Origin of the sequence: Pantoea dispersa (genome assembly GCF_019890955.1) — a bacterium.
GTDB lineage: Bacteria > Pseudomonadota > Gammaproteobacteria > Enterobacterales > Enterobacteriaceae > Pantoea > Pantoea dispersa.
Window position 1 is genome coordinate 3078127 of the sequence record NZ_CP082346.1, and the last position, 115099, is coordinate 3193225.

Sequence of the window (115099 nt, forward strand, 5' to 3'; positions counted from 1 at the left end):
GCCAGCAAATTCTGCAGCAGGCCAGCAGCGCCCTGCTGGCGCAGGCTAATCAGCTGCCGCAGCAGGTGCTGAAGTTACTGAACGCCTGATAAAGGACGTCATCCGGCTTCCGATGAGGCAGAAGCATTACGCTGCTCACGCACAAATTCGCTGAGCGCCCGCAGTGCCGGCGGCACCAGCCGGTGTCCTGGATAGTAGAGGCAGAGCGCACCGAGGGGCACCTGCCAGCCGGGCAACAGGTGCACCAGTCGGCCCGCCTGCACATCTGCCGCGACCTGCTGTTCCGTCATGCAGGCAATGCCCAGACCCGCCAGCGCCGCCTGGTGGATGGCGCTCATGTCGCTGGCCGCCATACGCGGCTCGCCCTGCAGCCGATAACGCTGCTGCTGCTGGCTCAGCTCCCAGCGGTAAACGCTGCCGTCCGCCATGCGCATACACAGGGTTTGATGCTGATCGAGCGCCTCTGGCGTCTGCGGTGTGCCCGCGTGTGTGAGGTAGGCTGGCGCGGCCACCACAATCATGCGCATTTCCGGCGTCAGCCTGACGGCAATCATATCGCCCGGCACGTCCTCTGCCAGCCGAATACCGGCATCGAAGCCGTCGGCCACGATATCCACCCGCTCTTTCTGGCTGTAAATATCGACGCGAATGCGCGGATAGCGCTGCAGGAACGGCAGCAATATCGATGCGTACCACAGCGCGCTGCTCTCGGGCGGCACGTTGAGACGCAGCATACCGGCCGGATCGCCCGGATCGCTGCCGGCTTCCTCAGCCGCGCTGCGGATCATCGCCAGCGCTGGCACAATTTTCTCGCTGAAACGCCGTCCGGCATCGGTCAGCGCGACGCTGCGCGTGGTGCGGTTGAAAAGCCGCACGCCCAGCCGTTTCTCCAGCGCGGCAACCGCATTGGTCACCGCCGAAGGCGACATCTCCAGCTCGCTGGCCGCCGCTTTAAAGGTGCCGCGCCGCGCGACCGCCAGCACAATTTCCAGTTCAGTCAGACCTGTCCGGTTCATCAATTATTCCGTTTCGCGCAATACCCTTTGCAGGCGGAGGCGGATTATCGCCGCCGATGGTGCGTGCTACTTTGCCGCCACGCAACATGCAAAGGAGCATAGCCATGCACATGATTGAACACATCTATATCAACGGCCAGTTTGTCACTCCTGACGGCGATGAATGGCTGGATATTATCAAACCTGCCGACGGCAGCGTTATCGGTAAAGCGCGTCTGGCCAATGCGCAGGATGCTGAACGCGCAATTGCGGCAGCCGCGGCGGCGTTTCCCGCCCTGGCCGCGACCACGGTGGCGCAGCGCATTACCCTGCTGGAACAGATGTACCATGCGGTTAACGGAGCCGAAAGTGAGCTGCACGCGGCGATCCTTGAGGAATACGGTGCGCCCACCGCACGCTCCGAGTGGATGAGCCGCTATCCGGCTGACGTAATTCTGCAGGTAATTGAAGAGCTGAAACGCTATCCGTTTGTACAACAGGCAGGTCGCGCGCAGGTGCAAATGCTGCCGCTCGGCGTTGCCGGCCTGATCACGCCATGGAACAGCAACGCGGGCTTTATCTGCCACAAACTGGCGACCGCGATTGCCGCAGGCTGTACCGCCGTGATCAAACCCAGCGAGTTCAGCCTGTTGCAGACCCAGGTGATCACCAGGGCGCTACACACCGCCGGTTTGCCTGCGGGAGTGTTTAATATCGTCACCGGACGCGGTGCCAGCGTCGGTGAAGCCCTGAGCCGCAGTCCGCAGGTGGCAAAAATCTCCTTCACCGGCTCGACCGCCACCGGCAAAGCGATTTTGCGCAGCGCCGCCGACACCTTTAAACGCGTCACGCTGGAGCTGGGTGGTAAATCACCGACGCTGATTTTGCCGGATGCCGATGCCGCGCAGGCAGCCGGGCTGGCGGTTCAGGCTGGCTTTATCAACAGCGGCCAGGCCTGTATTGCCGGCACGCGCATTCTGGTGCCGGAGCAGCGCAAGGCCGAGTTCGAACAGGCGCTGACGGCGGCAGTCGCTGCGGAGGTCTCCGGCGATCCGGCTGACGCGCGCACCACTATCGGGCCGATGGTTAACGAGAAACAGTGGCAGCGCGTGCAGCACTATATTGCGCTTGGCGAACAACAGGGCGCGCGCCTGCTGACCGGCGGCAGCGGCCGCCCGGACGGGCTGCACCACGGCTGGTATATCCGCCCGACGCTGTTCAGCGATGTCACCAATGAAATGCCGCTGGCGCGCGAAGAGATTTTTGGCCCGGTGCTGAGCATCCTGACCTACCGCGATGAAGCCGAAGCCATCGCCATGGCCAACGACAGCGATTACGGCCTGTCGGCACTGGTGATCGGTGCGGATGAACAGCACGCACGCAACGTGGGAGAACAGCTGATCGCCGGCCGCGTGATGATCAACACGCTGGCTCACGAACCACGCGCGCCGTTCGGCGGTTTTCGCCACTCCGGCATAGGCCGGGAAATGGGACAGGCGGGTATCAGCGCGTTTCTGGAACCACGGGCGCTGATTGCTGGGTAAGGAAGATATGAACGCCGCAGTGAATAGCACTGCGGCGCAGGGTGCCGCGCCCGAGCAATGCGCCTCTTTTAGATTGTGATTATCCTGACGCCCATCACCTTTCTGCGCACGCAAAAATCGCCATGTTTATGAGTGTTAAGGGCACAAATCTGTCACACAGGCTAAATCGGGACAGTAACAATATTAGATAAGGCATTGATTTAACTGGTGCCGGAAACAGGAGTCGAACCTGCGACCTTCGCATTACGAATGCGCTGCTCTACCAACTGAGCTATACCGGCATTGAGGCGGGAACTACGGGGAGTAAACATAGAAAAATCGGGGGGATGAGTCAAGATGGTGCCGGTTAAGTGCTGCGTTTTTCAGCATCACCCGGGCTGGCCTTAGTTTTGACGCGGAAAAAACGCCGCGAACAGCGCCCTCTCGCGCCAGGCACAAAAAAAGGCGAGGCCGCAGCCTCGCCAAAAGGTGCTGGCCTCAATCGTAATAAGGAAGCTTACGATCGACACCGTTGATATTGACCAGCACAAAGCCCGTCGGCGTGGTTTTATTGGTCGGCGTACCTGCTGCCGTCGCGACGGTAAGCACGCCTTTCTCGTTAGCCCCAATACCCGCGACACCATTGTGCAGGCCAAAGCGCGCCGCCGGTTTGAGGGTGCCCATTTTGGTGGTATCCGTCACCACCGAGAAATCAGGCTGGAACAGCGAGCATGAGCCGGCTTCAAAACGCGTCGGACCGGTGGTCTTCAGGTTAATCAGCGTGTCGCCACTGTTGGCGCGCAGCTTCACCCACACCACGGCATAAGTAGTGCCGACGCGGCTGTAGCGAATATCCAGCACCGCCGGCTGCCCCATATGGCAGGCATCCGCCCATACCGTTTCCAGCCGCTGCAGGTTAATCCACGTTTTCCCGGTGCCCGCCAGATTGACCGGCGAAGCGGCCGTTCCGGTTGGCTGGGTGGCGTCGGCTTTACCAATCAGCTCCATCACCCACTGCTGATTCGCCGTCGGGAAGAACAGCTGGCCGAGGCGATACCAGTTATCGGTTTCGGTGTTGTTGGTGACTTTGTGGCCGCTGTAGTAGCCCGCGCGGAATGAGCCGGTGATCAGCGTGCCGTGATGCTCTTCGCGACGATAGCCGTAGTCAAAGGTCGACAGCCAGCGCGTGCCGGCCATATCGTTCGAGATCTTCGCCCCGGACTGCAGGCCAATCTGGCGCATGATGACGCGCGCATTATTGAGATTGAACGGCGTGCCGCAATCCTCAATGTTCAGCGTATCAATGCTCCAGGCACCGTCCGACAGATCGCCCGGATTACGCGTGTGCTCAATCCACACGTTACGCATGATGCCCTGCGTCACGCGCGGCATGTACAGCGTGGCGTCGCCGTAACCGGTCTGGAAGTTACAGTTGCAGATCTCGATAGCCGTTGAGTGGTCCCACTTGCCGTTTGGCGAGTTCGACCAGCCAATATCAAACACCCGGCCATAGGTCCACAGCGTGTAGATCTGGTCGAATTTACTGTCGAGCGTATCCAGCGCTTTAATCACCGTGCCGCCGCTGTTTTGCGCACGGAAACAGTAAATATTTAACGTGGTGCCTTCGATGCAGGTGTTTTCGAAGAACGGCTGCACGTTGGTGCACATCTCGGCGGTAATGGTGCCGGTGTTGGTAGTGACGTCGGCCGATGCCTGACCGTGCCAGGTAATGCCTTTTATCGCGGTCCGCCGCGCCTTCACTTTGAACACCGTGTTGGCACTTTTGTCGGAGATGATGGTGGTGCGCGGCAGCGAACCCAGCTCCACGTCATCCCCCTGCAGACCAAAAAAGGCGATCTCGGTGGCGCTGATGTCGATCGGGTTAATCAGGAATTTACCGCCCGGGAAACGCACCGGCAGGTCACGGATATTACCGCTGTAACCCTGCGTCCACGCCAGCATGCGGTTAAAGGCGTCGGTATCGTTGGCGTAACCGTCCCCTTTCGCGCCGAAGTGGTAGACGTTGACGTCAGCCGGATCGTTGATCACGCGTTTCCAGTAAAAGCCATTGCCGACCGCCAGCGTACCGCCGTCATCGGCGGCCGTGGTGGTGCCGATAAAGCCGGTGAAATCACCGCCGCCACGGAAGGTAGAGTCCGGGTTGTAGCGGCGCAGGAACGCCAGATCGCCATTTTTGGCCGGCACAGTGGTACGCAGTTCAGCAAAAGAGTTAACTTCGATCATCTTAGCCTCCTCGGCATTTCAGGTTTGCAATACAAAGCGTGAGAACAGCGTCAGTGCGCCGCTGGACGGCAGTGCTGATCCCAGAGATCGTTGTGGTTGTTGATGGCGCGCACGGTGCGAATGTCCATGCGTTCGGCGTCATTGCCGTGGGTATAAATCGGGGAAAATAACGAACAGGCGGAGTCGATAACGACGGGCGCCTCAGGGTTGGTGGTATTTCGACTGCTGCAGCTTGTCACGAGCAGCAGCGTCATCAAGATTACCGTTGCGGGTTTCCACACGTCTGGCCTCCTCACGCAGCTGTTGCTGCTGCTGATTAACTTCAACCGCCTGCGCGGCGGTCTTTTCGGCCTGCGCAACATCAGCTTTCGCCTGCTGCTGCACCTTGCCGATTTTTTTACCGCCGGCGTAGCTGGCAATCAGCGCGGCAATCACGCCGCCAATTGCCGCCAGCCAGTGCCAGCTGCCGGCAAGCTGAGAAAGAAGAAAGCTCATGGTTTGTCCTCCAGCGTTTTTCTCTGCTCCACCAGGTTCTTCTGACGCACGAACTGCGCCAGTACGCCCATCGCCACCATGAAGGCGCCGATCAGGCCGAGATAGTTGTGCGGCAGAATCTCTTTGATATCCGCCGGCAGCGCATTCCACGCATCCAGCGCTGACGAGGGAAACGACTGCACCCAGGCGCTGAGCATTGAACCCAGCGACGCCAGCCACACCGACCAGGTTTTAAACAGCAGGCGCGCGTGTTTAACAAACTCCAGCGTGGTGAAGCGCTGCAGCAACAGCAGCAGGATGATGGCCGCCAGCACGGCGATAATGAACAACAGCCAGCGCATGTTCATAACAGCCCCCTGTAGATGTCGTAGGTGCCCGTGCGCATCACTTCGGCATGACGCCGGGCGCGCCCCGCAGTTTGCCGCGCCCACAGGCTGTCGAGCATGGCGTTCGCCGCCGCGTCGAAATCACGTTGCGTCACCGCGGTGAGCATGCCGCGAAACAGCGCCAGACCGTCGACGCCCATCTGGTAGGCCATGCTGATCAGCACATCGCTGCGCGCCTCGTTGCATTGACTCAGTGCCTGCTCCACCAGCGCGCGCTGCTGCATCTCCTGCACCTTGCCCTCAACGATGCACTGCTTCCACACGTCACCAACGCGGCGCGGCACGCGGAAGATATAGTGGCTGAGCGACGCGCCTTTCGGCCCGATGCGAATACCGCCCGCAACGGTGGGAAATCCCTGCGTGTCGAGGTAAGGCGCTTCGCGGTATCCCTCTTCGAAATTCAAAATGGCAATGATTTGGCTCATAACGGTTCCTCTTTGACGGGCGCAACGGCATGAAAAGCTGCGCAAATAACCACAACACATAAACCTCGCTGATCGGTTGCGCCGGGCGACAGGCAGCCGTTAAGCGCAACGCTCAAGCGCAACTAAACAGTGAGGGAAGGTGAAACGTTCCGTTCAGAACTGGGAAAACAGCAGAGAATTAACGCACGGCATACAGATGAACGTGGGGCAAACAGCAGTTATCAAAGCTGGGGTTGTCGTTGCAGGGCCGGGTGGGCGCCAGTACTGCGCGGTCTACCCGGGAGCGGATTTCCCGCTGGCAGATGCGCTCGGCGGTGCGCAGGGTGATCTCATCACACTCCAGGCCCAGGGCAGTGTCGATGCTGCGCTTCAGGCGGCTGAGCGGCTGACGCCGCCGGTGGCGACGGGTGCGCGCGTTTCCGCTAAAGACTGATTTGCCATATTGAATAATCGCCATAACTCCTCCTGTGAATGAGTCTTTGGCGATGGGGTGGTGAGCACGGCGATTCGGCACAGACCGGGACGTCCGTGGCCCCTCTGCAATCACCCGCAACTGGCTTGCCCGGCCGTAAAAAACGGCCAGGTATAAGCAGAGGAGAGTGAAAGCAGAGGACAACTGACGACGCTGCTAAGTGCGTATCCACCCCATCCCAAAATTCACTGACTTTGGGTGGGTTGTCTCGCGCTTGTGCAGCGCCTCAATTGTTTAAGAGCGGGCTCGTCCGGGAGCAGAGATGTCGTCCATCTATGGTCAAATTATTAACAGGTTCTAATGCATTGGCAAACACTGACAGTTAATTTTTTATTTACCGACAGTTAAATTTTTGATTTCAGCCGGATTATTTTTTTGCCGGTTAACGCACTGCTGCTCAGCCCAGAATCTGATAGTCACGCGCCTGGCTCATGATGACGCGGGCAATCACCTGCAGCGACGCCGCTTCGTCCAGCGTCAGATACCAGGTCTCGTAGCGTTTGTTATCGGAGATCACCGCCACCTTCTTGTGCTGTAACTGCAGCCGCTTGAGGTAGAGCTGGTTGTCGAGATTGAACAGATAGATGCCGTCGCCGTCGAAGCGGTGCACGCTGATATCAACGAACAGCTGATCGCGCGGAGCAAAAGTACCGGCCATGGAGTCACTGTTCAGGGCAATCAGCCGGATATTTTCGGCCGGGCGGCCGTTAAACAGCACGCGCGCCTCATCCAGACCGTATTCAATCGCCTGAATGGTCTCGACCAGTTCGTCGCGCGCGACAATACCCTGTGCGCTGCGTTGCCCGATGTCCAGGCTTTCGACGCGGAACATGTGCTGCGGATCGATCAGGCGCTGACGGGCAAGCGCCACATCCGGTTTTTCCATGCCGAACTGCAGCCACTCCACGCGCACGCCTAACAGCTGGCTGAGCGCCAGCAGATTACTGTCATCCGGAATGGATTGCGCGTTAAACCATTTCCAGACCCCTGGAGTTGAGATCCTGCATCCCCGTTGTTGCAGTGCCTGAGCGACCTGTTTGTTCCGTCCATGTCCGACAATTCCCGCGCTCTCGCATGCGGCAATCAGCCTGGCAGTAAAAGCTTGTCTCGTACTCTCTTTTTTAACCATCAGTTAATAGTCTGCCATCAGTAAAAGACTGAATGTTATTTTCATTTTTGCTACCAGTTCATTTTATATTACCGCTAGTTTACTACCCAACCGCTTTTATCAATAAAGCTGGACGATCATTATCCTCTTCGCCCTGGTGGAAACCAGTAATGAATCTCTGACAGCTTGTTCTGACAGGGGTTTTCAGGATTGTTCTGTAACGCTGAGACCAGCACCCACAGCAAAAAATGGGCGAAAAGCCGCAGGCGCGCCACAGATGACAGGAATAAAACGAAAAGCTCTGGAAATAACTGGATCGAAAGCGATCAAAAAGGGCACCGCGTCAGGTGCCCATTATGATGCCGGAGAGAAAACTAACGGCGCAGGGTATCGTCGCCCCAGCCAATCCATTTGTAGGTGGTGAGCGCTTCGAGGCCCATCGGACCGCGCGCATGCAGTTTCTGCGTACTGACCGCCACTTCAGCGCCGAGACCGAACTGGCCGCCGTCGGTAAAGCGGGTGCTGGCGTTGACGTACACCGCCGATGAGTCGACCTGATTCACGAAGCGATTGGCGTTGCCAATACTGCGCGTCAGAATGCCGTCGGAGTGCTGGGTGCCGTGCGCGCGGATGTGCGCGACCGCTTCATTGAGGTCCGCCACCAGCTTGACGTTCAGATCGTTCGACAGCCACTCATCGTCGTATTGGTGCATCTGCACCGCCACCACGCTGGCCGGGCCCTGCTGCAGCAGCGCCAGCGCGTTTTCGTCAGCGTGCAGCGCAATGTTCTCCTGCGCCATACGCTGCAGAAACGCCGGAATGAAACGCTCAGCCTGATCGCGATGAATCAGCAGCGTTTCCAGCGAGTTACAGGCGCTGGGACGCTGCTTCTTGGCGTTGACGATCACCTCCAGCGCGGCGTCCGTCTCCATGGTTTCGTCGAGATAGAGATGGCACACGCCGATACCGCCGGTGATCACCGGAATGGTGGAATTTTCGCGACACAGCTTGTGCAGCCCGGCACCGCCGCGCGGGATCAGCATGTCAACGTAGCGATCCAGCTTCAGCAGCTGATTCACCAGTTCGCGATCAGGGTTCTCAATCGCCTGCACCGCTGCTGCCGGTAAATCATGCTCAATGAGCGCGTTCTGGATCACCCGCACCGTGGCGGCGTTGGTGCGCCAGGTCTCTTTACCGCCGCGCAGAATCGCCGCGTTGCCGGTTTTCAGGCACAGTGACGCCACGTCGACCGTGACGTTCGGGCGCGCTTCGTAGATCACCCCGATCACGCCAAGCGGCACGCGACGTCGCTCAATGCGCAGGCCGCTGTCGAGCAGCCCGCCGTCGATCAGCTGGCCAACCGGATCGGCCAGACGGCACACCTGGCGAACGTCATCCGCGATGCCTTTCAGGCGCTGCGGGTTGAGCGTCAGACGATCGAGCAGCGCCGCGCTCATGCCGTTAGTGCGCGCATCGGCCAGATCCTGCTGGTTAGCCGCCAGAATGTCAGCGCTTTCCGCTTCCAGCCGATCGGCGATGGTCAGCAGTACCTGATTTTTTTGTTCGGTGGAGAGCTCCGCCAGTTTGTACGACGCTTCACGCGCCGCTTTACCCATCTGTTCTAACATCATCCGCTCCTTAACTGACGATCATATCGTCGCGGTGCACCGCAACCGGGCCATATTCGTAACCGAGGATCTCACCAATCTCCTGACTGTGATGACCGGCGATCATGCGCATCGCATCGCTGTTGTAGCGCGTGACGCCGTGGGCGATATCGCGCCCCTGCAGGTTACGGATGCGGATCACTTCGCCGCGCGAGAAATTGCCCTGCACGTCACGGACGCCTTTCGGCAGCAGCGAACTGCCGCGCTCCAGCACCGCCGCCAGCGCGCCGTCGTCAATGGTGATCTCGCCCGCCGGTGGCGCGCCGAAGATCCAGCGCTTGCGGTTTTCCAGCGGTGACTGCTGCGCGTGGAAGCGCGTCCCCACCGGTTTGCCATGCAGCACATCCCCGATCACATCCGCGCGGCTGCCGGCCGCAATGATCACGTCAATGCCGGCGCGACAGGCAACATCCGCCGCCTGCAGTTTGGTGGCCATGCCGCCGGTGCCGAGACCGGAGACGCTGCCGCCAGCCAGCGTGCGCAGCGCATCATCAATCTGATGCACATCGCTGATCAGTTCTGCATCGGGATTGGTGCGCGGATCGGCGGTAAACAGGCCTGGCTGATCGGTCAGCAGCAGCAGTTTATCGGCACCACCGAGCATCGCCGCCAGCGCGGACAGGTTGTCATTATCGCCAACCTTGATTTCCGCGGTTGCCACCGCGTCGTTCTCGTTAATCACCGGCACGATATGGTTGTCGAGCAGCGCGCGCAGCATATCGCGCGCGTAGAGGAAGCGTTCACGGTCTTCCATGTCGGCGCGCGTCAGCAGCATCTGCCCGATATGGATACCGTAGATGGAGAACAGCTGCTCCCACAGCTGGATTAAACGGCTCTGCCCCACCGCAGCCAGCAGCTGCTTTGAGGCGATGGTCGGTGGCAGTTCCGGGTAACCAAGGTGTTCGCGACCGGCGGCAATCGCGCCTGAGGTGACGATGATAATGCGATGACCGGCGGCGTGCAGTTGTGCACACTGCCGAACCAGCTCCACCATATGCGCCCGGTTCAGCCGGCGCGATCCGCCGGTGAGGACGCTGGTACCCAATTTGACCACCAGGGTCTGACTGCCACTCATGTTTTTCCTGCCATGTAAGAAAAAAATCTGCGAAGGGACGTTTTAACAGGAGTCAGCAAGGAAGCCAACAGCGGCAAGGGGAAAAGCACAAAAAACGCCTGACAAGCGGGTAGACCAAAAGTTCGCGATTAACAAGAAATCAGAAAAAATGTCATAAAACCTTCATTGCCAGTCGGTAAAACGTCCCGTGTTTTACAAACCTTTTCACGGGTACAACAAATTTTACTCATTGGGATTGATAGCAAAATGAAGAAAAGCACACTGGCACTCATCGTTTCCGCGCTGGCTCTGGCCTCAACCGCACAAGCCGCAGAAGTTTATAACAAAGACGGTAACAAACTGGATCTGTACGGTCGTGTGAAAGGCATGCACTACTTCAGCGACAACGCAGCCGCTGACGGCGACAAAACTTACATCCGTCTGGGCTTCAAAGGGCAGACGCAGATTAACGACCTGATGACCGGCTACGGTCAGTGGGAATATCAGTTCCAGGGTAACCGCGCAGAAACCAACACCGACGCTAACATCGGTAACAAAACCCGTCTGGGCTTTGCCGGTCTGAAGTTTGGTAACTACGGCTCTGTTGATTACGGTCGTAACTACGGCGTGGTTTACGATGTGCTGGCATGGACCGACGTGCTGCCAGAATTCGGTGGCGACAGCGCCTACACCGACACCTACATGCTGGGCCGTACTTCTGGCGTCGCCACTTACCGCAACAGCAATTTCTTCGGTCTGGTGGATGGCCTGCGTTTCGCGGTGCAGTATCAGGGCAAGAACGATTCCACCAGCGCCAACGGCCGTTCAGAGATTCCTAAGCAGAACGGCGACGGTTACGGTGCGTCACTGGGTTACACCCTCGGCGATAGCGGTGTCAGCCTGATGAGTGCGATCTCCTCTGCTGACCGGACCAACTCGCAGGACGTGGCGACCCGTCTGGGCCGTGGTGACAAAGCGGAAGCCTGGGGCGCGGGCATCAAATATGACGCGAACAGCATCTACCTGGCATCGACCTACTCTGAAACCCGTAACATGACGCCAATCACGGGCGGCGTGGCGAATAAAACGCAGAACTTTGAAGTGGTTGCGCAGTATCAGTTCGACTTCGGTCTGCGTCCATCGCTGGGCTATGTGCAGAGCAAAGGCAAAGACATTGAAGGCATTGGCGATGCGGACATCGTGAAATATGTCGACGTGGCGATGACGTACTACTTCAACAAAAACATGTCGGCCATGGTTGACTACAAAATCAACCAGCTGGATGACAACAACCCGCTGGGCATCAACAGCGATGACGTGGTGGCGGTCGGTCTGACCTACCAGTTCTAAGCGTCAGCATTACCCTGTCTGTGTCTGTAAAAAAGAGCCGGCTCATCACCGGCTCTTTCTTATTCAGGTCTGACTCAGGTTCAGGCGCTGAGTTTAACCGGCTCTTCTTTGAACCCTGCCGCGGGCCTGAGATCAAGCTTAAACTCATGCAGCGTGGCTTTCAGGCGCTCGTGGAAATTACGCAGCGTGCTCTCCACTTTCTCATTGTTCTCTTTGCCCTTGATGGCGGCCACGCTCCAGTCGCCGTCTTTATCAAACAGGCCGAAGTGGTATTCGTAAGTGAAGTGATCTTCATAGGCGTTCAGCGTCATCCACCAGCCCCAGAACTCGCGGCTTTCCGGCGCCGGTTTGACGTTGACGCACGCCGCCAGGCAATCAAAGAAGAAACGCGTCTCTTCACACTGTCCTTCACGGATGTACGGCCCCAATTCGGTGAAGCGCTTAAGCAGGCGACTACGGGGGTGACCACTCGGTAACGTCATGCTAACTCTCTCCCTCAAATAAACCGTATAAAACGCAGCGCGGCGGCAAAACGCCACCGCACGTATTTTCCCGAAGATAAGTTGTAGCAGAGTCTGCGTATTTCGCCAGTTAGCGCTGCAACTGTTTTGCCAGCCAGTCGCAAATTTGATTGAGCGCCTTATCAAAGCTGGCAAACACTGGCGTGGCGGGAATCGCCAGCGCCTTGCCCTGTGCCGAGGAGTTGACGATCAGCTGCGCCTCCTCTTCCGGGCTGAACAGATCGTTGGGCCAGAAAGCGGCCAGCATCGGCACCGGCGTCCGGCGACCCAGCAAGCCCTGCACTTTGAGCGAATAGCGGTTGAGCTCGATGCGCAGATTGCTGTCGGAGGTCGACGACATGCCCAGCCGGCTGGCCAGCATGTCCATATACATATCCGGCAGTTGCTGCTGGCGCTGCGCATCGACAAACACGTGATGCACCATCGGCCCGAGCGACGCCACCGCGCGCAGACGCGGCACCTCAAGGTAAGCCAGCCGCGTTGCCACGTTGGCGCCAAAGCGGTAACCGAACAGCGCCACGCGCGTGTGGTCAATCCACGGCACGTTGCTCAGCTCGCGCAGCACCTGCTGATACAGCTGGCTGGTGTCCTGGTTAAGCGTCCATTTGCTGCTGAAACCCACCGACGGCATATCCAGCGTCAGCATGGCGATGCCGCGCGGTGCCAGATAATCGTGAAACAGCCGGTAATGGTCGCTCTGCAGCGAGTCGAGGCCGCCGCACAGCAGCACGGTGGGATACGGCGCGCTGGCCTGCGCCGGCATATGCAGGAAGCCGGTGACCGGACTGCCGCCGCTGATGGGAAAGGTCAGGGATTTCAGCTCGCCGGGCAGGCGCTGGGTGGCTTCTTCATAAGCGCGATTCGCCAGCACCTGCGCCTGATCCGCCAGCTCATCACCTTTAATGTAGGGATACGCGGCCAGGCTGTACAGATTGGCGGCATGCAGCCACTGCTGGCCGGCCTCATCGTGATCGGCGTTCTGCATCGCGCGCTGCTGCCACAGCGCCGCCTGCTTCGACCACTCATAGTTCCAGTTGCCGCCGCGATAGCCAATCACCGTATCCAGCAGCGTTTCGTCGGTGTGTTCAAACTCACTGACGGCAATGCGCGCCAGCACTTCGCTGATCTCCTGCGGCGCCAGGCCGCGCCACGTCCACAGCAGCTTATTCAGCATGCGATACCAGCCGCGCTGGGTATCGCCTTCCAGGGCATTGTGCACCTGCGCCGTCGGGTGGTGCTGGCGATGCACCAGCGAGGAGGTTTCCGGGTGTTTGAAGCGGGGTTTGAACAGTTCTTCGCTGAGGTTTTTCTCGGCCATCTTAAGCTTCTCCTGCGGCAGTCGCATAGATGGCTAAGAGTGTACTGCACCCGCCGCACGGGCGCGAGGCGCAGAAAGCACAACGCCCGGCATAACCGGGCGTTGTTTGCGTTGCATCAATCAGCTTTTTACAATCGGCGGAATGTACACCACGCCCATGTCCCACGGCTGCTCGATCCAGGTGTTCTGCGGAATATCGACAATGTAGTCGTCCACCAGCGCGCGGCCAGCCGGCTTGGCGAAGATGGTGCAGAAACGCGCTTTTGGATACATATCACGAATCGCCTGCGCGGTACCGCCGGTATCCACCAGATCGTCGATGACCACAAAACCTTCACCGTCGCCTTCTGCGCGCTTCAGCACTTTCATTTCACGCTGGTGATCGTGATCGTAACTGGAGATGCACACGGTATCGACGTAGCGAATCCCCAGTTCACGCGCCAGCAGCGATGCCGGAACCAGACCACCGCGGCTGACCGCGATGATGCCTTTCCACTGTTCCACAGGAAGCAGGCGCTGGGCCAGTTTACGGGCATGAATCTGCAGCATGTCCCAGGTAACGACGTATTTTTCGCTCATAAAAGGAATCCCGGCCAATGAGATTGGCTTAAAAATATGCAAGGGGGAAAAGGTTGCGCGAGATTATAAGGATCTGACGCGTTAAAAACCAGCACCCGTCACATCGGTTGCAGGTTTTTAGCGCGCCCGATGGCGCACCCGGCAGGAAACAGTGATATTCTCTGGCCCATCACGTCAGATGTGCTGACGGCGATCTTTCACTGGAAACCCGCGTGCGAGCGGTATGTCCGCCGCGCTGACACAGGAGACGCGTTGTGTCTGAATTGTCTCAACTTTCCCCGCAGCCGCTGTGGGATATCTTCGCAAAAATCTGCTCGATTCCGCACCCTTCTTACCATGAAGAAGCGCTGGCCGAATACGTTGTTGGCTGGGCTAAAGAGCAAGGTTTCTGGGTTGAACGCGATCAGGTCGGCAATATCCTGATTCGTAAACCTGCTACCGCAGGCATGGAAAACCGTACTCCGGTGGCGCTGCAGGCGCACCTTGATATGGTGCCGCAGAAGAACAATGACACGGTACACGACTTCACCAAAGACCCGATTCAGCCGTACGTTGATGGCGAGTGGGTGAAAGCGCGCGGCACCACGCTGGGTGCGGATAACGGTATCGGTATGGCCTCTGCGCTGGCGGTGCTGGCGGACAACAGTCTGACCCACGGTCCGCTGGAAGTGCTGCTGACCATGACCGAAGAGTCGGGCATGGACGGCGCCTTCGGTCTGCAACCAAACTGGCTGCAGGCGGACATCCTGATCAACACCGACTCGGAAGAGGAAGGTGAGATCTATATGGGCTGCGCCGGGGGTATCGACTTTATCACTACCCTGCCGCTGAGCCGCGAGGCCGTGCCTGCCGGTTTCGAAACCCTGAAGCTGACGCTGAAAGGTTTGAAAGGTGGCCACTCCGGCGCGGACATTCATCTTGGTCTCGGCAACGCCAACAAGCTGCTGGCGCGCTTCCTTGCCGTGCACGCGGCTGAGCTGGATATCCGTCTGATTGAGTTCACCGGCGGTACGCTGCGCAATGCGATTCCGCGCGAGGCGTTCGCTACGCTGGCCATCGACAGCCATAAAGTGGATGCGCTGAAGTCTGCTGCCGCCCATTTCCAGGCCACGCTGCAGAATGAGCTGGGCAGTAAAGAGAAGAACGTCACCGTGCTGAGCGAGCCGCTGGCGCATCAGGGCCAGGCGTTGACCGCAGACAGCCGCGATCGCTTCATCAACCTGCTGAACAGCACGCCAAACGGTGTGATTCGCAACTCGGACGTGGCAAAAGGCGTGGTGGAAACCTCGCTTAACGTCGGCGTGGTCACCATGGAGCAGGACAGCGCCGAGATCATCTGCCTGATTCGCTCGCTGATCGACACCGGTAAAGATTGGGTGGTCGAAACCCTGACTTCGCTGGGTGCGCTGGCCGGGGCGAAAACCGCGCCGAAAGGCGGTTACCCGGGCTGGCAGCCGGATGCCGACTCGCCCATCATGGCGCTGACGCGTAAGACCTATGAAGCGCTGTTTGGTAAGACGCCAAACATTCAGGTGATTCACGCCGGTCTGGAGTGCGGTCTGTTCAAAAAACCGTATCCGGACATGGACATGGTATCGATTGGGCCTACCATCACCGGTCCGCACTCGCCGGACGAGCAGGTGCACATCGACAGCGTCGGTCTGTACTGGAAACTGCTGACCGCGCTGCTGAACGTAGTACCGGAAAAAGCGTAACGCCGTTGCGATAAAAAAAATCCTGCCTCCGGGCAGGATTTTTTATTTACGGTAACGGTGCCACGTCAGGCGACCGCGCTGTAGCTCTCTTCCAGCGGCAGCATCTCCAGTGACGGCAGCGTCTCACTGCGTGCCAGCTGAACGCCGCTCTCGACGCGCAGATCGAGGTTGTCCAGACTGAGCGTGGCGGGAGAGGCAGACTGCGGCGACTCACTGAACAGCTGCGGCGCAGCATCGCTTAGCAGCGACGTCAGCGTCAGCGAGCTTTTATCCAGCGTCAGCATCGTGAAATCCTCTTCAACCGGCTCTTCAACCACCAGGCTGAACGCTTCGGTCTTCAGATGACGCCCCTGAATTTCGAAGTTATGCTCACCCGGCTCAAGGTGCCATTTGGGTTCCAGCGTCCACTCACCTTTGCTGTTTACCTTAGCGGAACCGACTTTTTCGCCGTTATCCAGCAGATAAATGAATTCGCCCGGCAAGCCAGTGCCTTTAAACTGCGGCTTGCTGTCATCGGTGATATCGCCTGGCTGCAGCAGCGCCGGCTCGTTGACATCATCCAGCACCTGAGTAATTTTCAGCTCAACGACAGTGATCGGCATGGTGTTGCCGCCTGTACCCGCGACTTTCGCCACCAGATCATGATCACCCACCGCGAGATCGCTGTGCGGCTGGAATTGCCACATGCCATCCGGCTGGATCTTCACGCTACCGATCGACACGCCGTTATCGAAAATTTCCACCAGCGCGCCAGCGCGCCCCTGGCCGGTCATGACCGGACGACGATCGTAGAAGTTGCCGTTTTCAGAGATGTAGTCAACGTTGCGCACGTTATCGTCCAGCCACAGGATCTCCGGCGCGTCTTCCATTGCGGCCACGATCTCAACATAGAAAGGCTGGCTGTAAAAACCGTCGCTTACCACCATCAGTTTATGTGAACCCACCGGTAAGTCGCGCACCGGCTCAATCTGCCACAGTCCATTCTCATTGACGATGGCACTGCCTAATACCGTACCGCCCACAATCAGTTTAACCAGGCTGCCCGGCTGACCCATGCCGCTTGCTTTGGGACGCGTATCATCGGTGACGCCATTATTGCCGATGGTTCCTTCCATCCCGACATCATCGTACAGATTCAGAATGCGGTTTTCCGCCACCACGTCAATCTTCCACGGCGCGCTCTTCTTACCGTTGCTGTCGACCACCAGACTGTAGCTGCCCGGATCCAGATCGCGGTACGGCTCCATCGTCCAGTTACCGTGCGCATCTACAAGGGTGTTCGCCACCTGAATCCCGTTAGCCAGCAGCGTGACGGTTTCGCCCGGAATGCCTTTGCCGCTCAGGGTTGGCCGTGCATCGTCGGTTTTGCTGCCGTTGGCAACATTACCAGCATGGTAGCCCGCATCGTCATACACCGCGTGGATCTCCGGTGCCTGCCCCTGCATAGGCACAATGTTAATCGGATAGATGTCGCTGACCGAGTCGCCATTGCTGACCCAGAGCTTATTCAGACCATAACGCAGTTCGATATCCGGCTTGATACTCCAGTTACCTTGCGCATCCGAACGCGCGCTGCCGAGGATACCGCCAGAATCCAGCAGCCAGATGGTGGTGTGCGGCAGCGCGGTGCCGCTGACAATCGGACGGCGATCGTCGCTGTCTTTACCCGGCTCAACCACCCCCACTTCATTCACATTGTCATGAATAGCCACGATCACCGGCTCAGATCCTTCACGGATCACCACGTTGAGTTCAACCGGCTCACTGACCACGCCATTGATGTAAACCGCGAGGTGGTGTTTACCCAGCGCCAAATCGTTAGTCGGCTGCAGCGTCCAGTTGCCCTGCTTATCCACCACGGTATAAGCAATGCCGCGGCCATTGTCCATCAGCCACACCACCGCACCCGGCGTGCCCACGCCTTTCAGCAGCGGACGACGATCGTCGGTATCATCACCAGTCTTCAGCAGGCCGGTTTCATCCACGCGGTCAAAGATTTCCAGAATTTCCGGTTTGATGGTTTTCACCGGCACCACCTCGACCTTAAAGCCGCTGCTGGTCATGCCCTGGCTCTGCACCGTCAGGTTATGTTCACCTAATGGCAGATCGCGCGACGGCTGCAGGCTCCAGTTGCCTTTGGCATCAATGCGGGTCTGGCCGATTACCGTACCGTTATCCAGCAGCGTCACGGTGGCCCCCGGCGTGCCGCTGCCTTTGATCAGCGGGCGGCGATCGTCGGTCTTGTCACCGTGCAGCACATTACCGGTTTCACCCACGTTATCGTACAGTGAGAGAATTTTCGGCGGCTCGACGTTGACTGAGGAGATATTGATCGCGTAAGGCTCGCTGTACTGGCCCTGACTGGATAACCGGAAACTGTGTGCTCCCGGCGGTAAGTCATACCCGAAGGTCACGTCAAAGGTCCCGTCGCGCCCGGCCTGAAACTGGTAAATAACCCGATTGTTGTCATAGAGGTAAATCATCGCCCCCGGATTCGCTTTACCGGTAATGCGTGGACGCACATCGTCAGTGAACCCGCCGCGTGAAACGACGCCGGTCTCGCCAACATCATCATAGATTGACGTAATGGTCGGGCGGGTTGAGTAATAATTTGCCATGTTGCACCTTGAGTGAGGAGTGTAAAAGCGTGCATTGTTGGCGATTCATTAGTGGAACGATGTACGAAACGTCCCGAAGAGAGCGGAAGCGGGCGCGGCGTTACAGTCCCAGCACCAGCTGGCGCTCCAGCTGTGGATTTACCAGCGTGACGTGCAGCCCCACCAGCCGCACACCGCGTCCGGCGCGGCGCTCATCCCAGGCCTGACGCGCCACGGCGATCATGTCGTCTTTATTCAGCACCGGCCAGACATGCTCCTGGGTGGTGAGCTGGAAATCGTTGAACTTCAGCTTTACGCCCTGGCGTGCAATCTGCTTATCCGGGCGGATCGCGCTGAGACGGCGATCGAGCTCGGCATAGAGAAAATCAATAATCTCCAGGCACTGCTCCCAGTGATGGATGTCCTCGCCCAGCGTACGCTCGACGCCCAGCGATTTGCGCTCGCGCTCCACCACTACGTCACGATCGTCGATGCCGTTGCTGCGCTCCCACAGCACGCGGCCAAATTTTCCAAAGCGCTTCAGCAGCTGCGCCAGATCGGCCTGTTGTACGTCAGCACAAGTGCGCAGCCCCATCTCTTCGAGCTTTTTGGTGGCCACTTTACCCACGCCGGGAATCTTGCTCAGCGGCAGCGTCAGCAGAAAGTCCGGCATCGCCTGCGGCGTGATCACATACTGGCCGTCAGGCTTGTTCATGTCTGAGGCGATTTTGGCGAGGAACTTGATCGGCGCAATGCCGGCGGACGCGGTCAGGCCGGTTTCGCGCAGGATATCGGCGCGAATCGCCTGCGCCATCAGCGTGGCCGATCCCTGGCAGTGTTCACTGTCGGTGACGTCCAGGTAGGCTTCATCCAGCGACAATGGCTCAATCAGTGGCGTATAGCGGGTAAAGATGGCGCGAATCTGCTGCGAAGCTTCTTTATAGGCATCAAAGCGGCCGGGCAGCAGTTTCAGATGGGGACAGAGGCGCAGCGCCGTGGCGGTCGGCATCGCGCTGCGCACGCCATATTTCCGCGCCGGATAGTTGGCGGTGCTGATCACCCCACGCTGCACGCGGCTGCCGCCGATGGCAATCGGGATATCACGTAATGAAGGATCGTCACGCATTTCCACTGCCGCGAAAAAGCAGTCCATATCGACATGAATGATTTTGCGCATACGCCCCTCCGGATACTGGATAAGTATACAGCAGAGAAAAACAACGGCAATATTTGTGGCGCGTGCGATTAAAGTTTACAAATTTGTGGCCGTATTCCCTTTAGGATTGCACCATTTTCTCGGACTCCGGCTTGATTAAACGCCAGACAATGATAATGTTGCGCTGCGGTAGCGGATATTTCCGATAATGCAATACAGTGACGCACTGCGTCAGCGTTCCTCTTCACTTCAAGGTACACACAGAATGGGCAGAATCGCATTATTGTTTGCGATGATTCTTATGCCGCTCCTGAGCTGGGCAATGACGCCTGAGCCAATGCAGCCGCTGGCTCCGGTGAGCAAAGAGTTAAAGAAACAATTACTGGGTACACCGGTATTTATTCAGATCTTCAAGGAAGAGCGTACGCTGGAACTGTACGGCAAAATCGGTAATGAATATCGTCTGCTGGACAGCTATCGCATCTGTAACTTCTCCGGCGGCCTCGGGCCGAAACGTCGTCAGGGCGATTTTAAAAGTCCGGAAGGCTTTTATAACGTGAAGATGAATCAGCTTAAGCCGGACAGCCGTTTTTATCGCGCCATCAATACCGGATTCCCGAATCAGTACGATCGCGCCAAAGGCTATAACGGTAACTATCTGATGATTCACGGCGATTGCGTGTCCGTGGGCTGCTATGCCATGACCAACGCATCGATGGATGAGATCTTCACTTACGTGAACGCCGCGCTGCGTAACGGTCAGCAGGATGTGCAGGTCAACATCTTCCCGTTCCGCATGACCGACAGCAACATGCAGCGTCATCGTTACTCGACTTACATCAGCTTCTGGCGTGAACTGCAGCCGGGCTATGCTTACTTCGCCAAATACCACGTGCCGCCAACGGTCAACGTGACGGCAACCGGTCAGTATGCGGTGAACAACACGCCGGTCATGACCACGCCGGAAGCGGCGTCGAAATCATTCCTGGCGCTCACCCAGGTAAAATAATGCCCACTCACCTGGCACGATGCGGTGCCAGGTTTCATTACCGGTCAGCGGCTGCGTCGCAATCACCGTCACCACGTCTTTCGGCGTCGTCTGCTGCAGGAAGTCAATCTCCACATCCTGATCGAGCAGCTTCGCTTTGCCAAACGGCGCGCGGCGCGTAATCCAGTACAGATTGGTTGAGCAGAAGGCCATCAGATAGCGTCCGTCAGACAGCAGCATATTGAACACGCCCTTCTGACGCAGCTCCGTCGCCAGTTCCGCCACATAGCGAAACACCGCCGGCCAGTTGCCCGGCGTGCGCGGATAGCGCTCAGCCAGCTTATGCAGAATCCAGCAAAACGCCTTTTCGCTGTCGGTTTCGCCTACCGGACGGAAATGCCCGGTCTCCAGCTGGCGATAGCCCTTTAGCTGGCCGTTATGCGCGTAAGTCCAGTTGCGGCCCCACAGTTCGCGGGTAAACGGATGGGTATTTTCCAGTGACACCTGGCCGCGATTGGCCTGACGAATATGCGCCACCACCGAATGCGACTTGATCGGATACTCCTGCACCAGGCGGGCAATCGGCGAGTTGTAGCTCGGCAGCGGATCTTTAAAGGTGCGGCAGCCTTTATCTTCGTAAAAGGTGATGCCCCAGCCATCTTTGTGCGGCCCGGTTCCACCGCCACGCTGCACCAGACCGGTAAAACTGAAACAGATATCCGTGGGGACATTGGCGCTCATCCCGAGCAATTCGCACATAGCAACCGCCTTATCAGAACCTCCCGCGGGCGCGGGAGGAGCACGTCATCACTTAACCATCTCTTTTTCGATTAACAGCATCAGGATGTGGATCACTTTGATGTGAATCTCCTGAATGCGATCGGCATATCCAAAGTGCGGCACGCGAATTTCGATATCGGCCGTACCGGCCATTTTGCCGCCGTCTTTGCCGGTCAGGGTAATCACTTTCATGCCTTTGGCGCGCGCGGCTTCTACGGCTTTGATGATGTTGGCCGAGTTACCCGAAGTGGACAGCCCCAGCAGCACATCGCCCTCGCGCCCGACCGCCTCGATGTAGCGGGAGAACACATAGTCGTAGCCAAAATCGTTGCTGACGCAGGAGAGATGGCTGACATCCGAAATGGCGATGGCCGGATAGCCAGGACGATTTTCGCGGTAGCGCCCGGTCAGCTCCTCAGCGAAGTGCATGGCATCGCAGTGCGAGCCGCCGTTGCCGCAGGAGAGCACTTTGCCACCGGCTTTGAAGCTGTCGGCCAGCAGCACGGCTGCGCGCTGAATGGCGTGAATGTTGGCTTCATCACTCAGGAACTTATTGAGCGTATCGGCGGCTTCATTGAGTTCTGAGCGAATAATGTCCTGATACATAGGGATGTCCTTTAGAGGAAAATTGACCCAGCAAGTTTAACGGAATGGGCCAGAGCCGCAAAGCGCCCGCAGCAGGGAAAAGCGCGACGCCGCGCTGGCGTCCAATTGCCGGCGCGATTTTGTGAGTTCGGTTGTAATTGCGGTGTAAACAGATTGATAAATTTCGTGCGCTGCTCTAAACCTTATCACTAACAGGTCAGACCTCTTACAACTTACGGAGCGGTTCATTATGTTGCTTGCCTCGATCATCGCGACGCTGGTGTTAATTAGCGCCCTCTTCTACCATCAGGTTTCACTGCGGCTCAGCAGTGCGATTGTGCTGCTGTGGACCGCGGCACTGGCCGCCACCGGCCTGTGGACGCCGTGGCTGCTGCTGCCGCTGGCCATTATTCTGCTGCCTTTCAACCTGCCGGCGATGCGCCGCAGCATGTTCTCTAAGCCGGCTCTGCACAGCTTCCAGAAGGTGATGCCGCCGATGTCGCGCACCGAAAAAGAGGCGATCGACGCCGGCACCACCTGGTGGGAAGGCGATCTATTTCGCGGCAAACCGGACTGGCAGAAACTGCACAACTATCCGCAGCCGCGCCTGACCGCAGAGGAACAGGCGTTTCTGGATGGCCCGGTGGAAGAAGCCTGCCGCATGGCTAACGACTTCGAAATCACCCATGAAATGGCCGATCTGCCGCCGGAGCTGTGGGCTTACCTCAAGCAGCACCGCTTCTTTGCCATGATCATCAAAAAAGAGTACGGCGGTCTGGAGTTTTCCGCTTACGCGCAGGCGCGTGTGCTGCAAAAACTGGCAGGCGTGTCCGGGATCCTGGCGATCACCGTCGGCGTGCCGAACTCGCTGGGCCCGGGTGAACTGCTGCAGCATTACGGTACCGATGAGCAGAAAGATCACTACCTGCCACGCCTCGCGCGCGGCGATGAAATCCCCTGCTTTGCGCTGACCAGCCCGGAAGCGGGCTCCGACGCCGGTGCCATTCCGGATACCGGCGTGGTGTGCATGGGCGACTGGCAGGGCCAGCAGGTGCTGGGCATGCGCCTGACCTGGAACAAGCGCTACATTACCCTGGCACCGATTGCCACCGTGCTCGGCCTCGCTTTCAAGCTCTCCGACCCCGATCATCTGCTGGGCGAAACCGAAGAGCTGGGCATTACCTGTGCGCTGATCCCGACCCACACGCCAGGCGTTGAGATTGGCAGACGTCACTTCCCGCTGAACGTGCCGTTCCAGAACGGGCCGACGCGCGGCAAAGATATCTTTGTGCCGATCGATTACATCATCGGCGGTCCGGCGATGGCCGGTCAGGGCTGGCGTATGCTGGTTGAGTGCCTGTCGGTGGGACGCGGCATTACCCTGCCGTCTAACGCCACCGGCAGCCTGAAAAGCCTGGCGCTGGCGACCGGTGCCTACGCGCACATTCGCCGCCAGTTCAAAGTCTCTATCGGTAAAATGGAAGGGATTGAGGAGCCGCTGGCGCGCATCGCCGGTAACGCTTACGTGATGGACGCGGCGGCGACGCTGATCACCAGCGGCATTATGCTGGGCGAAAAACCGGCGGTGCTCTCAGCGATTGTCAAATACCACTGCACCCATCGCGGCCAGCGCGCCATCATTGATGCAATGGATATCGCCGGCGGTAAAGGCATCATGCTTGGCGAGAACAACTTCCTGGCGCGTGCCTATCAGGGCGCCCCGATCGCCATCACCGTTGAGGGCGCGAACATCCTGACGCGCAGCATGATTATCTTTGGCCAGGGCGCAATCCGCTGCCACCCGTGGGTGCTGGAAGAGATGAACGCCGCCGCGAACAACGATCTCGTCGCCTTTGACCGCGCGCTGTTCAGCCATATCGGCCACGTCGGCAGTAATAAAGTGCGCAGCCTGTGGCTTGGCCTGACCGGCGGCCGCACCAGCGCTACGCCAACCCGTGACGCGACCCGCCGCTACTATCAGCAGCTGAATCGCCTGAGCGCCAACCTTGCGCTGCTGTCGGATGTGTCGATGGCGGTGCTGGGCGGCAGCCTGAAACGTCGCGAACGTATTTCGGCACGCCTCGGCGATGTGCTGAGTCAGATGTATCTGGCATCCGCCACGCTGAAACGCTATGACGATGAAGGCCGCAACGAGGCGGATCTGCCGCTGGTGCACTGGGGCGTGCAGGATGCGCTGCATCAGGCGGAAGTGGCGATGGACGATCTGCTGCGCAACTTCCCGAATCGCCTGGTTGCGGGTGCGCTGCGGCTGGTGATTTTCGCCGGCGGCAAACACTGCCCGGCACCGTCCGATAAACTGGATCATAAACTGGCCAAAATGCTGCAGCTGCCGTCCGCAACCCGCACCCGTCTGGGCCGCGGCCAGTATCTGACCCCGAGTGAGCACAACCCGGCCGGTCAGCTGGAGCAGGCGCTGCAGGATGTAATGGCGGCGGAAGTGATTCACGATCGTCTGTGTCAGCAGCAGAAAAAACACTTCTCCTTCACCCGGCTGGATGCGCTGGCCCAGCGCGCGCTGAAAGAAGGCTGGATTGACGAGAGTGAAGCGAAGGTGCTGACGCGGGCCGAAGCCAGCCGGCTGAAGTCCATTAACGTGGATGATTTTGCGCCCGAGGCGCTGGCGGTGGCCAAACCGGACAGCAAACCCAAACCGAGCGCCCGCCCCAGCGAAGCGGCGTAACCGTAAAAAGCCTCCAGCCGGAGGCTTTTTTTATGGCCTGCGGCAGCGGATAAGCGCACTCAGCGTCTGCGCCAGCCACGTTTAGACGTCTAAGCGTCTCGATTGCCAAGTGTTAACATCCTGTTTATAGTGGCTGCAGCACAAGGTTACTCCGCAACGACATTCGCGCTTAAGGCACCCGATAATGACGCAGCCCAACCTGATCCCCGAGAGCAAACTACCGGCGCTCGGCACCACCATTTTTACCCAAATGAGCGCCCTCGCCGCCCAGCACAACGCCATCAACCTGTCACAGGGCTTTCCCGATTTTGACGGCCCGCGCTATTTGCAGCAGCGGCTGGCACATCACGTCAGCGAAGGCGCTAACCAGTACGCGCCGATGATTGGCACCCTGCCGCTGCGCGAGGCAATCGCCGATATAACCGCAGACATGTACGGTCATCGGCCGGATATCAACAGCGACATCACCGTGACAGCGGGCGCGACCGAAGCGCTGTATGCCGCGATCACCGCGCTGGTGCGGCCGGGCGACGAGGTGATCTGCTTCGATCCCAGCTACGACAGCTATGCGCCGGCGGTTCAGCTGGCCGGCGGCGTGCTGAAACGCATCGCGCTGCAGCCGCCCGCTTTTCAGGTTGACTGGCAGGCCTTCAGCAGCCTGCTCAGCGCGCGCACCCGGCTGGTGATCGTCAACACGCCGCATAATCCGTCCGCCACCGTGTGGCACGCCAGCGACTACGCCGCGCTGTGGCAGGCGATTGCCGGACAGGAAATTTATGTGCTCAGCGATGAAGTCTATGAGCACATCTGTTTTGATGAGCAGGGCCATGCCAGCGTGCTGGCACATGCCGACCTGCGTCAGCGCGCCATCGCAGTCTCATCCTTCGGCAAAACCTTTCATATGACCGGCTGGAAAGTGGGTTACTGCATCGCTCCGGCGGCGATCAGCGCCGAAATCCGCAAAGTGCATCAGTATCTCACTTTTTCAGTGAATACCCCGGCGCAGTTGGCGATTGCCGATATGCTGCGCCAGCAGCCGGACCATATTGATGCGCTGCCGGCATTCTATCGCGCCCGGCGTAACCGCCTGACGCAGGCGCTGGCCGCCAGCCGGTTTAAGGTGCTGCCCTGTGCCGGCACCTATTTCCTGCTGGTGGATTACAGCGCCATTTCCGATTTGGATGATGTCAGTTTCTGCCAGTGGTTAACCCGCGAAGTGGGCGTGGCGGCGATTCCGCTGTCGGTGTTCTGCGCGGACCCTTTCCCCCACAAGCTCATTCGCCTGTGCTTTGCTAAACAGGAAGCGACGCTCGACGCCGCTGCGGAGCGTTTATGTCAGCTTTAAAACTTACCGTATTACAGGAAACCCTGATCTGGATGGATGGCGCGGCCAACCTGCGCCATTTTGATGAGGTGCTGCAGGGCTTGACGGGCCGCGATGTCATCCTGCTGCCGGAGATGTTTACCACCGGCTTCGCCATGGAGGCGGCGGCCAGTTCGCTGCCGCAGGATCAGGTAGTGACGTGGCTGCACGGTCATGCCAAAGCCCTGAATGCCCTGGTCGGCGGCAGCGCGGCGATTCAGAGCGACCAGGGCGCGGTAAACCGTTTCCTGCTGGTGGAGCCCGACGGCACGCTGCACCAGTACGACAAACGCCACCTATTCCGTATGGCCAGTGAGCACCAGCACTATGTACCCGGTGAAACGCGCGAGGTGTTCCACTGGCGCGGCTGGCGTATTCTGCCGCAGATTTGCTACGACCTGCGCTTCCCGGTGTTTTCGCGCAACCAGAATGATTACGATCTGGCGCTGTACGTTGCCAACTGGCCGGCACCGCGCGCGCTGCACTGGCAGGCGCTGCTGCTGGCGCGCGCCATTGAGAATCAGGCCTATGTAGCCGGGTGTAACCGCGTCGGCAGTGACGGCAATCAGCATCAATACAGCGGCGACAGCCGGATTATCTCGCCGCAGGGTGAGATCCTCGCGGCCGCTGAACCCTTCGCCCGCGCGCGCCTCGACGCCGAGTTATCACTGGAGGCGCTGCAGGACTATCGCGAACGCTTCCCGGCCTGGCGCGACGCCGATGAATATACGCTGAACCAATAAAAAACCCCGGCCAGGCCGGGGTTCGCGTTATTCACGTCAGTTGCTTAGAGATCGAACCGGTCGAGGTTCATCACTTTGGTCCAGGCGGCCACGAAGTCGTTAACGAACTTCTGCTTCGCATCGCTGCTGGCATAAACTTCCGCCAGCGCGCGCAGGATGGCGTTAGAACCAAACACCAGATCGGCGCGGGTGGCGCTGTACTTCACTTCTCCGCTCTGACGATCGCGGCCTTCGAACAGCTCAGCGCTCTCATCGGTGGCGCGCCATGCGGTGCGCATATCCAGCAGATTGATGAAGAAGTCGTTGCTCAGCACGCCCACGCGATCGGTAAACACGCCGTGCGCGCTGCCGTCGAAGTTGGTACCCAGCACGCGCAGACCACCCAGCAGTACCGTCAGCTCTGGCGCGCTCAGCGTCAGCTGTTGCGCTTTGTCCAGCAGCAGGGTTTCGGTAGAAGAACCGCCCTGCACGCGGCGATAGTTGCGGAAACCATCGGCCAGCGGCTGCAGTACGTTGAATGACTCGACATCCGTCTGGTCCTGACGCGCATCCACGCGGCCCGGCGTGAACGGCACCTGCACCGCGACACCTGCCGCTGCCGCCGCCTGCTCAATCCCGACGCTGCCCGCCAGCACAATCACATCCGCCAGCGACGCTTTACCTGACTCCTGCTGAATCTTCTGCAGCACCGGCAGCACATCGCGGGTGACGCTGGCGTTGACCGCCCAGCCGTTCTGCGGTGCCAGCGCCAGACGGGCACCGTTCGCCCCGCCGCGTTTATCGCCGCCACGGAAGGTGGAAGCGGACGCCCAGGCCGCAGAGACCAGCTGGCTGACGCTCAGACCCGAAGCGGCAATTTTCGCTTTCAGATCGGTGATGTCATCCGGCGTCGGCTGATGCGTGGCCTGCGGTAACGGATCCTGCCACAGCAGATCTTCCTTCGGCACTTCCGGACCGAGGTAACGCGCTTTTGGTCCCATATCGCGGTGCGTCAGTTTAAACCAGGCACGGGCGAAGGCTTCGTTGAACGCCTGCGGATCGTTGAGGAAACGACGCGAAATCTTCTCGAACTCCGGATCGAAACGCAGCGTCAGGTCGGTGACCAGCATGGTCGGCTTGCGTTTTTTCTCTGGATCGAACGGATCCGGGATAATCGCTTCGGCATCAACCGCTTCGAACTGAATCGCGCCCGCCGGGCTGTGCGTTTGTACCCACTCATATTTGAACAGGTTCTCGAAGAAGTAGTTGCTCCACTGCGTTGGGGTTTGCGTCCATACCACTTCCAGACCGGAAGTGATGGCATCAGCACCAGCACCGCTGCCGTAGCTGCTGTGCCAGCCCAGACCCTGCGCTTCCAGCGGCGAGGCTTCCGGATCGACGCCCACGTGGCTGGCCGCGGCGGCACCGTGTGTTTTACCCAGCGTGTGTCCGCCGGCAATCAGCGCGACGATCTCTTCATCGTTCATGCCCATGTTGCCGAAGGTGGCGCGAATCGCCGGGGCCGCCGAGCGCGGATCGCCGCTGGCTTCCGGGCCTTCCGGGTTCACGTAGATTAGGCCCATTTCCGTCGCACCGAGCGGCGCGTTTGCCAGGCTCTCCGGATGGCGGTGCGCCAGCCATTCGGTCTCATGTCCCCAGTCCACGTCCATGTCCGGTTCCCAGACATCTTCACGACCGGCACCAAAGCCAAAGGTGCGGAAGCCGGCGTTTTCCAGCGACACGTTACCGGCAAGAATGTAGAGATCGGCCCAGGATATTTTCTGACCATACTTCTGTTTCACCGGCCACAGCAGACGACGCGCTTTGTCGAGGCTGACGTTATCCGGCCAGGAGTTGAGCGGCGCAAAGCGCTGCTGGCCACGTCCGGAACCGCCGCGACCGTCGATGGTGCGGTAGGTGCCGGCGCTGTGCCATGCCATACGGATAAACAAGCCGATGTAGCTGCCCCAGTCGGCAGGCCACCAGGATTGCGAGTCGGTCAGCAGCGCACGAATATCGGCTTTCAGCGCGGCGTAATCCAGCTTGCTGAACTCTTCACGGTAGTTGAAAGTGTCACTGAGGGGGTTAGAACGGCTGGAATGCTGGTTTAACAGATCGACGCGCAGCATGTTTGGCCACCAGTCGCGGTTAGTTGTCCCGCTTCCGGCGCCACGCGCTAAAACGCTTTTCTCTTCCGATGCTCCATGATGAAAGGGGCATTTTCCTGAGGCGGCTGCATTATCATTATTTTCGGGCGTGCTCATTTCTCGGCTCCATTGGCTTCACGTTGTCCGGTTAAGATAACCGCACCGTGTTGCAGAATATATTTGGATGGACCGAAGGTTTTGATAGTTACTGGCTTTCAAGCGCGAGGTTTGTGATAGAGAGCACGAATTTAAGCGGGCCTGAGAGGGTATGAAGCCGGTACTGCAAGTCGCACAAGATTCGTAGCGGCGCGATTTATCGCGCAATAAATTGCGCCGCTACCAAAACGCAACCGTTGTTAAGCGGATTTACAATTTAACAGACAAGCATTGCGCCATTTATGGCGACCTGGATTAACTTCCGCGGTAGGTCGACCACGACCACGGGGAAATGAGGAACGGCAGGTGATAATGGCTGCCGGCGGTGCCAATCACAAAATCAATCTGCGCGCTGACGTACAGCGCATCACGCCCGTCGGCGGCGAAATAGTCACCGATCTCCGCGGTTAAGCGATAGTGGCCCGGCGCCAGCGGTTCAGGCGTGAGATCTTTGATGCGCCCGTCGCTGTCGGTTTCGCCCTCGGCCACCGGCAGCCAGCCCTCAGGGCTGTTCTGCTCCAGCGACATCGCGACGCCAATCGCCGGTTTGCCCAGCGCGGTGTCGAGAATATGGGTGGTGATGGTGCTCATGTAATGCTCTCCTTAAGCCGTAACAGGGTAATTTCCCGCAGCTGCGCCAGTGCTTCCTGCTGCTCAGTCTCTTCATCATTGTTGAGCCTGCGCTGCAATTCCGCCAGCATCTGTTCACCGCTGCGCCCTTTGGCGCGAATCAGAAACACCCGGCCGAAGCGCTGCTCATAGCGCTCATTACCGGCCAGCATCGCCAGCTGCAGCGCGCCGTTAGCCTGCTGCATCGCCGCCTGTTCCTGCTGCGACAGCGCGGCCTCTTTGCCCGCGCCCTGCGCTTTTTCGCCGATGCGCGGATGGGCGCTCAGCGCCTGCTGCAAGGCGTCACCCTGCCACGCCAGCGCCAGCTGTTGCGCCGTGGTGTACAGCGCCGTCAGGCTGGCGAACGGCCGCGCCGCCACCAGCGCCTGCTGCCAGGCGGGAATCGCTACGCAGTGGGCAATCGCCGCCTGCGCCTGCGCGGCGCTCGCCTGATTAAAATCGATCAGATCCATTTCCCGGCTCCTTTAGCTGCGCGCCAGATCGCACACCGCCTGCAGATAGGCCTGCACGCCGAGCGCCACATCGGCCACCTGCACCGATTCCGCCGGATGATGGCTGATACCGCGATGGTTACGCACAAACAGCATGCCCACCGGCCAGCGCTCAGCCATCGCGATCGCGTCGTGACCGGCTCCGCTCGGCAGCGCCAGACTGCGCCCCTGCACGATTTCTACCGCATGGCTCAGCGCCTGCTGCAGCCGCGTATCACAGGCGGTGGCCGCGATGCGATAGTACTCGTTAGCGCTGAAGCTGAGCCCGCGCCGCAACGCGATGGCTTCCGCCTGGGTCAGCAGGCTGGAGAGCAGACGTTCCAGCGGTTCATCCTGCGGTCCGCGCACGTCCAGCGACAGCTGCACCTCGCCGGGGATAACGTTAACGGCGCCCGGCAGACAGCTCAGTGTGCCCACCGTGGCCACCAGCTGCGCATCCTGATCCTGCGTGGCCTGTTCCACAAACACCATCCACTCTGCCGCTGCTGCCAGCGCGTCTTTGCGGTGCGTCATCGGCACCGTGCCGGCATGACCGGCCTCTCCGACAAAGCGGCAGTTAAGACGGCGCGCGCCGTTAATCGCCGTCACCACACCAAGCGCCAGATCGTCCTGTTCCAGGCACGGTCCCTGCTCAATGTGCAGTTCGAGATACGCCACAATGTCGCTCACCTCACGTGCCGCCAGGGGGATCAGCGCCGCGTCCAGGCCGAGGTCCTGCATCGCCTGCGCCACCGTAATACCGTTACCGTCCGGATGTGACACCCAGCTCTCCGGCCAGCTGCCGGTGAGGCCGCGGCTGCCAAGCAGCGTGATGCCAAAGCGCGTGCCCTCTTCATCGCCGAAGCCGACAATTTCAATCGCCAGCGGCAGGCGCTGCTGATGGTCGTGCAGCCACTGCACGGTTTCGATGGCGCTGAGCACGCCCAGCATACCGTCGTAACGTCCGGCGTTGCGCACGGTATCGAGGTGCGAGCCGAGCAGCAGCGCCGGTGCGCCCGGCTCCGCCGCTTCATAGCGACCGCAGATATTGCCGACCGCATCCTGCCAGGTGTGCATACCTGCCGCCTGCATCCACTCAGCAACGCGCGCGTTGGCGCGCACCTGCTCCGGCGACAGATAGACGCGGGTCAGCCCCTCTTCGCTCTCACTGATTGCTGCCAGCGCGTCACAGCGCGCCATCACCCGCGCCGCCGCTGACTGCGCCTCACCGGCGCTCATCAGGCTATGACTCATGCGTGGCTCCCGTAGTGGTCCCAGGCAGCCTGCAGCGCCGCCCCCTGAGTGGTGCGGAAACCGACGTGATTCAGCACGGACTCCAGCGCGCTCAGCGTCAGCATCACGCAATCTTTGCGCGCGTTGTAGCCCATGGTGCCGATGCGCCACACTTTGCCGTGCAGCGGACCGAACGAGGTACCAATCTCAATGCCGAAATCGTCCAGCATCAATTTGCGTACCTGGTCGCCGTTGATGCCCTGCGGGATCACCACGCCAAGCACGTTATTCATCTTGTGTCTGAGATCGCCAAAGGTTTCCAGCCCCATGCCCTGAATGCCTTTTAGCAGCGCATCACCGTGCAGCTTGTGACGCGCGATGCCGTTATCCAGCCCTTCCTGCAGGATCAGACGGGCACATTCGCGTGCGCCAAACAGCGCCGAGGTGGCTTCGGTATGATGGTTGAGCCGCTCCGGTCCCCAGTAATCCATGATCATGCCGAGATCGAAGTAGTTGGAGTAGATCATCTCGTCGACGCCATCCTGATGTGCGTCGGTGCGGATGCCCTGCTCCACGCACTTACGCTGGCGGATCACCGCTTCCATTTGCGGGCTCAGGGTGATCGGCGAGGTGCCGGACGGACCGCCGAGGCATTTCTGCATCCCGGCAGAGACCGCATCCAGCCCCCAGGCATCGGTTTCCAGCGGGTTGCCGCCCAGCGATGCGGTGGCATCGGTGTACAACAGCACGCCGTACTGGCGACAAATCGCACCGAGCTGCTCCAGCGGTTGCAGCATGGTGGTTGAGGTATCGCCCTGCACCGTCAGCAGCAGGCGCGGTTTGACTTTTTTGATCGCATCTTCGATCTGATCCGGGGTAAATACCTCGCCCCACGGCACCTCGATGGTATGGACTTCCGCGCGGCAGCGACGGGCAATTTCGCACAGCAGATGGCCGAAGCGGCCGAACACCGGCACCAGCACTTTATCGCCCGGACGAATCGCCGACAGCAGGATGGCTTCGATACCCGCGCGTGAGGTGCCATCAATCAGCAGGGTCCAGCGGTTTTCAGTGCGGAATACGCCACGGTACAGCGCCATCACCTCGTTCATATAGTGCGTCATCGCCGGATCGTACTGCCCAAGCAGCTGGCTCGACATGGCGCGCAGCACGCGCGGGTCGGCGTTGATCGGGCCCGGTCCCATCAGCAGACGCTGTGGCGGATTGATTTGCGAGAACTGGCTGATATCCATGAGGGGTTCCTTATTGTTCGGTTACAGACGCACGGTCGAAATAAACTGCTTCAGCTCGGCGGTTTGTGGGTTTGCAAACAGCGTTTTGCTGTCGCCCTGCTCCCACACGCGTCCCTGATGCATAAACACCACGCGGTCGCCCACGTCGCGGGCGAAGTTCATTTCATGGGTGACGAGAATCAGCGTCATGCCTTCGGCGGCCAGCTGCTCCAGCACTTTCAGTACTTCACCCACCAGCTCCGGATCGAGCGCCGAGGTGATTTCGTCACAGAGTAAAACTTTTGGCTGCATCGCCAGTGCACGGGCAATCGCCACGCGCTGCTGCTGACCGCCCGACAGGTTGGCCGGGTAGTAATTGAGGCGTTCGCCGAGCCCGACTTTTTCCAGCATCTGCGTGGCCAGCGTGCGGCACTCCGCCTCGCTCTTTTTCAGCACGCGGCGCGGTGCCAGCATCACGTTTTCCAGCGCGGTCATGTGCGGAAACAGGTTAAAGTTCTGAAACACCATGCCCACCGAGCGGCTGATTTCACGCGCCTGCGATTCACGATCGGTAATCGTCATGCCGCCCAGTTTAATGCTGCCTTCCTGATAGCCTTCCAGCCCGTTCATGCAGCGCAGCAGGGTACTTTTACCGGAGCCGCTGCGGCCAATAATGGAAATCACTTCGCCGTTGTCGATATCCAGATCGACCCCTTTCAGTACGTGGTTATCACCGTAGTACTTCTGGACCTGATTAATGGTGATGAGCGGCATTGAATTTTTTCTCCAGGTACTGGCTGTAACGCGACAGCGGATAACACATCAGGAAGTAACCGAGCGCCACCAGGCCAAACACCTTGAAGGGCTGATACGTCACATTGTTGAGAATGGTGCCGGCTTTGGTCAGCTCGACAAAGCCGATAATCGACGCCAGCGCGGTGCCCTTGATCACCTGCACGGCAAAGCCAACGGTCGGCGCGATGGCGATGCGGATAGCCTGCGGTGCCACCACGCGATACAGCGTCTGGCCAAAGTTCAGGCCGAGGCAGCGCGACGCTTCCCACTGCCCTTTTGGCAGCGCGCGAATGCTGCCGTACCAGATATCCAGTAAAAACGCGCTGGTATACAGCGTCAGCGCCAGCGACGCCGCCGTCCAGGGCGCGACGTCGATGCCGAACAGGCCAACGCCGAAGAAGGCAAGAAACAGCTGCATCAGCAGCGGCGTGCCCTGAAACAGCTCGGTATAACAGCGAATCAGGCGGGTGAGCCAGCGACGCTGCAGCAGACGCAGAAACAGCAGCGGCAGTGTCACCAGCGTGCCGCCGAAAAAGGCCACCAGCGACAGCAAAATCGTCCAGCGCGCCGCCAGCAGCAGGTTGCGCAGGATGTCCCAGTCAGTAAACGTTGTCATGCCGGCTGCGCTCCAAACCATTTGCGACCCAGCGCCAGCAGCAGCTGACGCATGGCAATCGACAACGCCAGATAGATCAGCGTGGTCACCAGATAAACTTCAAAACTCAAAAAGGTGCGCGACTGAATCAGGTTGGCGGCAAACGTCAGCTCTTCATAAGAGACCTGCGACACCACCGACGAGCCGAGCATCACAATGATGCACTGGCTGACCAGCGCCGGATAAATGCGCTGCAGCGAGGGCGGCAGCACCACGCGGATGAAGGTTTGCGTGCGGCTCAGCCCGAGCACGCGCCCCGCTTCCCACTGCCCGCGCGGCGTGACCTGGATACCGGCACGGATGATTTCAGTGCTATAGGCGCCAAGGTTAATCAGCATCGCCAGCAGCGCCGCTTCACCGGCCGTCAGTTTCAGCCCGAGATTAGGCAGACCAAACACGATAAAAAACAGCTGTACCACAAACGGCGTGTTGCGAATCAGCTCGACGTAGATGCCCCACAGGCGGCTGGCCCAGCCCGGTTTGCCGCTGCGCAGCGCCGCGCCGAGAATACCCAGTCCGACACCGCCCACCGTCGCCAGCACCGTAAGCTGCACCGTGACCCACAGTCCGGCCAGCAGCTCTGGCCAGTGCGGCCAGAGATCTGCAAAGTTAAGTTGCCCAATCATTGGCCGTTCCTGTTATGCGCCGAGGTTGGCAGGCAGCGGCGCTTTCAGCCACTCTTCCGACAGCTTGTTCAGCGTGCCGTCTTTAATACCCTGCTCAATCAGTGCGTTCACTTTCTCTTTCAGCGCTGGCTCATTCTTTTTCAGGCCGATAAAGCACGGTGAATCTTTCAGCATAAACTGCGGCACCGGGGCTTTTTCCGCGTTCTGGCGCGCAATCGCCGCGACCACCAGGTTACCGGTGGCGACATACTGCACCTGACCGGAGAGATAGGCGGACAGCGTGGTGTTGTTATCTTCGTAGCGCTTCACCTGGGCATCTTTCGGGGCGACATCGCTCAGCACCATGTCCTCTACCGCACCGCGCGTTACGCCAATCGATTTACCGCTCAGCGCCGCCGCATCTTTCAGCGTCTCGCCTTTCGGGCCGAACACGCCGAGGAAGAACGGTGCGTAGGCGCGGCTGAAGTCGATCACTTTTTCGCGCTCGGCGTTTTTGCCCATGCTGGAGATCACCAGGTCGACCTTGTCGGTCTGCAGATACGGTACGCGGTTGGCACTGGTCACCGGCACCAGCTGCAACTTCAGTTTCATCTGCTTCGCGAGGTATTTCGCCATGTCGATGTCATAGCCCTGCGGCTGCAAATCGGTACCGACCGAGCCAAACGGCGGGAAGTCCTGCGGCACCGCCACGCGAATCACGCCACGCTTCTGGATATCCTGCAGCTGATCGGCCATGGCGCTGCCTGCCTGCGCCAGCAGCAATGCTGCCCCTGCTACTGCCAGTAATACTTTGTTCATTATGCACCCCGGTGAGTTAATGGTGAAACAAAAGATTCTTGATAAATTGATTTGCAACTAATGTGCCAACCACAACGGGCAGCAAACGCAGCGGCTAAGCGGAGGATTTAAGGCGATTAAGGGCGCATCTTAACGGGGAGCACCCCGTTAGCAGACGCGATCAAAAAAGGTGCAAAGCACCAAAACGGTGCCCTTTAGCGGTGTTCCAGCTCGTCGAGCTGCTGGTAAAGATCGGCAATCTGATGAATGCGCTGACGCCCCTGCGACAGCATTTCGTGCAGTAGCGCGTTGGCCAGCAGGTTGATCAGGCTCATTGCCGAGGCGTAGCTGTCAAAGGCGGAAACGCTGTCGAGCGGTGCGCACAGCTGCCAGCGCGCCAGGGTGAGAATGCCCTGCGCCTGCGGTTCGCACAGCACCAGCACCGGGATGCCGCTCTGCTGCAGCTGCTGCATCAGTGGACGAATGATGCGTGGCCGGCGGCGAAACGCCATCACCACCACCACATCTTCCGGCGTCATGTCCACCAGCTCTTCGCCCAGCGTCTGGCCTGGCTGCGGCAACACCTGCACCTGAGCGCGCGCCTGCAGCAGCTGCTGACGCAGGTGCAGCGCCACCGGATACGCGTTGCGCATCCCAATGATGAACACCCGCCGTGCGGCGCCAAGCGCGGCAATCACCTCGCTAAACTGCCGGGCGTCAATGCTGTTGACCCACTGCGTCAGGTTCGCCATCTCCTGCTTGTAATGACGTGACAGCAGCGTGTTGCCCTGCACCGCATCGCGGTTATCGGTCAGCGGCATTCCGCTCTGGCGCAGGGTGCGCAGCTCATCACGCATGTCTTTGTATTTTTCATAGCCGAGGCGTTTGAACAGCCGGCTTACCGTGGCCTTTGATACGCCGCTGAGCCGCGCCAGCTCAGCGCTGTTATAGCTAATCAGATCATCAAAGTGGTCAAACACAAAGTCAGCAATGCGCTGCTCCTGCGGCGACAGTTGCGGATAGTGACTGCGAAGGCGTTCATCGAGCTGTTTCATCATCGGTCCTGTAACTTTCGTTTCATCACAAGCTAGCATAAATCGATCCAGGCTGGCGTAACACCAAAACTGGAACGGCTCTTGCTTTACCATTAGTACAGACTGGTAGCGGCGCAATTTGTTGCGCTTGTTTTCCCTATCCAGCGCGCCAAATCGCGCCGCTACCAAAGAATAATCCGGGAACAGTTCATTATGATTCAAAGCAATATGGCCCCGATGGGCATGGCGGTGACGCCACATCACCTTGCCAGCGAAAGCGCACTGGCGGTTCTGCGTGAAGGCGGCAACGCGCTGGAAGCCATGGTGGCCGCCGCGGCGACCATTGCGGTGGTCTACCCACACATGAATGGCCTCGGCGGCGACGGCTTCTGGCTGGTGGTGCCGCCCAGCGGCGATCCAATTGCTATCGATGCCAGCGGCGCCGCCGGCTCGCTGGCGCACCCCGACTTTTATCACGGTGAGAGCCATATTCCGCATCGCGGCCCTAAAGCGGCACTGACGGTTGCCGGCACCGTCAGCGGCTGGCAGGAGGCGCTGACGCTGGCGCACGAACTGGGCGCGACGCCGCTGCCGCTGAGCCGTTTGCTGCGCGATGCGATTCGCTATGCGGCCGATGGCATTCCGGTCACCGCCTCGCAGGCGGCAGCGACGGCGGCAAAACAGCATGAGCTGCAACATCAGCCCGGTTTTGCCGCCACCTTTCTGCCTGATGGCGCACCGCCCGCCGCCGGCAGTCGTTTTACCCAGCCGGCGCTGGCGCAGACGCTGAGCGTGCTGAGCGAGCAAGGACTGGAGAGCTTTTATCGCGGTGAGCTGGCGCACCATCTGGCGCGCGAAATGGGCGCGCTCGGCATGCCGATTACGCTGGACGATTTACACCGGCAGCGCGCCCGGCGCTGCACGCCGCTGCACCTCGCGCACAGCGAAGGCGATATCTGGAACATAACGCCGCCAACGCAGGGGCTGGTATCGCTGGCGATCCTCGGGATCACCGATCGTCTGGCGATGGCCGACGCCAGTGAAGCGCAGACGGTGCACCGCATCGTTGAAGCCACCAAACAGGCCTTTGCCTTGCGCGATCAACACATCACCGATCCGCGTCACATGGCGATTGATGTGCAGTCGCTGCTGAATGCCGATTATCTCGGCACGCTGGCCGCGCAGGTGCGGGACGATCGCGCCGCGCCCTGGGGCACCGGACGCGGACCGGGCGATACCGTGTGGATGGGGGTGATGGACAGCAGCGGCCTGGCGGTCTCCTTTATCCAGAGCATTTACCACGAATTTGGCAGCGGCGTCGTGCTGCCCGGCACCGGTATTACCTGGCAAAACCGTGGCGCGGCGTTCAGCCTGCAGCCGGATCACCTGCTGACGCTGGCACCGGGCAAACAGCCGTTCCATACGCTCAATCCAGCGGCGGCGCGCCTGAAGGATGGCCGCACGCTGGTGTACGGCTCAATGGGCGGTGATGGCCAGCCGCAAACCCAGGCAGCGATCTTTACCCGCTATGTCATTCAGAGCCAGCCGCTGCAGCAGGCGGTCAGCGCACCGCGCTGGCTACTTGGCCGCACGTGGGGCCAATCCTCGGACTCCCTCAAGCTGGAGGCGCGCATCGCGCCTGAAACCGTGCAGCAACTGCGCGCGCTCGGTCATGAGGTCGAACTGCTGGCTGAATACAGTGAAGTGGTGGGCCACGCTGGCGCCATCGTCAGACACAACAATGGCATGCTGGAAGGCGCGTTTGATCCGCGCAGCAACGGCAGCGCTGCCGGTTTTTAACGGAGACAATCATGAGTGCACAACCGGACTGGGCAACCTATATCGCCCAAATGGAACAGATTCTGGCGCTGGAGCTGGACGACACGCGCCGCGCCGAACTGCTGACGCAGTTTAACCGTATCGCCGCGATGGCGCAGCCGCTGATGGCGCTGCCGCTGGACGATCGCCTGGAAGTGGCGGGAGTGTTTCATCCATGACGCTGGCAGCCTTATCGATTAGCCAGCTGCAGCAGGCACTGGCGCAGGGCGATCTCAGCGCGCGCGACATCGCACAGCAGACGCTGGCCGCCATTGAACAGCATAACCCGGCCATCAACGCCTGGACCGCCGTCACCGCGCAGCGCATGCTGCGGGAAGCCGATCGGCTGGATCAGCAGTGTCAGCGCGGCGAGCCGCTGCCGGCGCTGGCTGGCATTCCCTATGCGGTAAAAAACCTGTTTGACGTCGCCGGTCACAGCACGCTTGCCGGTGCCAGCCTGTTCAGCGAGCGACCGGTGGCACAGCAGGATGCGTGGGCGGTCTCTCAGCTGCAGCAGAGCGGCGCGCTGCTCTCCGGCATGCTGAATATGGACGCCTACGCCTACGGCTTTACCACCGAGAACACCCATTATGGTGCCACCCGCAACCCGCGCGATCTGTCGCGCGTGGCCGGCGGTTCATCTGGCGGTTCCGCGGCAGCCGTCGCTGCCGGGCTGGTGCACTTTTCACTCGGCACCGACACCAACGGCTCGATTCGCGTGCCTGCTTCGCTGTGCGGCATTTTCGGCCTGAAACCTACCTTTGGTCGTCTGTCGCGCAGCGGCAGCCATCCGTTTGTCGCCAGCCTCGATCACATCGGTCCGTTTGCCCGCTCGGTGGAAGATTTGAGTCTGGTCTACGATGCGCTGCAGGGCGGCGACGCCAGCGATGCGTTTCAGGCGGCGCGCCCTGCGGAACCGGTCAGTGACAGGCTCTCTGCAGGCAGCGAAAAGCTGCGCAGCGCGGTACTGGGCGGCTTTTTTGCTGACTGGTGCAGCGATGAGGCGCGCGCGGCGGTGACGGTAGCGGCCAGCGCGCTCGGCGCGACAGAAGAAGTGACGCTGCCCCAGGCCGAACTGGCGCGCTCGGCCGCGTTTATCATGACCGCCGCGGAAGGCGGCAATCATTATCTGCCAGCGCTGCGCACCCAGCCAGAACGCTTTGAGCCGAATTCACGCGAACGCCTGCTGGCTGGCGCGATGCTGCCCGCCGCGTGGTATGTGCAGGCCCAGCGTTTCCGCCGTCACTTCCAGCAGCAGGTGCTGCCGCTGTTCGACCATTATGATGTGCTGATCGCCCCGGCCACGCCCTGTACCGCCACCACCATCGGCCAGGAAACCATCCACATCAACGGTCAGGATTTGCCGACACGCGCCAGCATGGGCATGCTGACGCAGCCGATTTCGTTCCTCGGCCTGCCGGTGTGTAGCGTACCGCTGCTCACCGCCAGCGGCTTACCAATTGGCCTGCAGCTGATTGCCGCGCCGTTTAACGAACAGCTGGCGCTGCGCGCCGCCTGGGCACTGCAGCAGCAGGGTGTGACGCTGCCACAAACCTCTTTTATGGATGCCTGAAGATGACACCTGAACATATCGATCGTCCGGCGATACTGGCTGAAGTCACCGCCGCGTTTTACCGCTACGAGCAGGCGCTGGTGAGCAATGATGTCGCCGTGCTGGACGAGTTGTTCTGGCACGATGCGCGTACGGTGCGACTCGGTGCCGGAGAGAATCTGTACGGGATTGACGAGATTCGCGCCTTTCGCGCGGCGCGTCCGTCAAAGGGGCTCGATCGCACGCTGCGCAATACGGTCATCACCACTTTTGGCGATGACTATGCGGTGTGCAGCACCGAGTTCACCCGCGAGGGCGTAGAAAAGATCGGCCGTCAGCAGCAGACCTGGGTACGGCTGCCGTGCGGCTGGCGCATCGTGGCAGCGCAGGTGAGTTTGATGAGCTGAGCGGACGCGAGTGTTGCCCTCTCCTGGCAAGAGAGGGCACACATCAGTGAAAGGTAAGGCCGCTCAGGCAGCCGGATGCGTCTTCATCCAGTGATCGGCAATCTGCTGACGCGTGCACACCCACACCTTGTCGTGCTGCTGAATATGGTCGAGGAAACGCTGCAGCGCGCGGAATTTCCCCGGACGCCCCAGCAGACGGCAGTGCATGCCAATCGACATCATCTTCGGCGCCGTCGCGCCCTCTTCATACAGTACATCAAAGGTATCGCGCAGATAGGTATAGAACTGCTCGGCGGTGTTGAATCCCTGCGGCGTGGCGAAGCGCATATCGTTGCACTCCAGCGTATAGGGAATGATCAGATGCGGCTTCACCGTGCCGTCCTGACAGGTGACCTGCGTCCAGAACGGCAGATCGTCACCGTAGTAATCGCTGTCGTAGCTGAAGCCGCCCTGCTCGACCACCAGCCGCCGCGTATTGGGGCTGTCGCGCCCGGTATACCAGCCGGTGGGTGCTTTACCGAATAGCTCGGTGAGCACGTCCACTGCCTGCTGCATGTGCTGACGCTCGGTTTTGGCATCCATCCCCTGATAGTGAATCCAGCGCCAGCCGTGGCTGACCACATCGTAATCGGCGGCTTTGATGGCCTCGACAATCTGCGGGTGCCGCGCCAGCGCCATCGCGACGCCAAAGATGGTCAGCGGCAGGCCGCGCTGCTGAAACTCCTGATGGATGCGCCAGAAACCGGCACGCGAGCCGTACTCATACAGGGAATCCATCGACATGTGGCGATCGGCATAGCTGGCGGCACCGATGATGTCGGAGAGAAACTGCTCAGAGCCCGCGTCACCGTGCAGCACATTGTTTTCAGCGCCCTCTTCATAATTGAGCACGAACTGCACCGCCACCCGCGCCTCACCCGGCCACTGCGCGTGCGGCGGCTGGCCCGCATAGCCAATCAGATCGCGCGGATAATTTTTGTTGAAGCTGTACTCTTTCTTTTCAGATACATCACTCATTCTGCAAGTTCCTGTCATCAGTCCTCAACCAGCCCTTAGTTTAGGTGCTGAAATGCCGCGCTGAGCGGTTTTTTAATCGGGTAAGCCAGATCGCCGTGTTTGCTGGTACCAAAGCCCAGCGCCAGTAATGACTCGACCATTTTCACCGCCGCACTGACGCCATCAATCACCGGCAGGCCCAGTTCTTTAGTCAGATCCTGCGCCAGCGACGCCATGCCGCCGCAGCCCAGCACAATCGCCCCGCTGCCATCTTCACGTTTCGCCTGCAGACAGCGCTCACGCACTTTCTCCTGCGCGACGCCGCTGCCGTCCTCAAGCGCCAGCACCGGCAGGTCAATGGCGTGCAGCGCGGCACAGTGATGGCTGAATCCGTATTGCTGCAGCAGATGGCGGGCGATCACCAGCGTGCGCGGCAGCGTGGTGACAATCGAAAAGCGCGTCGCCACCAGCGTCGCGGTGTGCATCGCCGCTTCGGCAATGCCAATCACCGGTCCGCTCGCCAGTTCGCGCGCCGCCAGCAGTCCCGGATCGCCAAAGCAGGCGATGATGTGGCCGCTGACGCCCTGCTCTTTGCCGCGTTTTACCTGTTCCAGCACGCCCACCGCGGCAATCGCTTCATCAAAGTGCCCTTCAATGGAGGGCACGCCCTCGCTCGGGCACACCGCCAGAATCTCCGTGCCAGGCGCGGCCACGGCGCGTGCCGCTGCGCCGATGGTCGCCGTCATGGCGGCGCTGGTATTCGGGTTGATCACCTGGATCAGGCTCATGATGCCGCTCCTTTATGACCGGCAAATAACCGGGTGAAATCAGGCAGGGTTTCGCCGCTGCGTTCAAAGTGCAGGCTGGCGACGATATGTTCGAAGTGATGCTGCAGCGCCGTGGTTAACGCCGGCAGATCGTTTTGCCGCAGCAGATCCACCAGCCGATCGTGATGATCGCAACGACAGCCGCGCTGCCAGGGGGCACCGTAAGCGGCGATCACCAGTGAGGAGCGCTGCGTCAGGCGCGTCACCATGTCAGTCAGCACCTGGTTGCCGGAAATCGCCTGCAGTTGGATATGAAAAGCCGCAGACAGACGGATGGCGGCGGCCCCGTCGTGCTGCTGGTGCGCCTGCTGCTCGTCGGCAATTAAGCCACTCAGCGCGGCGAGATGCGGCGGCTGCAGATGCGCCAGCACCGCCGGCAGATTGGCGCACTCCAGCAGGCTACGCGTGGCGAAGATGTCGCGCGCTTCCTCCACGCCCGGCGTCGCCACCTGTGCACCACGTCTGGGCGACAGGGTGATCATTTGCACCGCCGCGAGGCGCTGCAGCACCTTACGAATGCCGGTACGGCTGACGCCAAACACCTCCGACAGCGCCTCTTCCGGCAATTTGCTGCCCGGCGGCAGCTGGTGCTCCACGATGGCGTTCAGCAACGCCTGATAGATAGGTTCGTCTCTGTCATTCAGATCGGCAGCCGTTTTCAGGCCTGTTTCACTCTTCATTACCCGCTCCGGCAAGTGACTGTATGCAGACATCGTATACGTGAAATTCATTTTTTGTATACAAGAAATCAATTCTGGCCTGGATCCTGCAATACCGTTTCACGCTGTCATTATTTTTCCATGAAGTTAAGAGGAGCAGGTTTCATGCCAAATCATTCTGAAGTGACCTCTGCGGTGGCCTCTGAAGCCAACGCCCATTACAGCCCGCGTCTGTGTAACGACGACCTGGCGCCGACCCGCAACCAGAGCTGGTCGTGGTACAACATTTTTTCGTTCTGGATGTCGGACGTGCACAGCATGGGCGGCTATGTGGTGGCGGCCAGCTTCTTCACCCTCGGTCTGGCCAGCTGGCAGGTGCTGCTGTGTCTGCTGGTGGGAATTTGCATCGTGCAGCTGTGCGCTAACCTGGTAGCAAAGCCGAGCCAGATGGCCGGCGTGCCTTATGCAGTGATTTCGCGTCAGGCATTTGGCGTGTTCGGGGCCAACATCCCGGCGGTGATTCGCGGGCTGATCGCCTTCGCCTGGTACGGCATTCAGACCTATCTGGCGGCGAATGCGCTGATGCTGGTGCTGCTGAAGTTCTACCCGTCGTTAAGCAGCATGACGCAGAGCAGCTGGCTCGGCCTGTCGCAGCTTGGCTGGTGCTGTTTCGGCGTCATGTGGCTGCTGCAGGCGATGGTGTTCTGGCACGGCATGAGCGCGATCAAACGCTTTATCGATATCGCCGGTCCGGCGGTCTACGTGGTGATGGTGGCGCTGGCGGGCTGGATTGTATACAAAACCGGTTTTGACGGTATCTCCTTCACCCTCGCCAGTAAATCACTGAGCGCGGGCGAGCAGACCTGGCAGATGATTACCGCGACCGCGCTGGTGGTCTCTTATTTCTCCGGTCCGCTGCTCAACTTTGGTGACTTCTCGCGCTACGGCAAAAGCATGGGTGAGATTCGCCGCGGCAACCGCTGGGGCCTGCCGTTCAACTTCCTGCTGTTTTCGATTGTGACCGTGGTCATTGTCTCGGGTACTCAGTCGCTGTTTGGCAAAATGATCACCGACCCGATCGAAACCGTGAGCATGGTAGGCAACGATGTGGCGGTCGCTATCGGGCTGCTGACTATGATTACCGCCACCATCGGCATCAATATCGTGGCGAACTTCGTTTCGCCAGCATTTGATTTCTCTAACTGCTCACCGCAGAAGATCAGCTTCCGCGCCGGTGGCATGATTGCCGCCGTGGGTTCAGTGCTGTTGACGCCGTGGAATCTGTTCCAGTCGCCGGAGCTGATTCACTACACGCTGGATGTGCTGGGATCGTTTATCGGGCCACTGTTTGGCATTCTGATCGCCGATTTCTACCTGATCAAACGCAGCAAGGTATACGTTGATGACTTGTTCAACGATACGCCAAAAGGCCGCTACTGGTACCGCGGCGGTTTCAATCCGAAAGCGATTGCTGCACTGCTGCCTTCCGTTGGCATTTGTCTGGTGATTAGCTTTATTCCGTCCCTGCACGCAGTGGCAAACTTCAGCTGGTTCATCGGCGTGGCGCTGGGCGCTGGCTGCTACCGCTGGCTGGCGCGCACTGAACGTGAGGTGCCGCAAGCCACCTATCGTGCGGAAGTGGCGGTACAGAAGGATTAATGCGCTGACGGTCGCCATGAATGGCGACCGTACGCCAGATGGGTATGATTTAGAAAAGCAAAAAGCCGATGCATTGCTGCATCGGCTTCTTTAAAGAGATTGGCGGAACGGACGGGGCTCGAACCCGCGACCCCCTGCGTGACAGGCAGGTATTCTAACCAACTGAACTACCGCTCCGCGCTTTGTTCCCCGTCGGGAACGAGGCGCATATTAATGGCAGCCTCATCCCTCGTCAACGCTTTTTGCAGGGGAATCTCTCGTTTGCCGGTTTTTTCAGCTTAACGACGCTTTTCCACGCAAAATCAGCGGTTTCAGGCACGCCACAGGCAGCTGCCGCCCTTCTTTTGCACCAGATCGAGCCGGCTCTCATGCGCCATTATCTCTTCATCGCTGGCGCTAACCACGCGCAGGCCGGCGCCCGGACGAACGATGCGCTGTATATGCTCACCTGCCACCTGATTGCTCTGCTCGCCTTCCATTGAAAACGCCAGCGAGGTCTGGCCGCCGGTCATGGTGAGGAACACTTCGGCCAGAATCTCGGCATCAAGCAAAGCGCCGTGCAACGTACGTTTGCTGTTATCGATCTCGAAACGGTTACACAGCGCATCCAGGCTGTTGCGCTTGCCCGGGAACATTTTACGCGCCATCGCCAGGCTATCGGTGATCTGACAGAAGGTTTCTGTCTTGCCGATGTCGCGCTGCAGCATGGCAAATTCGTAATCCATAAAGCCGATGTCGAACGAAGCGTTATGGATCACCAGCTCCGCGCCGCGAATGTAATCGAGGAATTCGTCGGCGATTTGCGCAAAGGTCGGTTTATCGGCGAGGAATTCATCGGCAATACCGTGTACGCCGAACGCTTCCGGATCCACCAGCCGATCGGGCTTGAGATACATATGGAAGTTGTTGCCGGTCAGGCGACGGTTGATCACCTCAACCGCACCGATTTCAATGATGCGATGTCCTTCGTAATGCACCCCGATCATGTTCATGCCGGTGGTTTCGGTATCGAGGACGATCTGGCGGTTATTTGCAGTGCTCATAGGACTCGTTTTATGTCAGACTTGGCGTTTTGTCAGAAGGAAGTCTACCAGAGATGCGCAAACAGGTAGAAATATTCACCGATGGATCCTGCCTGGGCAATCCCGGTCCCGGCGGCTACGGCGCCATTCTTCGCTACCGCCAGCACGAGAAATTATTCAGCGCCGGCTACCGCCTTACTACCAATAATCGCATGGAGCTGATGGCAGCCATTGTGGCACTGGAAGCGCTGACCCAGCCGTGTGACGTGGTGCTCAGCACCGACAGCCAGTACGTGCGCCAGGGGATCACCAGCTGGATTCACAACTGGAAAAAGCGCGGCTGGAAAACCGCAGAAAAGAAGCCGGTGAAGAACGTTGATCTGTGGCAGCGACTTGACGCGGCGCTCAGTACCCATCAGATTCAGTGGGAGTGGGTAAAAGGCCATGCCGGTCATCCTGAGAACGAACGCTGTGATGAACTGGCACGCAGCGCTGCCGGCAATCCTTCCCTCGACGATATTGGCTATCAGGTTGAGTCCTGATCGCTGGCTTCACGAAACTGCCGCGTGGCATTGACCGCTGGCCGTAACTGGGTTTTGCCGGGCATCATCTTCACTTTGCCCGGCGTCAGCGGGAAGGTGCGCTTACGCGCAACCACGATGTTAAGACAGCCCAGCGCCGGCAGGTGCGTGCTGATCATTTTGCCGCCCTGGCGGTGCCACGGCACCACCTGAAAGCGCGTACGATACACCACTTCATAGTTGAGTAAGCTCAGCCAGTCGAGCAGGCGCACCTGGCTGAACATCCGTCCGCTCCACGGTGCGCGGCGTTGTAATCCGGGCAGGCCTTTACTGATGCCCAGCAGGCTAAACGGATTGAAGCCGCTGATAATCATCCAGCCGTCATCAATCAGTACGCGATCCACTTCGCGCAGTACGCGGTGCGGATCCTGACTCCAGGCCAGCGTGTGCGCCAGCAGACAGGCATCAATCGATTTGGCTTCAAACGGCAACTGCGTTGCGCTGGCGATGACGTGCAGCCCATCGCCCTCATCGCCCACATTAACCTGATGCGATATGGCACACTGGCGGGTATTGATTTCTGCGCTGAGGCTGCCAATTTTAAGCATATGAAAGCCGTACAGCTTGCCGAGATACGGTTGCAGTTGCTGGGTTAACGCGTCGCGGAAATAGTCGCCCCAGGGCATATCCTGCCAGGAGCGCGGCGCAGTCAGGATTTGGCGTGTTTTCGCTGGCTTCATGCTCTACCATTTTCCTTTTTCTACGACCTGAGAGGTGTTTATGAATCTTACCAGTATTCCCGCGTTGCAGGATAACTACATCTGGACACTGAGCGATGAACAGGGACGCTGTCTGATCGTCGATCCGGGTGAAGCCCGACCGGTGCTGGAAAAAATTCACGCCAATCACTGGCAGCCGCAGGCCATTCTGCTGACCCATCATCATCACGATCACGTGGGCGGCGTTAGCGAACTGCTGGAGCACTATCCGCAACTTGAGGTTTATGGTCCGCAGGAGACCGCCGATAAAGGCGCGCGCACTATTCTCAGTGACGGTGATGAATTTACGCTGCTCGGGCTAAATTTCCGCGTCATCGCAACGCCTGGACACACTTTAGGACATATCTCATATTTCAGCTCACCTTATCTTTTCTGTGGCGATACGATGTTTTCGGGTGGCTGCGGACGACTGTTCGAAGGCACTGCGCAGCAAATGTTTGAGTCGTTTCAGTCGCTTAATCAACTCCCTGCCGATACGCTTATCTGCTGTGCGCATGAATACACTTTATCCAATATGAAGTTTTCTGCGGCTATTCTGCCTCAGGACCCGAAAATTTTGGCAAGGTATCAGCAAATTAAGGACTTACGCGCAGAAAATCGCATTACTTTGCCAACAAAACTGGCGCTGGAGCGTGAAATAAATTTATTCCTGCGTACGCAAGACCCTGATTTGCAAAAGGCTTTAGGCATTAATGTGTCGTCGGCTCCGTTATGGCAGACTTTTGCCGATCTACGCGAGAAGAAAGACCGTTTTTGATATTTCTGGTTGTGTTGTGCCGGTCGCTAACGTATAGTTGCTCGTCTTTTAAGCGAACTATTGACACACACATGAAGGCTAAAGCGATATTACTCGCCTCGGTCTTGCTGGTTGGATGTCAGGCATCAAGGAATGACGCCAGTATCCCGGTACAGCATGCACAGAGTCTGTCTTCAGCTGGTCAAGGTGAAAATGGAAAGTACGGAGATCGCTTGTTGTCGCCGCGCTGGCAAGATGATGGAACCAGCCTCGCAGAAGACACTGATCTCTGGAATCACATTAGTGACGAGTTGAAGATGGGGATTCCGGAAAACCCGCGAATCCGCGAACAAAAAACAAAGTACTTAAAAAATAAGAGCTATCTCCACGATGTAACATTACGGGCAGAGCCGTACATGTACTGGATTGTCGAGCAGATACAGAAACGTAAAATGCCGATGGAACTGGTACTGCTACCCATAGTGGAGAGCGCTTTTGACCCACACGCAACCTCTTCTGCGAATGCCGCTGGCATCTGGCAGATCGTTGCGCAAACGGGCAAAAACTATGGTTTGAAACAGAACCAATGGTACGACGGACGCCGCGATGTGGTGGCCTCAACCAAAGTTGCGCTGGATATGATGCAGCGTCTGAACGGCATGTTTGACGGTGACTGGTTACTGACCATCGCCGCCTATAACAGCGGTGAAGGGCGTGTGCTGAAGGCGATGAAACAGAACAAGGCGCGCGGTAAGCCGACCGACTTCTGGCATTTATCGCTGCCACGCGAGACCACGGTTTACGTACCTAAAATGCTGGCCCTGAGTGATATTCTCAAGAACAGCAAGCGTTACGGTATTAAGCTGCCAACCGCGAATGAGAGCCGTGCACTGGCTCGCGTTGAAGTGGGACAGCAGATTGAACTGACGCAGGCCGCAGATATGGCCGGTATGTCGCTCAGCAAGCTGAAGACATTCAATGCCGGGTATAAAAACGGCACCACCGCGCCAAACGGACCGCACTATATTATGGTGCCAAAGTCCAACGTGGCTCAGCTGCGCAATTCACTGGCTTCCGGTGATATTGCTGCTGTACAGCCCGGCGAGCTGGCGAAAGTCAGCGCTGCAGGCAATAGCTATAAGGTCCGCAAAGGCGACACCTTATCGGGCATTGCCAGTAAGCTTGGCGTGAGCGTTAGTGCACTGAAGCAGCAGAATAACCTGCGCAGTGCGTCAGTACGCATCGGTCAGACACTGACCGTTGGCAGCAAAGCTGGCGCGTCGCAGCTGGCGGATAACGGCAACAGCATCACCTACCGTGTACGTAAGGGTGATTCTTTTGCCAGTATCGCCAAACGTCACGGTGTTAACACCAAAGACGTGATGCGCTGGAACAGTGACGCTAAAGACATTCAGCCCGGCGACAAGCTGACGCTGTTTGTGAAGAATAGCGCAACACCCGATACCTGATGCACCGAAAAGGCTGACTTTTGTCAGCCTTTTTCATTATTTACCTTTTCCCGTTCCCGCAGTCCGACACACTCCCGCGTAAACCTCGTTATTTTTTCGCCGCTGCACCATGCCTGTAGCGGTCTGAAGTGGTTTATTGAGCAGGATGCGGCTTCAGCGCTGTGAATCATTCGCTTTGGCGTGCAGCACTTGGCTTAACGTTTAGCCGCGCCGGGACTGAATTCAACCAGCAGAGGATTGTGGTCAGAGGCACGCGTCACCAGCACCGATGCCTCGCTGACCTTCATGTCGCGGTAAAAGACAAAATCCAGCGGGCGGCCAAAGGCTTTGCGCCGATGATCATCAGTAAAGTTTACTTCACGCAGCGCCATCTCACGGGCAAAGCGGTAGAGCGCATTCATACGCTGGCGGCTCCAGGCATTAAAGTCGCCGGCCATGATCACCGGCCCGCGATGATGCTGGATTTGCTCGCCAATCGGCCCCAGCTGTTTGCTGTACACATCAACGCCGAGGCTGAAATTGACCGCATGAATGTTGACCACCATCAGCATTTCGCCGGTGGGAAGCGGATAGGCAGTGACCAGAGCGGATTTAGACAGCCTCAGTAGCGGCTCACGCTCACGCAGCGGACAACAGTAGACCGGATGGGCAGAAGCCAGCGTCATGACGCCAGAGGGGTGTTGCGGCAGCACAAAGGCCGGTACCTGATCGGCCGCCAGATAATTACTGGTGGCGAACTGCACCAGTTCCGGTGTGGTCTGCGCTTCCTGCAGCAGCACCAGATGGGCATCTTTACCGAAGCCCTGCAGTACTGACATCCAGTCTGCCCGCTGCTGTTTGAAGATATTCCACACCAGCACGCGCAGGGTTGGGTCGGCTGGCAGCGGTGCACCGGGCGGTAACGCCTGCCCAAGATGCAGCATCGCCCCTGGCGGAAAAATCCGCTCAGCAGGCTGACCTGCTACATACCGCATTGCATAAGTTTTTTTTCGCACTGTCCCGCCTGGCTGATTTACGACTACAACTTCACCTGACTGTTATAGGGATTTTAGCGCGGGGTTTCAATTGCTGTTATTGATTGTCGGAATTCGCCTCACAGCCAGCAACGGCAACAGCCCGCCATACGGCAGGCTGTTGTGCGGCTTATTCAGTAATGGCTGCCGTGCGCGGCTTATCCAGCTGGCCACTGAGGCGGACCAGCAGCAGAGCCGCAAACACGATGACGGCACCCACCCATGGCGTCTGCGCCAGACCGTAATGTTCCACGATGTGACCGCCGACGGTTGAACCCAGTGCGATGCCAATATTAAAGGCCGCGATATTCAGCCCTGACGCGACATCAACTGCGCCTGGCGCATAGTGTTCAGCCTTTTGCACCACGTAAACCTGCAGGCCAGGTACGTTAGCAAAGGCAAAGACGCCCATCACCAGCACCGTGAGCAACGCGAGGTAATGCATGCTGGCGGTGAACTGGAATACCACTAACAGAATGGCCAGCGCGATAAAAATCAGCGTCAGCGCCGGTACCGCCCCGCGGCGATCGGCCAGCCTGCCGCCCCAGATATTCCCGATCGCCACCGCAATACCGTACCCCAGCAGCACGCCGCTGACGGCGGTCGGCGAGAAACCGGCCAGCGATTGCATCATCGGTGCCAGGAAGGTGAAGGTGGTAAAGATGCCACCGTAGCCCAGCGCGGTAATCGCGTAAATCAGCAGCAAACGCGGATTAATCATCACCGCTGCCTGCTGTGCCAGGGAGGTGGCAGGCGGCTGTGCGATGTTACGCGGTACCAGTATCATACTGCTGACCAGTGCAATCACACCCAGCAGAGAGACCGCCAGAAAACTTTCACGCCAGCCAAAGTGCTGGCCAATCAGTGTGCCAAGCGGTACGCCGGTGACCAGCGCCACGGTTAAGCCGCCAAACATGATGGCTATCGCACTGGCAGCCTTCTCTTTGCTTACCAGGCTGGTGGCAATGGTTGAGCCGACGGAGAAGAAAACACCGTGCGCCAGACCGGTCAGCAGACGCGCCATCACCAGCGTTTCATGGTTGGGTGCCAGCCAGGCCACCAGATTACCGACGGTAAACAGCGCCATCAGACCCATCAGCAACTGCTTGCGCGGCAGCTTGCCGGTTAAGGCGGTCAGCACTGGCGCGCCGACGGCCACGCCAAGCGCGTAGATGGATACCAGCATCCCGGCAGAAGGTAACGTAATGCTGAGCTGTTCAGCGATGGTCGGAATCAGCCCGACGATAACAAACTCGGTGGTTCCGATAGCGAAGGCGCTGATGGTCAGCGCCCAGAGTGCAAGTGGCATGGTTGACTCCCAATAATGTTTTGATGGGCGCCATTATCGACTCGTGCTTTAATAACAAAAAGAAGCAAAGTAACAATAAACTTTTGCCTGAGGAGGCATAATGAAGGCATCTTCAGAGGAGTTAAAAGTCTTTATCGCTGTGGTGGAAAGCGGCAGTTTCAGCCGTGCAGCGGAGCAGTTACAGATGGCCAATTCGGCGGTGAGCCGCACCGTTAAGAAGCTGGAGAACAAGCTTGGCGTGTCGCTGCTGACGCGTACCACCCGTCAGCTGGCGCTGACTTATGAAGGCGAACTCTATTTCCGGCGCGTGCAGAAGCTGATCCTTGAGATGGCAACGGCAGAGAATGAGCTGATTGAGCGCCAGCAGGCGCCACAGGGCGTGCTGCGTATCGACGCGGCAACACCGGTGATCCTTAACCTGCTGATGCCGATGATTAAGCCTTTTCGCGAGCGCTATCCGGCGGTCACGCTATCGTTAATCTCCTCTGAAAGTTTTATCAACCTGATCGATCGTAAAGTGGATGTCGCTATTCGTGCCGGAGATTTAACCGACTCCACGCTGCGTGCCCGGCTGCTGTTCACCAGCTATCGTAAAATGGTCGCTACGCCAGCTTACCTGGCAAAATATGGCACGCCGGCGTCGGTGGAGGCGCTGGCACAGCATCAGTGCCTCGGCTTTGTCGAGACGCCTCGTCTCAATCGCTGGCCCGTGTCGGCTAATGGCAGCGATCTGTTTGAAATTGATGCGGCGATGTCATCAAACAGCGGAGAGACGATTAAGCAGCTGTGCCTTAACGATCAGGGTATCGCCTGTTTGTCAGACTTTATGGTGAATGCGGAAATTGCGGCGGGCACTTTTGTAGAGGTGCTCGCGCATCAGTCGGTACCGGTTGAGATGCCTTTTAATGCGGTGTATTACAGCGATTTAGGGGTGAGCCAGCGCGTGCGGGCCTTTATTGATTTTCTCAGCGAGTGGGTCAGAGATCAGCCCTGGCGCGTGCAGGGCTGATACATGGGAGAATTAATCCCAGTCTGGTGCCAGGCCTTCCGGGCTGACCAGACGCTGCTGACGATCCAGCGCGGCGATCTGCGCCATGTCGTCCGCATCCAGTGTCAGATCCTGCGCCGCCATATTGCTGGCCAGGTTCTCACGCTTGGTTGAGGAGGGGATCACGGCATAACCCAGTGCCAGTGCCCACGCCAGGACGACCTGCGCGGGTGTGGCCTGATGTTTCTGCGCAATCTGCTTTATCACCTGTTCTTTTAACGCTTCGCCATATGCCAGCGTCATGTATGAAGTGATATGAATGCCCTGCTGTTTCGCGAACTCCACGACCTGGCGATTTTGCAGGAACGGGTGCAGCTCAATCTGGTTGGTTGCAATGTTCTCTGCGCCCACAGCGGCAATGGCCTCTTTCATCAGGGCAATCGGGAAGTTAGAGATACCAATCTGACGCGTCAGTCCCGCTTCTTTCGCTGCCATCAATGCCTGCATGCTCTCTTTGACCGATACCGCAGCACCCGGCGATGGCCAGTGAATCAGCGTCAAATCGACATAGTCGGTACGCAGTTTCGCCAGGCTCTGCTGCAGGCTGGGGATCAGTTTGTCGGCGGCGAGATTCTCAATCCAGATTTTAGTGGTGATAAACAGCTCATCACGTGCCACGCCGCTTTCAGCAATAGCCTGACCTACGGCAGCTTCGTTTTCATAAATTTGAGCGGTATCGATGGTGCGGTAACCAAGTTCCAGTGCGGTTTTCACTGAATGAATAACGACATCGTCCTGCAGACGAAATGTTCCTAAACCAAAAGCGGGGATTGTCATGTTTTCCTCATCATTGCGTTGAATGTTGCGATGAGGCGTATTGTGGCAGGATTATTGTTGCTGAAAAATCCGCTTATGAGCAGAGGAATTTTGCGTTTTACTCAACAATGGCAGGTTTTTAGCGGACATGAAAAAGCCCTGACTTCGCAGTCAGGGCTTCTCAATTTAAGTGGCGGAACGGACGGGGCTCGAACCCGCGACCCCCTGCGTGACAGGCAGGTATTCTAACCAACTGAACTACCGCTCCACCGATTCTGTACTGATATCAGACCGTCGCTGATTTCAGGTATTTCACCCTTTCCGCGTCACCGGGAAGGTCACGACCCGATTAGGGGTCTTAAATTGATGCCTGGCAGTTCCCTACTCTCGCATGGGGAGGCCCCACACTACCATCGGCGCTACGGCGTTTCACTTCTGAGTTCGGCATGGGGTCAGGTGGGACCACCGCGCTGTTGCCGCCAGGCAAATTCTGGTGCGCGAAACGAATCTTTTTCACTGATGCCGCGTTGGCCGCCCTCGTAAAGTCAGTCACATACTCGTGTATGCTCCTTCCTTTCCTCCGGCCTGCCGCCTTGCCTCAGCGCAAAATCTTTCGTTTCCGCTAATTTTTCCGTCACAAGCTGAAAATTCTCCGGTCTCTCAGACCAAAACGCCTCTGGCGTTGTAAGGTTAAGCCTCACGGGTCATTAGTACCGGTTAGCTCAACGCATCGCTGCGCTTACACACCCGGCCTATCAACGTCGTCGTCTTCAACGTCCCTTCAGGACCCTTAAAGGGTCAGGGAGAACTCATCTCGGGGCAAGTTTCGTGCTTAGATGCTTTCAGCACTTATCTCTTCCGCACTTAGCTACCGGGCAGTGCCATTGGCATGACAACCCGAACACCAGCGGTGCGTTCACTCCGGTCCTCTCGTACTAGGAGCAACCCCCCTCAATTCTCCAGCGCCCACGGCAGATAGGGACCGAACTGTCTCACGACGTTCTAAACCCAGCTCGCGTACCACTTTAAACGGCGAACAGCCGTACCCTTGGGACCTACTTCAGCCCCAGGATGTGATGAGCCGACATCGAGGTGCCAAACACCGCCGTCGATATGAACTCTTGGGCGGTATCAGCCTGTTATCCCCGGAGTACCTTTTATCCGTTGAGCGATGGCCCTTCCATTCAGAACCACCGGATCACTATGACCTGCTTTCGCACCTGCTCGAGCCGTCACTCTCGCAGTCAAGCTGGCTTATGCCATTGCACTAACCTCCTGATGTCCGACCAGGATTAGCCAACCTTCGTGCTCCTCCGTTACGCTTTGGGAGGAGACCGCCCCAGTCAAACTACCCACCAGACACTGTCCGCAGCCCGGGTAACGGGCCTACGTTAGAACATCAAACATTAAAGGGTGGTATTTCAAGGTTGGCTCCACGCAGACTGGCGTCCGCGCTTCAAAGCCTCCCACCTATCCTACACATCAAGGCTCAATGTTCAGTGTCAAGCTATAGTAAAGGTTCACGGGGTCTTTCCGTCTTGCCGCGGGTACACTGCATCTTCACAGCGATTTCAATTTCACTGAGTCTCGGGTGGAGACAGCCTGGCCATCATTACGCCATTCGTGCAGGTCGGAACTTACCCGACAAGGAATTTCGCTACCTTAGGACCGTTATAGTTACGGCCGCCGTTTACCGGGGCTTCGATCAAGAGCTTCTCCTTGCGGATAACCCCATCAATTAACCTTCCGGCACCGGGCAGGCGTCACACCGTATACGTCCACTTTCGTGTTTGCACAGTGCTGTGTTTTTAATAAACAGTTGCAGCCAGCTGGTATCTTCGACTGGCCTCGGCTCCGGGAGCAAGTCCCTTCACCTACGCGCCAGCGTGCCTTCTCCCGAAGTTACGGCACCATTTTGCCTAGTTCCTTCACCCGAGTTCTCTCAAGCGCCTTGGTATTCTCTACCTGACCACCTGTGTCGGTTTGGGGTACGATTTCGTGTTACCTGGAGCTTAGAGGCTTTTCCTGGAAGCAGGGCATCAGTTACTTCACCGCCGTGGCGGCTCGTCGTCACGCCTCAGTGTTAAAGAAGACCGGATTTGCCTGGTCTTCACACCTGCACGCTTAAACCGGGACAACCGTCGCCCGGATAACCTAGCCTTCTCCGTCCCCCCTTCGCAGTAACACCAAGTACAGGAATATTAACCTGTTTCCCATCGACTACGCTTTTCAGCCTCGCCTTAGGGGTCGACTCACCCTGCCCCGATTAACGTTGGACAGGAACCCTTGGTCTTCCGGCGAGCGGGCTTTTCACCCGCTTTATCGTTACTTATGTCAGCATTCGCACTTCTGATACCTCCAGCGTGCCTCACAGCACACCTTCAGCGGCTTACAGAACGCTCCCCTACCCAACAACACATAGTGTCGCTGCCGCAGCTTCGGTGCATGGTTTAGCCCCGTTACATCTTCCGCGCAGGCCGACTCGACCAGTGAGCTATTACGCTTTCTTTAAATGATGGCTGCTTCTAAGCCAACATCCTGGCTGTCTGTGCCTTCCCACATCGTTTCCCACTTAACCATGACTTTGGGACCTTAGCTGGCGGTCTGGGTTGTTTCCCTCTTCACGACGGACGTTAGCACCCGCCGTGTGTCTCCCGTGATAACATTCTCCGGTATTCGCAGTTTGCATCGGGTTGGTAAGCCGGGATGGCCCCCTAGCCGAAACAGTGCTCTACCCCCGGAGATGAGTTCACGAGGCGCTACCTAAATAGCTTTCGGGGAGAACCAGCTATCTCCCGGTTTGATTGGCCTTTCACCCCCAGCCACAAGTCATCCGCTAATTTTTCAACATTAGTCGGTTCGGTCCTCCAGTTAGTGTTACCCAACCTTCAACCTGCCCATGGCTAGATCACCGGGTTTCGGGTCTATACCCTGCAACTTAACGCCCAATTAAGACTCGGTTTCCCTTCGGCTCCCCTATGCGGTTAACCTTGCTACAGAATATAAGTCGCTGACCCATTATACAAAAGGTACGCAGTCACCTAACAAGTAGGCTCCCACTGCTTGTACGTACACGGTTTCAGGTTCTGTTTCACTCCCCTCGCCGGGGTTCTTTTCGCCTTTCCCTCACGGTACTGGTTCACTATCGGTCAGTCAGGAGTATTTAGCCTTGGAGGATGGTCCCCCCATATTCAGACAGGATACCACGTGTCCCGCCCTACTCGTCGGACTCACAGCTCATGCATCTTCGTGTACGGGGCTGTCACCCGGTATCGCGCGACTTTCCAGACGCTTCCACTGATGCACAAGCTGATTCAGGTCCTGGGCTGCTCCCCGTTCGCTCGCCGCTACTGGGGGAATCTCGGTTGATTTCTTTTCCTCGGGGTACTTAGATGTTTCAGTTCCCCCGGTTCGCCTCGTTAACCTATGTATTCAGTTAACGATGATGCACAGAGTGCACCGGGTTTCCCCATTCGGACATCGACGGCTGTAGCGGTTCATATCACCTTACCGTCGCTTTTCGCAGATTAGCACGTCCTTCATCGCCTCTGACTGCCAGGGCATCCACCGTGTACGCTTAGTCGCTTAACCTCACAACCCACAGGCGTTTTGCAACGCTGCAGACTGCAAGCATTTGAGAGACCCGAACGCATCGCCATTTCATTCTTATTACGGAGAATGAACACGACGCGTCGTTTCAAATTTTCAGCTTGTTCCGGATTGTTAAAGAGCAATATCTCAAACACGACGTTACCGTCAGTTTTGAGATATTCTGTGGAGACACCTTTCACCTGTCACCAAGCAGTGGCGTCCCCTAGGGGATTCGAACCCCTGTTGCCGCCGTGAAAGGGCGGAGTCCTAACCGCTAGACGAAGGGGACACAAAGTGTCACGACTTCGCAGCCGTCCTGCTCGTTACTTTTCTATCAGACAATCTGTGTGAGCACTTCGCGGGAAGGTATCTTCAGGTAAGGAGGTGATCCAACCGCAGGTTCCCCTACGGTTACCTTGTTACGACTTCACCCCAGTCATGAATCACAAAGTGGTAAGCGCCCTCCCGAAGGTTAAGCTACCTACTTCTTTTGCAACCCACTCCCATGGTGTGACGGGCGGTGTGTACAAGGCCCGGGAACGTATTCACCGTAGCATTCTGATCTACGATTACTAGCGATTCCGACTTCATGGAGTCGAGTTGCAGACTCCAATCCGGACTACGACGCACTTTATGAGGTCCGCTTGCTCTCGCGAGGTCGCTTCTCTTTGTATGCGCCATTGTAGCACGTGTGTAGCCCTGGCCGTAAGGGCCATGATGACTTGACGTCATCCCCACCTTCCTCCGGTTTATCACCGGCAGTCTCCTTTGAGTTCCCGGCCGAGCCGCTGGCAACAAAGGATAAGGGTTGCGCTCGTTGCGGGACTTAACCCAACATTTCACAACACGAGCTGACGACAGCCATGCAGCACCTGTCTCAGAGTTCCCGAAGGCACCAAAGCATCTCTGCTAAGTTCTCTGGATGTCAAGGCCAGGTAAGGTTCTTCGCGTTGCATCGAATTAAACCACATGCTCCACCGCTTGTGCGGGCCCCCGTCAATTCATTTGAGTTTTAACCTTGCGGCCGTACTCCCCAGGCGGTCGACTTAACGCGTTAGCTCCGGAAGCCACGCCTCAAGGGCACAACCTCCAAGTCGACATCGTTTACGGCGTGGACTACCAGGGTATCTAATCCTGTTTGCTCCCCACGCTTTCGCACCTGAGCGTCAGTCTTCGTCCAGGGGGCCGCCTTCGCCACCGGTATTCCTCCAGATCTCTACGCATTTCACCGCTACACCTGGAATTCTACCCCCCTCTACGAGACTCAAGCCTGCCAGTTTCAAATGCAGTTCCCAGGTTAAGCCCGGGGATTTCACATCTGACTTAACAGACCGCCTGCGTGCGCTTTACGCCCAGTAATTCCGATTAACGCTTGCACCCTCCGTATTACCGCGGCTGCTGGCACGGAGTTAGCCGGTGCTTCTTCTGCGGGTAACGTCAATCGGCAAGGTTATTAACCTCACCGCCTTCCTCCCCGCTGAAAGTACTTTACAACCCGAAGGCCTTCTTCATACACGCGGCATGGCTGCATCAGGCTTGCGCCCATTGTGCAATATTCCCCACTGCTGCCTCCCGTAGGAGTCTGGACCGTGTCTCAGTTCCAGTGTGGCTGGTCATCCTCTCAGACCAGCTAGGGATCGTCGCCTAGGTGAGCCATTACCCCACCTACTAGCTAATCCCATCTGGGCACATCCGATGGTGTGAGGCCCGAAGGTCCCCCACTTTGGTCTCGCGACGTTATGCGGTATTAGCTACCGTTTCCAGTAGTTATCCCCCTCCATCGGGCAGTTTCCCAGACATTACTCACCCGTCCGCCACTCGCCACCCAAAGAGCAAGCTCTTCTGTGCTGCCGTTCGACTTGCATGTGTTAGGCCTGCCGCCAGCGTTCAATCTGAGCCATGATCAAACTCTTCAATTTAAAGTTTGATTTGCTGCAACCAGTGCAGCGATGCTCTGTGAATTAAACTTCGTAATGAATTACGTGTTCACTCAGCAAAGACTTGATATTTTTTACGTCCGGAGACGCTGATATCAATCCTGCGAGTGCCCACACAGATTGTCTGATAAATTGTTAAAGAGCGGTGCGACGCGGCGTTCGGCCTGCTGTCGCGAGGTGGCGTATATTACGCTTTCCTCCTTCAGAGTCAAACACTTTTTTCAGCGTTTTTCTCCGGCGGGGTGAATCACTTCACGCCCTGCTGAGCCGTCTGCGTTGCCGCTTTGCCGTCTCAGTGGTGGCGCATTATAGGGCGAACTTATGGAAGCGCAAGTGCAAATTTCAACTTTTTTACTGTTCGCTTAAGATTTGTGCAGAAGGCCTGATTTCAGGCCTTTTTCATGCGCGCCGGCAGGTCTGCGAGACTATCAATCACCCAGTCCGCGGCCGCTTCGCCTTCGGCGGTGACCGGTTTACCACTGCGCACCAGCACTTTGGTTCCCACGCCTGCCGCCTGCGCTGCCAGCATATCTTCCAGCTTATCGCCCACCATATAAGAAGCCGCCATATCGATATTCAGGTGTTTCTGCGCCGAAAGCAGCATGCCCGGTTGCGGCTTGCGGCAATCGCAAGTCTGGCGGTACTCCACGACCGTTGCATCAGGCAGATGCGGACAGAAATAGATGCCGTCGAGATCGACATCGCGATCGGCCAGCGACCAGTCCATCCACTCGGTGAGCTGCATAAACTGATCTTCGGTAAACATGCCGCGCGCGATGCCAGACTGGTTAGTTACCAGCACCAGCGCGTAGCCCATCTTCTTTAACGCCTGCAGCGCTTCAATGGTGCCATCAATAAACTGAAAATTGTCGATCTCATGAACATAGCCGTGATCGACATTCAGGGTGCCATCACGATCGAGAAAAATAGCCGGGACTGGGTTCGCCACGTAGAAACTCCTGCTGCAAATAGTGCCGCGCAGTATCGCATGATTGCGCGTACCGTGAGAATGGCAGATTGAATGACTTTGATTGATTTAGCCGTCTGGATGCCTTACCATCCATCCAGATTTCGCCTGCCCCGGCGGCGCGAAGACCGATACACCACGGACAACGCAACACGATAACAATTAAACTAATGATTAAACTCGAAAATATCACCAAAGTGTTCCAGCAGGGTTCACGCACTATTCAGGCGTTGTCAAACGTTAGCCTGCACGTGCCTGCCGGACAAATTTATGGCGTCATCGGTTCATCCGGTGCCGGTAAAAGTACGCTCATCCGCTGCGTCAACCTGCTGGAGCGCCCGACATCCGGTCGTGTGCTGGTTGACGGTCAGGATCTCACCGCGCTCTCTTCCGGGCAGTTAACGCTGGCGCGCCGCCAGATTGGCATGATCTTCCAGCACTTCAACCTGATGAACTCCCGCACCGTGTCGGGCAACGTTGCGCTGCCGCTTGAGCTGGGTAACCTTTCACGCGAGGCGATCAAAAAGCGCGTCAGTGAGCTGCTGGAGCTGGTCGGTCTGGCGGACAAACACGACAGCTGGCCGGCGAATCTGTCCGGCGGTCAGAAACAGCGCGTCGCAATTGCCCGTGCGCTGGCCAGCAATCCGAAGGTCCTGCTGTGTGATGAAGCCACCAGCGCGCTGGACCCGGCCACCACCCGCTCGATTCTGGAGCTGCTGAAAGACATCAACCGTCGGCTCGGCATCACTATTCTGCTGATCACCCACGAGATGGATGTGGTGAAACGCATCTGCGATCAGGTAGCGGTGATCAGCAACGGCGAACTGATTGAAAAAGACAGCGTCAGCGAAGTGTTCTCGCACCCGAAAACGCCCCTGGCCCAGCAGTTTATTCAGTCAACGCTGCATCTGGATATTCCGGATGATTACCAGCAGCGCATGCAGGCGAGCGCGGGCACTAACAGCGTGCCGCTGCTGCGGCTGGAGTTCACCGGTAAATCGGTGGATGCGCCGCTGCTGTCAGAAGCCGCGCGCCGTTTCAACGTCAATAACAACATTATCAGTGCCCAGATGGATTACGCCGGTGGCGTGAAGTTCGGCATCATGCTGGCCGAAATGGACGGCAGTGAAACAGATACACAAGCCGCTATTGCCTGGCTGAAAGAAAATCATGTGAAAGTAGAGGTGCTGGGTTATGTCTGAAGCGATGCTGTGGTTACTGACGCGTGGCGTCTGGGAAACGCTGATGATGACCTTCGTTTCTGGTTTCTTTGGCTTTGTGCTTGGCCTGCCGGTTGGCGTACTGCTGTACGTCACGCGTCCGGGGCAGATTCTGGCCAACACTGCGCTGTATCGCGTGCTGTCAGCCATCGTCAATATTTTCCGTTCTATTCCTTTCATTATCCTGCTGGTGTGGATGATTCCGTTTACCCGCGCCATCGTCGGCACCTCCATTGGTCTGCAGGCGGCCATCGTTCCGCTGACCGTGGGCGCGGCGCCGTTTATCGCCCGTATGGTGGAGAACGCACTGCTTGAGTTGCCGACCGGACTGATTGAAGCCTCGCGCGCCATGGGTGCCACACCGCTGCAGATCGTGCGTAAAGTGCTGCTGCCGGAAGCGCTGCCAGGGCTGGTGAATGCCGCTACAATTACCCTGATTACGCTGGTGGGCTACTCCGCCATGGGTGGTGCTGTGGGCGCGGGCGGTCTGGGCCAGATTGGCTATCAGTATGGTTACATCGGCTATAACGCCACCGTGATGAATACCGTGCTGATTTTGCTGGTGGTGCTGGTGTATTTAATTCAGTTCTGTGGTGACCGCATCGTGCGTGCGGTGTCACATAAATAAGCAAACAACATCAATAGTCCTCTATTAAGGAAAGGATATGTCTTTCACATTTAAAAAGATTGCCGCTGTGGGTGCTCTGATTGGCGCGATTGCGCTGGCAGGATGCGATCAGAAAGAGAAAGATCCCAACCACATTAAAGTGGGTGTGATTGTCGGGGCTGAGCAGCAGGTTGCGGAAACTGCCGTGAAAGTCGCGAAAGAGAAATACGGTCTCGATGTTGAACTGGTTACCTTTAACGATTACGTGCTGCCTAACGAAGCGCTGAGCAAAGGCGATATTGACGTTAACGCCTTCCAGCACAAGCCGTACCTCGATCAGCAGATCAAAGACCGCGGCTACAAACTGGTGCCGGTCGGCAACACCTTCGTTTATCCGATTGCCGGCTACTCGAAAAAAATCAAATCGCTGGATGAGCTGCAGAACGGTGCGCAGATCGCTATCCCGAACGATCCAACCAACCTCGGTCGCTCTCTGCTGCTGCTGCAGAAAGTGGGCCTGATCAAACTGAAAGATGGCGTGGGCCTGCTGCCAACCTCACTGGATATCACTGAGAATCCAAAGAACCTGAAGATTGTTGAGCTGGAAGCGCCACAGCTGCCACGTTCACTCGACGATCAGCAGATTGCGCTGGCGGTGATCAACACCACTTACGCCAGCCAGATTGGCCTGACCCCGGCGAAGGACGGCATCTTCGTAGAAGATAAAGACTCGCCGTACGTGAACCTGATCGTTAGCCGCGAAGACAACAAAGACGCGGAGAACGTGAAGAAGTTTGTTGAGGCTTATCAGTCAGACGAAGTGTCTGAAGCCGCCAACAAAATCTTCAACGGCGGCGCAGTGAAAGGCTGGTAATTATCCCTTTCATGCGGTGCAGGGCGGCTTCGGCCGCCCTTTCTATTTCAGCATGTGGCAGCTGACTTGTTATTTCTGGTCGTCCTTGTTTCAATAACGCCACTTTTTATTACATGAGGATGTTGCCATGCGTTTTTTACCGCTCTGCTTGTTGGCATTGATGCTGACCGGGTGCGTGCGTGAATATCACCCAATAAGCAGTGCTCCGTCTCGCCCGCAGCAATCAACCAGCGAACCTCAGCGCAAACCGGCTGCGCGTCCGGCCCCGGTTAAGATCTATACCGATGCGACAGATCTGGTCAGCAATCCGTTCCGCGATCTGGGCGAAGTGTCGGGTGATGATTGCCAGAGCAGCACCCAGGACTCGCCGCCGAACCTCAATACCGCGCGTAAACGCCTGCAGATTAAAGCGGCCGGCATGAAAGCCAACGCCGTGCTGCTGCACAAGTGTGAAATTGTCTCCAGCACGCCAGGCTGCTATCGCCAGGCGGTATGCCAGGGTTCCGCGCTGAAAGTCTCGAATCAATGAGTGAATTTGCCTTTGCGCAAATCGGCGTGATTCGTTCGCCGTGGAAAGAGAAATTTGCCGTACCGCGCCAGCCGGGTCTGGTGCAGGACGGCGGTGGCGAACTGCATCTGCTGGTGCCGTACAATCAGCCTGAAGCGGTGCGTGGACTGGAGGCATTCAGCCATCTGTGGGTGCTGTTTGTCTTTCACCAGACCATGGCCGGCGGCTGGCGCCCAACCGTACGCCCGCCGCGCCTCGGCGGTAATGCCCGCATGGGCGTATTTGCCACCCGCTCGACCTTTCGCCCCAATCCTATCGGCATGTCGCTGGTTGAGCTCAAAGGCATTCGCTGCGAGCAGCAACAGGTGATTCTGCAATTAGGCAGCCTCGATTTGGTGGACGGCACCCCTGTGGTGGATATCAAGCCTTACCTGCCCTTCGCCGAAGCGCTGCCTGAGGCGCGCGCGGGTTTCGCTCAGAGCGCGCCCGACGCCAGCATGCCGGTGCGTTTCTCCGCGCAGGCGCAGCAGCAGTTGCAACAGCAGCAACGCCACTACCCGCAGCTGGCGCGCTTTATCACTGAAGTGCTGGCGCAGGATCCGCGTCCGGCTTATCGCAAAAGTGAAAGCCCTGGCCGTGAATATGCCGCGTGGCTGCTCGACTTTAATGTGCGCTGGCGCATTGACGCGGCGGGTACCGAGGTGATCGCGCTCGATCCGCGCTAAAACAAGCTTTTGAGTGACGGATCTCGCTGGTACACTAGCCGCCAGCAAATTTTTTGTTCGTATCCTTCCGTACAACTGGAATCGTAAATTAATGCGTACTACTCAATATCTGCTCTCCACCCTGAAGGAGACGCCTTCCGATGCTGAAGTGATCAGCCACCAGCTGATGCTGCGCGCCGGTATGATCCGCAAACTGGCTTCCGGTCTCTATACCTGGCTGCCGACCGGTATTCGCGTGCTGCGAAAAGTTGAAAACATCGTGCGCGAAGAGATGAACAACGCCGGTGCGATTGAGATCTCCATGCCGGTGGTTCAGCCAGCCGATCTGTGGGAAGAGAGCGGTCGCTGGGAGCAGTACGGCCCGGAGCTGCTGCGCATTAAAGACCGCCACGAACGTCCGTTTGTGCTGGGTCCGACCCATGAAGAAGTGGTCACCGACCTGATCCGCAACGAGCTCAGCTCCTATAAGCAGCTGCCGCTCAACGTCTATCAGATCCAGACCAAATTCCGTGATGAAGTACGCCCGCGTTTTGGCGTAATGCGTTCGCGCGAATTCATCATGAAGGATGCGTATTCGTTTCACACCTCGCAGGAGTCGCTGCAGGAAACTTACGATGCGGTGTACCGCGCCTACAGCCAGAGCTTCAGCCGCATGGGGCTGGATTTCCGCGCCGTACAGGCTGATACCGGTTCGATTGGCGGCAGCGGCTCGCATGAATTCCAGGTGCTGGCGCAGAGTGGTGAAGATGATGTGATCTTCTCCAGCGAGTCCGATTACGCGGCCAACATTGAGAAAGCCGAAGCGCTGGCACCTGCAGGTGAGCGCCCGGCGGCAACGCAGGCGCTGACGCAGTTCGCTACGCCAAACGCGAAAACCATCGCCGAGCTGGTCGAACAGCACCAGATCCCGGTAGAAAAAACGGTGAAAACGCTGATTGTGAAAGCCAGCGAAGAGAGCGGTCATTCGCTGGTTGCGCTGCTGTTACGCGGCGACCACGAGCTCAACGAAATCAAAGCCGAGCATCTGGACATTGTGGCCGCGCCACTGGAAATGGGCAGCGAGGAAGAGATTCGCGCCGCCATCGGTGCCGGTTTCGGCTCTCTCGGTCCGGTCGGTCTGACCATCCCGGTGATTGCTGACCGCACCGTGGCAAAAATGAGTGACTTCGCGGCAGGCGCCAACATTGATGGCCAGCACTATGCCGGCATCAACTGGGGCCGCGATCTGCCAGAAGCACGCGTAGAAGATATTCGTAACGTGGTAGAAGGCGATCCGAGCCCGGATGGCAAAGGCGTACTGATGATTAAGCGCGGCATTGAAGTCGGCCACATCTTCCAGCTCGGCACCAAATATTCGGACGCGATGAAAGCAGCGGTACAGGGTGAAGATGGTCGCAATCAGATCATGACCATGGGCTGCTACGGTATCGGTATCACCCGCGTCGTGGCGGCGGCTATCGAACAGAACCACGACGAGCGCGGGATTATCTGGCCAGCGGCGCTGGCACCGTTCGAAGTGGCGATTCTGCCGATGAACATGCACAAATCCTTCCGCGTGAAAGAGCTGGCGGAACAGCTGTACAACGAGCTGCGCGCCAAAGGCATTGATGTCATTCTTGACGATCGTAAAGAGCGTCCGGGCGTGATGTTCGCCGATATGGAACTGATTGGCGTACCGCACACTATTGTAATTGGCGATCGCAACCTGGATAACCAGGAGATCGAGTACAAAGCCCGCGCCGCCAGCGAGAAGCAGATGATCAAGCAGCACGACATCGTCGACTTCCTCAGCCGCGCACTCAATAAGTAATCCCCTGACGCCTCCTGCCGGAGGCGTTTTTTTTAGCGTAGCTTGCCGCGCAGCGCCTTCACATTGCTGCGTCGTGATTTGCCTTCCAGCCGCCGCTCTCTGGACGCCCGCGTCGGGCGCGTCGCGCGGCGCACTTTCTCCACCGTTGTCAGCTCGCGTATCAGGTTGATCAGCCGCTGCAGCGCCGCTTCGCGGTTCATCTCCTGGCTGCGATACTCCTGCGCTTTGATAATCACCACGCCATCGGCGCTGATCAAATGGTGGTTCGCCTCCAGCAGCCGCTGTTTATAAAACGGCGGTAGCGATGAGGCGTGAATATCGAAACGCAGATGGATAGCGGTCGACGTCTTATTGACGTGCTGGCCGCCCGCGCCCTGAGCGCGAATGGCACTGAGCTCCACTTCATTGTCCGCAATTGAAACACTACGTGACAGCACAATCATCTGCCACCTGCCGTTATCAGCGCAGTTGTATCCGGAAATAACCTGTTCATCAACTTAACCTTTTGTGCGCCGCCAGGCTGGCTGAGACCAGTGCTGGCTGTCACTTTTTGCCCTTTCTTTGCCACCTTCCCTGCGCCCCCTGGCTGATTTCCAGCGAACCCCTGTGATATAGTCGCATATCAACCAGAGTATTGATGCTCTGCTGAGGAGGTGTATGTGCAAAAGTATTGTGAGTTAGTTCGCCAGAAGTATGCCGGGATTGGCAGCGGCGACCTGGGGTATGTGCCAGACGCGATCGGATGCGCACTGAAAGCACTCAATGATATTGCCGCTAATTCTGCGCTAAACTCTTCTGTCAGGGAACAGGCAGCGTATGCCGCTGCAAACTTATTGGTGAGCGACTATGTTGACGAATGAAGCCTACAAACCCATCAACTGTGATGACTACGACAACCTCGAGCTCGCCTGTACCAAACACTGGACGCTGTCGCTGGAGCTCAAAAACGGCGACCAGCTGAAAGCGAAAGCCGTGGACATGATCTCACGTAAAAACGTCGAGTATCTTGCGGTCGACCTCTCCGGTGAAACGCGCGAGCTGCGTCTCGACCACATCGCCAGCTTCAGCCATCCTGAGCTGGGCACCGTTATCGTCAGCGAAGACGAATAATCTCTCCCCGGGCGGGAAAGCTATTCCCGCCCACCTCGCTTAAGGCTGTAGCGAAGCGTAGTACGCCGCTAAATCATCCATATCCTGATCGCTCAACCCGGCCACAAAGGCTTTCATCACCTCTGCCTGACCGCCACTGCGCTCGCCTTTTTTGTAGGCCTGCAGCGAATGCAGCAGGTAGGGCGCATGCTGCCCGGCCAGATTAGGGTAAAGCGGCACCGCGCTCTTACCTTCCGCGCCATGGCACGCCATACAACTGGCGGCTTTCTGCGCGCCGGCCCTGACGTCGCCCTGCGCAAACGCCGGCAGCGCAGCAGCCAGTAGCGCCGCGACAATCCACTGTTTCATCATTGCTGTTCCTTTTTAGGGTGTTGACCAGATCGCCTGCCAGCCTTGCGTCTCGCCCGCCGCGCCTGCGCGGGTGACAAACAGCCCCGGCGCAGCAATCAGCGTCTGGTTGTAGTAAATCAACGGAATGCGTTCGCGCTGCCACGGCGGGACGCCCAGCTCCTGCCACAGTTTTTTCATTTCGCGACCACCAGTCCGGCCGACAACATGGTGATAGCCGTGGGCCTGAAAGCGCACAATAACCTGCTCATCCGCCGCCGGCTGGCGCAGTTCCGCCTGCGCCGGACTGGCGCGCAGTTCACCCAGCCCATCAGGCAAAATTAATGGCTGCGTCAGCGGCTGCCAGGTTAGCGAGTGCTGACTCAGTGAGTGCTGTCGCGGCAGCCAGTAAAGCCGTTCCCGGTAGCGCCGCAGTTCATGCGCGCCAAAGCGCAGACACGGCTGCGCATCTTCACGGCTGTGCATCACCTCGTCGGTAATGCGCTGCAGCGCGTCGCGCGCGGGCATTGCGCCACCGCGTTCGCTAATCCAGCGCCGCAGCAGCGCGTGCCGCCGTGCCTCGCTACAGGCCAGCAGCGGCGGAAAATGCAGTGCGCCTTGCGCATCGGTCAGCTGCGCCAGCTGCTCGCTGAGCAGCTCATCCAGCAGTTGCTCCTGCTCACCACACAGCGCTGCGCTGCGGGCACTGGCCGCGCTGAAGTGCGGCCAGCGCGCCTGCAGCAGCGGCAGCACGTCCTGGCGCAGGAAATTGCGATCATAGCGGCGGTCAGCGTTGCTCTCATCGTCAATCCAGTCCAGCTGGTGCCCGACAGCGTAAGCTTCCAGCTGCTGACGGCTGAGGTTGAGCAACGGGCGCAGATGCCAGTGGCCGTTAACCTGCCGCTGCTGCGGCATCGCCGCCAGACCAGCCGGACCACTGCCGCGTTTCAGCGCCAGCAGCAGCGTTTCAGCCTGGTCATCGAGGTGCTGAGCAGTAAGTAAGTACTCACCGGGTTGCAGGTGTGTGAATAACGCCTGATAGCGCGCCGTGCGGGCTGCGGCTTCGATCCCGCCGGCGCGAGCGTCCACCTGCACGCGCAGCACCTCGCAGGGAATGTGCCACTGCTGACACTGCTGCTGGCAGTGCGCCGCCCAGCGATCGGCGTTGGGGCTTAAACCATGATGCACGTGTAATGCGCGCACGCGCAGCTGCGGCTGCTGGCGTTGCCAGCTCACTAACTGATGCAGCAGGACGCTGGAATCGAGCCCGCCGCTGAATGCCAGCACGCAGCGGGCATCGGCTGGCAGCAGCGCAGCAAGATGAGAAAAGGACATGCACGCATTCCGTTGAGGTGAACCGCCGGATTGCGGCTCACTGCGCGCGCTATTTTACGCCTGATACAGCTCCAGCGGCAAACCATCCGGATCGGGGAAGAAGGTGCAGGCTTTACCGGTGAGAGCATCGATGCGGATCGGCTCGCACACCACGCCCTTTTCTGCCAGCGCGGCAACCGACTGTTCGACATCATCCACACAAAACGCCAGATGGCGCAGCCCGCACGCTTCCGGCCCGCTGACGCGCGGCGGCGGCGCAGGAAACGAGAACAGCTCAATGGTATAGACGCCATTAAGGCCAAGGTCGCCTTTCCATGAGTCGCGCTCAGCGCGATAGTATTCACCCAGTAGCTCAAAGCCCAGCACGTCGCAGTAAAACGCCTTACTGCGCTGATAATCGGTGGCAATAATGGCGATGTGGTGGATCTGTTTCATCTGCAGCATAGCGGCTCCGAAAGTATTCTGAGCCGCTTAGCCTACGTGCCCGGCGCGGCGCTGAAAAGAGGCAATTATCTGAAGTTAGCGCGCAGGCTCGTCGCGCAGCACGCGCACCAGATAGCGACCGTCGTCGGTGAGCGTGGCACCGTGAATATCCGTTTCAAAGCCGGGATAGTGCCGCCCGATGGTACAGAGCATCAGCAGGAAATCCAGCACCGCCCGGCTCTGTTCGGTAATCATCTCGCCCGGCATCACCAGTGGCACGCCTGGCGGATAAGGCAGGATCATGTTGGCTGAAATCCGCCCGACCAGCTCGCGAATGTCCACGGTTTCCACCTGTCCCTGCACCTGCCGCTGAAACGCCTGGTGCGGCGTCATCTTCATCTCCGGCAGAACGTCGAATGCCCGCAGCATCAGACGCGGCAGATCGTGCTGCAGGATCAGCTGATGAATACCCTGCGCCAGCGTCTGGATGCGCATGTTACGGTAGAAGTCAGGATCTTCAGCATAGAGATCCGGCAGCATGTTTTTTACCCGCAGATTGAGATCGTAGGCGCGTTTAAACTCCGTCAGTCCGCGCAGCACGCTCATCGCTTTGGTTTTATCGATGCCAATGCTGAACAGGAACAGCAAATTGTACGGTCCGGTCTTCTCCACCACGATGCCACGCTGATCGAGGAATTTCGCCACCAGCGCGGCCGGAATGCCCTCTTCCGCCATCTGTCCCAGTTCGCTCATGCCCGGCGTAAGTATGGTGACTTTGATGGGATCAAGGTACATATGATCGCGATCGGCGTGCGTAAAGCCGTGCCACGCCTCGTCACCCGGCTGAATTGGCCAGCATTCGGCTTCATCGACCTGCTCCGGCTGCCAGATATCAAAGAACCAGCCGTCAGACTCTTCGCGCAGCCGCTGGATCTCGCGGCGAAAATGCAGCGCGCGCTCCACCGAGCGATTAATCAGCCGCCGGCCCGGATTACCGCGCAGCATCGCCGCCGCGGTCTCAATCGAAGAGACGATCGCGTAGCTCGGCGAGGTGGTGGTGTGCATCATGTAGGCTTCGTTGAAGGTGTCGTGATCGTAATCGCCCTTGATGTGAATCAGCGACGCCTGTGAGAACGCCGCCAGCAGTTTGTGGGTCGACTGGGTTTCATAGATCACTTTGCCGGGAATGCGCTCGCCGCTCATGCCACTTTTGCCGCTGTAGATAGGGTGAAAATTGGTGTATGGCACCCAGGCGGAATCGAAATGAATGGACGGCACGTCCAGCGTCTGTTTGATGTATTGCGTGTTGTACAGCAGACCATCGTAGGTTGAGTTGGTGATCACCGCATGCACCGGCCAGCTGGCACGCGGGGTCGCGTTAACTTTCTGCTGGATGCTGTCGCGGGTGAATTCGCGCTTAGGGATGCCACCCAGGATGCCCAGGGCGTTGCGTGTCGGTTTGAGCCAGATGGGGATGATGTCGCTCATCATCAGCAGATGCGTCAGCGATTTGTGGCAGTTGCGGTCAATCAGCACCGTGCTGCCGGCCGGTGCGGCGTACATTCCGACGATTTTATTCGAGGTCGACGTGCCGTTGGTGACCATATAGCTCTGCTCAGCGCCAAAGGTGCGCGCCACATACTCTTCTGCTTCGAGGTGCGGACCGGTGTGATCGAGCAGCGAGCCCAGTTCGGTGACCGAGATCGATACATCCGCTTTCAGCGTGTTGGCGCCGAAGAAATCATAGAACAGGCTGCCGACCGGGCTTTTCTGAAACGCCGTGCCGCCCATGTGGCCCGGCGTGCAGAAGGTGTATTTCCCCTCTTTGACGTAGGTGAACAGCGCTTTGGTCAGCGGCGGCATAATTTTGTCGATGTACTCATCGGTGTACTGCCGGATATGCAGTGCGATATCGTCAGCGGCGTTGAGGGCGTATTCGAAGAAGTGCAGCGCCATGCGCATTTCATTAATGCTGACATCCATCTGCGAATGGGTGTTGATGAAGGCATACAGCGGCAGCGATTCGTTGAGCTGATTGATGTCGCTGCATAGCGCCAGGCTGTAGTCGTCCCAGTCAAATATCACCCCGCAGACGCGCGGGTTGTGTTCAATCAGTTTCAGCAGGTCGCTGGCATTGTTGGGATAAACGGTCTGGAAACCCTGCAGCTTCAGCGCCGCGTCCAGTTCGCGAATCGGTTCATCTTTGTAGAACGCGCCGTGCGGTCCCATGATCGCAATAATATTCAATGCTCACCTCCTGTGGTGTTGTCGCACGGAATAAGGATAGCGAAAAGTGGCGAGTGAATGTTCCGGAATAGCGCCGTTGTTGGCCTGATGTTTGTCAGCGATGCATCTCAGGTCGCCATGAATGGCGCCCCTACAGGATTACTACCGGCTTTATGTAGGGTGCGCATTAATGCGCACCGGTATAAATGCCGCACCTGCGGGGTAACTGCACGGTTTTATCAGGTCGCCATGAATGGCACCCCTACAGGATCACTGCCGGTTTTTTGTAGGGTGCGCATTGATGCGCACCGGTATAAATGCCGCACCTGCGGGGGACTCAAGCCTGATCGCGGAAAACAGGCATAAAAAAAGCGGACCGGGGTCCGCTTCTGTGAAGGCTTTTCGGCGCTTACGCGTAGCCGTAGCTCATCAGGCGCTGATAGCGGCGGTTAAGCAGCTCTTCCGTGCTCAGCACATCGAGATCGGCCAGATCGGCCAGCAGCTGCTGCTTGAGCGCTGCCGCCATGTCCACCGGATGACGGTGCGCGCCGCCCAGCGGTTCCGGGATGATCGAATCGATCAGCTTCAGCTCTTTCAGACGCCCGGCGGTAATGCCCATCGCTTCTGCGGCGAGTGGCGCTTTGTCGGCGCTCTTCCACAGAATTGACGCACAGCCTTCCGGTGAGATCACCGAATAGGTGCTGTACTGCAGCATATTCACTTTATCGCCAACGCCAATCGCCAGCGCGCCGCCGGAGCCGCCTTCGCCGATCACGGTACAGATCACCGGGATCTTCAAACCGGACATCTCGCGCAGGTTGCGGGCAATCGCTTCAGACTGACCGCGCTCTTCCGCGCCCACGCCCGGATAGGCACCCGGCGTGTCGATGAAGGTGATCAGTGGCATCTTAAAGCGCTCGGCCATCTCCATCAGACGCAGTGCTTTACGGTAGCCCTCGGGTGCTGGCATACCGAAGTTACGCCGGATTTTCTCTTTGGTTTCGCGGCCTTTCTGATGGCCAATGACCATCACCGGACGCCCATCCAGACGAGCGATGCCGCCAACAATGGCTTTATCATCGGCATAGGCGCGGTCACCGGCCAGCTCGTCAAAATCGTCAAACGCATTGCGGACATAGTCCAGCGTATAAGGACGCAGCGGATGGCGCGCCAGCTGCGCAACCTGCCATGCACCCAAATCGGAGAAGATTTTACGGGTCAGCTCGACGCTTTTCTCGCGCAGACGCTGCACTTCTTCATCCAGATTAATATCGTGTTTCTCATCCGAACGACCAATCGATTTCAGCGAGTCGATTTTCGCTTCCAGTTCAGCGATTGGCTGTTCAAAATCCAGGTAATTAAGACTCATAATGTTCCTGTTTTAGTCAAACTCCAGTTCCACCTGCTCCGACCCTACTAACGACCGCAAATCGTTGAGTAAACGATCGCTGGGCGAAATACGCCACGCTGCACCAAAGCGCAGCTTCGCCCGCGCATCTGCTCTCTGATAATAGAGATGCACCGGAATGGTCCCGGAGCGATGAGGCTCCAGAGACTGGCGGAGACGGTTTAAAAGCTGGTCATCAATTTGCCTGTCCGTCAGCGAGATAGCAAGTCCGCGCGCGTATTTTTCCCGCGCTTCGTCGATGTCCATGACTTCCCGGGCGGTCATTTTAAGCCCACCGCTAAAGTCATCAAAGCTGACCTGTCCACTGACGATCAGGATACGGTCCTTCTCCAGCAGCTGCTGGTATTTATCTAACGCATCGGTAAATAACATCACCTCGAGACGGCCAGAGCGGTCGTCAAGAGTACAGATACCAATTCGGTTGCCGCGCTTGGTGACCATGACGCGGGCGGCAATCACCAGCCCGGCCGCAACGGTCACTTTACCACGTTCTGTTGGATGCATGTCTTTCAGGCGCATGCCGCCAACGTAGCGCTCAATTTCTTTCAGATACTGATTGATCGGATGGCCGGTGAGATACAGACCGAGCGTCTCACGCTCGCCATCCAGCTGTACCTGTTCCGGCCACGGCGTAATGGCCGCGTAAGATTGCTCAACCTGCTCGGGCTCTTCGGCCAGCACGCCGAACATATCCGCCTGCCCCGTCGCTTCGGCTTTGGCATGCTGGTCCGCCGCCTTCAGGGCGTCACCCAGCGCGCTCATCAGCGCCGCGCGGTGCGGGCCAAGGCGATCGAACGCGCCGGACATGATCAGTTTTTCCATCACGCGACGGTTGATCTTTTTAGTGTCGGTGCGCGCGCAGAGATCAAACAGCTCTTTAAAGTAGCCGCCCTGATTACGCGCTTCGAGGATCGCTTCGATCGGCCCCTCACCCACGCCTTTGATGGCGCCGATGCCGTACACGATCTCCCCGTCATCGTTGACGTGGAACGGATAGAGCCCGGAGTTAATGTCTGGCGGCAGCACTTTCAGCCCCATGCGCCAGCACTCATCCACCAGTCCAACTACCTTCTCGGTGTTATCCATATCGGCGGTCATCACCGCCGCCATGAACTCGGCCGGATAGTGCGCTTTCAGCCACAGCGTCTGATAGGAGACCAGCGCATAAGCAGCAGAGTGCGATTTGTTAAAGCCGTAGCCTGCGAACTTCTCCACCAGATCGAAGATTTTCATCGACAGTTCGCCGTTGATGCCCATCTTCTCAGCACCGTCCTGGAACACCGAACGCTGCTTGGCCATCTCCTCCGGCTTCTTTTTACCCATGGCACGACGCAGCATATCCGCGCCGCCCAGAGTATAGCCGGACAGCACCTGGGCAATCTGCATCACCTGTTCCTGATAGAGGATGATGCCGTAGGTCGGCTCCAGCACCGGCTTCAGGCTCTCATGCTGCCACTGAATGTCCGGGTAGGAGATGGCTTCACGGCCGTGCTTACGGTCAATAAAGTTATCGACCATGCCCGACTGCAGCGGCCCTGGACGGAACAGCGCCACCAGTGCGATCATATCTTCGAAGCAGTCCGGCTTCAGGCGCTTGATCAGATCTTTCATGCCGCGCGATTCAAGCTGGAACACCGCGGTGGTTTCCGAGCGTTGCAGCATGTCGAAGCTTTTTTTGTCATCCAGCGGGATGGCGGCGATATCGATCGGCGGTAAACCCTGCTTTTCACGCCGCGGGTTGATCATCTTCAGCGCCCAGTCGATGATGGTCAGCGTGCGCAGGCCGAGGAAGTCAAACTTCACCAGTCCGGCGTATTCCACGTCGTTTTTATCGAACTGGGTGACCGGGAACTGGCCGTTCTCATCGCAGTACAGCGGCGCAAAATCGGTGATTTTGGTCGGCGCAATGACCACGCCACCGGCGTGCTTGCCGGCGTTACGCGTGACCCCTTCCAGCTTGCGCGCCATGTCGATCAGCGCTTTGACCTCTTCGTCAGCTTCGTAGATCTCCGGCAGCTGCGGTTCCGCCTGGAACGCTTTTTCCAGCGTCATGCCGGGATCCGGCGGGATCAGTTTCGAGATGCGATCAACAAAGCCGTACGGATGACCCAGCACCCGGCCGACGTCACGAATCACCGCTTTCGCCGCCATGGTACCAAAGGTGATAATCTGCGACACCGCATCGCGGCCGTACATCTCAGCCACGTGATCGATCACCTGGTCACGTTTTTCCATGCAGAAGTCGACATCAAAGTCGGGCATCGAGACACGTTCCGGGTTAAGGAAACGTTCGAACAGCAGGTCAAACTCCAGCGGATCGAGATCGGTAATTTTCAGCGCATAGGCCACCAGCGAACCGGCGCCGGAACCACGCCCCGGCCCGACCGGAATGCCGTTGTCCTTCGACCACTGGATAAACTCCATCACGATCAGGAAGTAGCCGGGGAAGCCCATCTGGTTAATGACGTTGAGCTCGATGTCGAGACGCTCGTCATACTCCGGCCGGCGTTCGGCACGCACCTGCTCATCCAGGAAGAGAAACGCCAGGCGCTCCTCCAGCCCTTCGCGCGACTTCATCACCAGAAAATCTTCAGTCGACATGTCGCCGGTCGGGAACTGCGGCAGGAAATATTCGCCGAGGCGCACCGTGACGTTACAACGCTTAGCAATCTCTACGCTGTTTTCCAGCGCTTCCGGGATGTCCGAGAACAGCTCGCACATCTCCTCTTCGCTGCGCATATATTGCTGAGGACTGTAGTTGCGCGGACGTTTAGGATCGTCCAGCGTGTAGCCGTCGTGAATCGCCACGCGGATTTCATGGGCATCGAAATCTTCTTCGTTGAGGAAGCAGACTTCATTGGTGGCCACCACCGGCACCGATTCAGCAATCGCCAGCTCAACCGCGGCGTGCAGATAGGCCTCTTCATCTGGCCGGCCGGTACGCGTCAGTTCCAGATAGTAGCGGTTAGGGAAATGCTGCTGATAGAAACTCAGGCACTGCGCCACCAGCGCATTATTGCCGCGCAGCAGGCTGCGGCCGACGTCGCCGCGCCGTCCGCCCGACAACAGAATCAATCCTTCGCCCAGCTCCTGGAGCCAGTCGCGATCGATAATCGGTCCGGCGATACCGTAACCGCGCTGGTAAGCGCGCGAAATCAGTAGCGTCAGATTCTGATAACCGGTGTTATTAGCGGCCAGCACGGTGAGCTGCGTCAGCTCATCGCCCATCAAATCGCTGGCCACCTGGAAGTCAGCCCCGACGATCGGTTTAATACCGGCGCTGTGCGCGCTGCCATAAAAGCGCACCAGCCCGCACAGGTTGGTGTAGTCGGTGATGGCAATGGCTGGCATGCCGAGCGCGGCCGCCTTTTTTACCAGCGGCCCGGTCTTGGCCAGACCATCGACCATGGAGTAATCGCTGTGTACGCGCAGATGTATAAAACGAGGTTCAGCCATATCAGTTTCCGGTTAAAACAGCGTCAGGCTATTAAAGCGTAGTCGGCTGGCGCGCGGCCAGCACATCAGCATCAATCAGGGCATTACGCACCGGCGCAAAGCTGCGGCGGTGGTGAGGTGTGGCACCAAACTGCGTCAGTTTTTCCATGTGCAGCGCGGTCGGATAGCCTTTGTGCTGGGCGAAACCGTACTGCGGAAACAGCAGGTCCAGCTCGGCCATTTCGCGGTCGCGCGTGACTTTGGCGATGATCGAGGCGGCGCTGATTTCCCGCACCAGGCTATCGCCCTTCACCACCGCCTGCGACGGCATCGGCAGCGCCGGACAGCGGTTGCCATCAATCAGGACAAAATCCGGTGCAATATGCAGACCGGCAACCGCGCGCTGCATCGCCAGCATGGTGGCGTGTAGGATGTTCAGCTGATCAATCTCTTCCGGTTCAGCGCGGCCCAGGCTCCACGCCAGCGCTTTCTCTTTGATTTCATCAAACAGCGCAAGGCGGCGCTTTTCAGACAGCTTTTTGGAATCCGCCAGGCCGGCAAATGGCCGCGCCGGATCGAGGATCACGGCGGCGGTCACCACGGCACCGACCAGCGGGCCACGTCCGACTTCATCAACGCCGGCAATCAGCCGGGCGTCAGGATAGATAAATTCAGCCATTGGCAATCTCCAGTACCGCATCCGCCGCCTGTTCGTCGGCGTTCCAGCGAATCTGCTGATGCAATTGGGTGAAAGTGGCCAGCAGCGCGTCACGCTCCGGACCGGCATGCAACAGCGGCTCCAGCGCCGCGGCTAACGCTGCAGGCTGGCACTCCTCCTGCAGCAGCTCCTGCACCAGCTCACGGCCGGCCAGCAGGTTAGGCAGCGAAACGTACGGGGTTTTCACCAGCCGCTTCGCCAGCCAGAAGGTGAACGGCTTCATACGATAGCCCACCACCATCGGACATTTCGCCAGCATGCACTCCAGCGCGGCAGTGCCGGAAGCCAGAATCGCTGCGTCGCTGGCGATCATCGCCTGACGCCCTTTGCCATCCAGCAGGTGCATCGGCAATTCCGGCGCGACGCTGGCTTTAATCTGTTCGAACTGAGTGCGCCGCTTCGCGTTAACCAGCGGCACTACGATCTCCAGCGCCGGATAGCGCTGGCGCAGCAGCTGTGCAGCGCGCAGGAAATCGGCGCTGAGCATCTCCACTTCCGCGCCACGGCTGCCCGGCAGCAGGCCGAGGCACAGCGCATCGTCAGCGATGCCTAATTCACGCCGCGCGGCCAGTTTGTCCGGCTGCAGCGGCATCGCATCGGCCATGGTGTGCCCGATAAAGCGGCACGGCACGTTGTAGCGATCGTAAAACGCTTTTTCAAAAGGCAGAAACGCCAGCACCAGATCGGTGTTGCGGCCAATTTTGAACACACGCTTTTGTCGCCAGGCCCATACGGAGGGACTGACGTAATGAATGGTACGAATGCCGGCACGCTTGAGGTTGCCTTCCAGCATGATGTTGAAATCCGGGGCATCGATGCCGACGAAGACATCCGGCCGCAGCTCGGTAAAGCGCTGGGTTAAATCCTTGCGGATGTGCAGCAAACGGCGCAGGCGGCCAAGCACCTCAACGATGCCCATTACCGCCAGCTCTTCCATCTCGTACCAGGCTTCGCAGCCTTCGGCCTGCATCAGCGGACCGGCAACGCCAACGAAGCGCGCGTCAGGATGGCGCGCTTTCAGCGCACGAATCAATCCGGCACCAAGAATATCGCCGGAGGTTTCTCCGGCGACCAGGGCAATCGTTAAGGGACGCACTGACATGAATTAACGAATCAATCCACGGGTAGAACGGGCAAAGAAGTCGTAGAAAGGCTGCACTTCGCTATGAAGTTTGGCCAGTTCTTCAATCTCCGGCTTCACTTCATCCAGCGTTTTACCGCTGCGGTACAGCAGCTTGTACGCGTTACGAATGGCGTGCAGTGCTTCTTTGCTGAAGCCACGACGCTTCAGGCCTTCGATATTGACACCGAACGGCGTGGCATGGTTGCCCTGCGCAATCACGTACGGCGGCACGTCCTGCGCGACGCCGGAACAACCGCCTACCATCACGTGGGCACCAATGGTGCACCACTGGTGCACCGCCGTCACGCCGCCGATGATGGCAAAATCATCTACGGTAACGTGGCCGCCCAGCGTTACGTTGTTGGCCAGAATACAGCGATTGCCGATCACGCAGTCATGGGCAATGTGCGCATTGACCATCAGCAGGTTGTCGCTGCCGACTTTGGTCAGGCCGCCACCCTGCGTGGTGCCACGATGAATGGTGACGCTCTCGCGGATGCGGTTGCGATCGCCGACTTCAACGCGGGTCGGTTCACCGGCATATTTCAGATCCTGATTCACTTCGCCAATCGAAACGAACTGGTAGATCTGGTTATCTTTACCGATACGCGTGTGGCCATTCACCACCACGTGCGATTTCAGCACCGTGCCTTCGCCAATTTCCACGTTCGCTCCGACAACACAAAACGGACCGATTTGGACGTTGGCGCCGATCACCGCACCTTCTTCAATGATGGACGTTGGATGGATGCTGGCGGTTGAATCAATCACTAATTATGCCTCCCGGCTACGGGCACACATCATGGTCGCTTCACAGACAATCTTACCGTCTACGGTTGCCACGCCTTTAAAGCGCGTCAGGCCACGGCGGGTCTTCTCGAAGGTGACTTCCATGATCATCTGGTCGCCCGGCACTACCGGACGCTTGAAACGGGCTTCGTCGATACCGGCGAAATAGTACAGCTCGCCCGGTTCCAGTTTTCCAACGCTTTTAAACGCCAGAATACCGGTCGCCTGCGCCATCGCTTCCAGGATCAGAACGCCTGGGAAAATCGGTTTACCAGGGAAGTGTCCCTGGAAAAACGGTTCATTAACAGAAACGTTCTTTACCGCACGCAGATATTTATGCTCTTCAAATTCCAGCACGCGGTCAACCAGCAAAAACGGGTAGCGGTGCGGCAGCAGTTCTAAAATCTCTTCAATTTTCAGAGTATGCGTTTCAGTTGTCAAAATACTCTTCCTGTCCTAAAAAATCTGATGGCAACAATAACACGGCCTGCACCGATCAAAATGATCTTTCGCAGGCCGCAAATCAGTTCAATGGCGTTTCGCTTACCACGATACCTGCTGCCGCACTCTGGTTAACCCCGAGGTGAAAGAAGGTACGCTGCTTTATTATGAAAGCGGGTAGAGCCGGGATGTACTCAGTCGTCTTTGCCGACCTTGCGTTCGATGGCTTTTAAGCGTTTGCTCATGTCATCGATGTTCATCACCAGCGCTGCCGTTTTACGCCAGGTTTTGTTGGGTTGCAGCGGGATACCCGATGAGTATACCCCAGGCTCTGTGATGGGACGCATGACCATGCCCATGCCGGTTACCGTCACTTTGTCACAGATTTCCATATGGCCGTTAATGACGCTGGCTCCGCCAATCATACAGTAACGCCCAATCTTCAGACTACCCGCCATGATCACACCACCGGCAACCGCGGTGTTATCACCAATCACGACGTTATGCGCAATCTGACACTGGTTGTCTATGATAACACCATTGCCGATCAGAGTGTTATCCAGCGCACCGCGATCGATCGTGGTACAGGCACCAATTTCTACCCGATCGCCAATCACCACGGTGCCCAGCTGAGGAATTTTCACCCAGTTGCCGCGGTCGTTAGCATAACCGAAACCATCGGCACCAATCACGGTGCCAGACTGAATCAGACAATCCTGACCAATCTGGATCTCATGATAAACCGTAACGTTGGCCCACAAACGGGAACCACGGCCAATGCGCGTGCGCTTGCCGACAAAGCAGCCGGCGCCAATCACCACGTCATCACCCAACTCAACGCCGGACTCGATGACCGCGTTAGCGCCCACCGAGACATTGTTCCCCAGCTTCGCGCTCGGATCGATCACGGCGCTGGGCGCGATATTTTGCGCGGGCTGCGGCGTGGTGTCCAGCAGTTGTGCCATGCGGGCATAAGTCAGGTAAGGGTTTTTCACCACCAGCGCGGCGGTTTTACACCACTCCAGATCCGCTTCCGTCAGCACCACGGCTGAGGCCTGAACCTGTGCGAGCTGCTCGCGGTAGCGGCTGTTGGCAAGAAAAGTGATTTGACCAGGGGTGGCGGATTGCATAGAAGCAATGCCGGAGATGGCGATATCGCCATCTCCGTGCAATTCTGCATCCAACTGCTGGGCTAAATCAGCCAGTCGAATTGATGACATCGATTATTTAACCTGTTTCAGCACGTCAGCAGTAATGTCTTTCGCGTTAGAAGCATAGGCAACGGCATTGGCGTCGATTACCACGTCATACCCTTCGCTGTCCGCCACTTTCTTCACTGCGTCCTGAATACGGCTCAGCAGTTTGTTACGCTCTTCCATCTGACGACGGCGGTTATCCTGATCGAAAGCCTGCGCTTTCGTCGAGAACGCTTCGCGCTGTGACATGATGTCTTTTTCCATGCGGCTGCGGTCGCTGGCCTTCATGGTTGAACCATCACGCTGCAGTTTCTGCATTTTAGTCTGCAGATCGCGCTCCTGGCTCTGCAGCTCAGTAGCACGGCCCTTGAATTCGTTTTCCAGCTGTTTAGCAACGGTCGCACGTTGCGGTAACTGTTGGAAAATGCTGGACACGTTTACCACTGCAATTTTGTCAGCAGCCTGAACGCCCGCGGAAACCGCTAAAGCAAGACCCAGACCTGCGGCACACAACAACTTTTTCACTATAAACTCCTTACCATCAACGTTTGTGTCAGCGACACAGTGTTGGCATCGTCCGGCTCCCGTCTGGCGCCGGCGCGATGCCGTACTACGACTCTGCTTCCGTGCTCAGAACCTTACCAGGTTTTACCGATGTTAAACTGGAACTGTTCTGCTTTGTCTCCCTCGACTTTCTTCACTGGCTGTGCGTAGGAGAACACCAGTGGTCCAAGTGGCGACATCCACTGCAGCGCAAGACCGGCAGAGACGCGAATGTTGTTCGGGTCGCTGTAGTCCGGAATGCCCGCCGCGCGGGTTTCCGCGGTGTTCTGCCACTTGGTATCCCAGACGGTACCGGCATCCATAAATACCGAGGTACGTACTGAGTTTGCATATTTTTCGCTCAGGAACGGCGTTGGCGTAATCAGCTCAAGGCTGGCGATCGCCATGGCGTTACCGCCCACCGCATCGTCAGACTTACAGATGCCGTCCGGATCGGTCAGATTACAGCTCGACGAACGATCGTTCAGGTAAGCGGCTTTCGGACCAATGGTGTTGGACTGGAAGCCACGCACGGTGCTGGAACCGCCGGCGTAGAAGTTCTCATAGAACGGCATCTCTTTGCCACCGAGTCCGTCACCGTAGCCAACACGGCCACGACCCAGCACCACCCAGGTGCCATCACGGTTCAGCGGCACGTACTGCTGGGTGTCCAGCGTCGCTTTGTAGAACGAGTTATCAGAGCCCGGGATGGTCACTTTACCGTTCAGGTTGGTACGGTTACCGCGCGTCGGGAAGAAACCACGATCGAGCGTGTTGTACGTCCAGCCGTAGTTGAAGGTGAAGTCATCCGCAGAGAAATCACCGTCATCATTCAGCCCCTGATGACGACCCACCGAGTCAAGGTAACGCCACATCGCCACCTGCGGACGCATGTTGGACAGGTCGTTGTGCACATAACCTAAGCCGACGCGCAGCGTGTTGTTTTCGTTAACCGGGAAGCCGAGCGTCCCGTCCACACCGTAACTTTTGTTGGTGTAGTCGGAGAGATCAGCATCATCCGCTTTAAAGTCGTTGTAGAAGAGGCGGCCGCCGAGGCTCACACCGTCCACCGTGAAGTACGGATCGGTGAGTGAGAATTCTGCGTAGGTCTGGTAGTCGTTCTTGGTACCGCTGATGCCGACGGTATTACCGGTGCCGAGCCAGTTCTCCTGGGTCACGCCAACCTGGAAGCTGACGCCACTCTCCGTACCGTAACCCACACCAAAGTTGAAGGTACCGGTGTTACGCTCTTTGACTTTGTAAACCACGTCAACCTGGTCTGGCGAGCCCGGAACGCGCTGGGTATCAACATCCACGGTTTCGAAGTAACCGGTACGGTTCAGGCGCTCTTTGCCCTGATCGACGAGGTCGCTGCCCAGCCATGCGCCTTCCATCTGACGCATTTCGCGGCGCAGTACGGCATCTTTCGAGGTGTCGTTACCCTCAAAACGCACTTTACGCACGTAGTAACGGTTACCGGCATCAACGTTGATGTGCAGCTTAACGGTTTTATCCGCATCGTTGATTTCCGGCTGCGTCACCACGCGTGGATAGGCGTAGCCATAACGGCCCAGCAGCTTCTTGATGTCATCTTCCATCTGGGTGACTTTGGTGCCGTTATACAGCTCACCGTTAGGAATCTGCGTCAGGTGCTCAATTTCCGCCGAGTGGCCCGCCATGCTGCCGTTGACGATCACGCCGGCAATCTTGTACTGATCGCCTTCAGTGATGTTGACGGTGATGTAGATGCCTTTCTTGTCCGGCGTCAGGCTTACCTGCGTGGAATCAATATTGAAACGCGCATAACCGCGATCCAGATAGAAGCTGCGCAGGGTTTCGAGATCGCCCGCCAGTTTCTGCTTCTGGTATTTACGATCGCCCACCACGTTCCACCACGGCACTTCGTCGCGCAGCTGGAAGCGGGAGATCAGTTCGTCTGAGCTGAACGCTTTGTTGCCGACAATGTTGATCTGCTGGATCTTGGCCGAGACGCCTTCCTGGAAGACGAATTTCAGATCGACACGGTTACGCGGCAGCGGCGTCGCGATGGCTTTGACGCTGGCGGTATATTTACCGACGCTGTAGTAAAAGTCCTCCAGCCCCTTCTCGATGGAAGAGAGCGTGGTGCGGTCAAGCGCTTCGCCAACGCGCACACCGGAGGCCTCAAGGTTCTCCTTCAGCTGATCCTCTTTCACCGCTTTGTTACCGGAGAAGGTGATGCTGGCAATGGTCGGACGTTCCTTCACCTGAACAATCAGGGTGGTGCCGTCACGCAGAACCTGGACATCTTCAAAGTTACCGGTAGCGAACAGTGAGCGAATGGTGTTTCTGATGTCATCATCATTCACCGTATCACCGACGCGTACCGGCATGCTGAGCAGAGCCGCGCCGACGGCGACTCGCTGTAGACCTTCGAAATGAATGTCCTTCACTACGAAATCGTCTGCACCGTAAACGGTGGCGCTGCTAAACAGCAGCGACGCTATGAGCAACTTTTTCATCGCCATCGTTGTTATGCGTTTTCCTAACACATCCCGCGCCTGTCTGCGTTCCAGCGATTACAGGCGAGAGAAATCATTGAAAAGTGCAAGCCCCATTAAAAGCACCAGCAAAATTGAGCCGATGCGATAACTGAAGTCCTGAACTCGCTCGGACACCGGTCCACCTTTGATCTTTTCGATCGCCAGAAAGAGCAGATGTCCACCATCTAAAACCGGCAGAGGGAACAGATTGATGATCCCTAAGTTGACGCTAATCAGCGCGAGGAACATCAGGTAATAAATCACCCCATATTCAGCTGATAATCCGGCACCCTGCGCAATCGAAATTGGCCCGCTCAGGTTATTCAGTTTGACGTCCCCGGTTATCAACTTGCCCAGCATCGAAACCGTCAGCTTCATCAGTTGCCAGGTTTTGACACCGGCTTCACCAATCGCGGCGAAAGGTCCGTACTGTTTTACCGTTTTGTACTCATCCGGCAGCGGGATCACACGCGGGATCACCCCGGCAAAACCTTCCGCTGCGTTGCCCGGTTTCGCTTCCGGCGTTAGCGTCAGCGTTAACGGTTCACCGTTACGCTCAACCTCCAGCGCCATGTTTTTGCCGGGATTATCCCGAACCTGAGCCGCAAAAACCTGCCATTGCGTTAATGGCTGACCATCGACTTTAACGATCCTGTCGCCGGCTTGCAAACCGGCAGCACTTGCCGGTGAACGCGCCTGCACTTCTGCCAGCGTGGTTTCGATTTGCGGCCCGCGCGGTCGAATACCTAAAGCGACCACCGGGTCCTGTTTGTCCGGTTCAAATTGCCAGTCGCGCAGATTGAGCTGCTTCTGCTGCGTCGCCTGCTGACCAAACTGTGACACGGTCAGCGTGGCGCTGCTGTCGCCGATTTTACCGATCAGCGCCAGGCGCACAGCATCCCAGTCAGGCGTTTCGATACCGTCAACCGCTTTAAGTTCCATGCCGGAGGTAATTTGCGCTTCTGCCGCGACGGAACCGCTCATAATTTCGCCGACCACCGGGCGAACACCCGGCACACCATGGATGAACACCACCCAGTAGGCAAACACGGCAAAGATGAAATTGGCGACGGGACCGGCGGCAATGATTGAGGCACGCTGCAGCACGGTTTTATTGTTGAAGGCCTGATGACGCAGCTCAGCGGGCACGCTCTCTACGCGCTCGTCGAGCATTTTGACGTAGCCACCGAGCGGAATCAGCGCGATCACGTATTCCGTGCCCTGGCGGTCAGTGCGACGCCACAGGGCTTTGCCGAAACCGATCGAGAAGCGTTCTACTTTGACACCGCAGCGACACGCCACCCAGAAGTGGCCGAACTCGTGCACCGTAATCAGCACGCCGAGCGCCACGATAAAGGCGACAAAACTCCAGAGTATGCTCAACATCGTCGCTTATCCTCAGAGGGTGCGGAACACCAGCAGCAGCAGGCAGGCAAATACCGGCACCGCGGCTGTCAGGCTATCAATGCGATCGAGGATACCACCGTGCCCCGGAATCAGGTTACCGCTGTCTTTGATACCGGCTTCACGTTTGAACATACTTTCCGTGAGATCGCCCAGCACGGAGGCCAGCGTGGCAATCACGGCGCAGATAATCAGCGTGCCCGGCGCCACCGATAGCGGGGCCAGCAGCGCAAACAGCCAGGCGATAATCGCCGATGACAGCAGTCCGCCAAAGAAGCCTTCCCAGGTTTTGCCCGGCGAGACTTTCGGCGCCAGCTTATGCTTGCCGAACAGACGACCAAACATGTAAGCACCGGAATCCGCGCCCCAGACGAGGAACATCACGAACAGCAGCCACCAGGCGCCGGCGAAATGGTCGGTGTCATAGTGATACTGGCGCAGCGCCATCATGCCCCAGAAGAACGGCACCACGGTCAGCACGCCAAACAGCAGGCGCAGCGGACGCGATGCGCGCCACAGCGCAGCGGAGGCCGGATAAAACAGCACGAGAAACAGCGCGACAATCCACCAGCCCAGCGAGGCCCAGAGCGAGCTCTCCATCTGGAACTGGTGCAGATTACGTTGATAGGGTTGCAGGGTGAACAGCATCACCGCCAGCAGCAGGCCGCATAGCACCGCCAGCCAGATACGCTGCTGACGCGTTGCCATCCCCGCCAGCTGCCCCCACTCCCAGGCGGCAAGCATGCAGATGATGATGGTGGTAATCGCAAAACCGGACAGCGGCAACCAAAACAGAGCAGCGATCACCAGCGGAATCAGAATAAACGCGGTGATCAGACGAGACTTCAGCAAAGGTTACCCCCAGGTTGCTCAGGCGCCGCCTGGTGCAGCGCCGCCATAGCGTCGCTCCCGCAGAGAGAATGCATTCAGTGCACCTTCAAAAACGTGTTCATCAAAATCAGGCCAGAGAACATCGGTAAACCAAAACTCAGCATAGGCGATCTGCCACAGCAGGAAGTTGCTGATCCGATGCTCTCCCCCGGTCCTTATCACTAAATCCACCGGCGCCAGCTCCTGCATACACAGATGCGGAGCCAGACTTTCTTCAGTTATCTGGTCAGGACGTAGCAGTCCTTCCTGAACCTGTTCAGCCAGTTTTTTTACACCCTGGATAATATCCCAACGGCCGCCATAGTTGGCAGCAATGTTGAGGGTGAGTCCATCATTTTGCTGAGTCAGTTCCTCGGCGCGGCGAATGCGTTCCTGAATGCGGTTATTGAAACGGCTGATATCACCAATAATGCGCAGACGCACATTGTGCTTGTGCAGGCTTTTGACTTCGCTGTCGAGCGCCCAGACAAACAATTCCATTAAGGCCGTCACTTCCTGTACCGGTCGGCTCCAGTTTTCACTGCTGAACGCATAGAGCGTGAGCGCTTCCAGCTTGTTGCTGACCGCAAAGCTGACAGCCCGGCGTACTGATTTTACCCCGGCTTTGTGGCCTGAAATACGCAGTTTGCCCTGATTTTTTGCCCAGCGACCATTACCATCCATAATGATGGCCACGTGACGTGGCGTGCAGTACGACCCGTCATCGATTGTATTGTGATTGTTGGACGACATAACGCGTAATAATTCCTTTCATCAGAAATGCTGTGGTTTCTGAATACATTGCGCCTGCGGCAAACGCCGGTAACCTCACCGGATGACATCGAAACAATGTCGGGCCGTAAAACGCGAGCGAGCGACTATACCATTTTCACCCTGAGCGAACAAATAGCGCCACCATCAACCGGCTAAACGAAAGCGCGGCAGCAACGCCGTGGCCCGCACGCGTGCGATCCGATCAATCTCCATCACGTCATCCACGCTGCACGGCTCCTGACACTGCAGGGTTGCCAGCACTTCACTGTTGATGGCCGCGATATCGGTAAAGCGAATCTGATGCTGCAGAAATGCCGCTACCGCGACTTCATTGGCTGCGTTCAGCGTGGTGGTGGCCGCCTGTCCGGTTGCGCATGCATCGATTGCCAGCTTCAGGCAGGGATAGCGTTCGTAGTCCGGCTCAGCAAACGTCAGCGCCTTCATTCGGGTGAAATCAAGCGGCGTTACGCCTGCGGTAATACGTGCCGGCCAGGCCATGCTGTGGGCGATTGGCGTGCGCATATCGGGTGAACCCAGCTGCGCCAGCACGCTACCGTCGCAGTATCGCACCATGGAGTGAATCACCGACTGCGGATGCAGGATGACCTCCATTTGTGCGTCGGTGGCGTTAAACAGCCAGCGGGCTTCAATGTATTCAAGACCTTTATTCATCATGGTGGCCGAATCAACGGAGATTTTACGCCCCATTGACCAGTTCGGATGCGCACAGGCCTGATCTGGCGTCATAGCGGCCAGCTCGGCTAATGGCGTGTCACGAAAAGGACCACCCGATCCCGTAAGGAGAATCGACTCGATGCCATTCTCCCGCAGATCAGCGTACCCCAACTGATGCTGTATGGAAGCGGGCAAACTCTGAAAAATGGCGTTGTGCTCGCTGTCGACCGGCAGCAGCTGCGCCTGATGCTGGCGTACCGCCTCCATAAACAAACGGCCGCATGTGACAAGCGATTCTTTATTGGCAAGCAGGACGGTTTTGCCGGCGCGAATGGCGGCCAGCGTCGGTTGTAAGCCGGAAGCGCCCACAATGGCGGCCATTACCTGATCGACCTCATCCAGTGCGGCCAGTTCGCAGGCGGCCTGAACGCCGGAGAGCACTTCCGTATCCATGTTGAGTGCTTTCAGTCGTTCACGCAGCGCCGCAGCGGAAGCGTCGTCGGACATCGCCGCGTAGCGCGGTTTAAATTGCTGACACTGTTCGGCCATCAGCGCCACATTCTGACCGGCCACCAGCGCAGTCACCTGATAGCGCTCAGGATGCGCCGCCACTACCGCCAGCGTGCTGGTGCCAATTGAGCCGGTCGAACCCAGCAGAGTTAATCGCTTCATGGTGCTGTCCCTGTGAAGTCGTGGTGCGCGCCCGCGCGTACGCCGGGCACAATGTAAAACGCCGCCAGAGTCGTACTACGTCTCTGAACGGCGTTTTGTCAGGCAAATGACGGAATCAGAATTCCATCAGTTCCTTCTCTTTCTCGGCCAGCGCCGCATCAACGTGCTTGATGCGAACGTCGGTCATTTTCTGGATCTCGTCCTGCGAGCGACGTTCGTCGTCTTCGCTGATCTCTTTGTCTTTCAGCAGCGCCTTGATCTTGTCGTTCGCGTCACGGCGCACGTTGCGCACGGAAACACGGCCCTGCTCGGCTTCGCCACGCACAACCTTGATCAGATCTTTACGACGCTCTTCGGTCAGCGCAGGCAGTGGAACACGAATGTCGCTACCGGCTGAGCTTGGGTTGAGGCCGAGGTCAGAAGCCATGATGGCTTTCTCGACTGCCGGACCCATCGAGCGATCGAACACGTTGATTTTCAGCGTGCGTGAATCTTCAACGGTGACGCTGGCCAGCTGACGCAGCGGCGTTGGCGTACCGTAATATTCCACAACGATGCCGTCGAGCAGTGAAGGCGAAGCACGACCGGTGCGCACTTTGCTGATGGTGTTTTTGAATGCTTCCACGCATTTGTCCATGCGCGTTTCAGCATCTTTTTTAATATCGTTAATCACGTTGAAACCCTTGGATTCGGTTTGACCTGGCCACTTCCGGACGCAGCGGAACGGAAACGGTATCGATAAACATCGATCATCCTGAATGCTGCGCGACAGCAGTGCAGCGCGCCAACAGAATATACCTTATTTTATCCTGCGTCGGGTATTAATGCGTAATCAGGGTGCCTTCTTTTTCACCCATCACCACGCGACGCAGCGCGCCAGGCTTGTTCATATTGAAGACACGGATCGGCAGTTGATGGTCGCGCGCCAGCGTAAAGGCGGCCAGATCCATCACTTTCAGCTCTTTTTCCAGCACTTCACCGTAGGTCAGCTGTTCGTACAGCGTGGCATCCGGATTTTTCACCGGGTCGGCTGAGTAGACGCCGTCGACCTTGGTGGCTTTCAGTACCACGTCCGCTTCGATTTCGATGCCGCGCAGGCAGGCCGCTGAGTCGGTGGTAAAGAACGGGTTGCCGGTACCGGCAGAGAAGATCACCACGCGGTTATTGCGCAGCAGGCTGATGGCTTCTGCCCAGCTGTAGTTATCACACACGCCGTTCAGCGGAATCGCCGACATCAGGCGCGCGTTGACGTACGCACGATGCAGTGCGTCACGCATTGCCAGGCCGTTCATCACGGTCGCCAGCATCCCCATGTGGTCGCCGACCACGCGGTTCATGCCTGCCTGCGCCAGACCCGCGCCACGGAACAGGTTACCGCCACCAATTACCACACCCACCTGAATGCCCAGCTCAACCAGCTCTTTCACCTCTTGCGCCATACGGTCAAGCACGCTCGCGTCGATACCAAAACCTTCGGCACCCTGCAGTGCTTCGCCGCTCAGTTTCAGTAAGATACGTTGATATACAGGTTTTGCGTTGGTCGCCATGGTCAATTCTTCCTGGAAGATAAGATGAATGAGAAGTTAAATCTGATCGATCATCCGCTTAGCGCGTGAGAAAAGCTATTGGGATGAGACTGAAAATTGCTGCGCCAAAACGCAGACAAAAAAGAACCGCCTCTCGGCGGTTCCTGCAAACCATTAAGACTGTTTGGACATGGCAGCAACTTCGGCTGCAAAGTCAGATTCGACTTTCTCAATGCCTTCGCCCACTTCGAAGCGGATGAAGTTGATCACGTCAGCGCCTTTCTCTTTCAGCGCCTGGCCAACAGTTTTGCTCGGATCGATAACGAAAGCCTGACCGGTCAGAGAGACTTCGCCGGTGAATTTCTTCATACGGCCTTCAACCATCTTCTCTGCGATCTCTTTTGGCTTGCCAGACTGCATCGCGATGTCCAGCTGAACCTGGTACTCTTTCTCAACCACGTCAGCAGAAACGTCTTCTGGCTTCACGAACTCTGGCTTGCTGGCAGCAACGTGCATCGCAATCTGCTTGCTCAGCTCTTCATCAGCGCCGGTGGTAGAAACCAGTACGCCGATACGTGCGCCGTGCAGATAGCCGTTCAGCTCAGCACCTTCGAGGACAGCAACACGACGGATGTTGATGTTCTCACCGATTTTCGCAACCAGTGCCACGCGCTCTTCTTCGAACTGCGCTTTCAGAACTTCCACATCAGTCACTTTACCGGCAGCAGCAGCGTCCAGCACTTTGTCAGCAAAGGCCTGGAAACCGGCATCTTTTGCCACGAAGTCAGTCTGGCAGTTCACTTCCAGAATCACGCCATAGTCGCCAGCGATTTTGGTTTTGATCACGCCGTCAGCAGCCACGTTGCCTGCTTTCTTAGCAGCTTTGATCGCACCAGACTTACGCATGTTCTCGATCGCCAGCTCAATGTCGCCGTTCGCTTCGGTCAGCGCTTTTTTGCAGTCCATCATGCCTGCGCCAGTACGCTCGCGCAGTTCTTTTACCAGTGCAGCGGTAATTTCAGCCATTCCAGAATCCTCGATTCGTCTCGCAGTGCTTTCACACTGTCAGAAACTTGTTGCGGAAAATTTACTTGCCCCGCCAGCCCGAAAAGGGTGCGTGACTAAGTGAGATAAATAAAGGGGCCTTCACGGCCCCTTAACAGATCACATCTGATGTCTAAGGGCTCTCAGAAAGAGCGAACCTTATTAAGCTTCAGCAGCTTCTTCAGCCTGCTCAGCCAGGTCCTGTGAACGGCCTTCGCGCACGGTAGTGGCAACGGCAGTCAGGTACAGGCTTACAGCACGGATCGCATCGTCGTTACCTGGGATAACGAAATCAACGCCGTCTGGATCAGAGTTAGTATCAACGATAGCAAATACCGGGATACCCAGGTTGTTTGCTTCTTTGATTGCGATGTGTTCGTGGTCAGCGTCAACAACGAACAGTGCATCCGGCAGACCGCCCATATCTTTGATACCGCCCAGGCTGTTTTCCAGCTTGGCCAGCTCACGAGCACGCATCAGTGCTTCTTTCTTGGTCAGTTTGTCGAAAGTACCGTCCTGAGACTGAGTTTCCAGATCTTTCAGGCGTTTGATTGACTGACGAACGGTTTTCCAGTTGGTCAGCATACCACCCAGCCAGCGGTGGTTAACGAAGAACTGGTCGCAGCTCAGTGCAGACTCTTTTACCGCTTCGGCAGCAGCGCGCTTGGTACCAACAAACAGAATCTTACCTTTACGGGAAGAGATCTTGTTCAGCTCAGCCAGGGCTTCGTTGAACATTGGTACGGTTTTCTCAAGGTTGATGATGTGAACTTTGTTACGCGCACCGAAAATGAATGGCTTCATTTTTGGGTTCCAGTAACGGGTCTGGTGACCGAAGTGAACACCAGCCTTGAGCATGTCGCGCATGGAAACAGTTGCCATGATTACCTCTAAAAGTTTGTTTGGGGTTGGGCCTCCATGTATCCCATACAACCGACCTCTTACGAGGCACCCCGGCGTACGTGTCGATACATGTGTGTTTTAGTACACATAATGAGATTTATGCGTTTCCTGCCCTCTCATACGAGGTGACAGAGAATCGTCGGCGCGCTTTATACCACAATGCGCAGGAATACGCCAGCAGTTGTTAGCATGAGCGGCAGGCTGTAATCCCGATTTGGCAGCCCATTTGCTGACTGCTAACATGACTGCCACAGAACTCATTATTGTCGAAAATTGCGGCGATTGCGGATTATTTAATGGCCATTTCAATCAAAACCCCAGAAGAAATCGAAAAAATGCGCGTGGCGGGCCGTCTGGCTGCAGAAGTGCTGGAGATGATCGCTCCGCACGTCGTGCCAGGCGTCACCACCGGCGAGCTTGACCGTCTGTGCCACCAGCACATCACCGAAAAGCAGCAGGCCATTTCAGCCTGTCTCGGCTACCACGGTTTCCCGAAATCAGTGTGTATTTCGGTCAACGAAGTGGTATGTCACGGTATTCCCAGCGACGATCGCGTGCTGAAAGACGGCGATATCGTTAACGTCGACGTCACGGTGATCAAAGATGAATACCATGGCGATACGTCAAAGATGTTCATCGTCGGCAAACCGACGATTCAGGGCGAGCGCCTGTGCCGGGTTACGCAGGAGAGCCTGTACATTGCGCTGCGTCTGGTGAAGCCGGGCATTCGCCTGCGTGAACTGGGCCGGGCGATTCAGAAATACGTGGAAGCACAGGATTTTTCCGTGGTCCGCGAGTATTGCGGACACGGCATCGGTAAAGGCTTCCATGAAGAGCCGCAGGTGCTGCATTACGATGCCGACGACAGCGGCGTGGTGCTGCAGGCTGGCATGACATTTACCGTCGAACCGATGGTAAACGCCGGTGATTATCGCATCCGCACCATGAAAGATGGCTGGACGGTGAAAACCAAAGATCGCAGCTTGTCCGCACAGTACGAGCATACTATTGTGGTGACGGAAAACGGCTGTGAGATCCTGACGCTGCGCGCCGACGACACTATTCCAGCGGTGCTGGAAAACAACGCGTAACGCTCGTCATCAGGATAACAGGCCGGCTCAAAACGAACGCCTGTCAGTTTAGGTTCACCCATCCCTGCACCTCCCGTAGCGGCGCCATCAGTTGCGCGTTAACCCGCGCCGCTACTGCGGTGGTGTCACGGACGGTGACTAACTGAACGGCATCACGGCGTTAAGCCCGCTTTTTATGGCGCAGAAGAGGCATGTTGATGAGTGGTAGCGTGACCGAAGCAGTACACAAAGGCCTGACCGATTCCCCCGCCAGCTGGCCAGACGACGCGCTGACGCGCGACAAACTCAAACAGTATCTTGAACAGTTCCAGCAGCATCTGGGCAGCGCTTTTGACGCTGGCAGCGATATCGAATCGCTGATTGATGCGCGCACGCTGTTTATCGATCGCCTGCTGCGCCGGCTATGGCGACTGTTTGGCTTTGACCAGATGAAAGAGATCGCGCTGGTGGCGGTGGGCGGCTATGGCCGCGGTGAGCTGCATCCGCTGTCGGACATCGACGTGCTGATCCTGAGCCGTCAGCCACTGGACGAAGCTGCCGCGCAGCGCACCTCAGAACTGCTGACGCTGATGTGGGATCTCAAGCTGGAGGTCGGCCACAGCGTACGCACGCTGGAAGAGTGTTTGCTGGAGGGCTTGTCGGATCTCACCGTCGCCACCAACCTGATTGAGTCGCGCATGCTGACCGGCGACGTGGCGCTGTTTCTCGAACTACAAAAGAATATTTTCAGCGACGGTTTCTGGCCGTCGTCACGCTTCTTCGCCGCCAAAATTGAGGAGCAGCTGGAACGCCATCAGCGCTATCACGGCACCAGCTACAACCTCGAACCGGATATCAAAAGCAGCCCGGGCGGGCTGCGCGACATTCATACTCTGCAGTGGGTCGCGCGCCGCCACTTTGGCGCCACCACCATGGATGAGATGGTCGGCTTTGGCTTTCTCACTGAAGCCGAACGCAATGAGATCAATGAGTGCCAGGAATTTCTCTGGCGCATCCGTTTCGCGCTGCACCTGACGCTGCCGCGCTACGATAACCGCTTACTGTTCGATCGCCAGCTCAACGTGGCACAGCGCCTCAACTATGGCGGTGAAGGCAATGAGCCGGTTGAGCGCATGATGAAAGATTTCTATCGCGTCACGCGCCGTATCGGCGAGCTGAACCAGATGCTGCTGCAGCTGTTTGACGAAGCCATTCTGGCGCTGTCGACCACCGAGAAGCCGCGCAGCATTGATGAGGATTTTCAGCTGCGCGGTAATCTGATTGACCTGCGCGATCCCACGCTGTTTGAGCGCGAGCCGCAGGCGATTCTGCGCATGTTTTACGTGATGGTGCGTAACGAAACCATCACCGGCATCTATTCCACCACGCTACGCCAGCTGCGCTACGCCCGCCGTCATCTGCAACAGCCGCTGTGTCAGATCCCCGAAGCGCGCCGCACCTTTATGGCGATTCTGCGCCATCCAGGCGCGGTAAAGCGCGCGCTGCTGCCGATGCATCGCCACAGCGTACTGTGGGCCTATACGCCGCTGTGGGGCAACATTGTCGGCCAGATGCAGTTCGACCTGTTCCACGCCTACACCGTGGATGAGCACACCATCCGCGTGTTGCAGAAGCTGGAAAGTTTTGCCGACGAAGCCACGCGCCCGATGCACCCGCTGTGCGTCGAGCTGTGGCCGCGTCTGCCGCAGCCGGAGCTGCTGCTGATGGCCGCGCTGCTGCACGATATCGCCAAAGGGCGCGGTGGTGACCACTCGATTCTTGGCGCGCAGGACGCGCTGGACTTTGCTGAGCTGCACGGCCTCAATTCACGCGAAATGCAGCTGGTGGCGTGGCTGGTGCGTCATCACCTGCTGATGTCGGTGACTGCTCAGCGTCGCGACATTCAGGATCCCACGGTGATTCAGCAGTTTGCTGAAGTGATGCAAAATGAAAACCGGCTGCGCTATCTGGCCTGCCTGACAGTTGCCGACATCTGCGCTACCAATGAAAGCCTGTGGAACAGCTGGAAACAGAGCCTGCTACGTGAGCTGTTCTTCGCCACCGAAAAACAGCTGCGCCGCGGTATGGAGAACAGTCCGGATCTGCGCGAGCGCGTGCGTCATCACCGGCTGCAGGCGCTGGCGCTGCTGCGCATGGAAAATCTCAACGAAGAGCGGCTACACCATATCTGGAGCCGCTGCCGCGCCGACTACTTCCTGCGCCATACGCCCAACCAGCTGGCGTGGCACGCGCGGCATCTGATCAATCATGACCTCAGCAAACCGCTGGTGCTGGTAAGCCCGCAGGCCACGCGCGGCGGCACCGAGATCTTCATCTGGAGCCCGGATCGCCCTTACCTGTTTGCCGCCGTAGCCGGAGAGCTCGATCGCCGTAATCTGAGCGTGCACGATGCGCAGATCTTTACCAGCCGCGACGGCATGGCCATGGACACCTTTATTGTGCTGGAGCCGGACGGCAGTCCGCTGGCAGCGGATCGCCATCCGCTGATTATCCAGGCGCTGGAGCAGGCGATCACCCAAACGCAGTGGGTGCCACCGCGTACGCGCCGGCCGTCGTCACGTCTGAAACACTTCAGCGTCGATACCGAAGTCAACTTTTTGCCCACCCATACCGACCGCCGCAGCTATCTGGAGCTGGTGGCGCTGGACCAGCCAGGTTTGCTGGCGCGCGTCGGCGAAGTGTTTGCTGACCTCGGCGTTTCGCTGCACGGCGCCCGCATCAGTACCATCGGCGAACGGGTGGAGGATTTGTTCATCCTTGCCAACAGCGAACGACGTGCGCTGGATGCCGAAATGCGCTCCGTGCTGCAACAACGGTTGACAGAGGTACTTAATCCAAACGATAAAATGTGACCCGGCTTCCATTCTTCACGTTGCCGATGCATTGGCCTGGTGACCCGGCCCATCCGTGGATCTCGCCGCAATGGGCGCGCCGCCGTTCTGCAGCATGAAGGATGTTTGCCCGATAATTTTACTCTGCACGCCAGCTGGCGTGCATCCGCAATGACAGACTCAGGAATTAAATATGCAACAGTTACAGAGCGTTATCGAATCTGCCTTTGAACGCCGCGCCGACATTACGCCGACCAGCGTGGACAGCGCCACCCGTGAAGCGATCAACCAGGTGATTGGCCTGCTGGACAGCGGTGAACTGCGCGTGTCAGAAAAGATCAACGGCGAATGGGTAACGCATCAGTGGCTGAAGAAAGCGGTACTGCTGTCGTTCCGTATCAACGACAACCAGGTGATCGACGGAGCAGAGACCCGCTTCTACGACAAAGTGCCGATGAAATTTGCCGGCTGGGATGAAGCGCGCTTTAAAAGCGCCGGCTTCCGCGTCGTGCCACCGGCGGCGGTGCGTCAGGGTGCATTCATCGCGCGCAACACCGTGCTGATGCCGTCCTATGTCAACATCGGTGCGTATGTCGATGAAGGCACCATGGTAGATACCTGGGCCACCGTCGGCTCCTGTGCGCAGATTGGTAAAAACGTGCACCTGTCCGGCGGCGTCGGCATCGGCGGCGTACTGGAACCACTGCAGGCCAATCCAACCATCATCGAAGATAACTGCTTTATCGGTGCCCGTTCCGAGATCGTTGAAGGCGTGATCGTCGAAGAAGGCTCGGTGATCTCCATGGGCGTTTACATCGGCCAGAGCACCAAAATTTATGACCGTGAGACCGGTGAAGTGCACTACGGTCGCGTACCGGCAGGTTCGGTGGTGGTTTCCGGTAACCTGCCGTCTAAAGATGGCAGCTACAGCCTGTACTGTGCGGTGATCGTGAAGAAAGTTGACGCGAAAACGCTGGCAAAAACCGGCATCAACGAACTCCTGCGTACCATCGATTAAGTTTTTCTTCCCGCTTATTTTCAAACCCACGGGCCTGTATTCAGGCCCGTCATTTTTTCTTTACACTCCTGCCGCTATTACCTGTTTCGCGCCGCGAATTAACAGGTGCGTTTGTTTTTCAAACAGGTCATAATCCGCGCCAGTTAACTCCGGTCGCGCACTGTTCATCCCGGTTTTTGTGTCTACAGTTGATTAAGTATGCCGTAAGCGTTCGGTTCGTTGCGCTTATTACGCAGCCGAATGATGATGATAATCCTGCGCGCTCACTCACTCTCAGATGGAATATAAACGCTATGTACGACAACCTGAAAAGCTTAGGTATCAGCAATCCTGAAGACATTGACCGCTACAGCCTGCGTCAGGAAGCCAACAACGACATCCTGAAAATCTACTTCCGCAAAGACAAGGGCGAGTTCTTCGCCAAAAGCGTGAAGTTCAAATACCCGCGTCAGCGCAAAACCGTGGTGGCCGATCACACCACCCAGGGTTATAAAGAGATTCAGGAAATCAGCCCTAACCTGCGCTACGTGATCGACGAACTGGATCAGATCTGCCAGCGCGATCAGGTAGAGGTGGATCTGAAGCGCAAAATCCTCGCCGATCTGCGCCATCTGGAGAACGTGGTGTCGAACAAAATCGCGGAAATCGAATCCGATCTCGATCAGCTGACCCGCAACGGTCGCTAATTCCCGCCGCTTCTCAGGCCAGCCACTGCTGGCCTTTTTTATGCCTGCTCATCAAGCTGCAGCGCCACATACAGCAGCAGCCGATCGTCAAAGTTCGCCAGATTAAGGCCGGTCAGTTCCGAGATGCGGTTCAGGCGGTACTCCAGCGTGTTGCGATGAATAAACAGCGCGCGCGCCGTGGCGCTCGGCTGCACGTTATGGCTGAACCACGCAACCAGCGTGCGCCGCAGCAAACCGTTATTGTCCATACTCTTCAGCTTTGCCAGCGGACGTGCCAGCTCGCTGGCCTGCCAGCCGCCGCGCAGGCTATCCAGCAGTACCGGCAGCACCAGATCCTGATAGAAATAGCTGCGCTGCTGCGGCATGCGCTGTTTGCCCACCATCATGGTGGTGCGGGCGGTGCGGTAAGAGCGCGCAATGCTGCCGGTCCCGGTAAAGAAATTGCCGAGCGCGATGCGCATCCGCACCTGACCGCTCTCTTTCATACGCTGCAGCAGTTGATCGACGCGGCGGCGATGATCGTCCTGATCGTAACGGCCATGGGCATTCAGCGCTGGCTTCAGCACCACCATTTCGGTGAGCGAAACAATGGCGATCAGGTTATCGCGATCGGGCGTGGTCAGCAGCGTCTGTAATTGCTGCAGCTCTGACATTGCGCTGTCGACCCCCAGCTGTCCGCTGTCCACTTCCACCACCGCCACCACACGCGGCTGATTGAGATCGATGCCCAGTCGCTGCGCCCATTCGTTCAGCGCTGGCGACAGCGTATCGCTGCGGATCAGGTTCAGCACCAGCTCCTCACGCAGGCGGCTGTCCTGCGCCAGCATATGCAGCAGGCGCGCCTGTTCCAGCATCATCTCTGCCGTCATGCACACCAGCTCGCCGTAGTGGCGTAACGTGCTGGGCTGGCCGGTGAGGCCAATCACGCCGACGATGTCGCCATCAATGCGCAGCGGCAAATTGATGCCCGGCCGCACGCCGTGCAGGTGTTTAGCTACCGCTTCGTCAATATCGACCACCCTGCCCTGTGACAGCACCAGCAGCGCGCCCTCGTGCAATTCGCCAATACGCTCGCGATCGCCACTGCCAATAATGCGGCCGCGCGCATCCATCACGTTGACATTACTGTCGATAATTTTCATGGTGCGGGCAACGATATCCTGAGCCAGTCGCGCATCAAGATGATAGGTGGCCATCAAACACTCCTGAATTCGGGACGAACCGACAGAATACGCATCCCGATTGCCCCTGGCATTGTGCAACTGCACATAGCCGCAGGGCGATTACCGGAATTGCGGCAGCGGTCACACTGGGAAGGCACAGATGACTGAGGGCGCAGCAGCATACAGGCAATAAAAAAGGCGAGCCGAAGCTCGCCTGAGAGATCAATAAAAGGATTACTGCATCAGCAGATAGAGGCTGCTGTCGCCGCGCTTGACGTTGAGCGCCAGCACCGACGGTTTGGTGTCGAGGATTTTACGCAGCTCGCCAAGGTTGCTTACCGCCTGCTGGTTCACACCGAGGATCACATCGCCTTTCTTCAGGCCGATACGTGCCGCAGCGCTGCCGGCTTTCACGCTGTCCACGCGCACGCCCTTCTGGCCGTTGCTGTCGACGTTGCTGAGATCGGCGCCTTCAATGCCGGTGTAAATCGTCGCGGACTGCACTTTATCCTGTGAGCTCTGCTGCAGCTCAACCGTCACGTTCAGCGGTTTGCCGTCGCGCAGCAGGCCCAGCTGCAGTTTGGTGCCGACCGGCAGCGAGCCGACTTCCGCACGCAGCGCCGCAAAGCTGGTCAGCGCTTTACCGTTCATAGAGACCACCACATCGCCCGCTTTCACGCCGGCTTTCGCCGCCGCGGAGTTTGGCAGCACCTGGCTGACAAAGGCGCCGCGCTGCGCATCCACTTTCATCGCTTTAGCCAGCTCGGAGTTGAGCTCGGTGCCCATAATGCCCAGCTCGCCGCGTTTCACCTGGCCATACTCCACCATCTGCGCGGTCAGGTTTTTCACCATGGAACTCGGGATGGCAAAGCCGATACCGATGTTGCCGCCGTCCGGTGCGAGGATCGCGGTGTTAATACCGATCAGCTCGCCGTTCAGGTTAACCAGCGCACCGCCGGAGTTGCCGCGGTTGATGGCGGCATCGGTCTGGATAAAGTTTTCGTAATTTTCGACGTTAAGGCCGCTGCGCCCCAGCGCCGAGACGATGCCGGACGTGACCGTTTCGCCCAGGCCGTACGGGTTACCGATGGCCACGGTGTAATCACCGACGCGCAGATTGTCGGAGTCTGCAATCTTAATTGCCGTCAGGTTTTTCGCATCCTGCAGCTGGATCAGCGCGATGTCAGACTGCGGATCTTTGCCGATGACCTTAGCATCGTAGCGACGGCCATCGCTCAGCTGTACCTGAATTTTGGTGGCGTTATCCACCACGTGGTTGTTGGTAACCACATAGCCTTTGTCGGCGTTGATGATTACCCCAGAACCGAGCGCGCGGAACTGCTGCTTCTGCGCGTTGGCGCCATCGTCGCTACCGTCACCGCCGCCGCCCTGGCACATAGGTGAACCCTGGAACGGCGATCCGTCCTGACAGAAGGGGGAATTATCGCCAAAGAATTGCTGGAACTGCTGCGGCATGCGCGGGGTTTTCACCGTGGTGCTGCCTTCCACGCTGATACTGACCACGGAAGGCATCACTTTTTCCAGCATGGGTGCCAGGCTGGGCAGTTGCTGACTGGAGGAAGACGCTGTCTCCGCCGCGAAAACACTGACAGGGCTTAACGCCATGCCCAGATTAAGCGCCAGCGCACTTAACATTAATGTGCTTTTTTTCATTCGTCTGTGTCTCTCTGAAATTAACGTGCAGACCATTGCTGTGGTCGTGATGATGAGATTAAGTTTTTAGCGCGAAGTTCCTGATAAAGTATTGGGTAAAGGTAAAAATTTATTCTTCGTCTTTACAAAACTGCGCTTATTCCACCGCCATCAACCGACGATACTCATCCCAGGCGTAATTGTCCGTCATCCCGCTGATATAGTCCTGAATCAGTCGCGAGCGGTAATAACGTTCCCATAACAATCGCTGATATTTATGCTGCACCACCAGGTTACGCATCTGTTGCTGATAAGCTTTGCGATGTTTACCGGAAAGTTTATGAAACAGTCGGGTTTCGATCGGATGTTTCGCGAGAAAATCCTCATTCATTAACGTGGTAAACTGTTCATAATCGAGCTGCATTAGCGACTGATAAATTTCCAGTAATCCTTTAATGACCCGATAACCCTGTAATTCCAGCTGCTCAACTTCAGGGTGATTAAACACCTGCTGGCGCGCCACGGTTTTAAATAATTTTAACAGGCGCCCTTCATCACCGTCATCTTCCAGCAGCGCATGGTTAAAGCTGCCGGCAAAAATGGCAGGTAAATTATCAACAAAGCGGCGCACCGCATGGCTGACCAGCACACTCTGAACGTTGACCCGCAGCGACATGAAAAATTGATCGCTAATACTGCGACGCTTTTTCTGATTAGCCTCTTTCCACGCTTCATTAATGGTGCGGCTGAACGCGTCGCCGGGTTTCACCGGGCCCCAGGCGTTGAGCAAAGAATGATAGAGCGTATCGACGGTGAAGATGTCTTTTTCTACGGCGTCATCAAGGTCGGCAATACAATAGGAGATATCGTCAGCCGCTTCCATTATCCAGGTCAGCGGATAACGGTGGTGCTCAGGTATATCCGTTGCCGCGCGAAGATCGGCCACATATTCACGTTCGGATAAATAGAAACCCGGCTTTTTCATTAACACGCTGAACTCCGCCGGCTTATCGCCCTGCCACCACGCCGGCGCGGTGTATTTTAAAATACACGCTACCTGCGCATAGCTAAGATTTAGCTGCAGCAGGGTATGCACCAGCCGAATGGCCTGCGCATTCCCCTCGAAATGGCACAAATCCTGACGAATCATTGCATTTAACCGGTCGAAATCGGCACGCTGCGCGTCATCCGCCACGCCCGCCACCAGCGGATCCACCAGTTCGGCCGGCAGATTGTCATCAAACCAGTCATTGATCGCCGCTTCACCAAAATGGCCAAACGGCGGGTTGCCGACGTCGTGCAGCAGGCAGGCCATCTCCACCAGGCTCTCGACCGCGCCCTCAAAGCCATCGAGGCCGTAAGCCGCCAGCCCGCCGCCCTGAGTTTTCAGCGTATGCAGAATCTCTTTGGTGATGTAACGCCCGGTTTGCTGCACCTCAAGCGAATGGGTCAGGCGCGAGCGCACGGCCGCATTCCGCTCCAGCGGAAACACCTGGGTTTTTTGTTGCAGACGGCGAATCGCGGCAGAATTAATAATGCGTCCACGATCGCTTTCAAAGTGGCGGGTAATAAAGTATTCGCCTTCGGGATCTTTGCGGCTGGTATAAGGGCGGGTGAAACTGATCTTCTTCCTGAAATTGATCGTCGCCATTGTTACCCCTTATTTTTTCCTGAATTGATCCCCATTGAGCCATGTTAGACTATGCCTCACTTTAGCCTTATACATCCATAACTACAGCGAGATTCTTTATGAAAGCAGGCATTATTGGCGCGATGGAGCAGGAAGTCACACTGCTGCGTGACAAAATTGAAAACCGTCAGACGCTGACGCTGGCCGGCTGCGAAATTTACACCGGTACGCTCAACGGCGTTGAGGTGGCTCTGCTGAAATCGGGCATCGGCAAAACCGCGGCGGCGCTGGGTACCACGCTGCTGCTGGAGCTGTGCAAACCGGATCTGGTGATCAACACCGGTTCCGCGGGCGGTCTGGCGCCAACCCTGCAGGTGGGCGATATCGTGGTGTCCGATGAAGTGCGTTATCACGATGCCGATGTCACCGCTTTTGGCTATGAGCCTGGTCAGATGGCGGGCTGCCCGGCGGCGTTTGTCGCGGACAGTGCGCTGATTGACGCCGCAGAGCGGGTGATCAAACAGCTGGATCTCAACGCGGTGCGCGGTCTGGTGGTCAGCGGAGACGCCTTCATTAATGGCGCCGCGCCGCTGGAGCGTATCCGCAGCACCTTCCCGCAGGCGATTGCGGTAGAGATGGAAGCCACGGCGATTGGTCACGTTTGCCATCAATTTAAGGTGCCGTTCGTGGTGGTACGCGCTATTTCTGACGTGGCCGATAAAGCGTCGCATCTGAGTTTCGAAGAGTTCCTCAGCGTGGCGGCTAAACAGTCGTCGCTGATGGTGGAAAACCTGCTGGCTCAGCTGGCGCGTGGCTAAATATCTGCTGCTCGGGCTGTGGCTGCTGTGCCACAGTCTGCTGGCCGCACCGCGCGTCATTACCCTGTCGCCGCATCTCACTGAACTGGCGTTTGCCGCCGGCATCACGCCGGTGGCGGTGAGCGCCTGGTCAGACTATCCCGCCGCTGCTCGCCAGCTGGAGCAGGTGGCGAACTGGCAGGGCATTCGCGTTGAACGCATTGCGCAGCTCAGACCGGATGTGGTACTGGCCTGGCGCGGCGGCAATCCACTGCGCCAGGTTGAGCAGCTGCAGCGTCTGGGCATCCATGTGGAATGGATCGATCCGCAATCACTCGACCAGATGATTGACGCGCTGGCGGCGCTGCAGCGCTGGAGCCCACAGCCCCAGCGGGCCACCGCGGCCGCGCAGGCGTTACACCAGCAGTTGCAGACGCTGCGTCAGCGCTATCAGCAGCAAACGCCGGTGCCGCTGTTTCTGCAGTTTGGCCAGCAGCCGCTATTTACCGCCGCACGCAGCACGCTGCAGAATGAGGTCATCACCCTGTGCGGCGGTCGCAATATCTTTGCTGACAGCAGCGTGAGCTGGCCTCAGGTGAGCCGGGAGCAGGTGCTGACGCGGCACCCGCAGGCGATTGTCACTGGCGGTGATGCCAGCCGTGCCGCCAGCGTCGCGCGCTTCTGGCAGCCGCAGCTTAACGTGCCGGTGATTGCGCTTAACGATGACTGGCTGAGCCGGCCGGGTCCGCGCCTGCTGCTGGCGGCAAAACAATTGTGCGAAGCTTTACATCCGACGAAAAATAAAGCATTACCAGACTAAAGATTCGACGATTCATGTCGAAAATCAAATAACAAGGCACAGCGGCCACGTATGCTCTGTGCCCTTTTAGCGCGTAGCGCACTTTTGACATCACCAGGATTTCACCATGACCAGAGCGCTGCTGCTGGCCATAGGGCTGATCGTGGCTGCACCGATCGGTGCGGCAACCACCACGGGCTCTATCGCCGTCTCGCTAACGATTTTCTCCCGCTGCGATATCTCACGCCCGAGTGAGCAGACGCTGCCGTCTGTTGACTGCGGCCGGCATTTCAGCGCGCAGCCGCGCGTGACACAAAGCGTATTGAACCGCGATGCGATGCGCCGTGAAACGGCACGCCTGGTGACCATTGAGTGGTGAGTTCTGGCTGCCAGAACGGCAGCCAGCCCAGCATCAGATGCTGAAAGAGGAGCCGCAGCCGCAGGTGGTTTTGGCGTTGGGATTGGTCACGATAAAGCGGGAACCTTCCAGACCTTCGGTGTAGTCAACCGATCCACCCACCAGATACTGCAGGCTCATCGGGTCAACCACCAGCGCCACACCCTGCTTCTCGATGGTCATGTCGCCGTCATTCATTTGATCGTCAAAAGTAAAACCATACTGGAAGCCACTGCAGCCCCCGCCGGTGATATATACGCGCAGTTTCAGCGCCGGATTCTCTTCATCCGCAATCAGGTTTTTTACTTTTTTCGCTGCTGCATCGGTGAACTGCAGAGGCAGCGCGGCTACGTCGTCACTCATCTTTTACTCCGGGTAAACGTCCAGGTCAGAAAACGACCTCAATTTCGCTATTATCTGCCAGCCGTCCAGTGCAATCAAGTAGCGCCCTTGACACTGTGTGCCGCCAGTTATGGCATAAAGTATAGCAATGTCGCAGGCGCAAGCGGCCGCGCGCCTTTCTTCACCGGCCGCTCTTCCGTAGAATGGCGCCAGATTTTTTCCAGAACAGCAGGAGCCGAACCATGAGTAAGTCAGAAAACCTGTATGCCGAAGCACAACGCCTGATCCCGGGCGGCGTGAACTCCCCGGTGCGTGCCTTTACCGGCGTGGGCGGCGTGCCGCTGTTCATCGAACGCGCCGACGGTGCCTATCTGTATGATGCCGATGGCAAAGCCTATATCGATTACGTCGGCTCCTGGGGACCGATGGTGCTGGGCCACAATAACGCCACCATTCGCAATGCGGTGATCGAAGCCGCCGCGCGCGGCCTGAGTTTTGGCGCGCCGACCGAGATGGAAGTGAAAATGGCCGAGCTGGTATGTGAGCTGGTGCCAAGCATGGATATGGTGCGGATGGTTAACTCCGGCACCGAAGCCACCATGAGCGCCATCCGCCTGGCGCGCGGTTTCACCCAGCGTGACAAAATCATCAAATTTGAGGGCTGCTACCACGGCCACGCTGACTGCCTGCTGGTGAAAGCCGGTTCCGGTGCGCTGACCCTCGGCCAGCCCAACTCGCCGGGCGTGCCGGCAGATTTCGCCCGTCACACCCTGACCTGCACCTATAACGATCTCGACTCGGTGCGCGCGGCGTTTGAGCAGTATCCGCAAGAGATCGCCTGTATTATCGTCGAACCGGTGGCAGGCAACATGAACTGCATCCCGCCGCAGCCGGAATTCCTGCCGGGCCTGCGTGCGCTGTGCGATGAGTTTGGCGCGCTGCTGATTATCGATGAAGTGATGACCGGCTTCCGCGTGGCGCTGGGCGGTGCCCAGGCTTATTACGACGTTACGCCAGACCTGACCTGTCTCGGCAAGATCATCGGCGGCGGTATGCCGGTTGGTGCCTTTGGCGGCCGCCGCGAAGTGATGGCCGCGCTGGCCCCCACCGGCCCGGTGTATCAGGCGGGCACGCTGTCCGGCAACCCGATTGCCATGGCCGCCGGTTTTGCCTGCCTGTCGCAGATTGCGCAGCCTGGCACCCATGCGACCCTAACCGCACTCACCGACCAGTTGTGTGCTGGCCTGCTGGCGGCGGCGGAGGCGGAAAATATCCCGCTGGTGGTGAACCACGTCGGTGGCATGTTCGGTATTTTCTTCACCGACGCCGACAGCGTGACCTGCTACGCCGACGTGACAAAGTGCGATGTGGAGCGCTTTAAGCGTTTCTTCCATCTGATGCTGCAGGAAGGTGTTTACCTCGCGCCATCGGCCTATGAGGCCGGCTTTATGTCACTGGCGCACAGCCAGGAAGATATTCAGCGCACCGTCGATGCCGCCCGCCGCTGCTTCGCGCAGCTGTAAACCTGCCGGGGCGCCATTGATAGCGCCCCGCTTCACTAAGCGCGCCTTAGCAGCCAGATAAAATACGGCGCGCCGAAGAAGGTCGCCATCAGACCCGCCGGGATTTGATCCGGGAAGGCCAGCATGCGACCGCACCAGTCGGCGAACACCAGCAGGCCACCCCCGAGCAGGCCAGCCATCAGCAATTGCGGCAGCGCGCGACGGAAGCCGAGCATGCGCACAATATGCGGCGCCATCAGGCCAATAAAACTCAGCGGACCAATAGTGAGCGTCGCGGTGGCGGTCAGCGCAGCCGCCAGCAACAGCAGGCTGAAGCGCGATCGGTTCAGCGCCATGCCGGCTGAGCGCGCCGTGGCACTGCCGAGCGGCAGCAGCGTCAGCCAGCGGCTGGCCAGCGGTGCCAGCGCCACCAGTATCATGCCCACGACAGCACTCTGCAGCGCCTGCGTCATTGAGATGTTGTACGTCGAACCGGAAATCCAGCTCAGCAGCCCGGCCATGCGCGGATCGCCGCTCGCCAGCAACACCATCAGTAACGTGACAAACGCACTGTTCAGCGCCATTCCGGCCAGCAACATGCGTTCCGGTGCAAAACCGCCGCGGCTGGCCACCAGCATAATCACCAGCAGCGTCAGCGCGGCGCCCAGCACGCCGGCCGGCAGCAGCCAGGCGACCGCGTTGCCGGGCACAAAGAACAGCATAACCACTACCCCGCAGGCCGCCCCGGAGCTGATGCCCAGCACTTCCGGACTGGCCATCGGATTACCGGTCAGACGCTGAATCAGCACCCCGGCGACGCCCAGCATCGTGCCGACCACCAGCGCCGCCAGCACGCGCGGGACGCGCCACGGCAGCAGCTGTTGCAGCATATCGCCGCTGACCCACGTCCAGCCGTGTGCGTCGCGCCCAAACGCAATGCCCGCCAGACTGCACAGCGCCAAAATCATCACGCCCGCCAGACACCAGCGCAGCACGGCCTGCCGCTCCTGCGGCACAGTGTCGCTGGCATTCATCGCCGGCGGCAGCGAGCCCGTGCGCAGACGCGGCAGCAGCCACAGCAGAATCGGCACGCCAATCAGCGCGGTAGCCGTCCCGGTTGACACTTCACGCCAGTGCGCGGTCAGCCACAGCACGCACTGATCGGCCAGCCACAGCAGAAGTGCGCCAATCAGCGGCGCCAGCAGCAAGCGGCTCAGCAGACGACGCGCCCCCAGCATCTTCGCCAGCAGCGGCGCGAACAGCCCGATAAAGCCGATGATACCGGCGACGTTAACCAGCTGCGCACTGAGCAGGATCGCCAGCGCCAGCGCGGCAATGCGCGCCGCCGACAGCGCCAGACCGAGGTTTTTTGCCACGCCATCATCCAGCCCCATCAACGTCAGCGGACGCAACAGCGCCAGCGCCAGTGCGAACGCCAGCAGCAGGCGCGGCCACAGCAGCGCCACGTTGTGGCCGTCGAGCTGGTTCAGCGCGCCGGTGCTCCACAGAAACATGTTTTGCAGCTGATCGTGATTGAAGATGGCAAAGATTTGATTAACCGCGCCGGCATACAGGCTCAGTACCAGACCGGCGAGGATCAGCGTCACCGGCGACAGACGCTTGCCCCAGGCGATGCCAAACACCAGCACGCCGACCAGCACCGCCCCGCCCATCGCGGCAAACTGCTGCGTCAGCTCCCCGCCCGGCAGCTGCCACAGAGTGGCGACGGTCAGGCCAAGCTGCGCGCCGGAAGAGACGCCCAGCGTGGTCGGCTCCGCCAGCGGATTGCGCAGCACCTGCTGAAACAGCAGGCCCGCGAGGCCAAGTCCGGCCCCGACCAGCAGCGCCAGCGCCAGCCGCGACAGCAGGCTGTAGTGGAACACCACCTGACGGATGTTATCGATATCCGGCGCGAACATCGCCTGCTGCCACTGCGCCAGCGGCAGCGCCTGGCGCAGGTTGATAAACGTGAGCGCCAGCGCCAGTAAACTGAGCACGCTGAGCAGCGCGACGGGAAACAGACGGTTGCGCATCAGTGCGACTCCAGCGCGCGTTCCAGCACGCGAATAAATTTGATGGCTGAGTAAGTGGCGCCGTAATACCACACCGCCGGCACCCGCCGGAAACGGCCGGAACGGACAAACGGCAGCGCCTGCCACAGTGCGCTTTGCGTCACCTGCTGCATATCGCGTTCGTTATCGTGATCGAAGCAGATCACCTCAACGTCACCGACCTCCGCCAGCCGCTCCAGCCCGACCACCGCACTGCCCCAGAAGTTGGTTTCGCCCTGCCAGGCATTGCGCAGGCCAAGCTGCTCCATCACTTCGAGGAACAGGCTGCCTTTACCGAAGGTAATGGCGTGACGCTGATCCATCAGCGACATCAGCAGCAGCGGACGCTGCGCCCACGGACGTAACCGCTCACGCGCGACCGCCACTTCACCATCCACCCAGTGCAAATGGGCCTGAGCCTGCGCTTCAAGGCCAAGCCGGGCACCCAGCGCATGCAGCGATGTGCGCGAGGTGGTGAACGGTTTGCCATCGCCGCTGTTGAGGTCAAAGCCCATCGTCGGCGCAATGCGCTCCAGCTTGTCGACCGCCGGGCCGTAACCGTTGGAGTGCAGGATCAGCGACGGTGCCAGCTGGGTCATCAGTTCCAGATTGGGTTCGGTGCGTAAGCCGAGATCGAGGGTGCCGGCCGGCAACACCGGGTCACCCACCCAGATGGCGTAGTTGTGCAGATCGGCCACGCCGAGCGGGGCGACGCCGAGCGCCATCAGCAACTCCACCGGCAGCCACTCCAGCGCCAGGATGCGCTGGCTGTCCGGCGGCGCGGCGCGCAGCGGTGCAAGGTTCATCAGCGGTGAGAGCGCCAGCGCGGTCAGCAGACGGCGACGGGAAATGTCGAACATCACAAGGCCTCAGTAGACAAAACTGACGGGCGCGCCGCCCTGCGGATGCGGCAGAATGCCCATCGGAATGCCATAAATATCACCCAGCACCCCGGCCTGCATAATCGCTTCCGGTCCGCCTTCGGCGATCACTTCGCCCGCGCGCAGCGCCACCAGCTGGTCACAGTAGCGAGCCGCCATGTTGAGATCGTGCAATACCGCTATCACCGTCAGGCCGCGTTCGTGGCTGAGGCGCTGAATCAGCGCCAGCACATCAACCTGATGGGCGATATCCAGCGCCGACGTGGGTTCATCCAGCAGCAGGCAGCGGCTGTTCTGCGCCACCAGCATCGCCAGCCACGCGCGCTGACGTTCGCCGCCGGACAGGCTGTCCACCAGCCGCCCGGCGAAGGGTTTCAGTCCAACCAGCGCAATCGCCTCGTCCACCCGATCGCGATCTTCCTGGCCGTAGCGCCCCAGCGCGCCGTGCCACGGATAGCGCCCAATCGCCACCAGCTCGCGCACCGTCATGCCCTCCGCCGCGGGCAGCTGCTGCGGCAGATAGGCCACCTGACGTGCAAAGGCTTTACTGCTCCAGGTATCAACCGCCTCACCGTTGAGCATCACGCGCCCTTCGCTGGCGGCATGGTGACGGCCGAGCATCTTCAGCAGCGTGGATTTACCGGAACCGTTATGCCCGATCAGCGCGGTGACTTTGCCCGGGGCGAAAGTCAGCGACAGCGGATGCAGCAGCGTGCGGCCGGGCACACGGAAGCTGACGTTTTCCAGTGAAAAGATGGTTTCTGCGTGGTGCGGATGCTGCATGATAATCCCTGGTTAACGGGCGCCACAGCGCCCTGTGTTCAGTATCAGAAGCGGAAGGTGGCGGTACCGACGATCTGGCGCTCTGCGCCCCAGTAGCAGGCGTAGTCGCGGTAGCAGCTGGCAACGTATTCGCGATCGAACAGGTTGTTGATGTTGACGCCGACGGTTGAGCCCGGCAAGCCGAAGCGGCCCAGATCATATTTCAGTGCGGCATCTACAGTGGTGTAGGCGGCGACGTCAAAGTTCTGGTTGGATTTCGCTCCGTTCTGGATTGACTCTTCATACAATCCTTTGCTTTCACCGGTATAGCGAACACCAGCACCGATGGTAAATCCAGACAGCGCCGTTTCATGGAAGGTATAATCTGTCCAAAGCGATGCCATATGCTTCGGCACCTGAACCGGTGTTCTGCCTTTTAAAGTCGTATCATGCGTATATTCTGCATCTGTGTACGCATATGCAGCTGTCACATTAACATTCGCGTTGACCGCCGCTTTCGCTTCGAATTCAATACCACGCGATCGAATTTCACCGCTCTGCACGCTAAATGACGAATTAGACGGATCGACAGTTAAATTCTTATCCTTGGTGATTTGATAAACCGAAGCAGTAATGACAATTGGCCGATCTTTAGGTACGTATTTTACGCCAGCTTCATACTGCTTAGCGCGGGAAGGATCGAAAGCCTTACCGGTTGAGGTCGTTCCGGACGTTGGAATAAAGGACTCGCTGTAACTGAAATAAGGTGCAATACCATTATCAAACACATAGTTCAGACCACCACGCCAGGTAAATGCCTGATCGTGATTCTTATCCTCGACATCACCGTTACGATTTAACGCTGATGTCATTGCGTAGTCATAGCGGCCTCCCAGCGTCAGGACCCACCTATTCCACTCCATTTGATCCTGCGTGTATAAGCCAGTCTGTTCCTGTTTATTCAGATATTGATATAAGTAAGGTGCACCAACCAGACTATCGTTACCGTACTGTGGATTGACTATGCTTATTGGCGTTGCGCCCGTAAATATTGCATCAATATCATTTCGGGTACGCTGGTAATCAACACCTACTAAAACAGTATGTTCAACAGCGCCAGTGGCAAATTTTGCCTGCGCCTGAGTATCAACAGCAAACTGGTTAAGTTTCTCTTTCGAACCAGCATACATCCTATTGATTTCCAGCGTTGCTGGATTAAAAGTTCGGCCATAAATACTGCGATAATCGGTCTGCATTTCGGCATAGCGCAGATTCTGGCGCACCGTCCAGGTATCGTTAAAGCTGTGCTCAAAGTTGTAGCCAACCATTTTGGTGTTGCGCGAGATCTTATTGCTGTCTTCGCCTTCATCAAAATTGGTGGGCAGCTTATAGCTGCTGCCGTCCGGCCGGGTGATGCCCACCACGGTGCCTTCACGCGGCAGCCAGCCGTAATAGCCGGTTTCCGGTTCGTTCTGGAAGTAGGTCAGCAGGTCAAAGCGGGTATTGGCATCGGGACGCCAGCTGAACGAAGGCGCAAGGGTATAGCGCTTCTCTTTGTTCATCTCCTGTTGCGCATCGGCGCTGCGCGCCAGGCCGGTCAGGCGATAGCTGTAAACGCCGTCATCATCCAGTGAGCCGCCAAAATCGAAGCCGGTGGAGAACAGGTTGTCGGTGCCCATCTGGAACTGGACTTCACGCAGCGTCTCCTGGGTCGGCCGCTTGCTCACCAGTGACACCACACCGCCCGGGTTGCTCTTACCGTACAGCACCGAAACCGGACCGCGCAGCAGCTCCGCGCGCTCAAGGAAGTAAGGATCGATAGCGAATTCGGAGTAGTTGTCACCCTGCAGCTTCAGGCCATCCAGATACTGGTTGGTGTTGGTTTCGCTGAAGCCGCGAATCGACAGCGCGTCAATTACGTCCGAGCTGCCGCGGTTACCGGTCAGCACGCCTGGCGTGTAATTGAACGCACCTTTGACGCTGGTCACCGCATGCATTGACATCTCTTCCTGCGTCACCACCGACACCGACTGCGGATTCTTCTCGATTGGCGTATCGGTTTTGGTGCCGGTCGCGCTGTGTTTGGCGGCGATGGTCGGCGACGGTCCCCATGCGCTCTCCTGCGCGACGCCGCTGCCGCCATCAGCCGTCACCACCACGGTATCTTCGGCCAGCGCCTGCATGCTGAGTGTGCCCAGAGTCAGGGAAATCAATAACGCGAGCGGTCGACGGGTGGTCACCGCGCGCAGAGAACAAGGAAAAGTGTTTCGCGCATTCATAGTGGGATCTCATGAAAATAGAACAATGCAGGCGAATGGAAACGAGAATGATTATTAGACGCACGGATTTTAGGCGAAACCTGGCAAGCACCGCAAGATGTAATGCCTGCTGGCGGTGAGTTTGCCAGCGGATCGCACATATCCATGATCGCGGCTAAAAAAATGGCGGGCAAAGAAAAAGGCGCCGCAGCGCCAGAGGGAGTTAAATTCAGCTTTTATGCAAGACTCAGGCTGGAGCGCCGCCATGTATCTGGCACCGCCACGTGGTGGTAAAACGCCGGCACTGTACAGGCTCTGAAGGTATAAAGCCGGTGCAGTGCCGGATGGCTTATTTACTGCCAAACATATCTTTAATCCAGCCCGCGACGCCGTCAGAGTCCTTCTGCTCGCCCTGCGGCTGTTGCTGTTGCTGCTGTTGCTGTTCTTGCTGCTGCTGCTGCTGAATCTGCTGCTGTTGCTGCTGGCACAGCGCGTTCGGATCCAGCGCCCACACCGGCAGCGAACGCCAGGTGCTGCTGCCGCTGCCGCAGACAAAGTTACCGGCCGAATCGATATTCATCTGAGTGATATCTTCCGGTGGCGTCAGGACCAGTGGCATCGGCGCCTGGTTGTCGAGGTAGCGACGATAGATCTGCATCGCACCACTGGCACCGTACAGCTTCGAGGTCTGGTTGTTGTCGCGGCCAACCCAGGTGATCGCCACTTCTTTGCCATCAATACCGGCAAACCAGCTGTCGATCAGGTCATTGGTGGTACCGGTTTTCGCCGCCAGATGCGCACCCGGGAAGCGTGCGCCCAGCGCCCGCGCCGTACCGTGATCGGCCACCTGCTGCATGGTATACAGCGTCAGATACGCCGCCTGCGCCGGCTCAACGCGCTGCGCCTGCGGGAAGCTCTGATACAGCACCGTGCCATCTTCCGCGATCACCGAGCGCACCGCCGACAGCGCAGCGCGGTTACCGCCGCTGGCAATTGACTGGAACGCCTGCGCCACTTCAATCGGCGTCAGGTTAAGTGCCCCCAGCAGCATGGCCGGTACCGGATGCAGCTGATCTTTTGGCACGCCCAGTTTGGTCCAGGTATCCACTACCGCGTCGAGTCCCAGCGTCATACCGAGGTTAACGGTTGGCACGTTCATCGAGTTAGTCAGCGCATCCACCAGCATCACTTTACCGCTGAAGCGACGATCGTCGTTCATCGGCTTCCACACCGAACCGTTTGGCTGTTTCAGCGCGATCGGCTCGTCGGCGATCCAGCTGTTCAGGCGGTAGCTGTTTGGCTGGCTGAGGGCGGTCAGATAGGTCGCCGGTTTTGCCAGTGAACCAATCGAGCGACGCGCCTGCAGCGCGCGGTTATAGCCGGCAAACTGTGGATCGGCACCGCCGACCATGGCGCGCACTTCACCACTGAAGCGGTCGACCACCACCATCGCGGTTTCCAGATCTTTCAGCCCGCGCTGTTTCTTCAGCGTGGGAATGCCGTCTTCAACCGCTTTTTCCGCCGCATCCTGCGAAATCGGATCGAGCGTGGTAAAGATCTTCACGCCGGACAGATCTTTGACCTTATCGCCCAGCTTCGCCTGCAGCTCATTACGCACCATCTGCATAAACGCCGGCTGCGGCGTGATCACCCCACCTTTCGGCTGGACACCAAGCGGCCGCGCCGACAGCATGTCGTACAGCTCCTGGTCGATCACCTTCTGCTGTTGCAGCAGACGCAGCACCAGGTTACGACGCTCCAGCGCCAGCTGCGGATTACGCCACGGATTGTACAGCGACGCACCTTTGACCATGCCGACCAGCATCGCCTGCTGATCAAGGCTCAGTTCGTCCACCGGGCGGCCAAAGTAGTACAGGCTGGCCAGCGGGAAGCCGCGGATTTGGTCGTTGCCCGCCTGGCCGAGATACACCTCGTTCAGGTAGAGCTCAAGAATGCGATCTTTGCTGTAGCGCGCATCCATGATCACCGCCATATAGGCTTCACGCGCTTTACGCCACAGCGAGCGTTCGTTGGTGAGGAACAGGTTTTTCACCAGCTGCTGCGTCAGCGTACTGCCGCCCTGCACCGCTTTGCCGGCGGTGATATTGGCGAGGAAGGCGCGACCAATCGAGTACGGGCTGATGCCGTCATGCTCGTAGAAGTGGCGGTCTTCGGTGGCGATCAGCGTATCGACCAGCAGATCCGGGAACCCGGCGCGCGGCACAAACAGACGCTGCTCGCCGTTTGGCGACTGCAACATGGTGATCAGCCGCGGATCGAGGCGGAAGAAGCCAAAGTCGCGTCCGGTATCGAGGTTTTTAATCTCGCTCAGCTCGTTGTTGCTGAAGGTGAGACGCGCGTTAATCTGGCCCTCTTTGCTGTCCGGAAAATCAAACGGACGGCGCAGCAGGTCGATAGTGTTGCCTTTCACGCTGAACTCACCCGGACGGGTAATACGCGACACTTCGCGATACTGCGTGCCTTCCAGCAGCGCAATCATCTCTTTCTTGTCGTAAGCCATGCCCGGTTCGAGGCTGACCATGCGCCCGTATACGGCCGCTGGCAGCTGCCACACTTTACCGTCAATGCGGCTGCGGATTTCCGAATCGAGATAGACGCCCCAGGCGGCCATCACCACGACAAACACCAGGAAGAGTTTAATCAACCAGCCTAACCAGCGGCGTTTGCCACGCGCGGGTCGTTTTCCTTTACCTTTGGGTGGCACCGGCGCACTCTCCTCATCATCTTCGTCAAAATCGTCCTGATCGATATCATCTTCAGGCTCCCTGCGGCGACCCCGGCGCGTAACGTTACGCGGCGGCTTTGGCGCTTTTCCTTTGCGCCCAATAGGTTCGCGATCGTTCCCAGACATGCTTTGTTTTCTCCAGGCATAGCTACGGCATCGCCGCTACTCTAACTGCTTTCTCGTGCCGCGCATGGCAGAACCCTCTGAATTCGATCCACTGCGGGCTACGAGGAATATTTTTTGGTGCGCCTCGTCGGCAAGGCGCTGGCCGGATCGTCCGGCCACGGATGTTTGGGATAGCGCCCTTTCATCTCTTTCTGCACTTCAGGATACGCACCGCGCCAGAACGCCGCGAGGTCACGGGTGATCTGCAGCGGACGGTGCGCCGGCGAAAGCAGCTCCAGCACCAGCGGAACGCGCCCATCGGCAACCGCCGGGTTCTGCGCCTCGCCAAACATCTCCTGCATACGCACCGCCAGCGCGGGGGGCTTTTCCGCGTCGTAGCGAATCGGCAGGCGACTTCCGGTCGGCACAGTGTAATGAGTTGGCAGCACAGTATCCAGCCGCTGCCGCTGTGACCATGTCAGCAAATGTAATAAAGCGCTGACAAGATTAACGCTCTGCAGCCCTTTTAAATCGCGTACTGTGCCCATCTCCGGCAGCAGCCAGTGCTCCAGCGTGGCCAGCAGTGTGTCATCATCCAGCGTCGGCCACGCCTCTTCCGGCAGCCACTGCGCGGCGCACTGCAGGCGCACACGCAGCTGCTCTGCCTCTGGCGTCCAGCCGAGCACCGCCAGCCCTTTTTCGCGGATCCAGCGCAGCATCGCCGGATGCAGGATCTCCGGCTCGGGCCGCGCCTGCGGCTGGGCCCGCAGGATCAGCGCACCAATCGCTTCCCGCTTCCACGCGCGCAGCGTGCCTTTGTCTTCATCCCAGTCCACATCGGTGCGCTGCTCCACCAGTTGCGGGCACTGCTGGCGTAACGCATCCATCTCTACCGGCAGCGCCAGCAGCATGCGTGCATCGGCGCTGCTGGCCCCCTGCAGCAGGCTCGGGGCAATCAGCCACTCATAGCGGCTCAGGCCGTCGTGCTCATCCAGCATCGCGCCGATACCATTGGCGAGCTGATAGCGCGCGCTGTGACCGCGACGCTGCGCCAGCCGGTCAGCAAATCCGGCGGCCAGCAGCGCCGGGAAGCGATCGGCGTCAACGCGCCCCTGACCTGCATTCAGGCGCTGCTGCCAGTGGCGCGCGCGCCGCAGCCACTGCGGCTGTGGCTGGTTGAGCGCATCACGCAGATCGACACTGCCGCTGCGCGGCGGATCCTCCAGAATCGCCACCAGCAGCGCCGCGCTGGCGATGGCGTGCACATCGTCGCCGGCGGCGCACAGCATCGCCGTGAGACGCGGATCGCTGCCGAGCTGCGCCATTTTACGGCCGCGCGCGCTGAGCCGCCCTTCGCTATCCAGCGCGCCGAGCCGCTGCAGCTGTTGACGTGCCGCCTGCAGGCTGCGCGCCGGTGGACTATCCAGCCATTGCAGCTGAGCCGCGTCCTGACAGCCCCACTGCAGTAAATCCAGCTGCAGCGAGGCCAGATCGCTGGTGAGTATCTCCGGCTCACTCTGCGCCGCCGCACGCAGCGCCTGCTCCTGCGGCAGCAGATGCAGGCAGATCCCCGGCGCCAGGCGACCGGCGCGGCCAGCGCGCTGCGTCATCGAT

At 58.2% G+C, this 115099-nt stretch carries 100 protein-coding genes, 4 tRNA genes, 3 rRNA genes and 1 pseudogene (2 of these 108 running past the window's edge); 33 read left to right on the forward strand and 75 right to left on the reverse strand.

The window, feature by feature from the left end:
- Positions 1-89, forward strand: partial view of a flagellin N-terminal helical domain-containing protein gene (locus K7H94_RS14485; RefSeq protein ID WP_222951235.1) — the end only. The gene continues 1807 nt to the left of window position 1, outside the view; 89 of the gene's 1896 nt are visible here — the last part of the coding sequence; its start codon lies beyond the left edge, outside the window; it ends in the stop codon at positions 87-89.
- Between the two features lie 9 nt (positions 90-98).
- Here K7H94_RS14485 and K7H94_RS14490 read toward each other — a convergent pair whose 3' ends face one another.
- Positions 99-1016, reverse strand: coding sequence for a LysR family transcriptional regulator (locus K7H94_RS14490; RefSeq protein ID WP_222951236.1), 918 nt, complete (start codon positions 1014-1016; stop codon positions 99-101).
- A gap of 104 nt (positions 1017-1120) precedes the next feature.
- On the opposite strand from K7H94_RS14490, the gene K7H94_RS14495 reads away from it, so the two are divergent.
- Positions 1121-2539 carry an aldehyde dehydrogenase family protein gene (locus tag K7H94_RS14495; protein ID WP_222951237.1) on the forward strand — a complete coding sequence of 473 codons (1419 nt, stop codon included), beginning with the start codon at positions 1121-1123 and terminating at the stop codon, positions 2537-2539.
- A 205-nt stretch (positions 2540-2744) separates the two neighbouring features.
- On the opposite strand, the gene K7H94_RS14500 is transcribed toward K7H94_RS14495, so the two are convergent.
- The 10 genes from K7H94_RS14500 to proB form a co-directional block, all read right to left on the reverse strand.
- A tRNA-Thr gene (locus tag K7H94_RS14500) sits at positions 2745-2820 on the reverse strand.
- Between the two features lie 196 nt (positions 2821-3016).
- Positions 3017-4762: a glycosyl hydrolase family 28-related protein gene (locus K7H94_RS14505; RefSeq protein WP_211726384.1), complete on the reverse strand. Its 1746-nt coding sequence runs from the start codon at positions 4760-4762 to the stop codon at positions 3017-3019.
- 50 nt (positions 4763-4812) lie between these two features.
- Positions 4813-5016, reverse strand: coding sequence for a hypothetical protein (locus K7H94_RS14510; RefSeq protein WP_125310414.1), 204 nt, complete (start codon positions 5014-5016; stop codon positions 4813-4815).
- Positions 4964-5257 carry a hypothetical protein gene (locus K7H94_RS14515; RefSeq protein ID WP_058769339.1) on the reverse strand — a complete coding sequence of 98 codons (294 nt, stop codon included), beginning with the start codon at positions 5255-5257 and terminating at the stop codon, positions 4964-4966. Before K7H94_RS14515 ends, K7H94_RS14510 begins: the two co-directional genes overlap by 53 nt.
- Positions 5254-5598 (reverse strand): DUF7940 domain-containing protein, encoded by a 345-nt coding sequence (locus K7H94_RS14520; protein WP_190286078.1) that lies wholly within the window; start codon positions 5596-5598, stop codon positions 5254-5256. Before K7H94_RS14520 ends, K7H94_RS14515 begins: the two co-directional genes overlap by 4 nt.
- Before the next feature lie 2 nt (positions 5599-5600).
- Positions 5601-6068, reverse strand: coding sequence for a lysozyme family protein (locus K7H94_RS14525; protein ID WP_222951238.1), 468 nt, complete (start codon positions 6066-6068; stop codon positions 5601-5603).
- A 178-nt stretch (positions 6069-6246) separates the two neighbouring features.
- Entirely contained in the window at positions 6247-6525 is a 279-nt protein-coding gene (locus K7H94_RS14530; protein ID WP_010618015.1) for a transcriptional antitermination N peptide, read from the reverse strand.
- Positions 6526-6937: 412 nt separating this feature from the next.
- Entirely contained in the window at positions 6938-7669 is a 732-nt protein-coding gene (locus K7H94_RS14535) for a S24 family peptidase (RefSeq protein WP_031279669.1), read from the reverse strand.
- A 353-nt stretch (positions 7670-8022) separates the two neighbouring features.
- On the reverse strand, positions 8023-9276 hold the full coding sequence (proA, locus tag K7H94_RS14540; protein ID WP_222952056.1) for a glutamate-5-semialdehyde dehydrogenase: 1254 nt from the start codon (positions 9274-9276) through the stop codon (positions 8023-8025).
- A gap of 10 nt (positions 9277-9286) precedes the next feature.
- Positions 9287-10390, reverse strand: a complete 1104-nt coding sequence (proB, locus tag K7H94_RS14545; RefSeq protein ID WP_222951239.1) for a glutamate 5-kinase — start codon at positions 10388-10390, stop codon at positions 9287-9289.
- Between the two features lie 246 nt (positions 10391-10636).
- On the opposite strand from proB, the gene ompC reads away from it, so the two are divergent.
- Positions 10637-11719, forward strand: coding sequence for a porin OmpC (gene ompC / locus K7H94_RS14550; protein WP_021507277.1), 1083 nt, complete (start codon positions 10637-10639; stop codon positions 11717-11719).
- 80 nt (positions 11720-11799) lie between these two features.
- Here the strand turns inward: ompC and crl are convergent, their stop codons facing one another.
- The 3 genes from crl to gpt all read right to left on the reverse strand — a co-directional run bounded on the left by crl (position 11800) and on the right by gpt (position 14137).
- On the reverse strand, positions 11800-12201 hold the full coding sequence (gene crl / locus K7H94_RS14555; RefSeq protein WP_021313042.1) for a sigma factor-binding protein Crl: 402 nt from the start codon (positions 12199-12201) through the stop codon (positions 11800-11802).
- A 109-nt stretch (positions 12202-12310) separates the two neighbouring features.
- Positions 12311-13558, reverse strand: coding sequence for an esterase FrsA (frsA, locus tag K7H94_RS14560; protein WP_222951240.1), 1248 nt, complete (start codon positions 13556-13558; stop codon positions 12311-12313).
- Positions 13559-13678: 120 nt separating this feature from the next.
- Entirely contained in the window at positions 13679-14137 is a 459-nt protein-coding gene (gene gpt, locus K7H94_RS14565) for a xanthine phosphoribosyltransferase (protein ID WP_021507279.1), read from the reverse strand.
- Between the two features lie 254 nt (positions 14138-14391).
- On the opposite strand from gpt, the gene pepD reads away from it, so the two are divergent.
- The gene (gene pepD, locus K7H94_RS14570; protein WP_058776015.1) at positions 14392-15852 is read left to right on the forward strand and encodes a beta-Ala-His dipeptidase; all 1461 of its coding nucleotides are present in this window, start codon (positions 14392-14394) and stop codon (positions 15850-15852) included.
- A 65-nt stretch (positions 15853-15917) separates the two neighbouring features.
- Here pepD and K7H94_RS14575 read toward each other — a convergent pair whose 3' ends face one another.
- A complete protein-coding gene (locus K7H94_RS14575; RefSeq protein ID WP_222951241.1) occupies positions 15918-18470 on the reverse strand; it encodes an Ig-like domain-containing protein in 2553 nt (850 codons plus the stop codon).
- Positions 18471-18570: 100 nt separating this feature from the next.
- Entirely contained in the window at positions 18571-19626 is a 1056-nt protein-coding gene (dinB, locus tag K7H94_RS14580) for a DNA polymerase IV (protein ID WP_058758014.1), read from the reverse strand.
- Positions 19627-19870: 244 nt separating this feature from the next.
- Between dinB and dpaA the strand changes: the two genes are divergently transcribed.
- The gene (gene dpaA, locus K7H94_RS14585; protein ID WP_021507282.1) at positions 19871-20614 is read left to right on the forward strand and encodes a peptidoglycan meso-diaminopimelic acid protein amidase; all 744 of its coding nucleotides are present in this window, start codon (positions 19871-19873) and stop codon (positions 20612-20614) included.
- On the opposite strand, the gene K7H94_RS14590 is transcribed toward dpaA, so the two are convergent.
- Positions 20585-21352, reverse strand: coding sequence for a class II glutamine amidotransferase (locus tag K7H94_RS14590; RefSeq protein ID WP_127833720.1), 768 nt, complete (start codon positions 21350-21352; stop codon positions 20585-20587). The two genes, dpaA and K7H94_RS14590, sit on opposite strands and share 30 nt — an antisense overlap.
- Positions 21353-21400: 48 nt before the next feature.
- Positions 21401-21979, reverse strand: coding sequence for a D-sedoheptulose 7-phosphate isomerase (lpcA, locus tag K7H94_RS14595; protein ID WP_021507284.1), 579 nt, complete (start codon positions 21977-21979; stop codon positions 21401-21403).
- Between the two features lie 229 nt (positions 21980-22208).
- Between lpcA and fadE the strand changes: the two genes are divergently transcribed.
- The 3 genes from fadE to K7H94_RS14610 all read left to right on the forward strand — a co-directional run bounded on the left by fadE (position 22209) and on the right by K7H94_RS14610 (position 26765).
- Complete coding sequence (fadE, locus tag K7H94_RS14600) at positions 22209-24659, forward strand: acyl-CoA dehydrogenase FadE (RefSeq protein ID WP_222951242.1); 2451 nt, start codon at positions 22209-22211, stop codon at positions 24657-24659.
- A 184-nt stretch (positions 24660-24843) separates the two neighbouring features.
- On the forward strand, positions 24844-26004 hold the full coding sequence (locus K7H94_RS14605) for a pyridoxal phosphate-dependent aminotransferase (RefSeq protein ID WP_222951243.1): 1161 nt from the start codon (positions 24844-24846) through the stop codon (positions 26002-26004).
- Positions 25992-26765 (forward strand): amidohydrolase, encoded by a 774-nt coding sequence (locus K7H94_RS14610; protein ID WP_222951244.1) that lies wholly within the window; start codon positions 25992-25994, stop codon positions 26763-26765. The genes K7H94_RS14605 and K7H94_RS14610 overlap by 13 nt, the downstream gene beginning before the upstream one ends.
- A 44-nt stretch (positions 26766-26809) precedes the next feature.
- On the opposite strand, the gene katG is transcribed toward K7H94_RS14610, so the two are convergent.
- The 10 genes from katG to hpxU all read right to left on the reverse strand — a co-directional run bounded on the left by katG (position 26810) and on the right by hpxU (position 36520).
- Positions 26810-29008 (reverse strand): catalase/peroxidase HPI, encoded by a 2199-nt coding sequence (gene katG / locus K7H94_RS14615; protein WP_215786497.1) that lies wholly within the window; start codon positions 29006-29008, stop codon positions 26810-26812.
- A gap of 294 nt (positions 29009-29302) precedes the next feature.
- Positions 29303-29638, reverse strand: coding sequence for a hydroxyisourate hydrolase (gene uraH, locus K7H94_RS14620; protein ID WP_058758020.1), 336 nt, complete (start codon positions 29636-29638; stop codon positions 29303-29305).
- Positions 29635-30129, reverse strand: a complete 495-nt coding sequence (uraD, locus tag K7H94_RS14625; RefSeq protein WP_222951245.1) for a 2-oxo-4-hydroxy-4-carboxy-5-ureidoimidazoline decarboxylase — start codon at positions 30127-30129, stop codon at positions 29635-29637. Before uraD ends, uraH begins: the two co-directional genes overlap by 4 nt.
- 12 nt (positions 30130-30141) lie before the next feature.
- Positions 30142-31401 carry an allantoate amidohydrolase gene (gene hpxK, locus K7H94_RS14630; protein ID WP_222951246.1) on the reverse strand — a complete coding sequence of 420 codons (1260 nt, stop codon included), beginning with the start codon at positions 31399-31401 and terminating at the stop codon, positions 30142-30144.
- A complete protein-coding gene (locus K7H94_RS14635) occupies positions 31398-32633 on the reverse strand; it encodes a pyridoxal-phosphate-dependent aminotransferase family protein (RefSeq protein WP_058781166.1) in 1236 nt (411 codons plus the stop codon). The genes hpxK and K7H94_RS14635 overlap by 4 nt, the downstream gene beginning before the upstream one ends.
- Before the next feature lie 21 nt (positions 32634-32654).
- Complete coding sequence (locus K7H94_RS14640) at positions 32655-33386, reverse strand: amino acid ABC transporter ATP-binding protein (protein ID WP_021507294.1); 732 nt, start codon at positions 33384-33386, stop codon at positions 32655-32657.
- The gene (locus K7H94_RS14645; RefSeq protein WP_021507295.1) at positions 33367-34023 is read right to left on the reverse strand and encodes an amino acid ABC transporter permease; all 657 of its coding nucleotides are present in this window, start codon (positions 34021-34023) and stop codon (positions 33367-33369) included. The genes K7H94_RS14640 and K7H94_RS14645 overlap by 20 nt, the downstream gene beginning before the upstream one ends.
- Positions 34020-34688, reverse strand: coding sequence for an amino acid ABC transporter permease (locus tag K7H94_RS14650; protein ID WP_021507296.1), 669 nt, complete (start codon positions 34686-34688; stop codon positions 34020-34022). The genes K7H94_RS14645 and K7H94_RS14650 overlap by 4 nt, the downstream gene beginning before the upstream one ends.
- Positions 34689-34700: 12 nt before the next feature.
- Positions 34701-35486: a transporter substrate-binding domain-containing protein gene (locus K7H94_RS14655; RefSeq protein WP_031279673.1), complete on the reverse strand. Its 786-nt coding sequence runs from the start codon at positions 35484-35486 to the stop codon at positions 34701-34703.
- A 194-nt stretch (positions 35487-35680) separates the two neighbouring features.
- Positions 35681-36520 carry a MurR/RpiR family transcriptional regulator HpxU gene (gene hpxU / locus K7H94_RS14660; protein WP_021507298.1) on the reverse strand — a complete coding sequence of 280 codons (840 nt, stop codon included), beginning with the start codon at positions 36518-36520 and terminating at the stop codon, positions 35681-35683.
- 192 nt (positions 36521-36712) lie between these two features.
- Between hpxU and K7H94_RS14665 the strand changes: the two genes are divergently transcribed.
- Genes K7H94_RS14665 through hpxZ form a run of 4 tightly spaced genes read left to right on the forward strand, consistent with a single transcriptional unit; the run spans position 36713 to position 40276 of the window.
- Complete coding sequence (locus K7H94_RS14665; protein ID WP_222951247.1) at positions 36713-38299, forward strand: gamma-glutamyltransferase family protein; 1587 nt, start codon at positions 36713-36715, stop codon at positions 38297-38299.
- An 11-nt stretch (positions 38300-38310) separates the two neighbouring features.
- A complete protein-coding gene (hpxX, locus tag K7H94_RS14670; protein WP_010616983.1) occupies positions 38311-38496 on the forward strand; it encodes an oxalurate catabolism protein HpxX in 186 nt (61 codons plus the stop codon).
- A complete protein-coding gene (locus K7H94_RS14675; protein WP_222951248.1) occupies positions 38493-39890 on the forward strand; it encodes an AtzE family amidohydrolase in 1398 nt (465 codons plus the stop codon). The genes hpxX and K7H94_RS14675 overlap by 4 nt, the downstream gene beginning before the upstream one ends.
- Positions 39891-39892: 2 nt before the next feature.
- Entirely contained in the window at positions 39893-40276 is a 384-nt protein-coding gene (hpxZ, locus tag K7H94_RS14680) for an oxalurate catabolism protein HpxZ (protein ID WP_058769325.1), read from the forward strand.
- 63 nt (positions 40277-40339) lie between these two features.
- Here hpxZ and puuE read toward each other — a convergent pair whose 3' ends face one another.
- Genes puuE through K7H94_RS14695 form a run of 3 tightly spaced genes read right to left on the reverse strand, consistent with a single transcriptional unit; the run spans position 40340 to position 42779 of the window.
- Entirely contained in the window at positions 40340-41293 is a 954-nt protein-coding gene (puuE, locus tag K7H94_RS14685) for an allantoinase PuuE (RefSeq protein WP_021507302.1), read from the reverse strand.
- A gap of 35 nt (positions 41294-41328) precedes the next feature.
- On the reverse strand, positions 41329-42060 hold the full coding sequence (gene hpxA, locus K7H94_RS14690) for an allantoin racemase (protein WP_150058542.1): 732 nt from the start codon (positions 42058-42060) through the stop codon (positions 41329-41331).
- Positions 42057-42779, reverse strand: coding sequence for a GntR family transcriptional regulator (locus tag K7H94_RS14695; protein ID WP_058769324.1), 723 nt, complete (start codon positions 42777-42779; stop codon positions 42057-42059). The genes hpxA and K7H94_RS14695 overlap by 4 nt, the downstream gene beginning before the upstream one ends.
- Before the next feature lie 144 nt (positions 42780-42923).
- Here K7H94_RS14695 and K7H94_RS14700 point away from each other — a divergent pair, with 144 nt between their 5' ends.
- Positions 42924-44417, forward strand: a complete 1494-nt coding sequence (locus tag K7H94_RS14700) for an NCS1 family nucleobase:cation symporter-1 (protein ID WP_222951249.1) — start codon at positions 42924-42926, stop codon at positions 44415-44417.
- Positions 44418-44517: 100 nt separating this feature from the next.
- On the opposite strand, the gene K7H94_RS14705 is transcribed toward K7H94_RS14700, so the two are convergent.
- Positions 44518-44594: transfer RNA gene (locus tag K7H94_RS14705), tRNA-Asp, on the reverse strand.
- Positions 44595-44728: 134 nt separating this feature from the next.
- Positions 44729-45460, reverse strand: coding sequence for a DNA polymerase III subunit epsilon (gene dnaQ / locus K7H94_RS14710; RefSeq protein WP_058776026.1), 732 nt, complete (start codon positions 45458-45460; stop codon positions 44729-44731).
- Between dnaQ and rnhA the strand changes: the two are divergent.
- Positions 45414-45981, forward strand: a pseudogene (rnhA, locus tag K7H94_RS14715) (ribonuclease HI). The gene dnaQ and the pseudogene rnhA overlap by 47 nt on opposite strands.
- Here the strand turns inward: rnhA and K7H94_RS14720 are convergent.
- A complete protein-coding gene (locus K7H94_RS14720) occupies positions 45966-46700 on the reverse strand; it encodes a class I SAM-dependent methyltransferase (RefSeq protein WP_021507307.1) in 735 nt (244 codons plus the stop codon). The pseudogene rnhA and the gene K7H94_RS14720 overlap by 16 nt on opposite strands.
- Before the next feature lie 40 nt (positions 46701-46740).
- Here K7H94_RS14720 and gloB point away from each other — a divergent pair, with 40 nt between their 5' ends.
- Positions 46741-47496 carry a hydroxyacylglutathione hydrolase gene (gene gloB, locus K7H94_RS14725; RefSeq protein WP_222951250.1) on the forward strand — a complete coding sequence of 252 codons (756 nt, stop codon included), beginning with the start codon at positions 46741-46743 and terminating at the stop codon, positions 47494-47496.
- Between the two features lie 71 nt (positions 47497-47567).
- Positions 47568-48944: a murein transglycosylase D gene (mltD, locus tag K7H94_RS14730; RefSeq protein WP_031279674.1), complete on the forward strand. Its 1377-nt coding sequence runs from the start codon at positions 47568-47570 to the stop codon at positions 48942-48944.
- 194 nt (positions 48945-49138) lie between these two features.
- Here mltD and K7H94_RS14735 read toward each other — a convergent pair whose 3' ends face one another.
- Both K7H94_RS14735 and K7H94_RS14740 read right to left on the reverse strand, forming a co-directional pair.
- Positions 49139-49939, reverse strand: coding sequence for an endonuclease/exonuclease/phosphatase family protein (locus tag K7H94_RS14735; protein ID WP_031279675.1), 801 nt, complete (start codon positions 49937-49939; stop codon positions 49139-49141).
- A gap of 148 nt (positions 49940-50087) precedes the next feature.
- Positions 50088-51266 carry an MFS transporter gene (locus K7H94_RS14740; protein ID WP_222951251.1) on the reverse strand — a complete coding sequence of 393 codons (1179 nt, stop codon included), beginning with the start codon at positions 51264-51266 and terminating at the stop codon, positions 50088-50090.
- 100 nt (positions 51267-51366) lie between these two features.
- Between K7H94_RS14740 and yafC the strand changes: the two genes are divergently transcribed.
- On the forward strand, positions 51367-52275 hold the full coding sequence (yafC, locus tag K7H94_RS14745) for a DNA-binding transcriptional regulator YafC (protein WP_222951252.1): 909 nt from the start codon (positions 51367-51369) through the stop codon (positions 52273-52275).
- Between the two features lie 12 nt (positions 52276-52287).
- On the opposite strand, the gene dkgB is transcribed toward yafC, so the two are convergent.
- The 7 genes from dkgB to gmhB form a co-directional block, all read right to left on the reverse strand.
- A complete protein-coding gene (gene dkgB / locus K7H94_RS14750) occupies positions 52288-53091 on the reverse strand; it encodes a 2,5-didehydrogluconate reductase DkgB (protein WP_088516998.1) in 804 nt (267 codons plus the stop codon).
- 170 nt (positions 53092-53261) lie between these two features.
- A tRNA-Asp gene (locus tag K7H94_RS14755) sits at positions 53262-53338 on the reverse strand.
- Between the two features lie 100 nt (positions 53339-53438).
- Positions 53439-53554: ribosomal RNA gene (gene rrf, locus K7H94_RS14760) — 5S ribosomal RNA — on the reverse strand.
- Positions 53555-53756: 202 nt separating this feature from the next.
- A 23S ribosomal RNA gene (locus tag K7H94_RS14765) occupies positions 53757-56661 on the reverse strand.
- A 214-nt stretch (positions 56662-56875) separates the two neighbouring features.
- Positions 56876-56950: transfer RNA gene (locus K7H94_RS14770), tRNA-Glu, on the reverse strand.
- A gap of 88 nt (positions 56951-57038) precedes the next feature.
- Positions 57039-58580 (reverse strand): 16S ribosomal RNA (locus K7H94_RS14775).
- The 16S, 23S and 5S rRNA genes sit together here with 2 tRNA genes alongside, the layout of an rRNA operon.
- Before the next feature lie 406 nt (positions 58581-58986).
- Positions 58987-59547, reverse strand: coding sequence for a D-glycero-beta-D-manno-heptose 1,7-bisphosphate 7-phosphatase (gene gmhB, locus K7H94_RS14780; RefSeq protein WP_058759541.1), 561 nt, complete (start codon positions 59545-59547; stop codon positions 58987-58989).
- 188 nt (positions 59548-59735) lie between these two features.
- Between gmhB and metN the strand changes: the two genes are divergently transcribed.
- The 6 genes from metN to proS all read left to right on the forward strand — a co-directional run bounded on the left by metN (position 59736) and on the right by proS (position 65309).
- Positions 59736-60767 (forward strand): methionine ABC transporter ATP-binding protein MetN, encoded by a 1032-nt coding sequence (gene metN / locus K7H94_RS14785; RefSeq protein WP_150059276.1) that lies wholly within the window; start codon positions 59736-59738, stop codon positions 60765-60767.
- Complete coding sequence (locus K7H94_RS14790) at positions 60760-61413, forward strand: methionine ABC transporter permease MetI (protein WP_021507464.1); 654 nt, start codon at positions 60760-60762, stop codon at positions 61411-61413. The genes metN and K7H94_RS14790 overlap by 8 nt, the downstream gene beginning before the upstream one ends.
- 37 nt (positions 61414-61450) lie before the next feature.
- On the forward strand, positions 61451-62266 hold the full coding sequence (locus K7H94_RS14795) for a MetQ/NlpA family lipoprotein (protein WP_021507465.1): 816 nt from the start codon (positions 61451-61453) through the stop codon (positions 62264-62266).
- 127 nt (positions 62267-62393) lie between these two features.
- The gene (gene rcsF / locus K7H94_RS14800; protein WP_021507466.1) at positions 62394-62795 is read left to right on the forward strand and encodes an Rcs stress response system protein RcsF; all 402 of its coding nucleotides are present in this window, start codon (positions 62394-62396) and stop codon (positions 62793-62795) included.
- Entirely contained in the window at positions 62792-63499 is a 708-nt protein-coding gene (gene tsaA / locus K7H94_RS14805) for a tRNA (N6-threonylcarbamoyladenosine(37)-N6)-methyltransferase TrmO (RefSeq protein ID WP_222951253.1), read from the forward strand. Before rcsF ends, tsaA begins: the two co-directional genes overlap by 4 nt.
- Positions 63500-63590: 91 nt before the next feature.
- Positions 63591-65309: a proline--tRNA ligase gene (gene proS / locus K7H94_RS14810; protein ID WP_222951254.1), complete on the forward strand. Its 1719-nt coding sequence runs from the start codon at positions 63591-63593 to the stop codon at positions 65307-65309.
- 32 nt (positions 65310-65341) lie between these two features.
- Here the strand turns inward: proS and arfB are convergent, their stop codons facing one another.
- Positions 65342-65752 carry an alternative ribosome rescue aminoacyl-tRNA hydrolase ArfB gene (gene arfB / locus K7H94_RS14815; protein ID WP_021507469.1) on the reverse strand — a complete coding sequence of 137 codons (411 nt, stop codon included), beginning with the start codon at positions 65750-65752 and terminating at the stop codon, positions 65342-65344.
- A gap of 216 nt (positions 65753-65968) precedes the next feature.
- On the opposite strand from arfB, the gene K7H94_RS14820 reads away from it, so the two are divergent.
- Positions 65969-66169 (forward strand): YaeP family protein, encoded by a 201-nt coding sequence (locus K7H94_RS14820; RefSeq protein ID WP_021507470.1) that lies wholly within the window; start codon positions 65969-65971, stop codon positions 66167-66169.
- Complete coding sequence (rof, locus tag K7H94_RS14825; protein WP_211725887.1) at positions 66156-66419, forward strand: Rho-binding antiterminator; 264 nt, start codon at positions 66156-66158, stop codon at positions 66417-66419. The genes K7H94_RS14820 and rof overlap by 14 nt, the downstream gene beginning before the upstream one ends.
- Positions 66420-66458: 39 nt before the next feature.
- Here rof and K7H94_RS14830 read toward each other — a convergent pair whose 3' ends face one another.
- The 21 genes from K7H94_RS14830 to rpsB form a co-directional block, all read right to left on the reverse strand.
- Positions 66459-66767 carry a c-type cytochrome gene (locus tag K7H94_RS14830; RefSeq protein WP_058780481.1) on the reverse strand — a complete coding sequence of 103 codons (309 nt, stop codon included), beginning with the start codon at positions 66765-66767 and terminating at the stop codon, positions 66459-66461.
- A 15-nt stretch (positions 66768-66782) separates the two neighbouring features.
- The gene (tilS, locus tag K7H94_RS14835) at positions 66783-68081 is read right to left on the reverse strand and encodes a tRNA lysidine(34) synthetase TilS (RefSeq protein WP_222951255.1); all 1299 of its coding nucleotides are present in this window, start codon (positions 68079-68081) and stop codon (positions 66783-66785) included.
- Positions 68082-68135: 54 nt separating this feature from the next.
- The gene (locus tag K7H94_RS14840; RefSeq protein ID WP_222951256.1) at positions 68136-68525 is read right to left on the reverse strand and encodes a VOC family protein; all 390 of its coding nucleotides are present in this window, start codon (positions 68523-68525) and stop codon (positions 68136-68138) included.
- 75 nt (positions 68526-68600) lie between these two features.
- Entirely contained in the window at positions 68601-70751 is a 2151-nt protein-coding gene (locus tag K7H94_RS14845) for a lysine decarboxylase LdcC (protein WP_104094478.1), read from the reverse strand.
- 388 nt (positions 70752-71139) lie between these two features.
- Positions 71140-72099, reverse strand: coding sequence for an acetyl-CoA carboxylase carboxyl transferase subunit alpha (accA, locus tag K7H94_RS14850; protein WP_021507476.1), 960 nt, complete (start codon positions 72097-72099; stop codon positions 71140-71142).
- A 12-nt stretch (positions 72100-72111) separates the two neighbouring features.
- Positions 72112-75594, reverse strand: coding sequence for a DNA polymerase III subunit alpha (dnaE, locus tag K7H94_RS14855; RefSeq protein WP_222951257.1), 3483 nt, complete (start codon positions 75592-75594; stop codon positions 72112-72114).
- 31 nt (positions 75595-75625) lie between these two features.
- Complete coding sequence (gene rnhB / locus K7H94_RS14860) at positions 75626-76252, reverse strand: ribonuclease HII (RefSeq protein ID WP_222951258.1); 627 nt, start codon at positions 76250-76252, stop codon at positions 75626-75628.
- On the reverse strand, positions 76245-77393 hold the full coding sequence (gene lpxB / locus K7H94_RS14865) for a lipid-A-disaccharide synthase (protein WP_222951259.1): 1149 nt from the start codon (positions 77391-77393) through the stop codon (positions 76245-76247). The genes rnhB and lpxB overlap by 8 nt, the downstream gene beginning before the upstream one ends.
- A gap of 3 nt (positions 77394-77396) precedes the next feature.
- Complete coding sequence (lpxA, locus tag K7H94_RS14870) at positions 77397-78185, reverse strand: acyl-ACP--UDP-N-acetylglucosamine O-acyltransferase (protein WP_021507480.1); 789 nt, start codon at positions 78183-78185, stop codon at positions 77397-77399.
- Positions 78186-78188: 3 nt separating this feature from the next.
- A complete protein-coding gene (gene fabZ, locus K7H94_RS14875; protein ID WP_013507953.1) occupies positions 78189-78644 on the reverse strand; it encodes a 3-hydroxyacyl-ACP dehydratase FabZ in 456 nt (151 codons plus the stop codon).
- 194 nt (positions 78645-78838) lie between these two features.
- The gene (lpxD, locus tag K7H94_RS14880) at positions 78839-79864 is read right to left on the reverse strand and encodes a UDP-3-O-(3-hydroxymyristoyl)glucosamine N-acyltransferase (RefSeq protein ID WP_021507481.1); all 1026 of its coding nucleotides are present in this window, start codon (positions 79862-79864) and stop codon (positions 78839-78841) included.
- Between the two features lie 3 nt (positions 79865-79867).
- Entirely contained in the window at positions 79868-80365 is a 498-nt protein-coding gene (gene skp, locus K7H94_RS14885) for a molecular chaperone Skp (RefSeq protein ID WP_021507482.1), read from the reverse strand.
- Between the two features lie 113 nt (positions 80366-80478).
- Positions 80479-82890 carry an outer membrane protein assembly factor BamA gene (gene bamA / locus K7H94_RS14890; RefSeq protein WP_021507483.1) on the reverse strand — a complete coding sequence of 804 codons (2412 nt, stop codon included), beginning with the start codon at positions 82888-82890 and terminating at the stop codon, positions 80479-80481.
- A 51-nt stretch (positions 82891-82941) separates the two neighbouring features.
- Positions 82942-84291, reverse strand: a complete 1350-nt coding sequence (gene rseP, locus K7H94_RS14895) for a sigma E protease regulator RseP (protein WP_222951260.1) — start codon at positions 84289-84291, stop codon at positions 82942-82944.
- A 12-nt stretch (positions 84292-84303) separates the two neighbouring features.
- Complete coding sequence (cdsA, locus tag K7H94_RS14900) at positions 84304-85161, reverse strand: phosphatidate cytidylyltransferase (protein ID WP_010616187.1); 858 nt, start codon at positions 85159-85161, stop codon at positions 84304-84306.
- Positions 85162-85179: 18 nt separating this feature from the next.
- Complete coding sequence (ispU, locus tag K7H94_RS14905; RefSeq protein WP_058759529.1) at positions 85180-85932, reverse strand: (2E,6E)-farnesyl-diphosphate-specific ditrans,polycis-undecaprenyl-diphosphate synthase; 753 nt, start codon at positions 85930-85932, stop codon at positions 85180-85182.
- A gap of 165 nt (positions 85933-86097) precedes the next feature.
- Positions 86098-87300: a 1-deoxy-D-xylulose-5-phosphate reductoisomerase gene (gene ispC / locus K7H94_RS14910; protein ID WP_222951261.1), complete on the reverse strand. Its 1203-nt coding sequence runs from the start codon at positions 87298-87300 to the stop codon at positions 86098-86100.
- A gap of 115 nt (positions 87301-87415) precedes the next feature.
- Positions 87416-87973, reverse strand: a complete 558-nt coding sequence (gene frr / locus K7H94_RS14915; RefSeq protein ID WP_021507488.1) for a ribosome recycling factor — start codon at positions 87971-87973, stop codon at positions 87416-87418.
- Between the two features lie 148 nt (positions 87974-88121).
- Positions 88122-88847 (reverse strand): UMP kinase, encoded by a 726-nt coding sequence (gene pyrH, locus K7H94_RS14920; protein ID WP_010616191.1) that lies wholly within the window; start codon positions 88845-88847, stop codon positions 88122-88124.
- A gap of 153 nt (positions 88848-89000) precedes the next feature.
- Entirely contained in the window at positions 89001-89852 is an 852-nt protein-coding gene (tsf, locus tag K7H94_RS14925; RefSeq protein ID WP_058759527.1) for a translation elongation factor Ts, read from the reverse strand.
- Positions 89853-90032: 180 nt separating this feature from the next.
- The gene (gene rpsB, locus K7H94_RS14930; protein ID WP_031279692.1) at positions 90033-90752 is read right to left on the reverse strand and encodes a 30S ribosomal protein S2; all 720 of its coding nucleotides are present in this window, start codon (positions 90750-90752) and stop codon (positions 90033-90035) included.
- 317 nt (positions 90753-91069) lie between these two features.
- On the opposite strand from rpsB, the gene map reads away from it, so the two are divergent.
- From map to K7H94_RS14950, 4 genes are all read left to right on the forward strand, one after another.
- The gene (map, locus tag K7H94_RS14935; RefSeq protein WP_021507491.1) at positions 91070-91864 is read left to right on the forward strand and encodes a type I methionyl aminopeptidase; all 795 of its coding nucleotides are present in this window, start codon (positions 91070-91072) and stop codon (positions 91862-91864) included.
- A 197-nt stretch (positions 91865-92061) separates the two neighbouring features.
- Positions 92062-94716 carry a bifunctional uridylyltransferase/uridylyl-removing protein GlnD gene (gene glnD, locus K7H94_RS14940; RefSeq protein ID WP_021507492.1) on the forward strand — a complete coding sequence of 885 codons (2655 nt, stop codon included), beginning with the start codon at positions 92062-92064 and terminating at the stop codon, positions 94714-94716.
- Between the two features lie 172 nt (positions 94717-94888).
- Positions 94889-95713, forward strand: a complete 825-nt coding sequence (dapD, locus tag K7H94_RS14945) for a 2,3,4,5-tetrahydropyridine-2,6-dicarboxylate N-succinyltransferase (RefSeq protein WP_021507493.1) — start codon at positions 94889-94891, stop codon at positions 95711-95713.
- Between the two features lie 293 nt (positions 95714-96006).
- Complete coding sequence (locus K7H94_RS14950) at positions 96007-96399, forward strand: DUF3461 family protein (protein WP_010616197.1); 393 nt, start codon at positions 96007-96009, stop codon at positions 96397-96399.
- 38 nt (positions 96400-96437) lie between these two features.
- On the opposite strand, the gene K7H94_RS14955 is transcribed toward K7H94_RS14950, so the two are convergent.
- The 3 genes from K7H94_RS14955 to dgt form a co-directional block, all read right to left on the reverse strand.
- The gene (locus tag K7H94_RS14955; protein ID WP_222951262.1) at positions 96438-97595 is read right to left on the reverse strand and encodes a CdaR family transcriptional regulator; all 1158 of its coding nucleotides are present in this window, start codon (positions 97593-97595) and stop codon (positions 96438-96440) included.
- A gap of 201 nt (positions 97596-97796) precedes the next feature.
- Positions 97797-99236 (reverse strand): serine endoprotease DegP, encoded by a 1440-nt coding sequence (degP, locus tag K7H94_RS14960; RefSeq protein WP_222951263.1) that lies wholly within the window; start codon positions 99234-99236, stop codon positions 97797-97799.
- A 136-nt stretch (positions 99237-99372) separates the two neighbouring features.
- Positions 99373-100866 carry a dGTPase gene (gene dgt / locus K7H94_RS14965; RefSeq protein WP_058770587.1) on the reverse strand — a complete coding sequence of 498 codons (1494 nt, stop codon included), beginning with the start codon at positions 100864-100866 and terminating at the stop codon, positions 99373-99375.
- Between the two features lie 98 nt (positions 100867-100964).
- Here dgt and mtnN point away from each other — a divergent pair, with 98 nt between their 5' ends.
- The 3 genes from mtnN (at position 100965) to K7H94_RS14980 (ending at position 102820) form a co-directional block, all read left to right on the forward strand.
- Positions 100965-101663: a 5'-methylthioadenosine/S-adenosylhomocysteine nucleosidase gene (mtnN, locus tag K7H94_RS14970; RefSeq protein ID WP_215800359.1), complete on the forward strand. Its 699-nt coding sequence runs from the start codon at positions 100965-100967 to the stop codon at positions 101661-101663.
- The gene (gene btuF / locus K7H94_RS14975) at positions 101656-102462 is read left to right on the forward strand and encodes a vitamin B12 ABC transporter substrate-binding protein BtuF (RefSeq protein ID WP_222951264.1); all 807 of its coding nucleotides are present in this window, start codon (positions 101656-101658) and stop codon (positions 102460-102462) included. The genes mtnN and btuF overlap by 8 nt, the downstream gene beginning before the upstream one ends.
- A gap of 106 nt (positions 102463-102568) precedes the next feature.
- On the forward strand, positions 102569-102820 hold the full coding sequence (locus tag K7H94_RS14980; RefSeq protein ID WP_058780468.1) for a hypothetical protein: 252 nt from the start codon (positions 102569-102571) through the stop codon (positions 102818-102820).
- Positions 102821-102853: 33 nt separating this feature from the next.
- On the opposite strand, the gene erpA is transcribed toward K7H94_RS14980, so the two are convergent.
- Positions 102854-103201, reverse strand: a complete 348-nt coding sequence (gene erpA / locus K7H94_RS14985; RefSeq protein ID WP_021507501.1) for an iron-sulfur cluster insertion protein ErpA — start codon at positions 103199-103201, stop codon at positions 102854-102856.
- 221 nt (positions 103202-103422) lie between these two features.
- On the opposite strand from erpA, the gene hemL reads away from it, so the two are divergent.
- Complete coding sequence (gene hemL / locus K7H94_RS14990; protein WP_021507502.1) at positions 103423-104703, forward strand: glutamate-1-semialdehyde 2,1-aminomutase; 1281 nt, start codon at positions 103423-103425, stop codon at positions 104701-104703.
- A gap of 35 nt (positions 104704-104738) precedes the next feature.
- Here hemL and fhuB read toward each other — a convergent pair whose 3' ends face one another.
- The 6 genes from fhuB to hrpB form a co-directional block, all read right to left on the reverse strand.
- Positions 104739-106715, reverse strand: coding sequence for a Fe(3+)-hydroxamate ABC transporter permease FhuB (fhuB, locus tag K7H94_RS14995; protein WP_104094027.1), 1977 nt, complete (start codon positions 106713-106715; stop codon positions 104739-104741).
- Positions 106715-107593: a Fe(3+)-hydroxamate ABC transporter substrate-binding protein FhuD gene (gene fhuD, locus K7H94_RS15000; RefSeq protein ID WP_222951265.1), complete on the reverse strand. Its 879-nt coding sequence runs from the start codon at positions 107591-107593 to the stop codon at positions 106715-106717. The genes fhuB and fhuD overlap by 1 nt, the downstream gene beginning before the upstream one ends.
- 9 nt (positions 107594-107602) lie before the next feature.
- The gene (gene fhuC, locus K7H94_RS15005) at positions 107603-108397 is read right to left on the reverse strand and encodes a Fe3+-hydroxamate ABC transporter ATP-binding protein FhuC (protein WP_222951266.1); all 795 of its coding nucleotides are present in this window, start codon (positions 108395-108397) and stop codon (positions 107603-107605) included.
- Positions 108398-108441: 44 nt separating this feature from the next.
- Positions 108442-110655: a ferrichrome porin FhuA gene (gene fhuA, locus K7H94_RS15010; RefSeq protein WP_222951267.1), complete on the reverse strand. Its 2214-nt coding sequence runs from the start codon at positions 110653-110655 to the stop codon at positions 108442-108444.
- A 328-nt stretch (positions 110656-110983) separates the two neighbouring features.
- Positions 110984-113506 carry a bifunctional glycosyl transferase/transpeptidase gene (mrcB, locus tag K7H94_RS15015; protein WP_150360714.1) on the reverse strand — a complete coding sequence of 841 codons (2523 nt, stop codon included), beginning with the start codon at positions 113504-113506 and terminating at the stop codon, positions 110984-110986.
- Between the two features lie 98 nt (positions 113507-113604).
- On the reverse strand, positions 113605-115099 hold the 3' portion of the coding sequence (gene hrpB, locus K7H94_RS15020; RefSeq protein ID WP_222951268.1) for an ATP-dependent helicase HrpB. The gene runs 983 nt beyond the window's last position; the window shows 1495 of its 2478 coding nt (coding positions 984-2478); the start codon falls outside the window, past its right edge; it ends in the stop codon at positions 113605-113607.

Excerpts from the sequence above, each read along its gene's own strand:
- K7H94_RS14490 (WP_222951236.1), bottom strand. The coding sequence starts at position 1,016 with ATGAACCGGACAGGTCTGACTGAACTGGAAATTGTGCTGGCGGTCGCG.
- K7H94_RS14495 (WP_222951237.1), top strand. The coding sequence starts at position 1,121 with ATGCACATGATTGAACACATCTATATCAACGGCCAGTTTGTCACTCCT.
- K7H94_RS14505 (WP_211726384.1), bottom strand. The coding sequence starts at position 4,762 with ATGATCGAAGTTAACTCTTTTGCTGAACTGCGTACCACTGTGCCGGCC.
- K7H94_RS14510 (WP_125310414.1), bottom strand. The coding sequence starts at position 5,016 with ATGACGCTGCTGCTCGTGACAAGCTGCAGCAGTCGAAATACCACCAAC.
- K7H94_RS14515 (WP_058769339.1), bottom strand. The coding sequence starts at position 5,257 with ATGAGCTTTCTTCTTTCTCAGCTTGCCGGCAGCTGGCACTGGCTGGCG.
- K7H94_RS14520 (WP_190286078.1), bottom strand. The coding sequence starts at position 5,598 with ATGCGCTGGCTGTTGTTCATTATCGCCGTGCTGGCGGCCATCATCCTG.
- K7H94_RS14525 (WP_222951238.1), bottom strand. The coding sequence starts at position 6,068 with ATGAGCCAAATCATTGCCATTTTGAATTTCGAAGAGGGATACCGCGAA.
- K7H94_RS14530 (WP_010618015.1), bottom strand. The coding sequence starts at position 6,525 with ATGGCGATTATTCAATATGGCAAATCAGTCTTTAGCGGAAACGCGCGC.
- K7H94_RS14535 (WP_031279669.1), bottom strand. The coding sequence starts at position 7,669 with ATGGTTAAAAAAGAGAGTACGAGACAAGCTTTTACTGCCAGGCTGATT.
- proA (WP_222952056.1), bottom strand. The coding sequence starts at position 9,276 with ATGTTAGAACAGATGGGTAAAGCGGCGCGTGAAGCGTCGTACAAACTG.
- proB (WP_222951239.1), bottom strand. The coding sequence starts at position 10,390 with ATGAGTGGCAGTCAGACCCTGGTGGTCAAATTGGGTACCAGCGTCCTC.
- ompC (WP_021507277.1), top strand. The coding sequence starts at position 10,637 with ATGAAGAAAAGCACACTGGCACTCATCGTTTCCGCGCTGGCTCTGGCC.
- crl (WP_021313042.1), bottom strand. The coding sequence starts at position 12,201 with ATGACGTTACCGAGTGGTCACCCCCGTAGTCGCCTGCTTAAGCGCTTC.
- frsA (WP_222951240.1), bottom strand. The coding sequence starts at position 13,558 with ATGGCCGAGAAAAACCTCAGCGAAGAACTGTTCAAACCCCGCTTCAAA.
- gpt (WP_021507279.1), bottom strand. The coding sequence starts at position 14,137 with ATGAGCGAAAAATACGTCGTTACCTGGGACATGCTGCAGATTCATGCC.
- K7H94_RS14575 (WP_222951241.1), bottom strand. The coding sequence starts at position 18,470 with ATGGCAAATTATTACTCAACCCGCCCGACCATTACGTCAATCTATGAT.
- dinB (WP_058758014.1), bottom strand. The coding sequence starts at position 19,626 with ATGCGCAAAATCATTCATGTCGATATGGACTGCTTTTTCGCGGCAGTG.
- dpaA (WP_021507282.1), top strand. The coding sequence starts at position 19,871 with ATGGGCAGAATCGCATTATTGTTTGCGATGATTCTTATGCCGCTCCTG.
- K7H94_RS14590 (WP_127833720.1), bottom strand. The coding sequence starts at position 21,352 with ATGTGCGAATTGCTCGGGATGAGCGCCAATGTCCCCACGGATATCTGT.
- lpcA (WP_021507284.1), bottom strand. The coding sequence starts at position 21,979 with ATGTATCAGGACATTATTCGCTCAGAACTCAATGAAGCCGCCGATACG.
- fadE (WP_222951242.1), top strand. The coding sequence starts at position 22,209 with ATGTTGCTTGCCTCGATCATCGCGACGCTGGTGTTAATTAGCGCCCTC.
- K7H94_RS14605 (WP_222951243.1), top strand. The coding sequence starts at position 24,844 with ATGACGCAGCCCAACCTGATCCCCGAGAGCAAACTACCGGCGCTCGGC.
- K7H94_RS14610 (WP_222951244.1), top strand. The coding sequence starts at position 25,992 with ATGTCAGCTTTAAAACTTACCGTATTACAGGAAACCCTGATCTGGATG.
- katG (WP_215786497.1), bottom strand. The coding sequence starts at position 29,008 with ATGAGCACGCCCGAAAATAATGATAATGCAGCCGCCTCAGGAAAATGC.
- uraH (WP_058758020.1), bottom strand. The coding sequence starts at position 29,638 with ATGAGCACCATCACCACCCATATTCTCGACACCGCGCTGGGCAAACCG.
- uraD (WP_222951245.1), bottom strand. The coding sequence starts at position 30,129 with ATGGATCTGATCGATTTTAATCAGGCGAGCGCCGCGCAGGCGCAGGCG.
- hpxK (WP_222951246.1), bottom strand. The coding sequence starts at position 31,401 with ATGAGTCATAGCCTGATGAGCGCCGGTGAGGCGCAGTCAGCGGCGGCG.
- K7H94_RS14635 (WP_058781166.1), bottom strand. The coding sequence starts at position 32,633 with ATGGATATCAGCCAGTTCTCGCAAATCAATCCGCCACAGCGTCTGCTG.
- K7H94_RS14640 (WP_021507294.1), bottom strand. The coding sequence starts at position 33,386 with ATGCCGCTCATCACCATTAATCAGGTCCAGAAGTACTACGGTGATAAC.
- K7H94_RS14645 (WP_021507295.1), bottom strand. The coding sequence starts at position 34,023 with ATGACAACGTTTACTGACTGGGACATCCTGCGCAACCTGCTGCTGGCG.
- K7H94_RS14650 (WP_021507296.1), bottom strand. The coding sequence starts at position 34,688 with ATGATTGGGCAACTTAACTTTGCAGATCTCTGGCCGCACTGGCCAGAG.
- K7H94_RS14655 (WP_031279673.1), bottom strand. The coding sequence starts at position 35,486 with ATGAACAAAGTATTACTGGCAGTAGCAGGGGCAGCATTGCTGCTGGCG.
- hpxU (WP_021507298.1), bottom strand. The coding sequence starts at position 36,520 with ATGAAACAGCTCGATGAACGCCTTCGCAGTCACTATCCGCAACTGTCG.
- K7H94_RS14665 (WP_222951247.1), top strand. The coding sequence starts at position 36,713 with ATGATTCAAAGCAATATGGCCCCGATGGGCATGGCGGTGACGCCACAT.
- hpxX (WP_010616983.1), top strand. The coding sequence starts at position 38,311 with ATGAGTGCACAACCGGACTGGGCAACCTATATCGCCCAAATGGAACAG.
- K7H94_RS14675 (WP_222951248.1), top strand. The coding sequence starts at position 38,493 with ATGACGCTGGCAGCCTTATCGATTAGCCAGCTGCAGCAGGCACTGGCG.
- hpxZ (WP_058769325.1), top strand. The coding sequence starts at position 39,893 with ATGACACCTGAACATATCGATCGTCCGGCGATACTGGCTGAAGTCACC.
- puuE (WP_021507302.1), bottom strand. The coding sequence starts at position 41,293 with ATGAGTGATGTATCTGAAAAGAAAGAGTACAGCTTCAACAAAAATTAT.
- hpxA (WP_150058542.1), bottom strand. The coding sequence starts at position 42,060 with ATGAGCCTGATCCAGGTGATCAACCCGAATACCAGCGCCGCCATGACG.
- K7H94_RS14695 (WP_058769324.1), bottom strand. The coding sequence starts at position 42,779 with ATGAAGAGTGAAACAGGCCTGAAAACGGCTGCCGATCTGAATGACAGA.
- K7H94_RS14700 (WP_222951249.1), top strand. The coding sequence starts at position 42,924 with ATGCCAAATCATTCTGAAGTGACCTCTGCGGTGGCCTCTGAAGCCAAC.
- dnaQ (WP_058776026.1), bottom strand. The coding sequence starts at position 45,460 with ATGAGCACTGCAAATAACCGCCAGATCGTCCTCGATACCGAAACCACC.
- K7H94_RS14720 (WP_021507307.1), bottom strand. The coding sequence starts at position 46,700 with ATGAAGCCAGCGAAAACACGCCAAATCCTGACTGCGCCGCGCTCCTGG.
- gloB (WP_222951250.1), top strand. The coding sequence starts at position 46,741 with ATGAATCTTACCAGTATTCCCGCGTTGCAGGATAACTACATCTGGACA.
- mltD (WP_031279674.1), top strand. The coding sequence starts at position 47,568 with ATGAAGGCTAAAGCGATATTACTCGCCTCGGTCTTGCTGGTTGGATGT.
- K7H94_RS14740 (WP_222951251.1), bottom strand. The coding sequence starts at position 51,266 with ATGCCACTTGCACTCTGGGCGCTGACCATCAGCGCCTTCGCTATCGGA.
- yafC (WP_222951252.1), top strand. The coding sequence starts at position 51,367 with ATGAAGGCATCTTCAGAGGAGTTAAAAGTCTTTATCGCTGTGGTGGAA.
- dkgB (WP_088516998.1), bottom strand. The coding sequence starts at position 53,091 with ATGACAATCCCCGCTTTTGGTTTAGGAACATTTCGTCTGCAGGACGAT.
- metN (WP_150059276.1), top strand. The coding sequence starts at position 59,736 with ATGATTAAACTCGAAAATATCACCAAAGTGTTCCAGCAGGGTTCACGC.
- K7H94_RS14790 (WP_021507464.1), top strand. The coding sequence starts at position 60,760 with ATGTCTGAAGCGATGCTGTGGTTACTGACGCGTGGCGTCTGGGAAACG.
- K7H94_RS14795 (WP_021507465.1), top strand. The coding sequence starts at position 61,451 with ATGTCTTTCACATTTAAAAAGATTGCCGCTGTGGGTGCTCTGATTGGC.
- rcsF (WP_021507466.1), top strand. The coding sequence starts at position 62,394 with ATGCGTTTTTTACCGCTCTGCTTGTTGGCATTGATGCTGACCGGGTGC.
- tsaA (WP_222951253.1), top strand. The coding sequence starts at position 62,792 with ATGAGTGAATTTGCCTTTGCGCAAATCGGCGTGATTCGTTCGCCGTGG.
- proS (WP_222951254.1), top strand. The coding sequence starts at position 63,591 with ATGCGTACTACTCAATATCTGCTCTCCACCCTGAAGGAGACGCCTTCC.
- arfB (WP_021507469.1), bottom strand. The coding sequence starts at position 65,752 with ATGATTGTGCTGTCACGTAGTGTTTCAATTGCGGACAATGAAGTGGAG.
- rof (WP_211725887.1), top strand. The coding sequence starts at position 66,156 with ATGTTGACGAATGAAGCCTACAAACCCATCAACTGTGATGACTACGAC.
- K7H94_RS14830 (WP_058780481.1), bottom strand. The coding sequence starts at position 66,767 with ATGAAACAGTGGATTGTCGCGGCGCTACTGGCTGCTGCGCTGCCGGCG.
- tilS (WP_222951255.1), bottom strand. The coding sequence starts at position 68,081 with ATGTCCTTTTCTCATCTTGCTGCGCTGCTGCCAGCCGATGCCCGCTGC.
- K7H94_RS14840 (WP_222951256.1), bottom strand. The coding sequence starts at position 68,525 with ATGCTGCAGATGAAACAGATCCACCACATCGCCATTATTGCCACCGAT.
- accA (WP_021507476.1), bottom strand. The coding sequence starts at position 72,099 with ATGAGTCTTAATTACCTGGATTTTGAACAGCCAATCGCTGAACTGGAA.
- dnaE (WP_222951257.1), bottom strand. The coding sequence starts at position 75,594 with ATGGCTGAACCTCGTTTTATACATCTGCGCGTACACAGCGATTACTCC.
- rnhB (WP_222951258.1), bottom strand. The coding sequence starts at position 76,252 with ATGGCTGAATTTATCTATCCTGACGCCCGGCTGATTGCCGGCGTTGAT.
- lpxB (WP_222951259.1), bottom strand. The coding sequence starts at position 77,393 with ATGTCAGTGCGTCCCTTAACGATTGCCCTGGTCGCCGGAGAAACCTCC.
- lpxD (WP_021507481.1), bottom strand. The coding sequence starts at position 79,864 with ATGTCATCAATTCGACTGGCTGATTTAGCCCAGCAGTTGGATGCAGAA.
- bamA (WP_021507483.1), bottom strand. The coding sequence starts at position 82,890 with ATGGCGATGAAAAAGTTGCTCATAGCGTCGCTGCTGTTTAGCAGCGCC.
- rseP (WP_222951260.1), bottom strand. The coding sequence starts at position 84,291 with ATGTTGAGCATACTCTGGAGTTTTGTCGCCTTTATCGTGGCGCTCGGC.
- ispU (WP_058759529.1), bottom strand. The coding sequence starts at position 85,932 with ATGTCGTCCAACAATCACAATACAATCGATGACGGGTCGTACTGCACG.
- ispC (WP_222951261.1), bottom strand. The coding sequence starts at position 87,300 with ATGAAGCGATTAACTCTGCTGGGTTCGACCGGCTCAATTGGCACCAGC.
- pyrH (WP_010616191.1), bottom strand. The coding sequence starts at position 88,847 with ATGGCGACCAACGCAAAACCTGTATATCAACGTATCTTACTGAAACTG.
- tsf (WP_058759527.1), bottom strand. The coding sequence starts at position 89,852 with ATGGCTGAAATTACCGCTGCACTGGTAAAAGAACTGCGCGAGCGTACT.
- rpsB (WP_031279692.1), bottom strand. The coding sequence starts at position 90,752 with ATGGCAACTGTTTCCATGCGCGACATGCTCAAGGCTGGTGTTCACTTC.
- map (WP_021507491.1), top strand. The coding sequence starts at position 91,070 with ATGGCCATTTCAATCAAAACCCCAGAAGAAATCGAAAAAATGCGCGTG.
- glnD (WP_021507492.1), top strand. The coding sequence starts at position 92,062 with ATGAGTGGTAGCGTGACCGAAGCAGTACACAAAGGCCTGACCGATTCC.
- dapD (WP_021507493.1), top strand. The coding sequence starts at position 94,889 with ATGCAACAGTTACAGAGCGTTATCGAATCTGCCTTTGAACGCCGCGCC.
- K7H94_RS14950 (WP_010616197.1), top strand. The coding sequence starts at position 96,007 with ATGTACGACAACCTGAAAAGCTTAGGTATCAGCAATCCTGAAGACATT.
- K7H94_RS14955 (WP_222951262.1), bottom strand. The coding sequence starts at position 97,595 with ATGGCCACCTATCATCTTGATGCGCGACTGGCTCAGGATATCGTTGCC.
- degP (WP_222951263.1), bottom strand. The coding sequence starts at position 99,236 with ATGAAAAAAAGCACATTAATGTTAAGTGCGCTGGCGCTTAATCTGGGC.
- dgt (WP_058770587.1), bottom strand. The coding sequence starts at position 100,866 with ATGGCGACGATCAATTTCAGGAAGAAGATCAGTTTCACCCGCCCTTAT.
- mtnN (WP_215800359.1), top strand. The coding sequence starts at position 100,965 with ATGAAAGCAGGCATTATTGGCGCGATGGAGCAGGAAGTCACACTGCTG.
- K7H94_RS14980 (WP_058780468.1), top strand. The coding sequence starts at position 102,569 with ATGACCAGAGCGCTGCTGCTGGCCATAGGGCTGATCGTGGCTGCACCG.
- erpA (WP_021507501.1), bottom strand. The coding sequence starts at position 103,201 with ATGAGTGACGACGTAGCCGCGCTGCCTCTGCAGTTCACCGATGCAGCA.
- hemL (WP_021507502.1), top strand. The coding sequence starts at position 103,423 with ATGAGTAAGTCAGAAAACCTGTATGCCGAAGCACAACGCCTGATCCCG.
- fhuB (WP_104094027.1), bottom strand. The coding sequence starts at position 106,715 with ATGCGCAACCGTCTGTTTCCCGTCGCGCTGCTCAGCGTGCTCAGTTTA.
- fhuD (WP_222951265.1), bottom strand. The coding sequence starts at position 107,593 with ATGTTCGACATTTCCCGTCGCCGTCTGCTGACCGCGCTGGCGCTCTCA.
- fhuC (WP_222951266.1), bottom strand. The coding sequence starts at position 108,397 with ATGCAGCATCCGCACCACGCAGAAACCATCTTTTCACTGGAAAACGTC.
- fhuA (WP_222951267.1), bottom strand. The coding sequence starts at position 110,655 with ATGAATGCGCGAAACACTTTTCCTTGTTCTCTGCGCGCGGTGACCACC.
- mrcB (WP_150360714.1), bottom strand. The coding sequence starts at position 113,506 with ATGTCTGGGAACGATCGCGAACCTATTGGGCGCAAAGGAAAAGCGCCA.